63 protein-coding genes are annotated in these 81,097 nt (G+C 64.2%); 35 read left to right on the forward strand and 28 right to left on the reverse strand.

Annotation, left to right across the window (positions count from 1 at the left end):
- From ACQKPZ_RS17690 to ACQKPZ_RS17725, 8 genes are all read left to right on the forward strand, one after another.
- Positions 1–201, forward strand: a 201-nt coding sequence (locus ACQKPZ_RS17690; RefSeq protein WP_427540505.1) for a putative PEP-binding protein, incomplete at its 5' end; no start/stop codon positions are given.
- 102 nt (positions 202–303) lie between these two features.
- Positions 304–1,296: an alpha/beta fold hydrolase gene (locus tag ACQKPZ_RS17695; RefSeq protein ID WP_427540508.1), complete on the forward strand. Its 993-nt coding sequence runs from the start codon at positions 304–306 to the stop codon at positions 1,294–1,296.
- A gap of 219 nt (positions 1,297–1,515) precedes the next feature.
- Positions 1,516–2,007, forward strand: a complete 492-nt coding sequence (rraA, locus tag ACQKPZ_RS17700; RefSeq protein ID WP_003248652.1) for a ribonuclease E activity regulator RraA — start codon at positions 1,516–1,518, stop codon at positions 2,005–2,007.
- A 27-nt stretch (positions 2,008–2,034) separates the two neighbouring features.
- Complete coding sequence (locus ACQKPZ_RS17705) at positions 2,035–3,030, forward strand: zinc transporter ZntB (protein ID WP_427540511.1); 996 nt, start codon at positions 2,035–2,037, stop codon at positions 3,028–3,030.
- An 87-nt stretch (positions 3,031–3,117) separates the two neighbouring features.
- Positions 3,118–3,390, forward strand: coding sequence for a hypothetical protein (locus ACQKPZ_RS17710; RefSeq protein ID WP_051098885.1), 273 nt, complete (start codon positions 3,118–3,120; stop codon positions 3,388–3,390).
- Between the two features lie 2 nt (positions 3,391–3,392).
- Positions 3,393–4,217, forward strand: a complete 825-nt coding sequence (locus tag ACQKPZ_RS17715; RefSeq protein ID WP_427540514.1) for a mechanosensitive ion channel family protein — start codon at positions 3,393–3,395, stop codon at positions 4,215–4,217.
- 113 nt (positions 4,218–4,330) lie between these two features.
- On the forward strand, positions 4,331–4,897 hold the full coding sequence (sigX, locus tag ACQKPZ_RS17720) for an RNA polymerase sigma factor SigX (protein WP_346643868.1): 567 nt from the start codon (positions 4,331–4,333) through the stop codon (positions 4,895–4,897).
- Positions 4,898–5,008: 111 nt separating this feature from the next.
- Positions 5,009–6,043, forward strand: a complete 1,035-nt coding sequence (locus tag ACQKPZ_RS17725; RefSeq protein ID WP_391136308.1) for an OmpA family protein — start codon at positions 5,009–5,011, stop codon at positions 6,041–6,043.
- Between the two features lie 228 nt (positions 6,044–6,271).
- Here the strand turns inward: ACQKPZ_RS17725 and cobA are convergent, their stop codons facing one another.
- The 5 genes from cobA to ACQKPZ_RS17750 all read right to left on the reverse strand — a co-directional run bounded on the left by cobA (position 6,272) and on the right by ACQKPZ_RS17750 (position 12,031).
- Positions 6,272–7,012 (reverse strand): uroporphyrinogen-III C-methyltransferase, encoded by a 741-nt coding sequence (gene cobA, locus ACQKPZ_RS17730; RefSeq protein ID WP_427540517.1) that lies wholly within the window; start codon positions 7,010–7,012, stop codon positions 6,272–6,274.
- A 27-nt stretch (positions 7,013–7,039) separates the two neighbouring features.
- Complete coding sequence (locus ACQKPZ_RS17735; protein ID WP_427540519.1) at positions 7,040–8,710, reverse strand: protein kinase domain-containing protein; 1,671 nt, start codon at positions 8,708–8,710, stop codon at positions 7,040–7,042.
- Positions 8,711–8,719: 9 nt separating this feature from the next.
- Positions 8,720–9,931 (reverse strand): nitrate/nitrite transporter, encoded by a 1,212-nt coding sequence (locus ACQKPZ_RS17740; RefSeq protein WP_427540522.1) that lies wholly within the window; start codon positions 9,929–9,931, stop codon positions 8,720–8,722.
- Between the two features lie 298 nt (positions 9,932–10,229).
- On the reverse strand, positions 10,230–10,805 hold the full coding sequence (locus tag ACQKPZ_RS17745) for an ANTAR domain-containing response regulator (RefSeq protein ID WP_427540526.1): 576 nt from the start codon (positions 10,803–10,805) through the stop codon (positions 10,230–10,232).
- 11 nt (positions 10,806–10,816) lie between these two features.
- Positions 10,817–12,031, reverse strand: coding sequence for a CmpA/NrtA family ABC transporter substrate-binding protein (locus ACQKPZ_RS17750; RefSeq protein WP_427540529.1), 1,215 nt, complete (start codon positions 12,029–12,031; stop codon positions 10,817–10,819).
- Between the two features lie 144 nt (positions 12,032–12,175).
- Here ACQKPZ_RS17750 and ACQKPZ_RS17755 point away from each other — a divergent pair, with 144 nt between their 5' ends.
- Entirely contained in the window at positions 12,176–13,201 is a 1,026-nt protein-coding gene (locus ACQKPZ_RS17755) for a quinone-dependent dihydroorotate dehydrogenase (RefSeq protein WP_427540532.1), read from the forward strand.
- Between the two features lie 97 nt (positions 13,202–13,298).
- Here the strand turns inward: ACQKPZ_RS17755 and rmf are convergent, their stop codons facing one another.
- Positions 13,299–13,514, reverse strand: coding sequence for a ribosome modulation factor (gene rmf, locus ACQKPZ_RS17760; protein ID WP_003248687.1), 216 nt, complete (start codon positions 13,512–13,514; stop codon positions 13,299–13,301).
- A gap of 562 nt (positions 13,515–14,076) precedes the next feature.
- Here rmf and rlmKL point away from each other — a divergent pair.
- Together rlmKL and ACQKPZ_RS17770 are read left to right on the forward strand one after the other, a co-directional pair.
- Positions 14,077–16,269, forward strand: a complete 2,193-nt coding sequence (gene rlmKL, locus ACQKPZ_RS17765) for a bifunctional 23S rRNA (guanine(2069)-N(7))-methyltransferase RlmK/23S rRNA (guanine(2445)-N(2))-methyltransferase RlmL (RefSeq protein ID WP_403201166.1) — start codon at positions 14,077–14,079, stop codon at positions 16,267–16,269.
- A 94-nt stretch (positions 16,270–16,363) separates the two neighbouring features.
- Positions 16,364–18,754, forward strand: a complete 2,391-nt coding sequence (locus ACQKPZ_RS17770) for a sensor domain-containing diguanylate cyclase (RefSeq protein WP_427540535.1) — start codon at positions 16,364–16,366, stop codon at positions 18,752–18,754.
- 167 nt (positions 18,755–18,921) lie between these two features.
- Here the strand turns inward: ACQKPZ_RS17770 and dacB are convergent, their stop codons facing one another.
- From dacB to ACQKPZ_RS17810, 8 genes are all read right to left on the reverse strand, one after another.
- Complete coding sequence (gene dacB, locus ACQKPZ_RS17775; RefSeq protein WP_427540538.1) at positions 18,922–20,379, reverse strand: D-alanyl-D-alanine carboxypeptidase/D-alanyl-D-alanine endopeptidase; 1,458 nt, start codon at positions 20,377–20,379, stop codon at positions 18,922–18,924.
- Between the two features lie 185 nt (positions 20,380–20,564).
- Positions 20,565–20,909, reverse strand: a complete 345-nt coding sequence (locus ACQKPZ_RS17780; protein WP_391136337.1) for a YggL family protein — start codon at positions 20,907–20,909, stop codon at positions 20,565–20,567.
- Between the two features lie 41 nt (positions 20,910–20,950).
- Positions 20,951–24,583 (reverse strand): ATP-binding protein, encoded by a 3,633-nt coding sequence (locus ACQKPZ_RS17785; RefSeq protein WP_427540541.1) that lies wholly within the window; start codon positions 24,581–24,583, stop codon positions 20,951–20,953.
- An 8-nt stretch (positions 24,584–24,591) separates the two neighbouring features.
- Entirely contained in the window at positions 24,592–25,209 is a 618-nt protein-coding gene (locus tag ACQKPZ_RS17790) for a response regulator (RefSeq protein WP_427540544.1), read from the reverse strand.
- Positions 25,210–25,494: 285 nt separating this feature from the next.
- On the reverse strand, positions 25,495–26,826 hold the full coding sequence (locus tag ACQKPZ_RS17795; protein WP_427540546.1) for a deoxyguanosinetriphosphate triphosphohydrolase: 1,332 nt from the start codon (positions 26,824–26,826) through the stop codon (positions 25,495–25,497).
- A 176-nt stretch (positions 26,827–27,002) separates the two neighbouring features.
- Positions 27,003–27,332: a hypothetical protein gene (locus ACQKPZ_RS17800; RefSeq protein WP_391136349.1), complete on the reverse strand. Its 330-nt coding sequence runs from the start codon at positions 27,330–27,332 to the stop codon at positions 27,003–27,005.
- Positions 27,329–27,703 (reverse strand): phage holin family protein, encoded by a 375-nt coding sequence (locus ACQKPZ_RS17805; protein WP_013971683.1) that lies wholly within the window; start codon positions 27,701–27,703, stop codon positions 27,329–27,331. Before ACQKPZ_RS17805 ends, ACQKPZ_RS17800 begins: the two co-directional genes overlap by 4 nt.
- 9 nt (positions 27,704–27,712) lie before the next feature.
- A complete protein-coding gene (locus tag ACQKPZ_RS17810; RefSeq protein ID WP_391136354.1) occupies positions 27,713–28,027 on the reverse strand; it encodes a DUF883 family protein in 315 nt (104 codons plus the stop codon).
- Between the two features lie 312 nt (positions 28,028–28,339).
- On the opposite strand from ACQKPZ_RS17810, the gene ACQKPZ_RS17815 reads away from it, so the two are divergent.
- From ACQKPZ_RS17815 to ACQKPZ_RS17835, 5 genes are all read left to right on the forward strand, one after another.
- Entirely contained in the window at positions 28,340–29,548 is a 1,209-nt protein-coding gene (locus tag ACQKPZ_RS17815) for an ammonium transporter (RefSeq protein ID WP_427540549.1), read from the forward strand.
- Positions 29,549–29,619: 71 nt separating this feature from the next.
- Positions 29,620–29,859, forward strand: coding sequence for a glutaredoxin family protein (locus tag ACQKPZ_RS17820; RefSeq protein WP_391136360.1), 240 nt, complete (start codon positions 29,620–29,622; stop codon positions 29,857–29,859).
- A gap of 88 nt (positions 29,860–29,947) precedes the next feature.
- On the forward strand, positions 29,948–30,379 hold the full coding sequence (locus ACQKPZ_RS17825; RefSeq protein ID WP_427540552.1) for a D-Ala-D-Ala carboxypeptidase family metallohydrolase: 432 nt from the start codon (positions 29,948–29,950) through the stop codon (positions 30,377–30,379).
- Between the two features lie 65 nt (positions 30,380–30,444).
- A complete protein-coding gene (locus ACQKPZ_RS17830) occupies positions 30,445–30,753 on the forward strand; it encodes a transcriptional regulator (RefSeq protein ID WP_427540555.1) in 309 nt (102 codons plus the stop codon).
- A 51-nt stretch (positions 30,754–30,804) separates the two neighbouring features.
- Positions 30,805–31,689, forward strand: coding sequence for a pseudouridine synthase (locus ACQKPZ_RS17835; protein WP_427540558.1), 885 nt, complete (start codon positions 30,805–30,807; stop codon positions 31,687–31,689).
- Positions 31,690–31,744: 55 nt separating this feature from the next.
- Here the strand turns inward: ACQKPZ_RS17835 and ACQKPZ_RS17840 are convergent, their stop codons facing one another.
- Positions 31,745–32,029 carry a pyrimidine/purine nucleoside phosphorylase gene (locus ACQKPZ_RS17840; protein WP_003259920.1) on the reverse strand — a complete coding sequence of 95 codons (285 nt, stop codon included), beginning with the start codon at positions 32,027–32,029 and terminating at the stop codon, positions 31,745–31,747.
- Between the two features lie 74 nt (positions 32,030–32,103).
- Positions 32,104–32,655 carry an exonuclease domain-containing protein gene (locus ACQKPZ_RS17845; protein WP_427540561.1) on the reverse strand — a complete coding sequence of 184 codons (552 nt, stop codon included), beginning with the start codon at positions 32,653–32,655 and terminating at the stop codon, positions 32,104–32,106.
- A 183-nt stretch (positions 32,656–32,838) separates the two neighbouring features.
- Here ACQKPZ_RS17845 and ACQKPZ_RS17850 point away from each other — a divergent pair, with 183 nt between their 5' ends.
- Both ACQKPZ_RS17850 and ACQKPZ_RS17855 read left to right on the forward strand, forming a co-directional pair.
- Entirely contained in the window at positions 32,839–33,639 is an 801-nt protein-coding gene (locus tag ACQKPZ_RS17850) for a substrate-binding periplasmic protein (protein ID WP_427540564.1), read from the forward strand.
- Between the two features lie 63 nt (positions 33,640–33,702).
- Complete coding sequence (locus ACQKPZ_RS17855) at positions 33,703–34,716, forward strand: GNAT family N-acetyltransferase (protein WP_427540567.1); 1,014 nt, start codon at positions 33,703–33,705, stop codon at positions 34,714–34,716.
- Between the two features lie 126 nt (positions 34,717–34,842).
- On the opposite strand, the gene ACQKPZ_RS17860 is transcribed toward ACQKPZ_RS17855, so the two are convergent.
- A complete protein-coding gene (locus ACQKPZ_RS17860; RefSeq protein ID WP_201207791.1) occupies positions 34,843–35,373 on the reverse strand; it encodes an RNA polymerase factor sigma-70 in 531 nt (176 codons plus the stop codon).
- A 304-nt stretch (positions 35,374–35,677) separates the two neighbouring features.
- Here ACQKPZ_RS17860 and ACQKPZ_RS17865 point away from each other — a divergent pair, with 304 nt between their 5' ends.
- Entirely contained in the window at positions 35,678–48,631 is a 12,954-nt protein-coding gene (locus ACQKPZ_RS17865; RefSeq protein ID WP_427540570.1) for a non-ribosomal peptide synthetase, read from the forward strand.
- 134 nt (positions 48,632–48,765) lie between these two features.
- Here the strand turns inward: ACQKPZ_RS17865 and dsbG are convergent, their stop codons facing one another.
- From dsbG to dsbD, 3 genes are read right to left on the reverse strand one after another with little or no spacing between them, the layout of a single operon-like run.
- Complete coding sequence (gene dsbG / locus ACQKPZ_RS17870; protein ID WP_427540573.1) at positions 48,766–49,524, reverse strand: thiol:disulfide interchange protein DsbG; 759 nt, start codon at positions 49,522–49,524, stop codon at positions 48,766–48,768.
- Between the two features lies 1 nt (position 49,525).
- Positions 49,526–50,362 carry a prolipoprotein diacylglyceryl transferase family protein gene (locus ACQKPZ_RS17875; RefSeq protein WP_427540576.1) on the reverse strand — a complete coding sequence of 279 codons (837 nt, stop codon included), beginning with the start codon at positions 50,360–50,362 and terminating at the stop codon, positions 49,526–49,528.
- On the reverse strand, positions 50,362–52,074 hold the full coding sequence (gene dsbD / locus ACQKPZ_RS17880) for a protein-disulfide reductase DsbD (RefSeq protein ID WP_427540579.1): 1,713 nt from the start codon (positions 52,072–52,074) through the stop codon (positions 50,362–50,364). The genes ACQKPZ_RS17875 and dsbD overlap by 1 nt, the downstream gene beginning before the upstream one ends.
- A gap of 283 nt (positions 52,075–52,357) precedes the next feature.
- Here dsbD and ACQKPZ_RS17885 point away from each other — a divergent pair, with 283 nt between their 5' ends.
- The 8 genes from ACQKPZ_RS17885 to ACQKPZ_RS17920 all read left to right on the forward strand — a co-directional run bounded on the left by ACQKPZ_RS17885 (position 52,358) and on the right by ACQKPZ_RS17920 (position 62,313).
- The gene (locus ACQKPZ_RS17885; protein WP_427540582.1) at positions 52,358–55,189 is read left to right on the forward strand and encodes a xanthine dehydrogenase family protein molybdopterin-binding subunit; all 2,832 of its coding nucleotides are present in this window, start codon (positions 52,358–52,360) and stop codon (positions 55,187–55,189) included.
- Positions 55,182–55,718: a (2Fe-2S)-binding protein gene (locus ACQKPZ_RS17890; protein WP_427540585.1), complete on the forward strand. Its 537-nt coding sequence runs from the start codon at positions 55,182–55,184 to the stop codon at positions 55,716–55,718. The genes ACQKPZ_RS17885 and ACQKPZ_RS17890 overlap by 8 nt, the downstream gene beginning before the upstream one ends.
- Positions 55,719–55,720: 2 nt before the next feature.
- Positions 55,721–56,932 carry a cytochrome c gene (locus ACQKPZ_RS17895; RefSeq protein WP_427540588.1) on the forward strand — a complete coding sequence of 404 codons (1,212 nt, stop codon included), beginning with the start codon at positions 55,721–55,723 and terminating at the stop codon, positions 56,930–56,932.
- A 2-nt stretch (positions 56,933–56,934) separates the two neighbouring features.
- Positions 56,935–57,906, forward strand: a complete 972-nt coding sequence (locus ACQKPZ_RS17900) for an XdhC family protein (RefSeq protein WP_427540591.1) — start codon at positions 56,935–56,937, stop codon at positions 57,904–57,906.
- Positions 57,903–58,469, forward strand: coding sequence for a nucleotidyltransferase family protein (locus tag ACQKPZ_RS17905; RefSeq protein WP_427540594.1), 567 nt, complete (start codon positions 57,903–57,905; stop codon positions 58,467–58,469). Before ACQKPZ_RS17900 ends, ACQKPZ_RS17905 begins: the two co-directional genes overlap by 4 nt.
- 235 nt (positions 58,470–58,704) lie before the next feature.
- Entirely contained in the window at positions 58,705–59,388 is a 684-nt protein-coding gene (locus ACQKPZ_RS17910; protein WP_391127822.1) for a response regulator, read from the forward strand.
- Positions 59,385–60,707, forward strand: coding sequence for an ATP-binding protein (locus tag ACQKPZ_RS17915; protein WP_427540597.1), 1,323 nt, complete (start codon positions 59,385–59,387; stop codon positions 60,705–60,707). Before ACQKPZ_RS17910 ends, ACQKPZ_RS17915 begins: the two co-directional genes overlap by 4 nt.
- Before the next feature lie 214 nt (positions 60,708–60,921).
- Entirely contained in the window at positions 60,922–62,313 is a 1,392-nt protein-coding gene (locus tag ACQKPZ_RS17920; protein WP_427540600.1) for an aspartate aminotransferase family protein, read from the forward strand.
- Between the two features lie 50 nt (positions 62,314–62,363).
- On the opposite strand, the gene ACQKPZ_RS17925 is transcribed toward ACQKPZ_RS17920, so the two are convergent.
- The gene (locus tag ACQKPZ_RS17925; protein WP_427540603.1) at positions 62,364–63,332 is read right to left on the reverse strand and encodes a siderophore-interacting protein; all 969 of its coding nucleotides are present in this window, start codon (positions 63,330–63,332) and stop codon (positions 62,364–62,366) included.
- Between the two features lie 72 nt (positions 63,333–63,404).
- Positions 63,405–64,526: a cupin-like domain-containing protein gene (locus ACQKPZ_RS17930; protein ID WP_427540606.1), complete on the reverse strand. Its 1,122-nt coding sequence runs from the start codon at positions 64,524–64,526 to the stop codon at positions 63,405–63,407.
- A 137-nt stretch (positions 64,527–64,663) separates the two neighbouring features.
- On the opposite strand from ACQKPZ_RS17930, the gene ACQKPZ_RS17935 reads away from it, so the two are divergent.
- On the forward strand, positions 64,664–65,632 hold the full coding sequence (locus ACQKPZ_RS17935; protein ID WP_427540609.1) for an alpha/beta hydrolase: 969 nt from the start codon (positions 64,664–64,666) through the stop codon (positions 65,630–65,632).
- A gap of 122 nt (positions 65,633–65,754) precedes the next feature.
- Here the strand turns inward: ACQKPZ_RS17935 and ACQKPZ_RS17940 are convergent, their stop codons facing one another.
- Positions 65,755–67,047, reverse strand: coding sequence for an aminotransferase class V-fold PLP-dependent enzyme (locus tag ACQKPZ_RS17940; RefSeq protein WP_427540612.1), 1,293 nt, complete (start codon positions 67,045–67,047; stop codon positions 65,755–65,757).
- Positions 67,048–67,064: 17 nt separating this feature from the next.
- The gene (locus tag ACQKPZ_RS17945) at positions 67,065–68,411 is read right to left on the reverse strand and encodes a dipeptidase (protein ID WP_427540615.1); all 1,347 of its coding nucleotides are present in this window, start codon (positions 68,409–68,411) and stop codon (positions 67,065–67,067) included.
- A 187-nt stretch (positions 68,412–68,598) separates the two neighbouring features.
- Between ACQKPZ_RS17945 and ACQKPZ_RS17950 the strand changes: the two genes are divergently transcribed.
- Positions 68,599–70,221: a PvdJ/PvdD/PvdP-like protein gene (locus tag ACQKPZ_RS17950; protein ID WP_427540618.1), complete on the forward strand. Its 1,623-nt coding sequence runs from the start codon at positions 68,599–68,601 to the stop codon at positions 70,219–70,221.
- Positions 70,222–70,342: 121 nt separating this feature from the next.
- Here ACQKPZ_RS17950 and ACQKPZ_RS17955 read toward each other — a convergent pair whose 3' ends face one another.
- Genes ACQKPZ_RS17955 through ACQKPZ_RS17965 form a run of 3 tightly spaced genes read right to left on the reverse strand, consistent with a single transcriptional unit; the run spans position 70,343 to position 74,896 of the window.
- Positions 70,343–71,755: an efflux transporter outer membrane subunit gene (locus tag ACQKPZ_RS17955; protein ID WP_427540621.1), complete on the reverse strand. Its 1,413-nt coding sequence runs from the start codon at positions 71,753–71,755 to the stop codon at positions 70,343–70,345.
- Between the two features lie 3 nt (positions 71,756–71,758).
- On the reverse strand, positions 71,759–73,723 hold the full coding sequence (locus ACQKPZ_RS17960; RefSeq protein ID WP_391127849.1) for a MacB family efflux pump subunit: 1,965 nt from the start codon (positions 73,721–73,723) through the stop codon (positions 71,759–71,761).
- Entirely contained in the window at positions 73,724–74,896 is a 1,173-nt protein-coding gene (locus tag ACQKPZ_RS17965; protein ID WP_427540624.1) for an efflux RND transporter periplasmic adaptor subunit, read from the reverse strand. It lies immediately after the preceding gene.
- Between the two features lie 213 nt (positions 74,897–75,109).
- Here ACQKPZ_RS17965 and ACQKPZ_RS17970 point away from each other — a divergent pair, with 213 nt between their 5' ends.
- The 5 genes from ACQKPZ_RS17970 to ACQKPZ_RS17990 all read left to right on the forward strand — a co-directional run bounded on the left by ACQKPZ_RS17970 (position 75,110) and on the right by ACQKPZ_RS17990 (position 78,437).
- On the forward strand, positions 75,110–75,601 hold the full coding sequence (locus tag ACQKPZ_RS17970) for a sigma-70 family RNA polymerase sigma factor (protein WP_391128241.1): 492 nt from the start codon (positions 75,110–75,112) through the stop codon (positions 75,599–75,601).
- A gap of 163 nt (positions 75,602–75,764) precedes the next feature.
- Positions 75,765–76,247, forward strand: a complete 483-nt coding sequence (locus tag ACQKPZ_RS17975; protein WP_427540627.1) for a histidine kinase — start codon at positions 75,765–75,767, stop codon at positions 76,245–76,247.
- A 69-nt stretch (positions 76,248–76,316) separates the two neighbouring features.
- Positions 76,317–77,642 (forward strand): MFS transporter, encoded by a 1,326-nt coding sequence (locus ACQKPZ_RS17980; RefSeq protein ID WP_427540630.1) that lies wholly within the window; start codon positions 76,317–76,319, stop codon positions 77,640–77,642.
- A 94-nt stretch (positions 77,643–77,736) separates the two neighbouring features.
- Positions 77,737–78,033: a type II toxin-antitoxin system MqsR family toxin gene (locus tag ACQKPZ_RS17985; RefSeq protein WP_427540633.1), complete on the forward strand. Its 297-nt coding sequence runs from the start codon at positions 77,737–77,739 to the stop codon at positions 78,031–78,033.
- Between the two features lie 2 nt (positions 78,034–78,035).
- A complete protein-coding gene (locus tag ACQKPZ_RS17990; RefSeq protein WP_427540636.1) occupies positions 78,036–78,437 on the forward strand; it encodes a type II toxin-antitoxin system MqsA family antitoxin in 402 nt (133 codons plus the stop codon).
- 71 nt (positions 78,438–78,508) lie between these two features.
- Here the strand turns inward: ACQKPZ_RS17990 and ACQKPZ_RS17995 are convergent, their stop codons facing one another.
- Complete coding sequence (locus ACQKPZ_RS17995; RefSeq protein WP_391127867.1) at positions 78,509–80,191, reverse strand: electron transfer flavoprotein-ubiquinone oxidoreductase; 1,683 nt, start codon at positions 80,189–80,191, stop codon at positions 78,509–78,511.
- Positions 80,192–80,723: 532 nt separating this feature from the next.
- Here ACQKPZ_RS17995 and ACQKPZ_RS18000 point away from each other — a divergent pair.
- The coding region (locus ACQKPZ_RS18000) for an electron transfer flavoprotein subunit beta/FixA family protein (protein WP_427540639.1) at positions 80,724–81,097 on the forward strand (374 nt) is incomplete at its 3' end.

The raw sequence follows: 81,097 nt of genomic DNA on the forward strand, positions 1-81,097 counted from the left end.
GCGGTGAAAAAGCTGCTGGCCAACGCCATTGCCGCGTGCAACAAGGCCGGCAAGTACATCGGCATTTGCGGCCAGGGCCCATCGGACCACCCGGACCTGGCCAAGTGGCTGATGGAGCAAGGCATCGAGAGCGTGTCGCTGAACCCGGACTCGGTACTCGAAACCTGGTTCTTCCTGGCCGAGGGCCAGGGCGCAGCCTGACGCAGTAAAACGCGGGGGTACGTCTGGCGTACCCCCGCCTGGTTTTTTCCAGGGCGTGTTCCAGTGATGGTTCCCGCCCTTTTTTGTGCACCAAGCAACCTTATGCAAAGCAGCAGCATTCTATTCCCCGTGGCCTTGCTCAGTGCCGAGCGCCGCGGTGACCTCAGCGAAGACGTGTACCGGATCAAGGCTGGCAACGGCCCTGACCCCAGCGTCGAGCTGGCCATCACCCGTTTGGGGATGGCCGATCAGGGCCGTGCCCATGGTGTGCCGGTCATTCTTCTGCACGGCAGTTTTTCCAACCGGCGTTTCTGGTATTCGCCCAAAGGGGTAGGCCTGGGTGCCTACCTCGCCCGTGCCGGTTTTGACGTGTGGATCCCGGAAATGCGCGGCCACGGCCTGTCGCCGCGCAACCACGCCTGGCAGCACAACAGTGTGGCCGCGTATGCCCGTGATGACCTGCCGCTGATTGCTGCGTTCGTGCGCGAACAGTCGGGCCAGGCGCCGCACTGGATTGGCCATTCGCTGGGCGGCACCACGCTCGCGGCGGCGCTGGGGGGTGGTTATCTGGCTGCCGACCAGGTGGCCAGTGTGGCGCTGTTCGGCACCCAGATCAGCCGCGTGTACTGGCCGTTGAAGGTACCGCCGCTGGTGTGGGGCGCAAAGCTGGTGCTCAAGCGCTGGGGGCAGATATCCGGGCCGCGCTTCAAGCGGGGTCCTGAGGATGAGCCGATTGGCCTGGCGCTGGAGAGCATGCGCTGGCATGGATTGTTCGGGCGCTTTGGCGACAAGCAGAACGACTGGTGGGCGGGGCTGGCAGAGGTGGACGTGCCGCTGCTGGCGGTGGCCGGCGCGGGGGACTTCCAGGACCCGGTGTGGGCCTGCCGCAAGCTGTTCGAGCAGTTGGGCGGCGAGCGCAAGCAGTTCCTGCGGCTGGGGCGTGAGGAGGGCTTCGACGCTTTCGGGCACGTCGACATGCTGGTGAGCAAGGCTGCGCAGGTGCAGGTGTGGCCGTTGGTGGAGCGTTGGCTGCGTAATCCGCTGCTGCCGGTGCATGAATCTACGGTGGCTGTAGAGCCTTTGCCAGCCAGCTGACTTTGTTTTGGCAGTACCGGCCCTTTCGCGGGCGCGCCCGCTCCCACAGGGATATCACAAGGCTTATGTGCCGTGAAATCCCTGTGGGAGCGGGTTTACCCGCGAAGAGGCCGGCCCAGGCTAAACACAAATGACTGCCCGGTCCCGGATGACTGCGACAGCCTCCAAGGTGTAGCCTTGGCCGATACCCGCTTTCGTTGTGACTGACAGGAGCTTCCCATGCAGCATTACGTAACGCCCGACCTGTGTGACGCCTACCCGGACCTGGTCCAGGTGCTGGAACCGATGTTCAGCAATTTCGGCGGCCGTGATTCGTTCGGCGGCCAGATCGTCACCATCAAGTGCTTCGAGGACAACTCGCTGGTCAAGGAGCAGGTCGAGCTCGATGGCAAGGGCAAGGTGCTGGTGGTCGATGGCGGTGGTTCGCTACGCCGTGCGCTGCTGGGCGACATGCTTGCCGAAAAGGCCGCTAAAAACGGCTGGGAAGGCCTGGTGATCTACGGCTGCGTGCGTGACGTCGATGTGCTGATCCAGACCGACGTCGGCGTGCAGGCCCTGGCCAGCCATCCGATGAAGACCGACAAGCGCGGCATCGGCGACCTCAACGTGGTGGTGACCTTCGCCGGGGTGACCTTCCGCCCGGGTGAGTACGTGTATGCCGACAACAATGGCGTGCTGGTCTCGCCAAGCCCGCTGAAAATGCCGGAGTGATGCGCCGCACGCGCTGATGGAGCTTTGATGTTCGAGGAAGACAACGCGCAGTGGGGGCTGGTGCATGCCCTGGTGCTCGATGGTAAAGGCGGCGCACGCTCGATTGCCCGTACCGAACTGGACGACCTGCAGTTGCAACCGCAGCAAAGCCTTTGGCTGCACTGGGATCGAAGCCATCCGCAAACCCGCACCTGGCTGCTGCGTGACAGTGGCCTGAGCGAGTTCGCCTGCGAGTTGCTGCTGGAGGAAAACACCCGGCCCCGCCTGCTGCCCATGGCAGACGAACAGCTGTTGCTGTTCCTGCGCGGGGTCAACCTCAACCCGGGCGCCGAGCCCGAAGACATGGTTTCGGTACGCATTTTCGCCCAGGCGCAGCGGGTTATCTCGTTGCGCTTGCGGCCGTTGCGCGCCAGTGACGAGATTCTCCAGCAGCTGGAACAGGGCAGGGGCCCCAAGTCAGCCTCCGAGCTGTTGCTGCTGATGGGCGAACTGTTGACCGAGAAGGTGCAGGGCCTGGTCAGCGACCTGTCTGAACTGGTTGACCTGGAAGAAGAAAAGGTCGAATCCGACGAACGGTATACCCCGGAGCACGGCAGCTTGCAGCAGATCCGCCGTCGTGCCGCCGGCCTGCGCCGTTTCCTGGCCCCACAGCGGGAAATCTACGCCCAGCTGTCACGCAGTAAATGGAGCTGGTTTGCCGATGCCGACGCCGATTACTGGAACGAGCTGAACAACAGCCTGATTCGCTACCTCGAAGAGCTGGAACTGACCCGCGAGCGGGCAGCACTGGTGCTGGAAAGCGAAGACCGGCGGCGTAGCGAGCGGATGAACCGTACCATGTACCGCTTTGGCATCATCACCTGCATCTTTCTGCCCATGAGCTTCATCACCGGGCTGCTGGGCATCAATGTCGGCGGCATTCCGGGGGCGGATAACCCGTTGGGCTTCCTGTTCGCCTGCATCGTCGTGCTGGGGCTGGCGGTGGGGCAGTGGTGGCTGTTCCGGCGGTTGCGATGGGTTTAGGTGAAAATTTTGAAACATTCGTCCCAACAGGATGTGTGACCCGTTGCCCGACCATCTCGTCTCTTGCTGACACTGCGCGAGGTGCCCATGCACGATCCGTTTGAAGAATCCCTGCGCGACCTGCTCAAGGCATCACCCTCCGGCAATGACCGGGACGACCGGGATGACGCTGCCTGCCTGGGTCGCGTGCTGAAAACCGCCAACCGTCAGGTGGGCGCGGGTGATCTGTTCAGCCTGCTTGGCCGCTGGAGCCAGGCGCTGCTGATCGCCGTCAACAATGGCTCGGCGCATGTCGCGCCGGTGCGTCGACACTCTTCCCGCAACGCTGCCAGTGGCAGCAAAGCAGATAAGGCCGATTGATTATGGAACTCGATCTCTGGACCCAGAGCCTGGTCACCGCGATGACCGCGCTCTGGACCAAGGTAGCGAACTTCATCCCCAACCTGTTCGGCGCGCTGGTCGTGGTGCTGCTCGGTTTCGTGGTGGCCAAGCTGCTCGATACGCTGCTGTCCAAGGTGCTGGCCAAGTTTGGCCTGGACCGCCTGATGGCCGGCACAGGTCTCACCAAGATGCTTGGCCGGGTCGGCATCCAGGTGCCGATCTCGACCCTGATCGGCAAGATTGTCTACTGGTTCGTGCTACTCATCTTCCTTGTCTCGGCCGCTGAGTCGCTGGGCCTGGAGCGGGTTTCGGCTACCCTCGACATGCTCGCCCTCTACCTGCCCAAGGTGTTTGGCGCGGCCTTGGTGCTGCTGGCCGGTGTGCTGCTGGCACAGGTGGCCAACGGCCTTGTGCGCGGCGCCGCCGAAGGCATCGGGCTTGAGTATTCGGCAGGCCTCGGGCGGATTACCCAAGGGCTGGTGATCATCATCAGCATTTCGGTGGCCATCAGCCAGCTCGAGGTGAAAACCGACCTGCTGAACCACGTGATCGTCATCGGGCTGATTACCGTTGGTCTGGCTGTTGCCTTGGCCATGGGCCTTGGCAGCCGTGAAATTGCCGGGCAGATCCTGGCCGGCATTTACGTGCGCGAGCTTTACCAGGTGGGCCAGCACGTGCGGATTGGAGAGGTCGAAGGCCAAATCGAGGAAATCGGCACGGTCAAGACAACGCTGCTGACCGATGATGGCGAACTGGTGTCGCTGTCCAATCGCGAACTGCTTGAGCAGCGTGTCAATAGCCGCTAACCGCACAAAAGCTGTTAATGTATGCCGCCGCGAAATTCGACCCACGGGGTCGCGCGGCGACATTGACCTGACTGTCGGCCAGATCCGTTTTGAATAAAGTTCATTCGCCGCCCATGCGTTATGACCCCCGCGAGCTCACCGACGAAGAGTTGGTGGCGCGTTCGCATGAGGAGCTGTACCACGTTACCCGCGCCTATGAGGAGCTCATGCGGCGCTACCAGCGGACCCTGTTCAACGTCTGTGCGCGTTATCTGGGGAACGACCGGGACGCGGACGATGTCTGTCAGGAAGTGATGCTGAAAGTGCTGTACGGCCTGAAGAACTTCGAGGGTAAATCCAAGTTCAAGACCTGGCTCTACAGCATCACCTACAACGAGTGCATTACCCAGTACCGCAAGGAGCGCCGTAAACGCCGGTTGATGGATGCCTTGAGTCTGGACCCTGTTGAAGAGGCGTCCGAAGACAAGACACCGAAGCCGGAAGAAAAAGGCGGGCTGGACAAATGGCTGGTGCATGTGAACCCGATAGACCGGGAAATCCTGGTGCTGCGTTTTGTCGCAGAGCTGGAATTTCAGGAAATTGCCGACATCATGCACATGGGCCTGAGCGCAACGAAAATGCGCTACAAGCGTGCGCTAGACAAGCTTCGTGAGAAATTTGCCGGCCTTGATGAAACTTAGTGGCGAGCAAATATCTCTAACGAATCGGCGAGTTCTGCTAGACTTGCCGTCGAGTTGTCCCCCGTGTTTGTGGTGGGACTGCTTAACTATCACCAGATGGGGATTTAACGGATGAAATTGAAAAACACCTTGGGCTTGGCCATTGGTTCGCTCGTAGCTGCCACTTCGATTGGCGCTATGGCACAAGGTCAAGGCGCCGTCGAGACCGAAGTTTTCTACAAGAAAGAATTCTTCGACAGCCAGCGCGACTTCAAGAACGACGGCAACCTGTTCGGCGGCTCGATCGGTTACTTCCTGACCGATGACGTTGAACTGCGTCTGGGCTACGACGAAGTGCACAACGCTCGTGGCGAAGACGGCAAGAACATCAAGGGCTCGAACACCGCCCTGGACGCCGTTTACCACTTCAACAACCCGTACGACGCCATCCGTCCGTACGTTTCCGCTGGTTTCTCGCACCAGTCGCTGGGCCAGACCGGCCGTGGCGGTCGTGACCACTCCACCTTCGCCAACGTTGGCGCTGGCGCCAAGTGGTACATCACCGACATGTTCTACGCCCGTGCCGGCGTTGAAGCTCAGTACAACATCGACCAGGGCGACACCGAGTGGGCTCCAAGCGTTGGTGTTGGCCTGAACTTCGGCGGTAGCCCGAAGCAAGCCGAAGCCGCTCCAGCTCCAGTTGCTGAAGTCTGCTCCGACTCCGACAACGACGGCGTGTGCGACAACGTCGACAAGTGCCCAGACACCCCGGCCAACGTTACCGTTGACGCCGACGGCTGCCCGGCTGTTGCCGAAGTCGTTCGCGTTGAGCTGGACGTCAAGTTCGACTTCGACAAGTCGGTCGTCAAGCCAAACAGCTACGGCGACATCAAGAACCTGGCTGACTTCATGAAGCAGTACCCACAAACCACCACCGTGGTTGAAGGTCACACTGACTCCGTGGGTCCAGACGCTTACAACCAGAAGCTGTCCGAGCGTCGTGCCAATGCCGTCAAGCAAGTGCTGACCAACCAGTACGGCGTAGAATCCAGCCGTGTTGAATCGGTTGGCTACGGCGAAACCCGTCCGGTTGCCGACAACGCCACCGAAGAAGGCCGTGCTGTCAACCGTCGCGTTGAAGCTCAGGTTGAAGCTCAGTCCAAGTAATTGGCCTGATGTTTCATGAAAAACCCGGCCTCGGCCGGGTTTTTCTTTGCCTGGGATTTGTGTCGCCGATGCTGGCTCTTTGCCATCTGGCGCGATCACTTGTAGGAGCGGCCTTGTGTCGCGAAAGGGCTGCGTAGCAGGCCCAGCAATTCTTGCAGCTGTGCTGAAATACTGGGGCTGCTACGCAGCCCTTTCGCGACACAAGGCCGCTCCTACAAAAGCTGCATTTCAACTGGCTACTGCACGCAGGCTTTGAACCACCTGCTCCCCAACCACCTCACCAATCACCAATATCGCCGGGCTACGCAAGCCAAACCCCCGCGCATCCTTCACCATCCCCCCCACATCGCTTCTGCACTCTCGCTGCTCAGGCAACGAGGCATTCTCGATCATCGCCACCGGCATCCCTGGTGCCATACCCCCGTCCAGCAACCCCTGGCGCACCTGCTCCAGCCGTGCCACGCCCATGTACACCACCAGCGTCGTCCCGCCCTGAACCAATGCCGCCCAGTTCAGCTCACTGTCGTCCTGGGTATGCGCGGTGACCAGCGTCACGCCCCGGCTCACACCGCGTGAGGTCAGGGAAATCCCGCATTGCGTGGCGCCAGCCAGGCCAGCGGTGATCCCGTTGACCACTTCCACCTCGATGCCGTGACCCTGCAGCCACAGTGCCTCTTCACCACCACGGCCGAAAATGCACGGGTCGCCACCCTTTAGCCGTACCACGCAACGCCCTTGCCGGGCATGGCGCAACATCAGGCGCTGGATGAACGCCTGCGGCGTGGAGCGGCAGCCGCCACGCTTGCCCACGGCAATCACCCGGGCCTGCGGGCAATGCTCCAGCACCGCCGGGTTGACCAGGTCATCGATCATCACCACTTCCGCTTGCTGCAAAGCACGCACGGCCTTGAGGGTGAGCAGTTCGGGGTCGCCGGGGCCTGCACCTACCAGCCACACTTTTGCATTCATCAGGTATTCCTCATTGGCAGGGTGCGCTCAGCCCTTGAGCAGGCTGAGCAGGAGAATCAGGTTGAGCAGCAAGGACAGCAGGGCCAGGGTGCGCCACACCTTCAGCGGCTCGCGTTCCAGCAAGGGGCGGGGCCGGCCGGGCAGTTCCTGACGGTCGCCGCGTTCGAGCAGCAGTAGCCAGTGCTCTGCGGTTTCGAAGCGTTGTGCCGGGTCGGCGGCCACCGCTTGCTGCAGGTTGTGCTGCAGCCATTCCGGCAGGTCGGGGCGGTAGCGGGCGGCGTTGACCGGTTGGCCGAAGCGCGGGCGCTGGAAGGCTTCCACCTCGCCATACGGGTAGTGCCCGGTCAGCAAGTGGTATAGCGTCACGCCCACGGCGTACAGATCCTGGCGCGGGCTGGGCGGTTGGCCATCGAACGCTTCCGGGGCAATGTATGAGGGCGTGCCGGGCACCTCGTGCAGCGGGTCTTCGGAAAGGCCGGGGCAGTAAGCCAGGCCGAAATCCAGCAGGCGCAGTTGGCCATCGCTGCCCAGGTGCAGGTTTTCTGGCTTGATGTCGCGGTGCAGCAGGTTGCGCCGGTGCAGCACGCCGACCGCCTGCAGCAGCTGCCGTGCCATTTCCAGCCACTGTGGCAGGGGCAACGGCCCCTGTTCGGCCAGCAGCACCGCAAGGTTTTGCCCGGCACATTCGCGCATCACGTAGTACAAGTGTTGCCGCTGGCTGGCCGCATGCAGCTCGGGGAAGTGCCGGCCCGCAACCCGGCGCAGGAACCACTCTTCGAGCAACAGCGCTTGCGCAGCCCCGGGTGCTTGCCCGCGTTCGGCAGGCAAGGTCTTGAGCAGCCAGGGTTGGCCCTGGCTGTCGCGCACCCGGTACAGCAGTGACTGGCGGCTTTGTGAAAGCAGGCTTTCGGCCCGCCAGTCATCAATCAGTTGCCCGTCGCGCAGCGCGCCGGGCACCGGCCACTGCTGCAATTGCGCCAGGGTATCGCCCAGGTTGGCGGTGCCCAGCTGTTCGACTTGCACCAGCAAGGCACTGGCGTTGTCCTGGCTGCCATTGAGGTGCGCGCTGGCAACCAGCGTGTCGACGGCCTGTTGCAAGTCGGTGTGTTCGCGCAGCACTGCCTGGATGTGCTGGTCGCCCAGGCTGGCCCAGACACCGTCGCTGAGCAGCAGGTAGCACTCGCCCGGCTTCAGTTCGCCCTCCAGGTAATCCACCAGCAGGTGCTGGTCCAGGCCCAATGCGCGTTTCAGCACATGCTGCATGCCCGGTTGATCCCATACATGGTCTTCGCTCAGGCACTGCAGATGCCCGGCGTGCCAGCGGTACACCCGACAGTCACCGACATGCGCCAGGGTGAAGCGCTTGCCCCGCAGCACCAATGCGCTGAGGGTGGTCAACAACGGCTGGCCGCTGCCCTGGGCACGCAGCCAGCGGTTCTGTGCCAGCAGCAGGCGGTCGAGGGCCTGGGCCACGCTCCAGGTGGCGGGGGTGGCGTAGTAGTCCAGGGCCAGTGCCTGCAAGCTGGCCCGTGCAGCCAGGCCACCATCGGCGCATTGGCTGACGCCGTCGGCAAGGGCGAACAGGTAGCCCTTGCTGGCGGCGAGCTCCGGCGCTGGGGTAACCAGGCGCAGGGCATCCTGGTTTTCCTCGCGTGGCCCGGTGGCGCTGGCCTGGGCAAAGCTCAGTTGCAGGCTCATGGGTGTGCCTCAGACTCGTGCAGCGGTAACCGCTGCCGAGCCCCAGGTGGTGCGCCAGCGCTGCTTCACGCCATGCAGGCCGAACCAGGCCAGCAGGCCCAGGCTGGCGAACAACCACAGCCCCAGCTGGTAGTCACCGGTGTGCTGCTTGATGGTGCCAAGCCCGGCCGCCAGCAGGAAGCCACCGATGCCGCCGGCCATGCCGATAAGGCCGGTCATCACGCCGATCTCCTGGCGGAAGCGTTGTGGTACCAGTTGGAATACCGCGCCATTGCCGGCGCCCAGCCCCAGCATGGCACTGACGAACAGCGCCAGTGCGGCAGCGGCAGATGGCAGGTTGAAGCCCACCGCAGCGATGCAGATGGCGGCCACGCTGTACATGCCCAGCAGGGTGCGGATGCCGCCGAAGCGGTCGGCCAGGCCGCCACCGATCGGGCGCATCAGGCTGCCGGCGAACACGCAGGCGGCTGTGTAGTAGCCTGCGGTGACCGGGTTCAGGCCGTATTGGTCGCTGAAGTAGCCGGGCAGGGCGCTGGCCAGACCGATAAAGCCGCCGAAGGTGACGCTGTAGAAGAACATGAACCACCAGCTGTCGCGGTCACCGAGGGCCTTGAGGTAGTCGGCCATGGCTTTCGCTTTGGGGCGCTGCGGGGCATTGCGCGCCAGCAGGGCGAATACCACCAGTGCAAGTGAAAGCGGAATCAGCGCAAAGCCGAACACGTTGTTCCAGCCAAAGCCGGCGGCCAGTGCCGGGGCAAGCAGGGCGGCGAACACGGTGCCGGAATTGCCGGCACCGGCGATGCCCATGGCCTTGCCCTGGTGCTGCGGCGGGTACCACTGCGAAGCCAGCGGCAGCGATACGGCAAACGAAGCACCGGCAAAGCCGAGGAACACACCCAGCAGCAGCGCCTGTTCATAGCTGTGCACGCCCAGGTGCCAGGCGGCCGCCAGGGCGACAATCACGATGACCTGGCCAATCAGGCCAGCGGTCTTGGGTGACAGGCGGTCGACCAGCACGCCCATGGCAAAGCGCAGGATCGCCCCGGCCAGGATCGGCATGGCCACCATCAGGCCCCGTTGTTGTGCACTCAGTTGCAGGTCGGCGGCAATCTGCACCGCCAGCGGGCCCAGCAGGTACCAGACCATGAAGCTGAGGTCGAAGTACAGGAACGCGGCGAACAGCGTGGGCACATGCCCGGATTTCCAGAAGCTGGTACTCATCGAACACCTCACTCGGCAATGCAACGGAACGAAAAAACGCCGCTACCCACTCCACGGTTGTGCAGGGGAGAGCGACGTCTTTGTCGGGATTTAAGTGGGGCAACCGCCGTTGGCTACCGGAGCTGATTGTTCAGCAAGAGATGGGCCAACTTTCATATGTGACGCGGTCCCTTGTAGGAGCGGCCTTGTGTCGCGATGGGCTGCGCAGCAGCCCCAATTTTCAGCTTCGCAGCGCAGATTGTCGGGGCTGCTGCGCAGCCCATCGCGACGCAAGGCCGCTCAGGGATCGCGTGCGCAGTTAACCGAGCATCTCGTGCATGGCGATGATCTGTTCGGCTACCTGGATCAGCTTCTGCTGCCGGCTCATGGCCTGGCGGCGCATCAGGGTGTAGGCCTGTTCCTCGTTGCAGTCTTTCATCTTCATCAGCAAACCCTTGGCCTGTTCAATACGCTTGCGCTCGGCCAGCTGCTGGTCGCGCGCCACCAGCTGCGCCTTCAGCGCCTGGTCACTTTCGAAGCGGGCCATGGCGACGTCCAGGATCGGCTGCAGCCGGGCGGCATGGATGCCTTCGACGATATAGGCGCTAACACCCGCCTGGATCGCCTGGCGCATCACCCCGGGGTCGTGTTCGTCGGTGAACAGCACGATCGGCCGCGGCTGGTCACGGCTGACCAGGACTACCTGCTCCATCACATCGCGGTCTGGTGAGTCAGTGTCGATCAGCACCACGTCCGGGTGCACCGTTTCGACGCAGGCCGGCAGGTCGATGGTCAGGCCTGGGGCTTCGGTGACCTCGAAGCCGGCCTCGATCAGGGCGGCCTTCAGGCGGCCGAGTTTGTGCTGGGTATCGTCGATCAGCAGGATGCGCAACATGGTCGTCCCCCTCACGCGCCGACACGGGCATCGGGCAAATCGCCCAGGGCATGCAGGCTGAAGCTGCGGGCATAGCCGTAGGGATCGCTGCCGTCCCAGCGGGTGCCGTCGATCAACAGGCTGCTGCGCATCGGCAGTGCAGGGCACGCTACGCCAAGGCTCTGCGCCGCTTCGCTGTACAACGCCAGCTGTTGTACCTGGCGGGCAATGCCGAGGTAGTCGGGGTCTTCGCGCAGCAGGCCCCAGCGGCGGAACTGGGTCATGAACCACATGCCGTCGGACAGGTACGGCAGGTTGGCCCGGCCCATGTCGAACAAGCGCAGGGCGTGCGGGTCTTGCCAGTGGTTACCCAGGCCATCCTGATAGTTGCCGACCAGGCGTGGTTCGATGCTTTCCAGCGGCGCGTCCAGGTAGGCGCTGCCGCTGAGCAGCTGCGCGGTGCTGCGGCGGTTTTCCGGGTTTTGTTCGATGAACCTGCTGGCGGCGAGGATTGCCTTGATCAGGGCGCGGGCGCTGTTGGGGTATTGCTCGGCGAAGGCTCGGGCACAGGCCAGGACCTTTTCCGGGTGGTCCGGCCAGATCGACTGGCTGGTGGCCAGGGTGAAGCCTTGGCCATTGGCCACGGCATCGGCGGCCCACGGCTCACCTACGCAAAAGCCGTCGATACGCCCGGCCTGGACATGCGCGGCCATCTGGGCAGGCGGTACCACCACGCTGTCCACATCGCGCAGCGGGTGGATGCCCTGGCTGGCAAGCCAGTAATACAGCCACATGGCGTGGGTGCCGGTTGGAAAGGTCTGGGCGAAGGTCAGGCGTGCGCCGTGCTGGTGCACCAGCCGCGCCAATGCTTCAGGGTTGGTCACGCCTCTGCGCTGCAAGGCTGGGGAAAGGTTGATGGCCTGGGCGTTCTGGTTCAGCCCCATGAGCACCGCCATGTCGCTGGCCGGTACGCCACCGATGCCCAGGTGCACGGCGTAGACCAGGCCATACAGGCAGTGCGCGGCATCCAGCTCGCCGCTGACCAGCTTGTCGCGCAGCCCGGCCCACGAACCTTGGCGCTTGAGGTTGAGGGTAAGGCCGTGTTGCTGGGCGAAGCCCTGGGTGGCGGCGACCACCACCGAAGCGCAGTCGGTCAGGGCCATATAGCCGATGTTCAGGCTTGGCTTTTCTGGCGCGTCGCTGCCATTGACCCAGGCCAGGGGGGTTGCTCGGGGTACAGTGTTCACAAGGTTCCTCGCCGGTACTGATAAGGCTGTGAGCCAAACCGGTGCAACCGATGTGCCAGGGCAGCAGTGGCCCATGATTTGCTGTCCTGCCAGCGCCACGGTGGCTATAATCGCCCCCTCACTCACCCCGAGCCTTGCCCGCCCATGTATACCCTGGCCCGCCAGCTGCTGTTCAAGCTTTCTCCGGAAACCTCCCATGACCTGTCCCTGGACCTGATCGGTGCCGGTGGCCGCCTTGGCCTCAACGGCGTGCTGTGCAAGCAGCCGGCGGCATTGCCGGTTTCGGTCATGGGCTTGAACTTCGCCAACCCGGTAGGCCTGGCCGCTGGCCTGGACAAGAACGGCGCGGCCATCGACGGCTTTGCCCAGCTGGGCTTCGGTTTTGTCGAGATCGGCACCGTCACCCCGCGCCCGCAGCCGGGCAACCCAAAGCCACGGCTGTTCCGCCTGCCGCAAGCCTCGGCCATCATCAACCGCATGGGCTTCAACAACCTGGGCGTCGATCACCTGCTCGACCGTGTACGTGCTGCGCGCTACAACGGCGTGCTGGGCATCAATATCGGCAAGAACTTCGACACCCCGGTCGAGCGCGCCGTCGATGACTACCTGATCTGCCTGGACAAGGTCTACACAGCCGCCAGCTACATCACCGTCAACGTCAGCTCGCCGAATACCCCCGGCCTGCGCAGCTTGCAGTTCGGCGATTCGCTCAAGCAATTGCTCGACGCCCTGGCCGTGCGCCGTGAGCAGTTGGCAACCACCCATGGCAAGCGCGTACCGCTGGCGATCAAGATCGCCCCGGACATGAGCGATGAAGAAACCGCACTGGTAGCCGCTGCACTGATGGAGTCGGGCATGGATGCGGTCATCGCTACCAACACCACACTGGGCCGTGAAGGTGTCGAAGGGCTGCCGTATGGCGGTGAGGCGGGCGGGCTGTCGGGTGCGCCGGTGCTGGAGAAGAGCACCCACATCGTCAAGGTGCTGGCGGGTGAGCTGGGTGGCAAGTTGCCGATCATCGCCGCCGGTGGCATTACCGAAGGCCGCCATGCTGCCGAAAAGATCGCTGCCGGTGCGAGCCTGGTACAGATCTATTCGGGCTTCATCTACAAGGGGCCGGCGTTGATCCGCGAAGCGGTGGACGCTATCGCTGCAATGCCACGGGTATAATCGGCAGGCAAAAAAAAGGGCCCCATCAAGGGGCCCCTGGGCCTTCGCCCGCCGCCCGGATGGGGCGTGCATGGTAAATCGAATTCAGTGTCCTCGATCAGCCAACGGCGTGATTTTCGTTGAGTCTATGGATGCCAGCGGTGCCAGTCATTCCGTCCCAGTTATCACCGCGACCTTCGCGCCAGCCGTTGATCCAGGCTTGGCGAACAGAAGGAAGATTGAACGGGCAAAGTTCGCGGGATTTGCCGGTGACCCCGTATTGGTAGCCACGTGAATATGCTCTTTCCAACGGATCACGCTTAAGTCTTCTCATAGGGTGTTGCCCTCACTTGTTGACTGTAATGTCCCGTCGGCCTCTCCGAGGCCGGGCAGAGTCTTTCTGCCGGTTTGCGCCCGCTGCCGGCGTGGCGGGCTGAAGGTGCCGCCTCGTTGCGAAGCGGCCTGAGACCAGTTCTAACGAATGCGAGTCACGCTGTGAATGATCGATTTGTCATAAGCACGTAACCTTTCCTAGGGTGAGGGGGATAAGTAAATGAATGCGACTCAACCTTGTTTGAGGTTTGGCCCGGTATGATCGGGGTTTGCTGATCATTGACGTCATTTCGCCAGCGTTGCTCGCGCATGACAGAAATAAGTTGAAATGCGACGAAGGGTCACATCGCCCCGGGCATCGCCAGAATTTTTTGTACTGCCTGATGATCTAAGCTGTCTTTGCCACTTGGCCAGGCATGGATCGGTCAGGCGGCCTGGCTTTTCACGGCACGCTCATGTGCTTCGAAAGGCCACCTGCATGCCTGCTGGAAAGGCATGCGGGCAAACATCGCGGGGTGATGCGTCGCCCCGTCAGTCAAATAGCCAAAGGCTCTGGAATACTCATGTCGGACCGTTTCGAACTCTACCTCACCTGCCCCAAAGGCCTTGAAGGCCTGCTTGCCGAAGAGGCCAAGGGCCTTGGCCTTGAGGAAGTGCGTGAGCACACCTCGGCCCTTCGCGGCGTCGCCGACATGGAAACCGCTTACCGCCTGTGCGTATGGTCGCGATTGGCCAACCGGGTGCTGCTGGTGCTCAAGCGCTTCTCCATGAAGAACGCAGACGACCTCTACGACGGTGTGAACGCAGTCGATTGGGCCGACCACCTGGCAGCCGATGGCACCTTGGCGGTGGAGTTCAGTGGCCATGGCTCGGGTATCGACAACACCCACTTTGGTGCGCTGAAGGTCAAGGATGCGATCGTCGACAAGCTGCGCAACCGCGAAGGCCTGCGCCCGTCGGTGGAAAAAATCGACCCTGACGTGCGTGTGCACCTGCGCCTGGACCGTGGCGAGGCCATTCTTTCGCTCGATCTGTCCGGGCACAGCCTGCACCAGCGTGGCTACCGCCTGCAGCAAGGTGCTGCGCCCCTGAAGGAAAACCTGGCAGCAGCGGTGCTGATCCGCTCGGGCTGGCCGCGTATTGCCGCCGAAGGTGGGGCACTGGCCGACCCGATGTGCGGTGTTGGTACCTTCCTGGTTGAAGCTGCAATGATCGCTGCCGATATCGCGCCCAACCTCAAGCGTGAGCGTTGGGGGTTCACTGCCTGGCTCGGCCATGTGCCGGCGCTGTGGCGCAAGGTGCACGACGAGGCGCAGGCGCGGGCACAAGCCGGCCTGGCCAAGCCACCACTGTGGATCCGCGGCTACGAGGCCGACCCACGGCTGATCCAGCCGGGCCGCAACAACGTCGAGCGTGCCGGCCTGAGCGAGTGGGTGAAGATCTACCAGGGTGAAGTCAGCACCTTCGAGCCGCGCCCGGACCAGAACCAGAAAGGCCTGGTCATCAGTAACCCGCCTTACGGCGAGCGCCTGGGTGACGAAGCCAGCCTGCTGTACCTCTACCAGAACCTCGGCGAACGTCTGCGCCAGGCCTGCATGGGCTGGGAGGCAGCGGTGTTCACCGGCGCGCCGCAGCTGGGCAAGCGCATGGGTATCCGTAGCCACAAGCAGTACGCGTTCTGGAACGGCGCCTTGCCGTGCAAGCTGCTGTTGTTCAAGGTGCAGCCTGACCAGTTCGTCACTGGCGAGCGCCGCGAAGCGCAAGCTGACAACGCCGAAGTCCGCGAGCAGGCGCCTGTAGCCATTGAACAGGCGCGCCTGTCGGAAGGGGCGCAGATGTTTGCCAACCGCCTGCAGAAAAACCTCAAGCAACTGGGCAAGTGGGCCCGCCGCGAGCACGTTGATTGCTACCGCCTGTACGACGCTGACATGCCCGAGTATGCCTTGGCGGTTGATCTGTACCACGATTGGGTGCATGTGCAGGAGTACGCCGCGCCACGTTCGATCGACCCGGACAAGGCCCAATCGCGCCTGCTCGATGCGCTGGCGGCCATCCCTCAGGCACTGGGCATTTCGCCGCAGCGCGTGGTGCTCAAACGCCGCGAGCGCCAGAGCGGCACGCGCCAGTACGAGCGCCAGGCTACCGAGGGCCGTTTCCAGGAGGTGAACGAAGGCGGCGTCAAGCTGCTGGTCAACCTTACCGACTACCTCGACACCGGGCTGTTCCTCGACCATCGCCCGATGCGCATGCGCATCCAGCGCGAGGCTGCCGGCAAGCGCTTCCTCAACCTGTTCTGCTACACCGCCACGGCCTCGGTGCATGCGGCCAAGGGTGGCGCGCGCAGCACTACCAGTGTCGACCTGTCGAAAACCTACCTGGACTGGGCGCGGCGTAACCTGGCGCTCAATGGTTTCTCCGAGCGCAACCGCCTGGAGCAGGGCGATGTGATGGCTTGGCTGGAAGGCAACCGCGACAGCTATGACCTGATCTTCATCGACCCGCCAACCTTCTCCAACTCCAAGCGCATGGAGGGCGTGTTTGACGTGCAGCGTGACCACGTACAGTTGCTGGACTTGGCCATGGCCCGCCTGGCGCCAGGTGGTGTGCTGTACTTCTCCAACAACTTCCGCAAGTTCCAGCTGGATGAGCACCTGGCGGCGCGTTACGCGGTAGAGGAAATCACTGCCCAGACGTTGGACCCGGACTTTGCCCGAAACAATCGCATTCACCGGGCCTGGCGCCTGCAGCTGCGTTGAGCCGACGAGGTACGTTGCGCGGCTGATGGCCAATAGCTATAAATGAGGACAGGGCAAGATAATCCGCAGGACGCTGACGTGACGAGATGGGTGTATGTCAAAGTGTGGCGTGCGTGCGCGGTTACTTGGCCTGTGCACAGAAGCGGTGTCCGCCTGGGCGGTGGCGCTGGTGGCGTTGGTGTTGGGCGGCCTGTTGACGGCCGCCCTGGCCCTTGCCGCGCAGACCTTGTACAAGCAGCAATTGCGCCAGCGTTTCGAGTTACTGGCCGGCGAACGTTTCAGCCGTATTGCCGAGCGCTTTGATGAACAGCAGCAGCGCCTGGACGGGCTGCGGCGGTTCTTCAGTTTTTCCAATGAGGTGACCCCGCACGAGTTTGACGGTTACGCCCGGCCCTTGCTGCAACGCACCCTGGCCTACGCTTGGGCACCGCGTGTCGAAGCCGCGCAACGCGCTGAATTCGAGCGGCATGCCCGTGAGCATTCCGGCCCGGGCTATGTAATCCGTGACCAGGATGCACAAGGCCAGTGGCGTCCTGCGCCGCTGCGCGACCATTATTTCCCCGTGTTGTATACCCAGTCCGGTGAAATGCCGGGGCTGCCCTATGGGCTGGACCTTGCCGGCCAGGGTGAGCCACAGGCCGCCCTGGCCCGGGCACTCGGGCCTGGTAGCATGGCGGTGTCCGAACCCTTGCCCCTCTACGACATTCCTTCGTATGCGCGTGGTCTGCTGCTGGTGGCGCCCGTGTTTTCCGATGCCAACCCGCATGGCGCAGCAGCGGGCTATGTCGTGGCCTTGTTGAGCATGCGCGAACTGGTCAGCGATGGGCGGCCAGTGGTGGCGGATGACAACCTGGTGGTGCGGATTGTCGATCCATCCGGGTCGCAAGGGCCGCAAGTGTTGTTCGACTCGCAGAACCAGGTCGCCCCCTTGTCGCTGTCCAGCAACCAACTGTTGCACCTGGCTGACCACCACTTCCAGTTGAGCATCCTGCCGAGCCAGGCCTTCGTGCAGGCCAACCGCTCTTCGGCAGTGCTGGCGGTCGGCCTGCTGGGCGGCTTGCTCAGCCTGCTGCTCAGTGCCTTGCTCTACAACCTGTTCAGTCAGCGCCAGCGCGCACTGGCCTTGGTCGAGCAGCGCACCGCCGAGTTGCGGGTCAGCGAGCAGTCGCTGCGCGGCACTCACAACCAGTTGCGCAGCGTACTGGATGCCGCGACCCAGGTTGCCATCATCGCCACCAACCTCAAGGGCGTGGTCAGCACCTTCAATGCCGGCGCCGAGCGCATGCTCGGTTACCCGGCCAGCAAGGCCATCGACCGGCTGCGCCTGGAAGACCTGGTGTTGCCCGAGGAGCTGAGCCTGCGCGCCCATGCACTGAGCCTGCGTTACGGTCGCCCGATTGCCGGTGGCCAGGCCATGTTCGCTGAAACCGTGCAGGAGCATGGCGCTGAGCCGGGTGAGTGGACCTTGTTGCGCGCCGATGGCAGCCAGTTGGTAGCCAACATGCTGGTCACTGCCATGCTCGACGAACAGGGCTTGTGGGTCGGTTACCTGGCGATTTGCATCGATGTCACCGAGCGGCGACGGGTGCACGAGGCGCTGGCAGCGCGCGACCGGCTGCTGGAAAAGCTCAGTGCCGAAGTGCCTGGTGGTATCTATCAGTACCGCCTGGATGGCAATGGCCATTCGTGCTTCCCCTATGCCAGCAAAGGCCTGTACGACATCTACGAAGTCGACCTGCAGCAGTTGCGCGAAGATGCCACGCTGGTGTTCGAGCGTATCCACCCCGATGACCTGGACCGCGTACGCCGGTCGGTGCGTTACTCGGCCGAGCACCTGGCACCCTGGCGTGAGGAGTACCGGGTGTGCCTGCCACGTGCTGGCCTGCGCTGGGTGCGTGGCGAAGCGACGCCGGAGGTGGGGGAGCAGGGCTGTACCTTGTGGCATGGCTACCTGACAGATATCTCCGACCTCAAGGGCGTGGAGGAAGAGTTGCGGGCGCTGTCGGTGACCGACGCGTTGACCGGCATCCATAACCGTCGCTACTTCCAGGATCGGCTCAAGGCCGAACTGGAACGGGCCCAGCGCGACGGCATGGCGTTGGCCGTGATCATGCTCGACATTGACCACTTCAAAGGTATCAACGACCGCTTCGGCCATGCCGTGGGCGACCGGGTGCTGCGCAGCCTGTGCCAGCGCATTGGCCAGCGCTTGCGGCGTACCGACGTGTTCTGCAGGCTGGGCGGGGAGGAGTTCATGGTGCTGTGCCCGGGCAGCGATGCCGAGCAGGCACGGTTGCTGGCGCTGGAACTGTGGCAAGGGGTGCGCAATGTGCCGGTGGAGGGCGTGGGCAGGGTGACTGCAAGCTTTGGTGTGGCGGGGTGGCGGCCGGGAGAGGGGGCCGATGCCTTGCTGTTGCGGGCGGATGCGGGGGTGTATGCAGCCAAACAGGCCGGGCGCGACCGGGTGGAAGGGGAGTCGGCCTGACGCGGTCTTTGTAGGAGCGGCCTTGTGTCGCGAAAGGGCTGCAACGCAGCCCCGGAAATTTCTGCGAACTTGCTGAAATCGAGGGGCCGCTGTGCGGCCCTTTCGCGACACAAGGCCGCTCCTACAGCGACCGCGTCACTCGGCCCCGAGGCGATCGGCTGGTAAACTCAGTTGGCCGCTGTGCTACCGGCCAGCTTCGGCTGGCGATACAGGTCCAGCAGCACCTGGTCGAGCACCTGCGAAGCGCCCCACGGTTTCGGGTCGTTGAGGATTGCCGCCACCGCCCAGGTATGGCCATTGCTGTCACGGCTGAAACCGGCAATTGCCCGCACCGTGTTCAGTGTGCCGGTCTTGATGTGCCCCTCACCGGCCATGGCCGTGCGCTTCAGGCGCTTGCGCATGGTGCCGTCCATGCCCACCAGCGGCATCGAACTCATGAACTCGGCCGCGTAGGGGCTCTTCCAGGCGGCCTGCAGCATCTCGGCCATTTCGCGGGTGCTGACCCGCTCGGCACGCGACAGGCCAGAGCCGTTTTCCATCACCAGGTGCGGTGCCGTGATGCCTTTCTTTGCCAGCCACTGGCGCACTACACGCTGCGCGGCACGGGCGTCGTCACCATCGGCATCGGTGCGGAACTGCGCACCCAGGCTCAGGAACAGCTGCTGTGCCATGGTGTTGTTGCTGTATTTGTTGATGTCGCGGATCACTTCAACCAGGTCTGGCGAGAAGGCGCGGGCCAGCAGGCGAGCACTCTTGGGTACGTTCTCAATGCGGTCGCCACCCTGGATGCTGCCACCCAGTTCGTTCCAGATGGCGCGCACTGCACCGGCGGCGTAGGTCGGGTGGTCGAGCAGCGACAGGTAGGTTTGCGAGTTGCAGCCGTCGCCCAGCTGACCGCTGACGGTTACGCTGATGCCATCGGCCTGAGGCACCGGGTTGTAGCGCACGTCGCCTGTGCACTGCTTGGAGGCCACGGCCTTGACCTGGTTGTCGATGCGAATGCTGGCAATCGGTGGCTCGACCGCGATGGTGACCTTGCCGCCGTCGTTGCGGGCCACGAAGCGCAGGGCCTTGAGGTTGACCAGCAGCGAGTCGGGCTTGACCAGGAACGGCTTGTTTACATCGCCGCCGTCATCGTTGAACTGTGGCAGGTTGGGCTGCACGAAGTGACTGCGGTCCAGCACCAGGTCGCCGGTGATGGTGCGCACGCCATTGGCACGCAAGTCACGCATCAGCAGCCAGAGCTTTTCCATGTTCAGTTTCGGGTCGCCACCACCTTTGAGGTACAGGTTGCCATTGAGCACACCGTTGCTCAGGGTGCCGTCGGTGTAGAACTCGGTCTTCCACTGGAAGGTCGGGCCGAGCAGTTCGAGGGCGGCGTAGGTGGTGACCAGTTTCATGGTCGAGGCCGGGTTTACCGAAACATCGGCATTGAACACGGTCGGCGTGCCGGGGCCGTCCAGCGGCAGCATCACCAGCGACAGCGCTGTGTCCTGCAGCTTGTTGGCCTTGAGGGCCTGCTGCACTTTGGCCGGCAGGGTGGTATTGACGGCGGCGGCGTGGCTGGGCAAGGCAAGTGGCAGCAGCAGGCCGGCAAGAACGAAGGGACGAAGCGTTTTGATCATAATCAAAAAATACCCTGCAGCGAGGGAAAAGGGCATTGGGGCTGTAAGAGATGGTGGCCCCAGGATGAAAGAGTACGCATTATGCCCCAAGCGTAGCGACGATGCGCCACGTTCGACGGAAAAGCACCGCCAATAAAAAAGGCCACCCGCAAGGGCAGCCTTTCAGCGATCAAACCGGGCAGGTATTACTCTGCCTTGTTGATCGGCTTTTCCGGGTACCAGGCGTCCAGCAGCGGGCTGACTTCGATTTTTGTCAGTTCGCTGCGGCCCTTGAGCCAGGCTTCAACGGCAGCACGCTGTTCTTCGCTGACCGAGCCACGCTTGACCGAGCACACCAGGCCGTAATCGTCACCGCCTACATAGTCCAGGCCGTTGGCGTCCATGGCATCTTCCAGGAACGCATCGAGGAAAGCATCGATTGCCTGGTCATCCAGATCTTCCTTGAATTCCAGGTTCAGCTCGAAGCCCAATTCCTGAAACTCGTCGACACACAGCTTCTTGCGCAGACGACGGGAGCGGTTTGTGGCCATGAAACAATCCTCTTAGGTAATAACGCCGCGCAGTCTACCAGTTAACACGCCTTGCTGCCTGACTGTGTGCATGTGCCGGTAGCCAGTTCCCTGGCCAAGGCCCGCTCCACACGGCACATGTGCCGCGCCAGTGCCTGCCGGCGCAAGCGTACCTGGGCTGGGGGCAAGCTGCTGTTCTCCAGGGCTTCGCAGGCTGCCATTAGTGCGGGGGCTTCCAGCATGCGTGCGGCGCTGAGCACCTTGTGGGCCTGGTCGACAATGGCATCGCGGTCATGCTCCGGGTGCAGCGCCATCAGGCTGGCGAAGTCGGCTTGCAGGCTTTGCTGCAAGGCCAGCAGGAAGCGCTGGCGGTCGGCGGGGTCAGGCCCGACGACTGCGGCCAGGCCGTCCAGGTGGTAAAGCTTGCGCTGGGGCATTTGCCGGTGTTGGGGGACAATGCCAGCCAGACGTTGACTGAGGGTGCCCAGGCTGATCGGCTTGAGCAGGCAATCGTCCATCCCGGCACTCAGGCACTTGCGGCGCACCTCTGGCTGCGCGTTTGCGGTGTAGCCAAGGATGGTGCAACGTTGGCGCTTGCCATGGCGCTCTTCGGTGCGCACGGCAGTTGCCAGTTGGTAACCGCTCATGTGCGGCATGTTGCAATCGAGCACCAGCACATCGAACTCACCGGCCCGCCAGGCGGCCAGGCCTTCTCTGCCGTCGCGTGCGCTGGCGTGTTCCAGGCCCAGGTAGGCAAGCTGTTGCGCCATCAGTTGCAGATTGGCCGGATGGTCGTCGATTACCAGCACGTTCAGCCGCGGGTCGGGCGCATGGAGCTTTTCGATCAGCGCAGTTGGCTGCACGGGGGCATCACACTGTTGCAGCGGCATTATCAGGCGTACCCGGGTGCCGACGCCTTCGAGGCTCTTGATGGTCAGCTTGCCGCCCATCATTTCACACAGGTTGCGGCAGATGGTCAGGCCCAGCCCGGTACCTGCGCGCGCGTTCTGGCTGTGCGGGTTGGCCTGAATGAACGGGTTGAACAGGCGCTGCAGGTCGTCGGCGTGGATGCCGATGCCACTGTCACGCACTTCCAGTTGCAGCACCCTGGGTGTGTTGGCGCCGTTATCCAGAAGGGCGGCGCTGATGCGCACCTGGCCATGTTCAGTGAATTTGATGGCGTTGCTGATAAGGTTGGACAGCACCTGCTTGAAGCGCAGGGGGTCGAGCCAAACGGTGCAGTGCGCGGCCGGCTCGATGACCACCTCCAGTGCCAGGCCTTTCTGCCGCGCTTGCCCCTCGAAGATACGCCCCGCGGACTCTACCAATTGCGCCAGGTCGACGGCCTCCGGGGCGAGCGTCAAGTGCCCGGACTCGATGCGCACGATGTCGAGGATATCGCCGATCAGCCCCAGCAGGTCTTTGGCGGAGTGGTGCGCCAGCTCTAGTGCGCTGCGGTCCAAGCGGCCCTGGTCAGCGCGCTTGACCGCCAGTTCGAGCATGCCGATCACGGCATTCATAGGGGTGCGGATTTCATGGCTGATGGTGGCCAGGAACGTGCTTTTGGCACGGTTGGCATCGTCAGCCTGCTGCTTGGCCTGGCGCAGGTCCATGACCAGCTGGCGGCGATCACTGATATCGATCCAGCCACCGATGATGCCCTGTACCTCGCCCAGCGAGTCGCGGTACGGCAGGATCCAGTGATAGATGGTCAATTCGCGGCCCTTGATCCGCAGTGGTCGGTCCATGATCAGCGGCGAACCTGCGGCCATGACCTTCACGTAGTCGGCCTGGATCTGGCGAGTTTGCTCGGCATTGGTGAACAGGCTGTTGTCGAGTTGCTTGCCAAGCACGTCCTCGGACCGGGCCTGCACGGCTTCCAGGTAGCTGTAGTTGCAGCTTTTCAGGCAGCCCTCACGATCACGTACGTACATAGGGTGGGGCGTGCCGTTGAGCAAGGCGCGCATGAACGCCAGTTGGTCGTTCAATGCACGTTCGGCACGTTGGCGTTGGCGAATTTGCAGGCGCAGGCGGGCGTTCCAGAGTAAAACCAGCAGCAGAAGCCCTGCGGTGCCCAGCAGCACCTGCAGCGCGAGCCGGCGGTAGCCTTGGTAGCTGGCGTCGTCGTGCTGGGCGTATCCTCGCCAACGGTGGTTGATCACCCCCAACTCTTCCGGCGAAATGCTCAGCAGTGCTTTGTCGAGGATCGAGACCAGCGCGGGTGATGAATGACGGGTGGCCATGGCGAAATGGGCAGGTTCGCTGCCAACCGTGGTACGGATGACCAGCTCGGGATTGCCGGCCAGCGCATGGTTGGCGTCGATCAGGGGGGTGATGACTGCATCGACGGCACCGCTTTTGAGCAAGGCCATGGCGTAGAAGGCGCTTTCGGTTTCGACCCAGCCAACCTGTGGATAGTGCAACGACAACATCGCGTCCATGTCGCTGTAGCGGGTAATGGCGATGCGATGACCCTGCAGTTGCTCCAGGGAGGTCAGAGTCTTCTGGTCCTTGTGGTTGACCAGCACGTAGGCACTTTCCAGGTAAGGCCTGCTGATTTGCAGGTTGTCCTCGGTCGCCCCGCCAGTGGCGAGTGCTGCGATGACATCTGCGCGACCTTCCTTGAGGCGGGTAATCATGTCCGCGATGCCGCTGGCACGCTGTATTTCAAAACGCAAACCAGTACGCAGGCGAATGACTTCCAGCAGGTCGGCGGTGATGCCGCGAAAATGCCCTGAGCCATCGAAATAGGAGAGCGGCGCAGCCGTGTCATCGATTGCCACGCGCATCACCGGGTGGTCCTGCAGCCATTGTTCCTCGGCTTTTGTCAGTTGCAGCTTGCGGTCGGACAGCAGCAGGTCGCTGCCAGCGCTCCAGCGTTTGAAGATATTGGTGCGTATGGCAGGTGTCTGGCTGTCCAGGACAGTGTTTACCAACTCCATCAGCAGCGTGTCCTGCTGGCGCAGGGCAAAGCTGAAACCGATGGCCTCATGCTTGGCGAAATTGGCCATGCGCAGTCGCGGCAGGTGGCCACGGTTGAGTTGGTAGTGGGTGGAGATGGTGTCGCCGATGTACACATCGGCCTGGCCAAAAGCCACTGCGTTCAGGCCTTCACTGGAGGAGCCGAAGGCCACAAGTTCGGCCTCGGGGTAGGCGTTGAGTACCTCCTGCCTGGGCAGGTAGTGGTAGAGCATGCCCAGGCGCACACCCCGCATGCCCGTGTCCAGCGGCCGGCTTTCGTCCTCGCGCGTGACCAGCACAGGTTGATCGATGGCGTAGGGTCGCGACAGTGCCAGCCCCTCGCTGACGGCCTCATAGCCATTGGCGCTGCCGAGCAAGTCGATGTCACCTTGCCGGAGCGCCTCCACTGCCGCATGCCGGCTGGGAAAACGCAGCACCCGCACCGGAAGTTGCAGGGCGCTGCCGATCAGGCTTGCATATTCGGCGGTAAGGCCCTGATAGTCGCGCCCGCCACTGGTGATGTCGAAGGGCGGGTAATCCGGTGCCGACGTACCCAGCACCAGTTCCTGGCGGCTCTGCAGCCATTGCTGCTGTTCGTCCGTGAACGCAGGCTGGGTCAGTCTGGCCGATGAACGAGCCAGTAACGTGTAGGAAGAGGCCTCGTGATGTGTGGCCTGCGACACGCCGCTGAACATCAGCAAAGCGAGCAGCAGGCGAGCGATAGGGCGCGCCATGATCACCCTCAGGCCAGCGCGTTGCGTTTGGCCATGTCGATCAGGTCGACCAGTGTAGTGACCTGAAGTTTGTGCATGAGGCGCTTCTTGTAGGTGCTCACGGTCTTGCTGCTGAGGAACATGCCCTTGGCAATTTCCTTGTTGCTGCGGCCTTGGGCGAATAGTTGCAGCACCATCAGTTCACGGTCATTTACCTGGCGGAATAGTTCAAGGTCGCTGTCGGCTGACTGGTTGTGCTTGATTGCCTGGCTGGGGAAGTAGTTATAACCGGCCAATACCGCCTTGATTGCGCTGAGCAGTTCGCCCAGGTCTTCCTGCTTGCACACATAGCCTGCGGCGCCCGAGTGCATGCATCGCACGGCAAACAATGCTGGAGATTGCGCAGTCAATACCAGCACCTTCAATGGCAGGGCCATGGCCTGGAAACGCGAAAGTACCTCAAGCCCGTCCAGCTTGGGGATGCTGATGTCGAGGATGACCAGGTCGGGAGCGGTTTCGCGAATCATCTGCATGGCGTCCACGCCATTGTCCGATTCGCCGACAATCTTGTAATTCTGGTTTTCCAGCAACATACGGACGGCCAGGCGGATGACAGGATGGTCGTCAACAATAAATATGGAATGCATGTTCAATTTCCCTGCGGGCGATTGAGGGGGACGAACGGCACCATATCGCAGTTGGAAGTCATCAGGCATACGAACAAGGGCTATTCGCCCTTTATGGGAAATGGCTTACAAGATAAAACAAAACGGGCTACGAAAACTGCGTGCTTGACGCGATGTCAAAGCGTGATTGGTAACTTTTTGTAGGTGTTTATTCGTTCTGTTTAACTTGCCGCCCATATATGTAGGAAGTTTCTTGCAAAACCGGGTGCAGCACCGGCTCAAGGCAGCGGGGCTGCACCGGTGCACTCAGGTCGGGCTGGAGCGCCCGGTCATTTCCCGGGCCATTTCGCTGGCATAGCTGTCGGTCATTCCGGCGATGAAGTCGATCATGCGCAGGAAGGCACTGTGCAGCGAAGCATGCGGGTCCGGCGCATTGTTGCCGATAAGGTCCAGTACCCGGCGGCTCTTGAACGATGGCGTGCGCCCACCGTGCTGTTCTAGAGCAGCACCACAGAAGGTGTTGAGCAGAATCTCCAGGGTGGTGTAGGCACCGATTTCGTGCAGGGTCTTGCGCTTGTCCTGGAAGATCTTGTTGCGCGCCATGTCTTTGGCCTGCAGCACGCAGCGTTGGGCCGGGCCGTGCATGTGCTCGACCAGGTCGCCCGTCAGTTGCCCGCCCAGCAAGGCCTGTTGCTGTTCGACGAACGCGTGGGCGGCGGCGTTGGTCAGGTGTTCGATGGCCTTGCCACGCAGGATTGCCAGTTTGCGCCGGCGGGAATCGCGTGGGCCGAGCTGGCGGTAGGTTTCCGGCAGGTCCTCGCCGACCAGGTCGAGCAGCAGCGCTTCGACTTCGGCGTACTCCAGCAACTCCATTTCCAGGCCGTCTTCAAGGTCGATCAGCGCGTAACAGATATCATCGGCGGCCTCCATCAGGTACACCAGCGGGTGGCGTGCCCAGCGTTGGTCTTCCAGCAGCGGCAGGCCAAGCTTGCGGGCGATCTGTTCGAGCAGGGGGAGTTCACTCTGGTAGCTGCCGAACTTGTGCTTCTTGTAGCCCAGTGCGTCGGCGTGCCGCGCGCTCCAGGGGTACTTCAGGTAAGTGCCGAGGGTGGCGTACGTTAGCCGCGTACCGCCGTCGAACTGGTGGTACTCCAGCTGGGTGAGCACACGAAAGCCCTGGGCATTGCCTTCGAAGTTGAGGAAGTCGGCGCGCTCGTCGTCACTCATGTCGTCCAGCCAGCCACGTCCTGCGGCCTGCTGGAACCAGTGGCGGATAGCGTCTTCGCCGGAGTGGCCGAAGGGCGGGTTGCCGATGTCGTGGGCCAGGCACGCTGACTGCACGATCATCCCCAGGTCGCTGGGGGCGCACCAGTCTGGCAGGCTGTCACGCAGCGTTTCGCCCACGCGCATGCCCAGCGAACGGCCTACGCAGCTGACTTCCAGCGAGTGGGTCAGGCGCGTGTGGATATGGTCGTTGCTGGATACCGGGTGCACCTGGGTCTTGCGCCCGAGGCGGCGGAAGGCGCCGGAGAAGATGATGCGGTCGTGGTCTTTATGGAAGGGGCTGCGCCCGAGTTCATCGGCGCTATAGAGGGCTTTGCCAAGGCGTTCGCGGGTGAGCAGGGTGTGCCAGTCCAAGGCGCGGTCTCCTTTAGTTGGATAGCTGAAGCATATCCTGTAGGAGCGGCCTTGTGTCGCGAAAGGGCCGCAACGCGGCCCCAGCAAAAGTTGCCGTGATACCAGAATCCTGGAGCCGCTTTGCGGCCCTGTCGCGACACAAGGCCGCTCCTACAGGGACCGCACACACACAGTGGTCAGGGGCGGCGGTTACCTTGCAGGTACAGGCGAACCAGCGGCAGCAGGCTGCTGCCCAGGCGCACCAGGCGTGCCAGGTTGCCACTGCGCACGCCTTTGCCAGTCAGGAAGCCCAGCGCCACCACGGCACCAATCCCCCACAGCGGCGCATGCTTGATCCCCAGCCCTTCGTGTAACGAGCTGCCCATGCCTTGTACGCGGCGCAAAGGCTCCATCAGTTGGCCCGACTCGTGGCGGATTTCCTGGCGGTGCATCTCCATGCGAAGGCGTAGCAATGCCTTGCGCAGTTCGCGCGGGTTACGGGTGTTCGGCAGTTCTGGCAGGCTCATGGCAACAGGCGCTCCCGGTCTTTGGCAAGTTCTTCGAGGGTGGCGCCGAACGGCGACGATTCGTCAAACACTGCCGCCTTCAGGCGCAACCCGCAATACAGCGCGGCAATACCATAGAACACGCACAGGCCGATGATGCCGGCCAAGCGATAGCTGTCCCATAGCAGTACCAGCAGCAGCCCGGACAGTGCGGTCAGCAGCAGCAGGGCAAACACCAGTGCCAGGCCGGCGAACAACAGCAGGCTCAAGGTGCGGCCCTTCTGCTCCTGCAGCTCGATGCCGAACAGTTCGATATGGCTGTGCAGCAGCCCCAGCGCAGCCGCCCCCAGGCGCTTGCCCGAAGCGCTGGCACCGTTGGCGTCATTCTCCATGGGAACCCCTTAGCGCCGGTTGGCCAGCAGGCCGATCAACAGGCCCACGCCAGCCGCGATGCCAATCGCCTGCCACGGGTTTTCCTGCACGTACTGCTCGGCGCTACCCAGCGCCGCCTGGCCGCGGTCGCGCACGGAGTCGTGGGTCAACTGCAGGGTTTCGCGGGCCTGGGCAAGGCGGTCATGAATCTGTTCGCGCAATTCGTCGGCCTGGTCGCCTGCCAGGTTGGCAGTGTCGGCCAGCAGTCGCTCGGTGTCACGCACCAAGGCCTGGAAGTCAGCCATCAATATCTCTTGTGCAGTCTTTGCCGATTTGCTGGCCATGGGTCTCTCCCTGTCGATGTGTGTTGGTGGTTTGAGTGATAGCACGCGCGGAAGGTTCAAGTGGTGGTGCTGGTATGGGCCTTGCTAAGTCTTTGCCACGTTGCGGGGCGCCACCGTCGTGCCTTGCGCCGATTCAGGGCGCCAATGCAGCGAATACCGATAAACCTTAACCTAATCCACGACAAACCCAAGAAAAAACCACGCAGGCCCCGCCCGGCTCACCGAAACAGGGCAGGGGGCTGGCACCGATTCGGTGCAGGGATGCAGGTTCTTGAACTGTCCTGGTGCCTTTTCAGCAGGTCTGCCTATTTCATGGAAAACATGCACAGCGCTATGGACTCCCTGGTCCACGGTTCCAACACCCTGTTCATTCTCATGGGCGCCATCCTGGTGCTGGCGATGCACGCCGGCTTCGCGTTCCTCGAAGTGGGCACGGTGCGCCACAAGAACCAGGTCAACGCCTTGTCGAAGATCCTCAGCGACTTTGCCATCTCGGCGCTGGTGTATTTCTTCATCGGTTACTGGATAGCCTATGGCGTTACTTTCTTCCAGCCGGCAGCGGCGTTGGCGGCAGACCATGGCTATGCACTGGTCAAGTGTTTCTTCCTGCTGACGTTCGCTGCGGCGATCCCGGCGATTATTTCGGGGGGCATTGCCGAGCGCGCGCGCTTCGTGCCGCAACTGTGTGCCACGGCGTTGATCGTGGCGTTCATCTACCCGTTCTTCGAGGGCGTGGTGTGGAATGGCAACCTCGGCCTGCAAGCCTGGTTGCAGGCCCGCTTCGGCGCACCTTTCCACGATTTTGCCGGGTCCGTGGTGGTGCATGCCATGGGCGGTTGGCTGGCGTTGGCGGCGGTGCTGCTGCTGGGCGCGCGCCGTGGGCGCTACCGCGATGGCCGTCTGGTGGCGTTTGCGCCGTCGAGCATTCCCTTCCTGGCGTTGGGGTCGTGGATCCTGATTATCGGCTGGTTCGGCTTCAACGTGATGAGCGCCCAGACGCTGCAGGGCGTCAGCGGCCTGGTGGCGATCAACTCGCTGATGGCCATGGTCGGCGGTACCCTGTCGGCCTTGCTGGCTGGGCGTAACGACCCGGGCTTCCTGCACAACGGGCCGTTGGCCGGCCTGGTGGCCATATGCGCGGGCTCTGACCTGATGCATCCGATTGGCGCACTGGCTACAGGCCTGGTGGCGGGTGCGCTGTTCGTCTGGACCTTCACCGCTGCACAGAACCGCTGGAAGATCGATGACGTATTGGGCGTGTGGCCCTTGCATGGCCTGTGCGGCGTGTGGGGTGGCATTGCCTGCGGCGTGTTCGGCCAGGTTGCCCTGGGCGGCGTGGGCGGCGTCAGTCTGGTCAGCCAGCTGCTGGGTAGCCTGATGGGTGTGGGGGTGGCATTGGCCGGCGGTTTTGCCGTGTATGGCACGATCCGGGCGTTGCATGGCCTGCGCTTGAGCCATGAGCAGGAGTTCCAGGGGGCGGACTTGTCGCTGCACCGTATTGGCGCCACCAGCCAGGATTGAGCCAGGTCAGGTGCGCGGACGGCAGGACGGACCTAGAATAGGGTTCTCCCTGCCAAACCGGAACGTACCCCATGCTGCCTGAATGCCAACTGTTCGGCACCCTCGGCTGCCACTTGTGCGAAGTGGCCGAGGCGGTGCTGATGCCTTTCGTCGAACATGGCCTGTTGGTGGAGCTGGTCGACATTGCCGAGGACGAGGCCCTGTTCGAATGTTATGGCCTGATCATTCCTGTGCTGCGGCGCCGTGATAATGGCGGCGAGTTGTACTGGCCATTCGATGCCGAGCAGGTGGTGGCGTTTCTCGCGCAGTAGTGCCTCCAGGGGAGATGCAACCCGGCGCCATGGTGAAGCAGGCAAGCTGATCATCCGGTGACTACATTCAGTCATCGGGAGCTTCACCATGTTGATCACCCCGCATTTCACCCTTGATGAAATGACCGTTTCGCAGCTCGCCGCCAGGGACGGGTTCGATAACACACCACCACCTGAAGCCCGGGCCAACCTGCAGTTGCTGTGCGGGGCGCTCGAACAGGTACGCGCGCTGTTCGGCATGCCCATCATCGTCAGCAGCGGTTATCGCAGCGAGAGGGTCAACCGACTGATCGGCGGCGCCCCGAAAAGCCAGCATGTTCAGGGGCTGGCGGCAGACTTCACGGTGATCGAAATCAGCCCCCGCGATACTGCGCGCAAGATCATCGACAGCTCAATCGTCTTTGATCAGTTGATCCTCGAATTCGATGGCTGGGTACACCTGTCGGTGACACGCGGCACGCCCCGGCGCCAGGTGCTGACCGTTCGCAAAGGCACTGGCTACCTGCCGGGGCTGCAATGAACCGCATTGACGGCAGCAAGGGGATGTTCGTATGCTGTATATAAATACAGTATCGAGGTGAACCTATGCTCAACGTCGAGCAACTCAAGTACAGCGTCAACCGCATGCCCGTCGAGCAGGTGGCTGATGCCGTGCTGGAACTGCGCCTCGAAGGCCTGGTCACCGATGACCTTACCCCGTTCGGCAAGGTCCACTTCAACACCTGTTTCGCCGAGATCGAGGCCCTGTTCCAGCGTGCCGGTTACCACCGCGGGCTGGATGTGGTGGGTTACCAGGGGTTGCTGTACGCCCTCTACGACCCTGGTCGCTGGGAGCCGGTGCAGGTGCTGCGTTGGCTGAAGGAACGCAGCGAGGCCATCGGTAAGGCTGGTTGAGGGCGTGGGCTTGGGCGATAATGCGCGGCCGTGAACGTTTCGAGCTTTGCCATGACCACGCCTTTCGACCCCGCCCGCCAGCAAGCCAGTACGGTGTGCCTGCCCCCCGGTAACTGGGCGACAGTGCTCGATTGCCTGTGTGACCATTTCAAGGCCATCGACCGCGCCCAGTGGCTGGACCGCTTCGCCCGTGGCCGGGTGCTGGACGCCGAAGGGCGGGTGGTTTCTGCCCAACTGCCGTATAAGCGTGGCATGCGCTTGCACTATTTCCGTGAAGTGCTGAACGAGCGCCCCATCCCGGTGCAAGAGACGATACTGCATGTGGATGAGCACCTGGTGGTGGCTGACAAGCCGCATTTCCTGCCGGTGACGCCAACCGGTGAATACGTCGAACATACCTTGCTGCGCCGTCTGATCCGTCGTCTGGACAATCCGCATCTGGTGCCGTTGCACCGTATCGACCGGCACACCGCCGGGCTTGTGCTGTTTTCCGCCAACCCGCATACCCGAAGTGCCTACCAGCGGCTGTTCCCGGAAAGGCGTATCGACAAGCGTTACCAGGCCATTGCCGCAGCCATGGCGCAGCATGCGTTTCCGCTGGTTCACAAAAGCCGCCTGGTGCATGGCGAGCCGTTCTTTCGCATGCACGAAGTGGAAGGCGAGGCCAACAGTGAAACCCTGGCCGAGGTGCTGGAGAAGAATGGTGAGCTGTGGCGCTATGGGCTGTCGCCAGTGACTGGCAAGACCCATCAGTTGCGCGTGCACATGGCGGCGTTAGGGGCGGGGATCTGCAATGACCCGTTCTACCCGCAACTGCTCAACGAAGAAGATGACTACCAGCGCCCACTGAAGTTGCTGGCGCAGAGCCTGCGCTTCCAGGACCCGCTGTCCGGGCAAGAGCGGTATTTCGAAAGCCGCTTGCAACTGGACTGGTAGTTGAGCGGTGTTGGTGCACCCAAGGGTTGGACCTTGGGGGCACCCGGCCTGACGCTTAGTCGCGATACTCGCACAGGTAGGCGGTATCCACCTTCACCTGCAGCTGGAACTTGCTGTCAGCCGGCACATTGAACTTGTCGCCTGCCTTGAAGGTTTCCCAGTTGTCGCTACCCGGCAGCTTCACGGTCAGCGCGCCCGATACCACGTGCATGATCTCGCGCTTGGCCGTGCCGAATTCGTACTCGCCCGGGGCCATCACGCCGACAGTGGCCGGGCCTTCTTCGCCCGCGAATGCGATCGACTTGACGGTGCCGTTGAAGTACTCGTTGACCTGGAACATGGGCGACTCCTGAAAAGAGGGGATGAAAAAGGGCTGGCCAGTATGCCCAAGCCCACAGGCCTCGTCATCTGCTTTCAGGTGCCATTGGCGGGAAGCGTCAACGGCAGCAGCCGCGCGGTGTTGCGCGCGTCTTCCAGGGCCCTGTGCTGCTGCCCGCAAAAGTGCATGCCGGCCAGTTGCAAGGCACCGTTCAGGCCGGTGGGGCGTTGCAGGTGGCGGGCTTTGGCAAAGCGCTGCTTGAGGTTGATGTGCGGCAGCGTGCGCAGCAGGCTGTCGAGCCCATGTTGCCGCCATTCCTGATGCAGCTGCTGGCGGTCGTAATCGCCCCAGCTGACCCAGGCCTGAAGTTGCCCACGGTGGTGCCCAAGCCAGCGTTCGAAGCTTGTCCACACCTCGTTAAAGGCTGCAGCACCGTCCACGTTGGCCTGGCTGATGTGCGTCAGCTCGCGGCAGAACGGTGTCAGCTGTGGCCGCCGCCGTGGCCGTACGAACCGCTGGAAATGGTCAACCTCGCGGCCTTCGCGGGTAACCAGGCTTGCGCCGATTTCAATGACTTCCATCTCCGTGACCGGCCACCCACCCTCGTCGGTGGTGGCTTCAAGGTCGATCACCAACCAATGGCCCATACCAGGCTCCCTTGCAGATCCTGCTAGAGCGTAGCCAAACTCCGTGCTTACGGCACCCCCTGGCATTTTGCCCTCTGCTTTGGCATAAAGAGTGGCACAAAGATCAGGCCCCAACAGTTGTGTCGCCCCCTGAAAACGCCTAGCTTAAGCGGACCCAGGCATGAACCGTGATGAGTGTCCGTCTTGACTCCAGCACCCGGCCTCAAGGCCCTGTCCACCCTGATGCTGCTGGCCGTGTACTGGCTGGCGGTGCCGGCATGGGCTGCCGATGCCATCGAGGTCAAGATCGGCGCAGCGCATTTCCCGCCCTATACGGTGCGCCCCGAGCAGGGGGCCGACACCGGCCTGCTGCCGCAGTTGGTCGACGCGCTCAACCGCTTGCAGCAGGGATATCACTTTGTTCTGGTGCCCACGTCCATCCAGCGGCGTTTCGGTGACTTCCAGCAAGGCCGCACCGACATGGCAATTTTCGAGAACCCGCAATGGGGTTGGCAGCAGATTGCCCATCAGGCCGTGGACATGGGCCTGGAGGATGCCGAAGTGTTCGTCGCCCGTCAGGCCAATGGTAGCGACCCGCATTACTTTGATGATCTGCGTGGCAAGCGCCTGGCATTGTTCAACGGCTACCACTACGCGTTCGCCCGCTTCAACCCCGACCCGGAGTACCTGCGCAAAACCTACAACGCAACATTGACCTACTCCCATGACAGCAACCTGCTGATGGTGCAGGCTGGTCGCGCCGATATCGCCCTGGTCACGCGCTCCTACCTCAGCGATTTCATGAAGCGCAACCCGGCCAGCAGGGTGCTGTTGACACCTTCGAAGCGTATTGACCAGGTCTACCACCACTACGCCTTGCTGCGGCCGGGGGCGCCGATCGGCGAGCAGTCGTTCGCCGGCCTGCTGCGGGACCTGCGTGACAGCGGCGAGCTGGCACGCATCTTCGAGCCATACCGCATCACCGTCAGCGCGCCAGAGGACTAAATTCGCGCAGCGTGGCAACGTTCTTTGGAGTGAGCCTTTTCTTCATTTTCGTGAGTCAAGCCCATGCCGTTCGATGCCGCATCGCAGCCCCAGTCACCGCCACGCTGGCGCAGCCTAAGTGCCGAGGAGGGGGGCGGCTGGTTAAGCCTTACCCTTGAAGGCCGCCCATTGATCCAGGTGCGCCTGGAGGCGGGTACCACCCTGCACGTTCACCTTGATCGCCTGTGCCCCGAGCGGCCTTATCAGGCGTTGTGGGCTGCCTGCTACTGGTTGCTGGCCCGCGACACGGCCTGTCAGCGCCTGGTCTGGCACTTTCCTGAGGTACAGCCCCAAGTGTTGACCAGTGGTTTGCTGCTGGTGGGGGAGCAACCCGGCCAGTATGTGTGTGAAAGGGCGCTGTTCTGGCAATTGCCCCAGCCCTGGCTGGGTGAGGCGACGGCGACGGTTTACCCGCAGCAGATGCAGATCAGCAACGGCAAGCGCCACCCCCGTCGCGCACCCAAGCCTCGTGGCGAAGTGTATCGGCGCTTCGATGCGCGCCTGGGTAGCTGGGTCTCATTGCGCACGCTGGAGATCGAGCACGACCTGGAGCGGTTCAACCACTGGCAGAACAACCCGAGGGTGGAAGCGTTCTGGCAGGAGGGCGGCACATTGGCCCAGCATCGCGAGTACCTGGGCAAGCTGGAAGCCGACCCGCATACCCTGACGTTGATCGGCTGCTTTGATGATGAGCCGTTTGCCTACTTCGAGGCGTACTGGGCCAAGGAAGACCGCATTGCGCCGTTCTACCCGGCTGATGACTACGACCGCGGCATCCACATGCTGGTGGGGGAGGAGCATCATCGCGGGCCTCACAAGGTGGCCAGCTGGCTGTCGGCGCTGGTGCACTACCTGTTCCTGGATGATCCGCGCACCCAGCGGGTGGTGGCCGAGCCGCGCGCCGACAATGGCAAGATGATCGGCTACATGCAGGACCAGTGCTTCCATTGCGACAAGGAATTCGACTTCCCGCACAAGCGGGCGGCACTGATGATTCTGGGGCGGGAGCGGTTTTTCGACCGCTGCAAGTTGGCTTGAGGGCCATGGGGCCGCTTTGCGGCCCATCGCGACACAAGGCCGCTCCTACAGTAGATCGCGATCCCTTGTAGGAGCGGCCTTGTGTCGCGAAAAGGGCTGCGAAGCGCCCCCGGCAATCTCGAGTGCTCAGGCCTGCCGATTGGCCGTCTTGCGGCAATGCACCAGTGCATCGCGGATCATGAAGTTGACCAGTGTCGGCGACACCCCCAGTTCCTTGGCAATGTCCTTCTGCGGTACGCCATGCAGGCGGTACATCTCGAAGGCATAGCGGGTACGCTGGGGCAGTTCGTTCAGCGCCTCGGCAATGTCATCCAGCGCGGCAAGGTTGATGTGCGTGGCTTCGGGCGAGGCGTTCTGGATGACCACGTTCAGGCCTTCTTCTTCGCTGCCGGAGTACTTCAGCTCCATCGCCTGCTTGCGGTAATGGTCGATGGCCAGGTTGCGCACGATCTGGAACAGGTAGCTGAGCTGCGCCTTGAACGACGAGGTTATCTGCGGCGCGGCGCTAAGCCGGAAAAACGCATCCTGCACCACATCTTCAGCGCGCGAGCGGCAACCGGTAATGCGCGCAGCAATCTTGACCAGGATGCTGCGGTTGTCGACGAAGGCCTGCAGTAATGGTGAATCGCACTTACTTGTGGATAGTTGTTCCGCCATGGAAATCACCTTGTCACAGAGGGGAAAGGAGGCACCCAAGGCTGGGAAGCTTCCTACGACGTGCGACAAACTATTCAAGATGATAATGATTGTCAAATACGAAACGTAATTAGTATCTGTATCTTTCGGTTCTAAGCAGGCAGTGTGAACCGGTTCACCTCCAGCCCCCTCTGCACCTGAACAATCCCTTTAATTTCTTCCCCTGCCCATCCGTTCCCCTGTGTACATCCAGCCGCCTTACGTTGCCCGCTCAAGATCGCGGAGCAGCCGGCTCGCCCCAACCAGACACTGGCAGGAACACCCCATGACGGACGCCTTCGAACTCCCGCTCTCGCTGGTCCAGGCCCTGGCGCAACGCGCAGCGCAGACCCCGGACAAGATCGCCTTGCGCTTTCTCGCCGACGCCCCCGGCGAACAGGCCGTGCTCAGCTATCGGGACCTCGACCAGCACGCGCGCACCATTGCCGCCGCTTTGCAGGCCCGGGCCGGCTTTGGCGACCGTGCGGTGCTGTTGTTCCCCAGTGGCCCGGATTATGTAGCGGCGTTCTTCGGTTGCCTGTATGCCGGCGTGATCGCTGTGCCGGCTTATCCACCGGAGTCTGCGCGCCAGCACCATCAGGAGCGGCTGCTGTCGATCATCGACGACGCCGAGCCGCGCCTGTTGCTGACCGTGGCGGCACTGCACGACAACTTGCAGGGCCTGGAGGCCCTGGCAGCAGACAACGCCCCCGAACTGCTGGCGGTGGACGGCCTGGACCCGGCATTGGCCGCGAGCTGGCGCGAACCCGCGTTGAAGGGCGATGACATCGCCTTCCTGCAATACACCTCGGGGTCCACCGCGCTGCCCAAGGGCGTGCAGGTCAGCCATGGCAACCTGGTAGCCAACGAGCAGTTGATCCGCCAGGGCTTCGGCATCGACCTCAACCCCGACGACGTGATCGTCAGCTGGCTGCCGCTGTACCATGACATGGGCCTGATCGGTGGCCTGCTGCAGCCGATCTTCAGCGGTGTGCCGTGTGTGCTGATGTCGCCGGGTTACTTCCTGGCCCGGCCGCAGCGTTGGCTGCAGGCCATCAGCGAGTATGGCGGCACCATCAGCGGCGGCCCCGACTTCGCCTACCGCCTGTGCAGCGAGCGGGTCAGCGAGGCCTCGTTGGCCGGGCTCGACCTGAGCCGCTGGCGCGTGGCCTATTCCGGTTCCGAGCCGATTCGTCAGGACAGCCTGGCCACCTTCGCCGACAAGTTCCAGGCGTGCGGTTTCGATGCGTCCAGCTTCTTCGCCAGCTACGGCCTGGCCGAAGCCACCTTGTTCGTCAGCGGCAGCCGTCGCGGCCAGGGTATCGCCGCGCTGGAACTGGACGCCGAAGCCTTCGCCGCCAACCGCGCACAACCGGGCAAGGGCAGCGTGCTGATGAGCTGCGGCTACCCGCAGCCTGGGCACGCCGTGCGCATTGTCGAGCCCCGGCAGTTGCAGGTGCTGGGCGATAACCAGGTGGGTGAAATCTGGGCTGGCGGGCCGAGCATCGCCTTGGGCTACTGGCGCAACCCCGAAGCCAGTGCCCGCACCTTCGTTGAAATGGACGGCCAGACCTGGCTGCGCACCGGTGACCTGGGCTTCATGCGCGAGGGCGAGGTGTTCGTCACCGGGCGCCTGAAAGACATGCTGATCGTGCGCGGGCAGAACCTGTACCCGCAGGACCTGGAGAAAACCCTCGAGCGTGAAGTTGACGTACTGCGCAAAGGCCGGGTGGCCGTGTTCGCCGTCGAACACCAGGGCGAGGAGGGGATCGGCGTGGCGGTGGAAATCAGCCGCAACGTGCAAAAGGCACTCAAGCCCCAGGACCTGATCAAGACCCTGCGCCAGGTGATCGCCGATGCCTGCCGCCAGGCTCCGGCCGTGGTTCTGCTGCTGAACCCGGGTGCGCTGCCCAAGACTTCCAGCGGCAAGCTCCAGCGCTCCGCCTGCCGCCTGCGCATGGGCGATGGCAGCCTGGACTGCTATGCCCGCTTCCCGGATGTGAGCGAAGCCGTTGCAGGCGCGAGTGCTGCCGATGAACTGCAAGCACGCATCGCTGCGGTGTGGCGCGACATCCTCAAGGTGGAGGCGGTTGCGGCAGACGACCACTTCCTGCTGCTGGGCGGCAACTCCATCGCCGCCACCCAGGCTACCGCCCGACTGGCCGATGAGCTGGGTATTCACCTGAGCCTGCGCACCCTGTTCGAAGCGCCGGTGCTGGCCGATTACAGCAAAGCCGTGGCGTTGATCATCGCCGAAGGCGGTACCGGCACGGCAACGATTGCCACACTGGAGCGCGCCAAGGCCTTGCCCCAGTCGTTGGCGCAAAACCGCCTGTGGCTGCTCTGGCAACTGCAACCGCAATCGGCGGCGTACAACATTCCGGCGGGCTTGCACCTGCGTGGCGAACTGGATGAAAACGCCCTGGAAGCTGCCTTCCAGGCGCTGGTGGAGCGCCACGAATCGCTGCGCACCGTCTTCAGCGAGGAAGACGGCCAGGCCCGGCAGCGCATCCTGGCGCTACAGCCGTTCAACGTGCACCGCCTTGACCTTGAAGGCCAAACCGCTGAGCAGGTCGCTGCCCAGCGTGAAGCCGAGGCGCGCCTGCCGTTCGACCTGACTCAAGGCCCTTTGCTGCGTGTGACCCTGGCCCGCCTGGACGACGAAGACCACCAGCTGTGGGTGACCCTGCATCACATTGTCGCCGACGGCTGGTCGCTGAACATACTGCTGGAGGAATTCGCCAAGCTCTATGCCGCCCGCTGCCAAGGCCTGGAAGCCAACCTGGCACCGCTGGCCCTGGGCTACGCCGACTATGGCACCTGGCAGCGACAATGGCTGGCCGACGGTGAAGCCGAACGCCAATTGCAGTACTGGAAGGCACAATTGGGCGATGACCTGCCGGTGCTCGACCTGTGCACCGACCACCCTCGCACCAGCCAGCGCGAACACAGCGCCGCACGCTTCAACCTCAAGGTGCCGGCCAAGCTCGCTGAGGCACTCAAGGGCCTGGCCCGCGAACAGCAGGCCAGCCTGTTCATGGTCCTTTTGGCCGGTTGGCAGGCGCTGCTGCACCGCTACAGCGGCCAGGCAGACATCCGCGTCGGCGTGCCCAACGCCAACCGCCCACGCCTGGAAACCCAAGGCATGGTGGGCTTCTTCATCAACACCCAGGTGCTGCGCGCACAGCTCGATGGCCGCCTGCCGTTCACGCAGTTGCTGGCCCAGGTGCGCCAAGCCACCCTGGACGCCCAGGCCAACCAGGACCTGCCGTTCGAACAGCTGGTCGAAGCCTTGCCCGAAGCCCGTGAGCAAGGCCTGTTCCAGGTCATGTTCAACCACCAGCAGCGCGACCTGTCGGCCCTGCGCCGCCTGCCGGGCCTGCTGGCCGAGGAACTGCCATGGCACAGCCGCGAAGCCAAGTTCGACCTGCAACTGCACAGTGAAGAAGACCATCAGGGCCGCCTGAGCCTGGCCTTCGACTATGCTGCCGAGCTGTTCGAAGCCAGCACTGTCAAACGTCTGGCCCACCACCTGCTGGCGCTGCTGGAGCAGGTGTGTGCCGCGCCGCAGCGAGCGTTGGGCGAGGTGCAATTGCTGGACGAGGCTGGCCGAGCGCAGTTGCTGGGCTGGGGCCAGGCGCCCGCCGAGGCGCCGCAACGTCTGCTGGTCGAGCAACTGAACGAACAGGCTCGCCTGACCCCGCAGCGCACGGCACTGGCCTGGGACGGCGGTAGCCTCGACTACGCCGAACTGCACCAGCAAGCCAACCGCCTGGCGCACTACCTGCGCGACAAAGGCGTCGGCCCCGATACCTGCGTAGCGATTGCCATCGAGCGTTCGCCACAGTTGCTGGTCGGCCTGCTGGCCATCCTCAAGGCCGGGGGTGCCTACGTACCGCTGGATGTCGACTACCCGGCCGAGCGCCTGGCCTACATGCTCGCCGATTGCAACGCCGGCCTGCTGCTCAGCCACAGCAGCTTGCTGGGCAAGCTGCCGCAAGTCGGCGGCGTCAGCGCCATCGCCCTCGACCAGTTGCACCTGGACAGCTGGCCGAGCCACGCGCCGGGCCTGCACCTGCACGGCGACAACCTGGCCTACGTGATCTACACCTCCGGCTCCACCGGCCAGCCTAAAGGCGTAGGCAACACCCATGCGGCACTGGCCGAGCGCTTGCAGTGGATGCAGGCCGCCTACGCGTTGAATGACAGCGACGTGCTGATGCAGAAGGCGCCGATCAGCTTCGACGTATCGGTATGGGAATGCTTCTGGCCGCTGGTCACCGGTTGCAAGCTGGTACTGGCCGGCCCCGGTGAGCACCGCGACCCGCAGCGCATCGCCGCACTGGTGCAGGCCCATGGTGTGACCACGCTGCACTTCGTGCCACCGCTGCTGCAAGTGTTCGTCCAGGAGCCGCAGGCAGCTGCCTGCACCAGCCTGCGCCGCTTGTTCTCGGGTGGCGAAGCACTGTCTGCCGCCTTGCGTGACCGTGTGCTGCAAGTGTTGCCGCAGGTGCAATTGCACAACCGCTATGGCCCGACCGAAACCGCCATCAACGTCACCCATTGGCATTGCCAGGTGGCGGATGGCGAGCGCTCGCCAATCGGCCGCCCGCTGGGCAATGTGCTGTGCCGCGTGCTGGATGATGAGCTGGAGCTGACCGCTCCCGGTGTACCGGGCGAGCTGTACCTCGGTGGCGCGGGCCTGGCCCGTGGCTACCTGGGCCGCCCGGGCCTTACTGCCGAGCGTTTCGTGCCCCAGGCCGATGGCAATGGCGAACGCCTGTACCGCAGCGGCGACCGCGCCCGTTGGCAGGTGCAGCTTGAGGCCCTGGAATACCTCGGCCGCCTCGACCAGCAGGTGAAGGTGCGCGGCTTCCGGGTCGAGCCTGAGGAAGTACAGGCCTGCCTGTTGGCGCAAGCGGGTGTGGAGCAGGCACTGGTACTGATTCACAAGGATGCTGTCGGCGCGCAACTGGTCGGCTATTACAGCGGCAGTGCCCAACCCGCCGAGTTGCTGGCGGTGCTGGCTGAACAACTGCCCGCCTACATGGTGCCGGCGCAACTCATCCCGCTGGCACAGATGCCGCTGGGCCCCAGCGGCAAGGTCGACCGCAAGGCGCTGCCGGCTCCGGTGTGGCAGCAACGCGAACACGTCGAGCCACAAACCGAGCTGCAACAGCAGGTCGCTGCCATCTGGCGCGAGGTGCTGAACCTGCCGCGTGTCGGCCTTCAGGACGACTTCTTCGCCCTGGGCGGGCACTCGCTGCTGGCCACCCAGATCGTCTCGCGCAGCCGCCAGGCCTGCGATGTCGAGCTGCCACTCAAGGCGCTGTTCGAAGCCAGCGAGCTGGGCGCGTTCTGCGCCGAGATCGCACGCATCCGCGACGCCGGCGAGCGCAACCTGCAAGGCGAAATTGCTCGCGTCGACCGCCGCCAGGCGGTGCCGCTGTCGTACTCGCAGCAGCGCATGTGGTTCCTCTGGCAGATGGAGCCGGACAGCCCGGCGTACAACGTCGGCGGCATGGCGCGCCTGCGCGGCACCCTGCACGTAGACGCCTTCGAGCGTGCGTTGCAGGCGCTGGTCGTGCGCCATGAAACCCTGCGCACTACCTTCCCCAGCATCGACGGCGTGCCCTACCAGTGCGTGGCTGAAGACAGCGGCCTGCAACTGGACTGGCAAGACTTCAGCGCCTTGCCCGCTGATGCCCGCCAGCAACGCCTGCAACAACTGGCCGACGACCAGGCGCACCAGCCGTTCGACCTGGAGCGTGGCCCGTTGCTGCGCGCCTGCCTGGTCAAGGCCGAAGAGCGCGAGCACTTCTTCGTCCTCACCCTGCACCATATCGTCACCGAAGGCTGGGCCATGGACATCTTCGCCCGCGAACTGGGCGAGCTGTACGAGGCCTTTGTCGATGACCGCGAATCGCCGCTGGCGCCGCTGCCGGTGCAATACCTGGACTACAGCGTGTGGCAACGGCAGTGGCTGGAAAGCGGCGAGGGCGCCCGCCAGCTGGCTTACTGGAAGGCGCGCCTGGGTGACGAACACCCGGTGCTGGCATTGCCCGCCGACCGCCCGCGCCCGGCCGTGCAAAGCCACCGTGGCGAGCTGTACCGCTTTGAACTCGACCCGGCGCTGGTCGCCCGCGTGCATGCCTTCAACAGCCAGCGCGGCCTGACCCTGTTCATGACCATGACCGCCACCCTGGCCGCCTTGCTGCACCGCTACAGCGGCCAGCGTGACCTGCGCATCGGTGCGCCGGTGGCCAACCGCATTCGCCCGGAAAGCGAAGGCCTGATTGGCGCCTTCCTCAACACCCAGGTGCTGCGCTGCGAGCTGGACGGCCAGATGACCGCCAGCCAGCTGCTTGAGCAGATGCGCCTGGCCGCCATCGAAGGCCAGTCGCACCAGGACTTGCCGTTCGATCAGCTGGTCGAGGCCTTGCAGCCGCCGCGCAGTAGCGCCTACAACCCGCTGTTCCAGGTGATGTGCAACGTGCAACGCTGGGCCTTCCAGCAAAGCCGCACGCTGGCCGGCATGCAGGTGGATTACCTGGTCAACGACGCCAGCGCCACCAAGTTCGACCTGTACCTGGAGGTGACCGACCTCGACGGCCGCCTGGGCTGCTGCCTGACCTACAGCCGTGACCTGTTCGACGAGCCACGCATTGCGCGCATGGCCGAGCACTGGCAGCAGTTGCTGGTCGGCCTGCTCGACAACCCGCAACAGCGCCTGTGCGAGCTGCCAATGCTGAGCAGCGCCGAGCAGCAGGTGCTGGTGGGCCAGTTGCAGGGCGAGCACGATTTCGACCTTGACCACACCCTGCACGGCCTGTTCGCCGCCCAGGCGGCCCGCACGCCACAGGCGGGTGCGCTGACCTTCGCCGGCCAGCACATGACCTATGCCGAACTCGACCAGCAAGCCAACCGCCTGGCCCGCGCCTTGCGTGAACGTGGCGTCGGCCCGCAGGTGCGGGTGGGCCTGGCGCTGGAGCGCTCGCTGGAAATGGTCGTCGGCCTGCTGGCCATCCTCAAGGCCGGTGGCGCCTATGTGCCGCTGGACCCTGAATACCCGCTCGACCGCCTGCGCTACATGATCGAAGACAGCCGCATCGGCCTGCTGCTGAGCCAGCGTGAGCTGCTGCAAACCTTGGGCGAGCTGCCGCAAGGCGTGGCCCGCTGGAGCCTGGAAGACGATGCCGCAAGCCTGTCGGCCTACAGCGATGCACCGCTGGACAACCTCAACCTGCCGCAGCACCAGGCTTACCTGATCTACACCTCTGGCTCCACCGGCAAGCCCAAGGGGGTGGTGGTCAGCCATGGCGAATTCGCCATGCATTGCCAGGCGGTGATCGCCGCCTTCGGCATGCGCAGCGACGACTGCGAGCTGCATTTCTATTCGATCAACTTCGACGCCGCCAGCGAACGCCTGTGGGTGCCGCTGCTGTGCGGCGCCCGCGTGGTGCTGCGTGCCCAAGGGCAGTGGGGTGCCGAAGAAATCTGCCAGTTGGTGCGTGATCAGCAGGTGAGCATTCTTGGCTTCACCCCCAGCTACGGTAGCCAGCTGGCGCAATACCTGGGCGGGCAGGGCGAACCACTGCCGGTGCGCCTGGTGATTACCGGTGGCGAAGCGTTGACCGGCGAGCACCTGCAACGTATCCGCCAGGCCTTTGCGCCGCAGCAGTTCTTCAACGCCTATGGCCCGACCGAAACCGTGGTCATGCCGCTGGCCTGCCTGGCGCCAGAAACGCTGCCGGCAGAGCTGGGCAGCGTGCCGATCGGCCGCGTCATTGGTAGCCGTACTGCCTACATCCTCGATGAAGACCTGGCCTTGCTGCCACAGGGGGGCATTGGCGAGCTGTACATCGGCGGTGCTGGCTTGGCCCAGGGTTATCACGACCGCCCGGGGCTGAGCGCCGAGCGCTTCGTTGCTGACCCGTTCAGCGCCGAAGGCGGGCGCCTGTACCGCACTGGCGACCTGGTGCGCCTGGGCACGGATGGCCTGGTGGAATACGTCGGGCGTGCTGACCAGCAGGTGAAGATACGAGGCTTTCGTATCGAGCTGGGCGAAATCGAAAGCCGCTTGCAGGCGCATGCCGATGTCGACGAGGCGGTGGTACTGGCCCTCGACTTGCCCGGTGGCAAGCAACTGGTGGGTTACCTGGTGTGCAAGCAGGCCGCTGCCGGTAGCGAGGCGCAAAACCTGCTGCGCGATGCGGTGAAGGCTGATGCCCGCCAGCACCTGCCGGACTACATGGTACCCGCGCACCTGGTGTTGCTCGACAGCCTGCCGCTGATGGGTAACGGCAAGCTCGACCGCCGTGCCCTGCCGCTGCCCGACCTGGAACAGGCACGCCAGCAATACCAGGCCCCCGGCAACGAGGTGGAGGCGCTGCTGGCGCAAATCTGGCGCGACGTGCTCAACGTTGCCCAGGTCGGCGTGCAGGACAACTTCTTCGAACTGGGCGGCGATTCGATCCTGTCGATCCAGGTGGTCAGCCGCGCCCGCCAGGCCGGCTTGCAGTTCACCCCCCGCGACCTGTTCCAGCACCAGACCATCCAGACCTTGGCAGCCGTTGTTCAACGCAGCGAAGCCGCCAGCACCATCGAGCAGGGCCAGCGCCAGGGCCAGACCGGCCTGACGCCGATCCAGCACTGGTTCTTCGACAGCGAGGTGCCGCAGCCGCAGCACTGGAACCAGACGGTGTTGCTGGAGGCGCGTCAGCCGCTGGATGAAGCCGCGCTGGCGCAGGCCTTGGCTGCACTGGTGCAGCACCACGACAGCCTGCGCCTGCGCTTCAATGAGGCCGGTGGCCGCTGGCAGGCCGAGTACGCCCAGCCTGGTACTGAGCAACTGCTGTGGACCGCTACCGTTGCCGACTTCGCGGATTGCCAGGCGCTGTACACCGACCTGCAGCGCAGCCTCGACCTGCAACAGGGGCCGTTGCTGCGTGGCTTGCTGGTGCGCGACGGGCAGAGCGGCCAGCGCTTGTTGCTGGCAATCCATCACCTGGTGGTCGATGGCGTGTCCTGGCGGGTACTGCTGGAAGACCTGCAAGCGTTGTACCGTGGCCAGCCGCTACCGACAAAGACCCACGCCATGGGCGACTGGGCCTCGCGCCTGGCCAGCTACGCCGGCAGCGATTCGCTGCGCGACGAGCTGGGCTGGTGGCAAGGCCAGTTGGGCGGCGTGCGCCGCGAATTGCCGTGCGACCATCCGCAAGGTGGCAACCTGCATCGCCACGCCCATACCCTGGCCATCGGCCTGGACGTGGAACAGACCCGGCAACTGCTGCAACAGGCCCCGGCGGCCTACCACACCCAGGTCAACGACCTGCTGCTGACGGCGCTGGCGCGTGCCCTGTGCCGCTGGAGCGGCGATGAAGAAGTGCTGGTGCAGCTTGAGGGCCACGGCCGTGACGGCCTGTTCGAAGACATGGACCTGACCCGCAGTGTCGGCTGGTTCACCAACGCCTATCCATTGAGCCTGCGCCCGCTGCCAGGCGAGGACGAGGCGGCGCGTGCCGGTTCGATCAAGCGCATCAAGGAGCAACTGCGCCAGGTGCCGCACAAAGGCCTGGGCTATGGCGTGCTGCGCTACCTGGCCGACCCGGCCGGGCGTGAGCAGATGGCGGCCTTGCCGCAGGCGCGCATCACCTTCAACTACCTGGGCCAGTTCGACCAGCAGTTCGACAGCGCAGCGCTGTTCCAGCCGCTGGAAGCCCCGGCCGGCCTGGCGCATGACCTCGACGCACCGCTGCCTAACTGGCTGAGCGTCGATGGCCAGGTGTATGGCGGTGCCTTGCAACTGCGCTGGACCTTCAGTGCCGAACGCTACGACGAGCGCACCATTGCCACCTTGGCCGAAGCCTATCGCCAGGAGCTGCTGGCGCTGGTCGCCCATTGCCTGGCCGATGGCAACGGCAGCTTCACCCCATCGGACTTCCCGTTGGCGCACCTGAGCCAGGAGCAGATTGACGCATTGCCGGTACCCGCGGCACAGATCGAGGATGTGTACCCACTGACGCCGATGCAGGAAGGCATGCTGCTGCACACCCTGCTGGAGCCGGGCACGGGCCTTTACTACATGCAGGACCGCTACCGCATCAACAGCGCCCTGGACCCCGAGCGTTTCGCCCAGGCCTGGCAGGCCGTGGTGGCGCGCCACGAAGCGTTGCGCGCATCGTTCAGCTGGAACAGCGGCGAGGCGATGCTGCAGATCATCCACAAACCGGGCAACCTGACGGTGGATTACCAGGACTGGCGCGGCCTCGCGGACGATGCCCAGGAGCTGCGTCTGCAAGCCCTGCACAAGCAGGAGCGCGAGGCCGGGTTCGCCCTGCTGAGCGAGGCGCCGTTCCACCTGCGCCTGGTGCGCGTGGCCGACGAGCGCTACTGGTTCATGATGAGCAACCACCACATCCTGATCGATGCCTGGTGCCGCTCGCTGTTGATGAACGACTTCTTCGAGGTGTACCAGGCCCTTGGCGAAGGCCGTCAGGCACAGCTGCCGGTACCACCGCGTTACCGCGACTACATCGGCTGGCTGCAACGCCAGGGCCTGGACGATGCACGCGCCTGGTGGCAGGCCAACCTGGCCGGTTTCGAACGCGCCACGGCCATCCCCAGCGACCGGCCGTTGCGTCATGACCACGCCGGTAGCGGCATGGTGGTTGGCGACTGCTACACCCGCCTGGAGGTGAGTGAGGGTGTGCGCCTGCGCGAACTGGCACAGGCTCACCAACTGACCGTCAACACGTTCGCCCAGGCGGCCTGGGCCCTGGTGCTGGCGCGCTACAGCGGCGACCGTGACGTGGCCTTTGGCGTAACCGTGGCCGGGCGCCCGGTCAGCATGCCGCAGATGCAGCGCACCGTCGGCCTGTTCATCAATAGCGTTGCCCTGCGCGTGCAATTGCCGGTAGCGGGTGAGCGCTGCAGCGTTCGCCAGTGGCTGCAAGGCCTGCTGCAAAGCAACATGGAGCTGCGTGAGTACGAATACCTGCCGCTGGTGGCGATTCAGGACTGCAGCGAACTGCCCAAGGGCCAGCCGCTGTTCGACAGCTTGTTCGTGTTCGAGAATGCGCCGGTGGAAACCGCCGTGCTCGACCACGCCCAGCACCTGAACGCCAGCTCCGACTCGGGGCGTACACATACCAACTTCCCGCTGACAGCGGTGTGCTACCCCGGTGACGACCTGGGCCTGCACCTGTCGTTCGACCAGCGCTACTTCGACTTCCCGACCGTCGAGCGCCTGCTGGCCGAGTTCAAGCGCCTGTTGCTGGCCCTTGTGAAAGGGTTCGAGGGCGAGGTGAGCGAACTGCCGATGCTGGGCATCGACGAGCAGCGCTTCCTGCTGGAAGACTGCAACCACACCGAGCGGGCTTATCCGCTAGAGCAGAGCTACGTTGCGCAGTTCGAAGCGCAGGTGGCGGTGCACCCGGAACGTACCGTTGCCCGTTGCCTGGAGGCGTCGTACGACTACGCCGGGCTGAACCTGGCGGCCAACCGCCTGGGCCACAGCCTGATCGCGGCGGGCGTGAAGGTGGACCAGCCGGTGGCGCTGCTGGCCGAGCGTGGCCTGCCGCTGCTGGGCATGATCGTCGGCAGCTTCAAGGCCGGTGCCGGCTACCTGCCGCTGGACCCGGGCCTGCCGGCGGCGCGGCTGCAAAGCATCATCCAGCTCAGCCGCACCCCGGTGCTGGTGTGCAGCGCAGCCTGTGCCGAGCAAGGCCGGCAACTGCTGGGCGAACTGGACGCTGCGGTACGGCCACAGTTGCTGGTGTGGGAAGACATCCAGTCCAGCCCCGTGGCCAGCCATAACCCCGGTATCCACAGCGGCCCGGACAACCTGGCCTATGTGATCTACACCTCAGGCTCCACCGGCCTGCCGAAAGGGGTGATGGTGGAACAGCGCGGCATGCTCAACAACCAGCTGAGCAAGGTGCCGTACCTGGCGCTGAGCGAGCAGGACGTGATCGCCCAGACTGCCTCGCAGAGCTTCGACATTTCGGTGTGGCAGTTCCTCGCCGCGCCGCTGTTTGGCGCCAAGGTCGAGATCGTGCCGAATGCCATCGCCCATGATCCGCAGGGCCTGCTGGCGCATGTGCAAGCCACCGGCATCACGGTGCTGGAAAGCGTGCCCTCGCTGATCCAGGGCATGCTGGCCAACGACCACCAGGCCCTGGATGGCCTGCGGTGGATGTTGCCGACCGGCGAGGCGATGCCCCCGGAGCTGGCGGCGCAGTGGCTGCAACGTTACCCACAGATCGGCCTGGTCAACGCTTATGGCCCGGCAGAATGCTCGGATGACGTGGCGTTCTTCCGCGTCGATGTTGCGTCAACCCAAGGCAGCTACCTGCCCATCGGCACGCCGACCGACAACAATCGCCTGTACCTGTTCGGCGAGGACCAGGCGCTGGTACCACTGGGTGCGGTGGGCGAATTGTGCGTGGCGGGCACCGGGGTGGGCCGGGGCTATGTCGGCGACCCGGTGCGCACGGCCTTGGCGTTCGTGCCTCACCCTTACGGAGCGCCGGGCGAGCGCCTGTACCGCACCGGCGACCTGGCGCGGCAGCGCCCGGACGGGGTGCTGGAATACGTCGGGCGCATTGACCACCAGGTGAAGATCCGTGGTTACCGGATCGAGCTGGGCGAGATCGAAGCGCGCCTGCACGAGCAGGCAGAAATCCGCGATGCTGCGGTTGGCGTGCAGGAAGGCGTCAATGGCAAGCATCTGGTCGGTTACCTGGTGGCACACCAGGGCATTGCTGCCGACGCCGCGTTGCTGGAGCAGGTGAAGCAACGCCTGCGTGCCGAGTTGCCGGAATACATGGTGCCGCTGCACTGGGGGTGGTTCGACAACCTGCCACACAACGCCAACGGCAAGCTCGACCGCAAGGCGCTGCCGGCCATCGACATCGGCGGCCAGCACAGCCAGGCCTACCAGGCGCCGCGCAACGAGCTGGAGGAAGTGTTGGCCGGTATCTGGGCCGATGTGCTCAAGGCCGAGCGGGTGGGGGTGCACGACAACTTCTTCGAGTTGGGCGGGCATTCGCTGCTGGCTACGCAGATCGCTTCGCGGGTGCAGAAGCAGTTGCAGCTGAACGTGCCGCTGCGGGCGATGTTCGAGTGCAGCACGGTGGAGGAGCTGGCCGAGTATGTGCAAGGGTTGCAGGGCAGCGCGCTGGATGACGACAAGGTCGACCGGCTGAGCGACCTGATGGCCGAGCTGGAGGGACTCTGAAGTGATTGGCTAGCCTGCACCGGCCTCTTCGCGGGCTTGCCCGCTCCCACAGGTACTGCGCCGTTGCCAAGGCCGGTGCAATACCTGAGGGAGCGGGCGAGCCCGCGAAAGGGCCGGTCCTGGCAGCCAATATCTCAGCGCTTGCCGAGAATCTTGCCCAGCATCTCCGGCCGCGGTGCCCCTTGCTGGCTCTGCAGGTTGCCTTTTTCATCCTGATAGAAAATCGCCGGCGTCGCCTGCAACCCCATCTCTTCCATCAGCGCCATGTTCGCTGCCAGCTTCTGCTGCACCGCTTCCGGCACCTGCTCCAGTGCCTTCAACTTGCTGGCCTTGCCGGCCTTCTCATGGTCCTGCAATGCCTTGGCCGGGTCTTTTGCTGCCAGCAGCGCCGCCGACTTGCCCGGGCTGTCTTCGCGGATGATGCCGACCATGATATGGCGCAATTGCACCTTGCCCGACTCCACCCATGGCCGCGCCTGTTCCCAGAACATGTTGCAGTACGGGCAGTTCGGATCGCTGAACAGGTACACCTTGCGCGGCGCATCGGCCTTGCCATCGGCGATCCAGGCGGTTTTCTCCATCTTCGCCCAGATTTCCTTGCTCATCGGCGCATAGACCAGCTTTTCCAGCGGCTCGGCGCTCAGGTCCTTGCCTTGCTCGTCGAACAGGTTGCCAACCAGCACGTGCTTGCCGTCGGGGGTGAGGTACAGGGCCAGGGCATTGTTCTGGTACTCGGCGGCGTAACCGCGCAGGCCATTGGGTGCATCGAAGCTGCCCTTGATCACGGCGCCCTTGGCTTGCAGTTGCTGAACGGCCTTGGGCAGCTCTTCGGCCTGCAAGGTTGGGGCGGCCAGCAGGGCCAGGGACAGGGGCAGCAGTGCAGTCAGTCGCATGTCAGTTTCCTTGTACGGCGGGGGTGGGCGCAGTGGCCCGGTCGAAAGGTTCCAGGGCGTGGCGCAGGCTGGCCCGGGACAGCTCGCCCAGGTGGCTGCCGATCAGCCGCCCGTCGGCGTCATAAAGCAGGGTGGTGGGCAGCGCCATGGAGCCGACGCGCTGCGCCAGCAGACCGGTGCCGTCGAACAGCACGTGGGTCAGGCTCAGGCCGGTGGTGGCAAGGAAGGTGCTGACGTTTTCCGGGGTCTCGCCCTGGTTGACGAACAGGAAGGTCACGTGCGGATAGTCGCTTTGCGCCTGTTGCAGCACCGGCATTTCCCGGCGGCAGGGCGGGCACCAGGTGGCCCAGATGTTGATCACCAGCGGCTTGCCACGGTAGCTGTGCAATGCGACGGATTGGCCGCCTGCGTTGCGCAGGCTAAGCTCCGGGAGCTCGGTGCCTTTGCTGTACAGGTGCCCGCTCAGGCTCGCCAGGCCCCAGAACAATGCGCCACTGAACAGCGCCCAGCCCAGCGGGCGACGCAGGCCCGGTTGGCGCCAGCCCTGCCACAGGGCCGCGAGGACGATACCGGCCAGGCCCGACCAGAACAGGAAGCCACCGTCGCGGATGTCGATGATCTGCAACGGCTCATCGCGGTACATCGGCCAGTAGGCCACCACGAAGCCTGCGCGGGCAGCCAGCACGCCGATCAGGAACAGGTTGAACAGTGCAGACTCCGGGCTTTCGCCACCACGCCGGGCGACCCACCAGCCGACAACACAGGCAATCCCCAGAGCGGCGAGCATCAGCAGGTGGTTGAGGGCCATGGTCAGTGGCCCGAGGGTTACGGTCAGCATCAGCCTTGGCTCCTGGTCTGGGCCCAGTGTTGCTGGAATGCGGCGGCGTCGACTTCACCGGTGATACGGCGTGCACGGCGCTCATCGCCCTCCGGGCCGATCCAGATGATGCTGGGCGGGCCGGGTACCTGGTAGCGTTGCAGCAGGGCTTTGCTGGCCGGGCTGTCGGCGGTCACGTCCAGTCGCAACAGGTGCACGCCGGCCAGGCCGGCTTGCACGTCGCTGCGGGCGAACACCTGCTTTTCCATGACCTTGCACGACACGCACCAGTCGGCATAGTAGTCGAGCATCACCCACTGGCCACGGGCCTTGGCCGCATCCAGTTCACGTTGCAGGTCTTCGGGGCGGCTCACCGTGACGAAGCTGTCCTCGGCATGCTGACCAGCAACAGGCGTACCACCACCAGCGAACGGTCGCAGCGGCTGCCACAGATCGTCGCCACCTGCCGCGGCGCCTACCAGCAACAGGCCACCCCACAGGGCACCCAACAGTGGCACGGCGCGCAATGCTGGCAGGCGCTGCAGGGCCGGCCAGCTGGCCCAGGCCAGGGCGATCAGCCAGGCGCCGCTCAGCGCCAGCAGCAGGGTGGCGGGCAGCAGGCTGCGCAGGGTGTACAGCGCCATGGCCAGGAACACGAAGCCGAACACGGCCTTGACCCGCTCCATCCAGGCGCCTGGGCGCGGCAGGTAGCGGTTGCCCAGCGTTACCAGCAACAGCAGCGGCACGCCCATGCCCAAGCCGAGGCTGAACAGCACCAGCGCACCTTGCACCACATCGCCGCTCTGGGCGATGTACAGCAACGCGCCGGCCAGAGGCGCGGTCATGCACGGCCCCATTAGCAGGCCCGACAACGCACCGAGCAGCGCTGCACCGTACAGGTTGCCACCACGGGTACCTTGCCCGGCGCGGTCCAGGCGGTCACGCAGGGCGGCAGGCAGTTGCAACTCGAAAGCACCGAACATCGGCAGCGCCAGCAGCACGAACAGCCCTGCCAGGCTGCCCAGCAGCCAGGGTTGTTGCAGCCACGCTTGCAGGCTGGCGCCCAGCAGCGCGGCGACTACGCCCAGCGCGGCGTACACCAGCGCCATGCTCAGCACATAGACCCCGGCCAGCAGCCAGCCGCGTCGGGCGCTGGCACCATTGCCCAGCACCAGCCCGGCAAGAATCGGCAGCATCGGCAGCGAGCAGGGGGTAAAGGCCAGCAGCAGGCCCAGGCCGAAGAACGCCAGCAGGCTCCAGGCCAGGTGGCCCTGTTGCAGGCCACTGGCCAATGCCTGGTCGCTGGCTTGTTCGGCGGCCGGCGCCACGCTGCCGCCAAGGTCGATCGAGGTGGTTTGCGGCGGGTAGCACAGGCCGGCGTCGGCGCAGCCCTGCCAGCCCAGGCGCAACTGGCCCTGGGCATTGGCCGGCAGCAGCAGTTCGAGCTGGTCGCGGTACACCGCGCTGTCACCGAAGAACTCGTCATGGTGGTTGAGCGCCGCTGGCAGTTGCGGGTGCTGCTCGGGTGGCAGGCCGTCGAATTTCAGGCGTTTCTGGTACAGGTAGTAGCCCGGCTTGATCTGAAAGTACAGGCGCATCTGGCCGTCGGCCTGGCGGTCGTGGCTGAGCACGAAAGCCTGCTCGACCGGCAGGAAGTCCGGTTTCACGTTGAACGGGTTGGCCTGCAACGGGCCGGCCAGCAGCAGTGTAAGGAAGAGCAGGAGAACGCGCATGTCTTCGCCTTGGCAGATCTAGGAATGGAGCCATGCTGGCTGGAGTCGATTAACCCAAGGTTAACCCGGTCCTACAACAGCGGTCCTACAGATCCGCACGTCAGCTTGGACACACCGCGACATATTGTCGGCTTGACTTTGCTTATGGCCACATTCTTGTTGTAAAGTTGACGTAGAAGTCAGTTTTTTCTGACTCGCGCGACAAGGTTCTCACCCTTCCGAGTCCCCCGCACAAGAATCAAAAAAAGATGGGCAGACCCCCCTGCTGCCCAGAGGATCAAGCATGTCCAACCGTGATATTTCCCGGCGCGCCTTCCTGCAAGGCGGCCTGATCGCTGGTGTCGGCGTGACCATGGCGCCACTTGGCAGCCAGGCATTTGCCGCGCTGATGGAAGAACGCGTCACCACCTCGCCGCAGAAGTGGATGAACCATGACGGCAAGGCGCGTATACGTAACGATGCCTTGTCCAAGGTGTGCGGCGACAAGGTGTTCGCCCGCGACATCCGCGCCAAGGACATGCCCGGCTGGCCGGCGCAGCAGGGCCATGCGCTGTTGCTGAAGGCGACCAAGGCCGACCGCATTTATGCTGGCCATGACCTGAGCCTGCTCGGTACCGACTTGCAGCCCGACCGCATCGTCACTGCCGCCGACCTGGAAAAGGACGGTATCGCCTGGCCCGAGGCGCACTCGCCCGACCCGCTGCTGCCGCCTGGCAAGGTGCCGATGTTCATTGGCCACCCGGTCGCCATCCTCATCTGGCACGACTTCGAACGCTTCCGCCAGGCCAAGCGCAAGCTGCAGTTCAACGACAAGGCAATCCGCTACGGCGCCCAGGCGCCGCTGTACCAGCGCGACCCTTACGGCAGCTTCCGCTTTGTGCGCGTGGGCGGTGCCACGCCGTTTGATGACGATGAGTTCTCCAGCCTGAAGAATTCCATGCTGTTCCCCACCATTCTCAACCGCAAGCCGGTGTGGTCGAAGCAGCCCAACCAGCACGGCGACCTGACCGAGCAGGGGCTGTTCTACGCCCGGCGCATGGCCGAGCAACTGGACAACCCGCCCGAGGACTGGCTGGTGTTCGACGAGCGCTACAAGACGCCGTCGATCGAGCCCGCCGCATTGGAGCCGGACAATGGCAACGGCTGGTACGACCCGGCGACTGGCACGCTGCACTTCGTGGTCGCGACCCAGTGCCCGTTCGAAGTGGCGCAGGAATGCGTGCACATGATCAAGCCGTCGCGCTTCGTCCTGAACACGCTGAACATGCACCCGGGCTACACCGTGGGCTACGGCTCGAAAGACAACAATATCTTCGTCTTCTACGCCGCCGTGGCCGCACTTTACGGCGCCGGTGTGCCGATCCGCCTGGCCAACGACCGCTACGAGCAGTTCCAGAGCGGCATCAAGCGCCATGCCTTCGATATCCGCTACCAGCTGGCCGTGGACAAGAAGGACAACAGCTTCAAGATTTTCCGCGCCGACATGAGCTGCGATGGCGGCGGGCGCATCAACTACAGCCCGTCGGTAGCTGCGGTGGGGGCTACTGCCGCGCAATCGATCTATTACATGCCGCAGAACGACTTGTCGGTAACCGCCTACTATTCGCGCGGTGTCGAAGCCGGCTCCATGCGCGGCTACGGCACCTTGCAAAGCATGGCGGCCACCGAAATGATGGTGGACGAGATTGCCGGGCGCCTGGGCGTCGATGCCATCGAGCTGCGCCGCGCCAACGCGCTGAAGTCGGGCATGAAGAACACCCAGGGTGCGGTCCCGGCCGGTGCCCTGCGCTTGTACGAGATCCTCGACAAGGCTGCCGTGCATGACGGGTGGCGCAACCGCGACGCCCGCAAGCGGCAGATGGACGCGCAGGATCAGGACCACTGGTATGGCGTGGGCTTTGCGATCTGCCAGAAAGACTTTGGCACCGGCTCTGAAGCACCGATGGCCAGTGTTGAGTTCAGCCGCGACGGCCGTATCAGCCTGCGCCACATCGGCACCGAGCTGGGCACCGGCATGTCCACCTCCCAGGCCCTGGTGGTCAGCGATTTCCTGGGCCGCCCGGCCGACGAAGTAAAAACCGCCGTGACCGAATGGCCAGAGCTGCAACTGAGCACCAGCGGTAACCCGTACCTCATCAGCCAGCCTGAACAGGACGCTGCGCTGCGCAACCCGCGTTGGGTCGGCAAGCTGGCATCGCCCTCGTCGGCGACCAACTCGGCGTTCTACTTCAGCCATGCCACCCGCGAAGCGGCGCGTGTGCTGTTCAACCACGGCCTGTGGCCGGCAGCCATGGCCATCTGGAGCCAGGGCCCGCATGGCGGCCAGGCCAACCCGCTGGTGGTGCGCCGGGAAAACGCGGTATGGGTCAACGGTGCGCTGACCGGCAACGGCTTGCAGCCGATCCCGTTTGCCCAGCTGGCACAGAAGGCCCACGACATGGGCCTGGTCACCGGCGCCAGCGTGCACGGTTTCAACCGCTGGAGCTGGGCCGAGGCCGACTTTGTCATCGACGGCGTACGCGAGCGCTTCCCGCTCGACGCCCTGGCAGTGAAATACGGCGATGGCGCGGTGAACGCCAAGAAGGCGCAGATGAGCAGCCACGGCTACCAGCTGCTCGACCGGCAGAACGCCAGCTACCCCGACACCCAGCTGAACAACGCCATGGTCACCTACTACAGCCCTGTAGCGACCATCGTTGAGGTCAAGGTCAACAAGGGCACCTTCGAGACGCAAGTGCTCAACCACCACAGCTGGATCGAGTGCGGCCGGGTGCTGGTGCCGGAGTTGGTCAAGGGCCAGCTGGAAGGCGGTATCGCCATGGGCATCGGCCACGCGCTGACCGAAGAAATGCCGCTGTACGAGGGCGGGCCCGGGGAGGGCGACTGGAACTTCAACCGCTACCGCCTGCCGCATGCGCGCGACGTGGCAGTGTGGACGCAGACCAGCGAAATCCTCCCGCCGCTGTCACCGACCGACCCGTCCAAGGGCATCGCCGAAGTGGTGATGATCCCGATCGTCGGTGCCATCGGCAACGCCGTTGCGCATGCCATCGGCAAGCGCGTGCGCGATCTCCCCATCACCCCAGCCCGTATCAAGGAGGCCCTCAATGGCTAACCGCCCACTGCAACTGACCCTCAACGGTCAACCGGTCGGCCCGGTCGAGGTCCCCGATGACCTGGCAATGATCGACTACCTGCACGAACACCAGAACCTCACCGGCTCGCGCCTGGGCTGTGGCCAGGGCATCTGCCACGCCTGCGTGGTGATCGTCGACAACCCCGATGGTACCTGCGAGGAAGTGCGCACCTGCATCACGGGCGCCCACTACTTCGAGGGCAAGAAGGTCCGTACCATCGAAGGCCACTCCAGGCAGGACGAGAGCGGCAACCTGACGCTGAACCCGATCCAGCAGAAGTTCGTCGAGCTGTTCGCCTTCCAGTGCAGCTACTGTGCGCCGGGCTTCGTCAACGCCGCCACGGTGCTGGTGGAGACCGCCCAGCGCCAGCCGCTGAAGAACAGCGAGGTGCAGGACCGCATCGAGGCCAGCCTCGGTCACCACATCTGCCGCTGCACCGGTTACGTGCGTTACTACGATGCCACCCGCAAGGTGCTCAACGACCTCGGTCTGGTCAAGGAGGGTTGAGCATGGGTTTCGTACGTAGCGCACTCGCGCTGGCACTGGGGCTGGCCGTCAGCTCGGTTGCCCTGGCGGCCGACGAGGCGCAGGTCAAGCGCGGTGAATACCTGGCCCGCGCGGCGGACTGCATGGCCTGCCACACGGCCGAAGGTGGCGCGCCGTATGCCGGCGGCCTGCCCATTCACTCGCCGTTCGGCACCATTTATGGCAGCAACATCACCCCGGACAAGCAGTACGGCATTGGCAATTACAGTGCCGACGAGTTCTTTGCTGCGGTCACCCAGGGCAAGCGCAAGGACGGCGCCAACCTTTACCCGGCGATGCCGTACACCTCGTACCACCTGATCAAGCGCGAGGATTCGGACGCGATCCTTGCCTACCTGATGACCATTCCACCGATCAACCGCCCGGCCCCGCAGACCGCACTGCGTTTCCCGTTCAACGTGCGCATGGGCCTGAGTGGCTGGAACATGCTTTACGGCAAAAGCGTGCAGCTGCAACCGACCGAGGGCAAAAGCCCGGCCTGGCAGCGTGGGCAGTATATGGTCGAGGTGATGGGCCATTGCGGCGAGTGCCATACCCCGCGCAACCCGATTGGTGCATTGCAGCAGGACCAGCGCCTGACCGGGGGCCTGCTTGGCGGTTACCTGGCGCCCAGCCTGCTGGCCCAGGACCTGGCCGGGCGCGGCTGGACCCAGCCGGACCTGACCACCTTCCTCAAGCATGGCATCAGCGCCCAGGGCAGCATGTTCAACGAGATGTTCCCGGTGGTACATCACAGCACCCAACACCTGGAAGACGTCGACCTGGCGGCCATGGCCACCTACCTGCTGGGCGACCAGCCGCCCAAGGCCAAGGTGATCGAGGCGGTACCGCTTGCGCAACTGACCGACAGCGCCAAGCATGGCCGCCAGCAGTACCTGAACGTCTGCGCCGGCTGCCATGGCGTCGACGGCGAGGGCAAGCCGCACATTGCCGTGGCCATGCAGGGCAACACCGTGCTGCGCCAGGCTGACTCGCGCAACCTGGTCAAGGTCATCCTCGAAGGCATCCGTGAACAGCAGTTCACCGGCTTCGAACGCATGCAGCCGATGCCAGGCTTTGCCGACAAGCTCGATGACCAACAGGTGACGGATATGGTCAATTACCTGCGCCAGGCCTGGGGTGGATTGCCCGGTGACCTGAACGTACAGCAGCTCGCCGAGCTGAAGGCGGAGTAAACGTGCAGCATCTCGATCTACAGGTGATCCGCCAGGCGTTGCAGTGGTCGTGCAATGGCCAGCGGGTGTGGCTGTGTACAGTGCTCGCCACCTATGGCTCGGCGCCGCGTGCGCCGGGCTCGCTGCTGGCGGTGAACGCCAGCGGCCAGTGGCTGGGGTCGCTGTCGGGTGGTTGCGTTGAAGACGACTTCCTCGAACGCGTGGCCCTGGGCGAATTCCCCGAGCCGGTGGCCATGGTGCGGTATGGCGATGGCAGCGATGCGCGTTCGAGCATCCGCCTGCCGTGTGGTGGCGTGCTTGAGGTGCTGGTGGAGAACCTGGCGGCCGAGTGCGAGGTGCAGGCGCATCTGCGTGAGCTGGAAAGCGCCCTGTCGGGCCAGCGCCGGGTGCTGCGCGAGGTGCGCTTGCCCGAGGGCACTCGCCAGCTGGCCGATGACCACAGCCAGGGGCCACGCGTCGAACGGGAAGGCGCCCGGGTGCGGGTGCGTGTCGGCGCCGCCCAGCGCCTGCTGCTGGCTGGCTATTCGAGTGTGGCGCATTTTTGTGCCGAGTTCGGCAAGGGGATGGGCTTTGAAGTCATCCTCTGTGAACCGCGTGACGAGGTGCTGGACGGCGTGCGGCTGGACGGCATCGAGGTGCGCCGCGAGCTGCCGTCGGAATTTATCGCCAATGGCGGTTGCCATGCCGACACGGCGGTGGTTGCATTGACCCATGATCCGAAAATCGATGACCTGGCCATGCTTGAAGCGGTGCGTACCGAAGCGTTCTACATTGGCGTGATGGGCTCGAAGGCCACCTCCGACAAGCGCCGCGAGCGCTTGCAGCGGATTGGCGGCCTGGGCAGCGAGGAACTGGCGCGCATCCATGCGCCGATCGGCCTCAACCTGGGCAGCAAGACCCCGGCCGAAATTGCCCTGGCGGTGCTCGCCGATATCCTGCGCCTGCGCAACGGCATCGGGCGGGCTGCGCTGTGAGCGTGGTCGCGCTGGTGCTGGCGGCCGGGCGCGGTATGCGGTTCGGCGCTGACAAGCGCCGGGCGACACTGACTGATGGGCGCAGCTTGCTGGCGCATAGCGTGGAGCGGGCGAGGGCGGTGTTCGACGATGTGCGCGTGGTGCTGCGTGCGGGGGAGCGGGGCGAGGATTTTGGTTTGCCTGCTGACAGCCGAGTCATTGTCAGCCCGGATGCGGCGTCGGGCATGGGGCATAGCCTGGCGGCCGGCGCCGGGTCGTTGGGCGACAGCCAGGCGCAGGCGGTGGCGATCCTGTTGGGTGATATGCCGTGGATAGAATCGGTAACCTTGCAGTGTCTGGTCGAGGCTTCCCGCGCTTCAAACATCGTGTTGCCGCGCCATGCGGGGCAGCAGGGGCACCCGGTGATCTTTGGCCGCGATTTCTGGCCGGCGCTGGGGCAGCTGTCTGGGGATGAAGGGGCGCGAGCGGTGGTGCGGGCACATCGGGCGCGTTGCATGATGGTCGAGGTTGATGATGCGGGGGTTCTGCTGGATGTGGACACCCCACAGGCCTTGAGCAGCTGACGCGGTCTCTTGTAGGAGCGGCCTTGCGTCGCGATAGGGGGGCGAAGCGCCCCCGGGATGTCAGCTTCGCAGCCTATGCAGCCGGGGCCGCTTTGCGGCCCTTTCGCGACGCAAGGCCGCTCCTACAAGGGGTTGCGCTGGCCTGAAGATTTATCCATTAGCCACAAAAGGTCCATAATCCCCCCTTAATCCCTGCATAGTGCAATGCCAGCCACACCACTCCGGGAGCCCCACCATGCACGTTCTGCTCTGCGAGGACGACGACCTGATCGCCGCCGGCATCTGCGCCGGCCTTACCGCCCAGGGCCTGACCGTGGACCGGGTGGGCAACGCCGCCGCCGCGAGGGCGATGCTGCAGGCCGCGCAGTTCGACGTGATGATTCTCGACCTCGGCCTGCCCGACGAAGACGGCCTCAAGCTGCTACGCCGCTTGCGCGAAAAAGGCGAAACCTTGCCGGTGCTGGTGCTCACAGCCCGCGATGCGGTCACCGACCGCGTCGATGGCCTGCAGGCCGGCGCCGACGACTACCTGCTCAAACCGTTCGACCTGCGCGAACTGGCCGCACGCCTGCACACCCTGCTGCGCCGGGTGGCCGGGCGGGCGGTGAATGTGATCGAGCACGGGCCGCTGCGGTATGACCCCAGCAGCTGCGAGGCAACCCTGGCCGGGCAACCGGTAGACCTGTCCCGCCGCGAGCAGGCCTTGCTCCAGGCGTTGTTGCAGAACCCTGGGCGGGTGCTGTCCAGCGAACAACTGAAAGACTGCGTGTACGGCTTCAGCGACGAAGTCGAGAGCAACGCCCTGAACGTGCATATCCACCATCTGCGGCGCAAGCTGGGCAACGGTATCGTCGAGACCGTGCGTGGCCTGGGTTACCGGCTGGGCCCGGCACAGGCACCGGAAGAGGCGGCATCGTGAGCCTGCGGGTACGCCTGAGCCTGATCCTGGGCAGCGCCTTCGTGATCATCTGGGTGCTGGCCGCTGCGTGGATGCTGCGTGACTTGCGCCAGCAGATGATGTTTTCCCTCGATCAGCGTCTGGTGGCGTCGGCGCGCATGGTCGCCGGGCTGATCGACCAGTTGCCCCAGCCACTGACTGCCAAGGGCGGCGAAGCACACTTTTCCGCCGACCAGTTCAGCGTGCCGGACGGCATGGCCTGCCAGGTCAGCTCGCTGCGTGGCGAAATCCTGGCCAGCAACCACAAGCACGATGGCGCCATGGACGACGAGCGCAGTGGCTTTCGCGACCAGACCATCGATGACGCACTGTGGCGCACCTTCACTTACAACCATGGCGATGTACGCATCACCACTGCCGACCGGCACATGGAGCGCGAGGCGCTGAACCAGTCGATCCTGCTGGCGGCTTCGGCGCCGGTGCTGATGGCCCTGCTCGGCAGCCTGGGGCTGTTGTGGATTGGCCTGGGCAAAGGGCTGGAGCCGCTCAACCGTATGCGCGACGCCTTGCGCCGAAGGCGTGTGGACAGCGTTGAACCGTTGCAGGTGGCGGGCATGCCCAGCGAGCTGCAACCCTTGCTGGAAACCCAGAACCAGCTGTTCCTGCGCATTGCCCAGACCCTCGAGCGCGAACGGCGCCTGACCGACGACGCGGCCCATGAACTGCGTAGCCCGCTGACGGCAATCAAGACCCACCTGCAAGTGGCGCGCATGACCGATGGTGCGGTGCGCGAGCAGGCGTTGGAGCATGCCGAGCAGGGTGCCGACCGCATGCACCGTACGCTGGAGCAGTTGCTGATGTTGGCGCGGGTGGAGGGCAGCCTGTCGTTCGACGATGGCGTGCAGTGCAGCGCCGAACAGGTGGCCCGGCAGGCAGTGCAAGATGCCGGTGGGGGAGATAACCGTCGCATTGTCTTGCGTTTGCCTGAAGAGGCGACGCGGATTTACCTGGGTATGCCGGCACCGCTGGCGGTGGCAGCGCTGCGCAACCTGCTGGACAACGCCTTGCGCCATGGCGGCGATGAGGCGGTGGAGCTGGAAGTGCAGATGGCTGACGGGCAGGTGGGCTTCATGGTGCGCGACCATGGGCCGGGCATTGCCGAGGCAGACCTTGAGCATTTGACCGAGCGCTTCTGGCGTAATGGGCAGAGTGGTGGTTGTGGGTTGGGGCTGGCGATCGTGCAGGCGATTGTGCAGCGTTGTGCCGGTAGCCTGCGGTTTGACAGCCGTAGCGATGGGTTGCGAGTGCTGTTGCAAGTGCCGGCGCGCGCGGGGCATTGATCTTCATCGCCTGTGCCGGCCCTTTCGCGGGCGCGCCCGCTCCCACAGGTACTGCACGGGTTTCAAGATTTGTGCGGTCCCTGTGGGAGCGGGCGTGCCCGCGAAAGGGCCGGCACAGGTAAAGCAAAATCCTGCTACAACGGCTAAATCCTCCCCGCACTCAAGCGTTTTCAAAGCGACAACCGCTCATTCGCTTGCTTGCGAGGATTCACCCATGTCCACCGCTTCCAGCCTTGCCCAGCTCCCGCCGGCCAGCGTGCCGCAGCCACTCTACGAATTCACCGACTCCCCTCTGCTGCAACGCCAGCAGCAACAGGAGTCCAACGCCCGCAGCTATCCACGGCGCATTCCACTGGCGCTCAAGCGCGCCCGCGGCATCCATGTGGAAGATGTCGAAGGCCGCCAGTTCATCGATTGCCTGGCCGGCGCCGGCACGTTGGCGCTGGGCCATAACCACCCGGTGGTGGTCGAGGCGATCCAGCGGGTATTGGCAGATGAGCTACCCCTGCACACCCTGGACCTGACCACGCCGGTCAAGGACCGCTTTGTTCAGGATCTGTTCGGCATCCTGCCCGAGGCTCTGCGCCGTGAGGCCAAGGTGCAGTTCTGCGGCCCGACCGGCACCGACGCGGTGGAGGCTGCGCTGAAGCTGGTACGTATGGCCACCGGCCGCAGTACCGTATTGGCGTTCCACGGCGCCTACCATGGCATGAGCCAAGGGGCGTTGAGCCTTATGGGCAGCCATGGGCCGAAGCAGCCGCTGGGGGCCTTGCTGAGTAGCGGTGTGCAGTTCATGCCGTACCCATACGACTACCGCTGCCCGTTCGGCCTGGGTGGCGAAGCCGGGGTCAAGGCCAACCTGCATTACCTGGAAAACCTGCTGCTCGACCCGGAAAGCGGGGTGCCGCTGCCGGCGGCGGTCATCCTGGAGGTGGTGCAGGGTGAGGGCGGGGTGGTTCCGGCCGATATCGAATGGCTCAAGGGTGTACGCCAGATCACCGAGCAGGCCGGTGTTGCGCTGATCGTCGACGAAATCCAGAGCGGTTTTGCCCGTACCGGGCGCATGTTCGCCTTTGAGCATGCCGGCATCGTGCCGGATGTGGTCACCTTGTCCAAAGCCATTGGCGGCAGCCTGCCGCTGGCGGTGGTGGTGTACCGCGACTGGCTGGATACCTGGAAGCCGGGCGCCCACGCTGGCACGTTCCGTGGCAACCAGATGGCCATGGCGGCCGGCTCGGCGGTAATCCATTACCTGGTGGAACACCGTTTGGCCGAGCATGCCGAGGCCATGGGGCTGCGCTTGCGCAAGCACCTGTTGCAGCTGCAGCGCGATTACCCGCAACTGGGCGATGTGCGCGGGCGCGGGTTGATGCTTGGGGTGGAGTTGGTGGATCCGCAGGGCAAGCGGGATGCATTGGGCCACCCGGTTGCCAACCGAGAGCTGGCGGCCAAGGTGCAGCGTGAATGCCTGAAGCGCGGGTTGATTCTGGAACTGGGTGGGCGGCATGGCGCCGTGGTGCGCTTCCTGCCGCCGCTGATCATCAGCGGCGAGCAGATCGATGACGTGGCGCAGCGCTTTGCCGAGGCCTTCATCGCAGCAGTCTGACCGACCGCCGGGGCCGCTGTGCGGCCCCTGTGGGAGCGGGTCCTGCTAAATCAGTCGAATGTGCGCCCGGCCCGCCAATACCCCATCAAGGTCAGGCAATCCCGCTGCAACCCGCGCTCCTTGATCAGATACCGGCGAATATCCATCACCGTCGCCGATTCCCCTGCCACCCAGGCATGAAACGTACTGCTGGCGCTGCTGGCCTGCTCCCACAAGATCCGCTTGTCGATATCCACGTCTTCCAGCTTCGCCCGCGGCGCGGCAGCACCCTGTGGCAGGCTGGCCAGCTCACGCACGGCATGTTGCATGGCGTGGCCATGTTCGCATTGCAGCACGTCGCGCGGCAGCCAGTGCAGCTGGGTGGCAGGGCCGTGGTGCAGGTCCAGGCAGTCGGCCTCCAGGGGCACTTCGATGAACGCCTGTACAGCCAGGTCGGGTTGCTTGTCAGCCAGTTGCTCAAGAATGCCAGCGATGGCCGGCAGCGCAGTCTCGTCGCCAACCAACAGCACATTGTGCACCCCCTGTGGCGGTTTCCATTCGTAACCGCCCGGGTCGCCTTCATAGGCCAGGTTGGGCGCGACCATCTGCAAGCCGTCACCCACCTGTGCATGGGTAGCCCAGGCCGAGGCCGGGCCGTTCACGCCATGCAGCACGAAGTCGACATCCACCTCCATGGCCTCGCGGCGCAGGGCGCGAATGGTGTAGGTGCGCATCGGCGGGCGCTGGGTGGGAGGCAATGCGCTGTGCGCGGCCTTCCAGTGCTGGTCGTTGGTCAGGTTGGGCAATGAGCCGTCAGGGGCGGGGAACAGCAGCTTGACGCGCTGGTCCGGCGCCAGCGTGGTCATTTCGGTGACATCCGGGCCGGTGAACACCAGGCGTGTCAGTGATGGGCTGAGTTGAATGCGTCGGGCGAGCACCAGGTCGAAGATGCGGTAGGCGCCGGTGGCTGGCGTGCGGCCGTTGATCAGGCGGCGCAGGCCGTGCTGCAGCGCTTGGGTGATGCTGGCGGAGCTGGACATGCGGGAGCCTCTTGCTGGCGGTTTTCTCTAGGGACGAGCCGCCAGCACTGCAAATTAGCCCCGCATGAGCCGTTACCAGCCGCGCCCCGAGTTCACCCAGAAGTTAACCGACAGCGAGGTGGATACCGACTCCACCTGGTGGAACCAGCCTTCAGGCAGGAACAGCAGGTCACCGGCCTGCAGCACCACGCGCAGGAACGGCACGTCGCGTGCCGCCGGGAAACGCTGGTAGTCCGGGGCGTCGGGGTTGAAGTCGCAGCCGTCCAGGCCGCCTTTGGGGCTGGTCGACCAGGTACCCACGGCCGGGCGGTGGTGCGGGGCGGCGAGAATGAACGACTTTTGCCCCCAGACCTGGGCAAACAGGTTGTCGGTGTCGTCACGGTGCAGGGGTGTCAACGTGCCCTTGGGGCCGATCCAGATGCGCGGTGCGATGAATTTTTCGCGCGCGAAGTACTGCGGGTAGCGGATCAGCGTCAGCAGCTTTTCCGGCACGATGTTGTTGCCCATGTAGGCCGGAGTTTCACCGGGTTTGGCCGGGGTATCCAGCGAGGCGATGAACTCGGCCATGGAGGTGGAGCGGAAATCGCGGTCGGTGGAGAAGGTCTTCTTCACGTAGTCGCCGTGTCGGGTGATGCCCTGCAGCTCGGCGAAATGTTGCAGGGAGGCTTCGCGGCCCATGGTGAACAGCGGCCAGTCCTGCAGGGCATCGCTGATGACCACCGGGGTGCCATGCACCAGGTACTCGCTCTGGAAGCGTGCCAGCGGCATGTCGTTGCGGGCAATGCGTGCCACCTCGCGCTGCACCGGTAGTGCGGCCGATACCCGTTCGCTGAAGCGTGCCGGGGTGGGGTAGCGCTGGTTCATCGATGCCTTGGCAACCGGGGTGCCGCGGCGGGCATTGCTGATGATTTGCGGCAGCAGGGTGGCCAGGCCCATGTTGCCGGTGATCTTCAGGCGTGCGCTGGCGAACAGTTCCTCGACGTTGGCGGTGCCGCCCATGATGCCGAGGAAGTCGCGCTCGGCCACCTCGATGGTGACGTCCGGCGCGCTGTGGCGGCCGGCACCGGTGCGGCTGCTGTCGCGCACCTCCGACCAGAAGGCCCGGTCGTGGCCGAAGACGAACTGGAATACGCCTTCGATGCCGACGGCATGGGCGTTGGCGAACAGTTTGCTGAGGATGCTCTGAAGGTCCACGGTGTGCCTCTGGCGGTCTTTCGTTGTGCAGGGATAACGAGCGCCTGCGCCAAGGATTTAGCTGTTTGGGCGGGTAATTTTCCGGCGTGCTGCTACGTCCCGTAGGGATGCTCACATTGTTGACCCAAGGAACCCCTATGGCACTGCACCCTGATCTGGCGGCATTTCTGGAACTGGTCGAATTTGGCCGGCTGACGGGCAGGAGCCTGCCCATGCACGCGATGGACGTGGCCCAGGCCCGGGCCGAGTTCGCCGGCAGCTCGCAAGTGCTTGACCCGAGCCCGCCGGGCGACGTGCAGGTCAGTGAGCTGCACATCACTGCGCGTGACGGGGCCAGCCTGGCGGCCCGCTTGTACCGCCAGGGCGATGCCGGCGATGCCCTGCAGCCGGTGATCTTCTACCTGCATGGCGGCGGCTACGTGGTTGGCAGCCTCGATTCGCACGATTCGGTGTGCCGCCGCCTGGCGGCCCTGGGCGAGTTTGCGGTGCTGGCGGCAGACTACCGGCTGGCGCCGGAGCAGCAGTTCCCGGTGGCCCTGCATGACGTGCTGGACGCTGCTAACTGGCTGGCGGAGCAGGCGGCAGCGCTGGGGCTGGATAACCGGCGCGTGGTGCTGGCGGGGGATAGCGTGGGTGCAAGCCTGGCGGCGGTACTGGCCATTACAGCTGTCGAGCAGCCTGAAGCGCTGGCGTTCAAGCCGCTGGCGCAGTTGCTGTTCTATCCGGTCACGGATATTTCCTGCCAACGGGGCTCGCACCGCGAGCATGCCGAAGGCTACCTGCTGGAGACGCCAACCCTGGAGTGGTTCTACCAGCACTATGCGCCCCAGCCCGAGCAGCGCCTGGACTGGCGTGTGTCACCCCTGCTGTCGACGGTGCGCACACCCCTGGCGCCGGCGTACCTGTTCGTGGCCGAGTATGACCCGCTACATGATGAAGGCATTGCCTATCGTGACTGGTTGCTGGCGGGCGGGACGGCGGTGACCTTTGCCCGGGTGGAGGGGCTGACCCATGACTTCCTGCGCATGTCGGGGATTGTGGGGCAGGTGGAGGGGATTTACCGGGACGTTGGGGAGTGGTTGCAGCGGGTAGCTGGCCAGTCTTGACTTGATATTGCCGGGGGCGCTTTGCGCCCCTATCGCGACACAAGGCCGCTCCTACAAGAGACCGCGATCCCTTGTAGGAGCGGCCTTGCGTCGCGATGGGCCGCAGCGCGGCCCCCAGGGCCTCACCCTCGAACGCGCTTCCTCAGCACGTCCACCAGCCGCTCGATCTCCGCCTCGGTATTCAGCAGCCCGGGCGCCGTACGCACCACCGGCCCTGCATCCCGCGACACAGCATCCACCACGATATGCTGGCTGTTGAGGTACTTGGCCACCTCATCGGCATCCTGCCCCTTGACCCGGAAGAAGCAGAACCCTGCCGAATAGCGGGCGCTGCGTGGCGTCACCAACTCGATGCCCGGCAGTGCTTCAAGCCGCTGCTTGAGCAAGTCGTTCAGCCCGTGAATGCGCGCCTGTACCGCCGCCTTGCCCAGTTGCAAGTGCAACTCGAACGCCTTGCCCAGCGCCCAGCGGTGCTCGAACGCATGGTAGCCACCAGGTGTCATCACCGTAGCGAAATCCTCGTTCTCGGAGAACGTGGCGATGGTCGGGGTCAGCTGCTTCAGCTCTGTAGACGCTGCGCAAATGATTCCAGTACCCCGAGGCCCGAACATCCACTTGTGCGTGCCGGCAATGAAGTAATCGCAATTGAAGTCGGCAAAGCGAACATCTTCAACGCCAAAACCATGCACGCCGTCGATCACATAGATGATCTGGTCCTGCTCGTCACGCTGACGATTGACCTCGCGCACAAGCTTGCCGATCTCGCCCACAGGCAGCTTCACGCCGCTGCCCGAGTGCACCCAGGTCATGCCCAGCACCCGGGTTTTCGGCCCGATGGCGGCTGAAATGGTAGTCAGCACCTGGTCGGTGCTGACCTTGGCGGGGTCCTCGAACAGGCGCAGGCGCCGTACGGGTGTGCCGTCGCGCGTGGTCCGAAAAGCCATGGTATGGCGTGCTGCCGAGTGCTCGTGGACGGTTGTGAGAATTTCCTGCCCCGGCGCGATTTTCAATCCGGCGTAGATCAGCCCCAGGCCCTCGGTGGTGCTGCCGGTCAGGGCGATCTGCCGTGGCGTCACGCCGAGGTAACGTGCAGCCCATTCGCGCACAGCCGCTTCGTGCTTCCATTCCGACTGGCTGTCCCAGTCGACCATGCGTGCCGGCTGTCGGTCGAATTGGCCGCGCAGGGCCTCTATGGCCTCGCGCACGGGCCTGGGGTGCGAGGTAATCAGGAAGTTGGCGAAGTGCGCATAGGCAGGGTCCAGCTCGAACAGGCCGCGAAACGCCGCCCAGTTATCTGCACTGGCGGGTTGTGCCGCTGCGGCATGGGCGGCAGGCAGCAGTGTGCCGGGGCCGGTCAGGGGCAGGGCGGCAGCCAGCAGGCCGGCCTGCTTGAGAAAGGTACGACGATGGTTCATCAAGGTGCTCGACAGGGTCAGTGGGACGAAGTGGCAACAGGCTGCGCGGCGCGCTGCACGTGCTCCCACACCCGCAGGAAGTTGCCGCCCCAGAGCTTGGCGATATCCGCTTCGGAGTAGCCGCGGCTGATCAGCTCGGCGGTGACGTTGCGGGCCTGGCTGGCGTCCTGCCAGCCGTCGATGCCGCCGCCTTCGTTGAAGTCCGAGCTCAGGCCGACATGGTCGATGCCCACCTTGCGCACGGTGTAGTCGATGGCATCGCCGTAGTCCTTCAGCGTGGCTGGCGGCTCTTCGTCGAGAATGCCGTACAGCTCGTTGGCGTACTGGCCAACCTTCTGCTCGGGCCAGCCGGCGATCACCGGGTCGCCGGGCATAAGCGCGTAATTGAGGTTGGCCAGCGGCGGCAGGTCGTAGCGGGCACGCAGGGCGTTGAGTTTGTCCTGGGTCTTGCTGGTCAGCGGCTTGAGGTAGGTGGAGAAGGCCACCAGCTGGATCACCCCGCCGCTGTCCTTGATCAGTTGCAGTTCCTTGTCGGACAGGTTGCGGTTGATGTCGACCATGGCCCGTGGCGCCGAGTGCGAGGCCACCAGCGGCGCGCGGCTGAGGGCGGCCACCTGGGCCAGCGCTTTGCTCGACATCTGCGACACGTCGATGATCACGCCCAGGTCATTCAGCCGTTGCACCGCGCGCTTGCCGGTTGCCGACAGGCCATCCAGCGCATCGACGGTGTCATTGAAGAACGGCAGTGGGCGTGAGGAGTCGGCCCAGCTGTTGTTGCCCACATAGCTGAAACCGAACATGCGCACGCCGCGTGCGGCCCAGCGGTCGAGCTGGTCGATATCATCGCCCAGCGCATAGGCGTTGAGCATGCTGAGGAATACCGCGAACTTGCCTTCGCCATGCAGGCGCCGCATGTCCTGCGGGGTATAGGCAATGCCGACCTGTTGCGGGAAGTCGCGGACCATGGCGGTGATGGCGTTGAAGCGCACTTCCTGGGTGTGGCGAGCGGCTTCGACAAAGCCTGGGGTAGGGCGGTGCGGGCCATCGTTGCCGGTCCAGGATTCTGGCCAGGCGAAGATGGTCAGGGCGGCGCTCGACAGACGCCCGCGGGCCGCCTTGGCCAGGTCGAAGCGGCCACCGCCGTCCTTGTCGGCTTCGCTGCCTTCAGTGCCAAACGTCAGCGGCAGGGTGATGTGGCTGTCGAACGAGATGATGCGTTCCTGCAGGTCGTTGGCCTGGCGGGTCACCTCGCGGGAATAGCCGGCAGGTGTGGCCAGGTAATACCAGGCGGCAAACCCGGCGCCGGCGGCAACAGCCGTGGCCAGGCTGATAAACAGGGCTTTCTTCCAGCGTGGAGTCGTCATCTTGGTCTCAGTAGGTTCACCGTCGAGGGATGGGCACAGAGGCCGCCGCTACCTGCAGTGAACGAGCTCGCAGCCAGAAAATTTAGCCCGCCACGGAGCCCGCCCGGGCTTAAATTTTGCCGGCCGTGCAACGTTCTAGCCTTGGACGGGCCGTGCTCCATGGCCGCAATGAATGCACAGGTATGCAATGACGATTTCCCGACGCGGTTTCATCGCCGGTGTGGCATTGACGGGTGTGGTGGTACCTGGCGCGCTGGGTGCGCTGTATGTGCAGCGCCAGCGCGAGGCCGAGGCATTTCCCGAAACGCCGGGCGAGGCCGTGGTCGAGCTGGCCGATACCCGGTTGCAGCAGTTGGGCGACACCTTGCGCGGCATCTGGCGCTGGACTCTGCAGGGCAAGGATGCGGGGCTGGAAGGCCTGCCGGCAGGCGAGCTGGAACTGTTTCTCGACGTTGCCGCCAGCGGACGAGCCCTGCGCGGCTACCTGGATACCCCCGAGCGCCTGCGTGCAGACGAGGAGCCACGCTACCGTGTGGTGGGCGACCTGCTGGCGGACAAGCCCGGCACGTTGCGCTGGCGCCTGTTTTCGGCCCAGGCGCGTTACGAGTGCCATATCGTGCTGGATGAGGTCTGGGGCCGCTTCGGCAATGCCGGGCCGGCGACCCTCAACGGGCGTATTGCGTGCATGGACCGTGCATTGACGCTGCCCATTGAGGACAACCACTTCCTGGCGTTGAAGCGTACGTTCCCCGAGGCGCGCGAGCGTACCCCGCTGAACCCGCAACTGCTGGCCTGGCTGATCGCTCCCGAGCATCGCCTGTTCCACCAGCTGTGGCATTCGTCGCGTGACAAGTGGCACAAGCTGGACAAGGACAAGCAGGGCGCCCTGCGTGGCCTGGGTTGGCAGCCGGGGCCGCGAGACCGCGAGCGCGATGCACGTGGCCGGCACAAGGACCGCAACGGCTCGGGCGAGGACTTTTTCTTCATGCACCGGCACATGCTTGGCAGTGCCCGCGCCCTGCAGGACTTGCCTTCATGGCCGCGGTTCCCGTTGCCGCAGCCAGAGCTGGAGCGTGACCGTGCGGGTTTTGCCCGCTACTTCGACAACCATGACGGCAATGCCCTGCCGCCTACCTGGCTGGCCAGCGGTGACGCGGACTACACCCAGTGGGTGCGCGACATCAAGACGCCGGATACCTTCCATGGCAACTTCCAGGTCTGGGAGTCACGCTACAGCGACCCGGAGTACCTGAGCACCCTGACCTTGGGCCAGTTCGGCTCGGAGGTGGAGCTGGGCCTGCATGACTGGCTGCACATGCGTTGGGCATCGGTGCCACGCGACCCGTCCAACGGCATGCCGGTGCCGACGGCACGCACGCCGGACGACTTTGCCGAGCGCTGGTTCGCGGCGGATAACGACTTCCTCGGCGACCCATTTTCTTCCCATGTGAACCCGGTGTTCTGGCACTTTCATGGCTGGATCGATGACCGCATCGAAGACTGGTTCCGTGCCCATGAGCGGCTGCACCCGGGCGAGGTGCGGCGCCTGGAGGTCAATGGCGTGCAGTGGTTTGCGCCTGGGCGCTGGGTCGAGGTGGCAGACCCTTGGCTGGGGCCGGACACCCACGGTTGCTCGACTGTGCCGGGGTTGCGGCCCGGGCGCAGTGTGGAGATGGACCCGGAGACCATGAAGCTGGCATTGCGCATTATCTACAGTGATGAAGACCTGTTCGACAAGTTGCAGCCCAAGGTGCCGCAGCGGCCGTGGTACGCGCGTAACCTGAAGGTGGCGCGGCGCACTCAAGGCTGACGCGGTCTACTTGTAGGAGCGGCCTTGCGTCGCGATGGGCTGCGCAGCAGCCCCCGGATTTTGGCGTTTATGCGGATATTGTGGGGCCGCTTTGCGGCCCTATCGCGACACAAGGCCGCTCCTACAAGGGATCGCGCACAGGTTCGAGTTTCCACCCACCCCCTAGGGCCTTGTACAACGCCACGCTACCCTGCAACCGGGCCAGGCGCAGTTGCGCCTGTTGGTCCTGTGCCACATACAAGGTGCGCTGGGTTTCCAGCACGCTCAGCAAGGTCTCGGCCCCCGCGCCATAACGCTGCTGGGCCAGGTCAAACGCCAGCCGTGCCTGCTGCACTTCCTCATCCTGCCACTGCCGCTGGCGGTCTACACCCTGGATCGCATTCAGCGCTTTCTCGACATCGGCAAAGCCGGCGAGGATGCTGCTGCGGTAGGTTTCCAGCAATTCTGCCTGCTCGGCTTCGGCCAGTTCACGTGCAGCGCGTAGCCGGCCGTTGTTGAAGATCGGCGCAACCAGCCCGCTGGTAAGGGTGTAGTAAGAACTGTCGAACACGTGGGCAAACGTGTTTGCACCTGCGCCCAGGCTGGCCCCCAACGTCAGCTTGGGCAGCATGGCGGCGCGGGCAACCTGCACGTTGGCGCTGGCGGCGGCCAGCCGGGCTTCTGCGGCGGCAATATCCGGGCGGCGGGTGAGCAGTTCGCTCGGTACGCCGCTGCCAATCGCGGGCCACTGCAAGGTATCGATCGCCTCCCGGCTGGCGGGCAGTGACTGCACCGGGTCACCCAACAGGGTCGCCAGGGTGACCCTGCTGTCCTGCCACTTCTGCTCCAGCAAAGGCAACTGGCGTTGCTGGGTGGCCACCAGGCTGCGCTGTTGGGCCAGTTCCAGGCGTGTGGCCGAGCCGTTGCGTTGGCGCGCCTCGACCAGGCCCAGTACGTCCTGGGCATTGCGCAGGTTCAGGCGGGCGATACGCAGCTGTTCTTCCAGGGCCAGGCCTTGCAGGTAGCTGTCCGCTACCGCACTGACGAGGGTCAGCTCCACGGTCTGGCGGTCGAAGCGGCTGGCATCCAGGCTGCGCAAGGCGTTGTCGCGGGTGGCGCGCAGGCCGCCCCAGAAGTCGATCTCGTAACTGGCGCTTAGCTGCGCGTCGAATGAGGTGCTGGTGGGTTCGTTGCGGCTGACGTCGAGTTGGTCGTTGCCGTCGCCGTGCAGCAGCCGCTGGCGGCTGCCATTCAGGCCCAGTTGCAGTTCTGGCAGCAAGGGCGCACCGGCAATGACCGCTCGGGCCTGAGCCTGGCGTACCCGCGCCGTGGCGGCGGCCAGGTCGTGGGCGTTGTGCATGGCATGCTGCACCAGGCGGTCCAGTTCATGGCTGGCAAACGCCCGCCACCACTGCGCTGATGGCGGGGTTGCCGCTTGGGCTGCGCCTTGCCAGGTAGCGGGGGCGACAATGCCGCTGGTGGGTGTGGGTGGCGTGCTGCAGGCGGCAATGCTTACACACAAGGACAACAGGCAGATACGGCTAGGCAGTGTCATGGGTTATTCGCTGGTAAGGGCTTTGACCGGGTCGAGGCGGGCGGCTTTTCGCGCAGGCATGAAGCCGAACACGATGCCGGTGACGACGGCGCAGGCGAAGGCGCCGAGCATGGCAGGCAGGGCAAAGGCCACCGCCACTTCAGCCAGCATCAGGCCGCCGCCGATGGCCAGGGCCAGGACGATACCGGCCAGGCCGCCGACCATCGACAGCATCACCGCCTCGCTGAGGAACTGCCGCAGGATGTCGCGCTGGCGTGCGCCGGTGGCCATGCGGATACCGATTTCCCGGGTGCGCTCGCGCACGGTCATCAGCATGATGTTCATCACGCCGATACCGCCCACCAGCAGCGAGATCGCGGCGATCGCCCCCAGCATCAACGACAGGCTGTTCTGCGTGCGCGCTTCGGCCTGGATCAGTGCCGCGTCGTTGGTCAGCTCAAAGTCCTGGCGGCCGTTGTGGCGCTGGCGCAGCAGGCGGTCGATGGCCGCTTCGGCTTCGTTGACCCGGGTGGAGTCCTGCGCGGCAACGGTGATGTAGTCCGGGTCGCGCTGGCCGAACAGGCGGATGGCAGCGGCGGAGTAGGGCACCGCAATGCGTCCGTCGCTGTCCTGGTCGCCAGAGCTGGCACCCTTGCCGGCCAGGATGCCGACTACCTGGAACGGCACGTTGCCGATCAGGATGTACTGCCCCAGCGGGTCGCGCCCGGGGTCGAGCATCTTTTCCCGCACCTTCTGGCCGATCACGGCCACTGCCGCGGCGTTGGCCTCGTCGGCATCGGTGAAAAAGCTGCCTTCTACCGCCGGCCAGTTGAAGATCTCGGGGAACCAGGTGTTGTTGCCGCCCACGTAGAACTGCTGGCTGCTGTTGCCGTGGCGCACCATCATCTTCTCGCCGATTACCGGCATCACATGTTTGACTTGCGGCAACTGGCCGATGGCGGCAACGTCATCCAGCGTGATGGTGCCGGCCTGTTCGCCCAGGCTTGCCGGCTTGCCGTTGAGGTAGAGGATGTTGGAGCCGAAGGCGGCCATCTGCGCCATGACCTGGCGCTTGCTGCCTTCGCCCACTGCCAGCATCACCACCACCGAGGCCACACCGATGACAATGCCCAGCAGGGTCAGGGCGGTGCGGAAACGGTTGACCCACATTACCCGCCAGGCGGCTTGCAGGGCTTCGATCAGTTCACCTTTCCATGCCCCGCGCAAGGTCGCGCCGCGGTCCAGGCGTTGACGCAACTGGTCGGCTTGCAGCCCTTGCCCACTCTGGGTCGCAGGTTGGTCGGCGGCCGAGTCGCTGATGATCAGGCCATCACGAATTTCGATTACCCGCTGCGCCCGCGCCGCCACATCGCGGTCGTGGGTGATCAGGATGATCACATGGCCTTGGCTGGCCAGTTCGTCGAGCAGCGCCATGACCTCGGTGCCGCTGTGGCTGTCGAGGGCACCCGTAGGTTCGTCGGCGAGGATGATATGGCCGCCGTTCATCAGGGCGCGGGCAATCGACACCCGTTGCTGCTGGCCGCCGGACAGCTGGTGCGGGCGGTTGCCGGTGCGGCTGGCCAGGCCCAGGCGGCCGAGCAGGGCGCTGGCGCGGGCGTGGCGTTCGCTGGCGTCGATGCCGGCATAGATGGCCGGCATCTCGACGTTTTCCTGTGCCGAGCCCGAGGGGATCAGGTGGTAGCCCTGGAACACGAAGCCGAACGCCTCGCGGCGCAGCCAGGCCAGTTCGTCGCTGTCCAGCGTGGCCACGTCCTTGCCGGCGAAGCGATAGCTGCCGGAGGTGGGGCGGTCGAGGCAGCCGAGGATGTTCATCAGGGTTGACTTGCCAGAGCCTGAGGCGCCGACGATGGCGACGAATTCGCCGGGGTGGATGCTCAGGCTGATGCCGTGGAGGATGTCGACCTTGGGGGTGTCGAGACCGCCGTAGGATTTGCGGATGTCGACCAGTTCGATCAAAGGGGCGCTCATTCAGCCTCCGCTCAGCGTGGGGGCATCGATGACCAGGCGCTCGCCTTCGGTGAGGCCGTCCAGTACCTGCACCCGCAGGCGGTCGCTGAGGCCGGTGCGTACCTGGCGCTGTTCCACCTTGCCGTCCACGGTCAGCACATGCGCCAGGCGCAGGCCTTCGCCGTCGTCCAGCGCTGCCAGCGGCACGGTCAACACCTGGTTGGCCTTGCCTGCCACAAAGAATACTTGTGTGGTCATCTCGGCCATCAGCGCACCGTCCGGGTTGTCGACATCCAGCAGTACGCTGTATTGCACCACCTGGCTGCCGGCGCTGCCATTGCTGACGCTGGCTGGGCTACCGCCGCCCTGGCTGGCCTGCTCCAGCGGCTTGGGCGGAATCGGCAGCACTTGCCGCACGGTGCTGGTCCAGCGGCGCTTGCCGCCGGCCAGGGTGGTGAAGTAGGCGGTCATGCCAGGCTTGACCTTGCCGATGTCAGCCTCGGAGACCTGGGCCCAGACGGTCATCGGCGAGAGCTTGGCGATGCGCAGGATCAACGGGGTTTGCTGCTGGGCATTGAGGGTTTGCCCTTCGCGGGCATCCACGGCCACCACCGTGCCGTCCATGGGCGCGTAGATGCGCGTGTAGCCCAGTTCGGCCTCGTCGCTGCGCAGGCTGGCCTGGGCCTGGCGGATCTGCGCCTGGAACATGTCGATGCGCGCCTGGGTCACTTTCAACTGGGCTGCTGCCGTTTGCACGTCTTCTTCACGGGTGGCGCCGGCAGCGGCCAGGTCGCGCTGGCGCTTGAGCTGCTGCTGGGCGAGCAGGCCTTGAGCGCGCTGTTCGGCCAGTTGTGCCTTGAGGTTGTCGATCGAGTAGCGCCCGGCATCCAGCCGGGCTTGCTGGGTCGAAGGGTCGATCTCGACCAGCAACTGGCCTTTGCGCACCGTATCGCCGACTTCGACGTGCAGCTTGTGGATCTGGCCGGAGGCCTGCGCGCCAACATCCACGTAACGCCGGGGTTGCAGCGTGCCCAGGGCGGTAACGCTGCTTTCGATGTCGGCGCGTGTGACGGCCACCGTGCTCAGTGGCTGCGCACCGTAGGGCAGGGCCTTCCAGGCCAGCAGGCAGCCCGCGCCGAGCAGGCCCAGGCCTGCGAGCACGACGCGGCGGCGGGTGTTGGTTAAAGGTCGCATGCAGACTTCCAGCCAGAGTGAGGGCCACGCGCTGCCAGGTGACGGCGCGCACTGAGGTCACAGATAGACGAAAGCCCGACCAGTGGATTTAGCCCAGGCAAGAGGGGTGCTGGCGTGTTGCTGAGAATCATTATAGTTTGTAAGATTGCACGCTGACATCACTCGGTCCCGCGCTGCTGCCTGAAAAGGCTTTCTGGCAAAGGCTGGCAGGACATCTCAGGTAACGTCGTGGAACATTACTATCGCGAACTGGTGGGTTTCCTCTCCGCCCGCCTGGGCAGTCGCCAAGCCGCCGAAGACGTGGCGCATGATGCTTACCTGCGGGTGCTGGAACGCACCGATGCCGAGCGCATCGAGCACCCGCGCGCGTTTCTTTACCGTACCGCGCTCAACCTGGTGGTCGACCGCCACCGGCGGCACCAGGTGCGCCAGGCCGAGCCATTGGAAGTACTGGATAGCGACGAGCGCTGGCACACGGCGGCGCCGTCCCATGATTTGCAGCTGGACCAGCGCCTGGCACTGATGCAGCGTGCGCTGGATGAGCTGAGCAAGGTGTGCCGTGACTGCTTCCTGCTGCGCAAGCTCGACGGCCTCTCGCACCCGCAGATTGCCGAACACCTGGGCATTTCCCGTAGCGTGGTGGAGAAGCACATCGTCAACGCCATGAAGCACTGCCGGGTGCGTATGCGCGAGTGGGAGTCCTGAAGGGCGGGTCAAAGGCAAATGAAAATTCCGTCAGTCAATCACTTGATTTATGCGGTTTTCCCGACTTCTATCAAAGTAGACCCCTGCCGAACGTAGGCAGTAGCCGTCACCGGCGCAGTATGGTCATGGAGCTTACCCATTACCCAACTGCCCAGGTCCGACCATGGCTAACAAGACCCTGCGCATCCTCATCGCCGACTCACACCCCTGCCAGCGCCTCCAGCTGGAGCGGCTGCTCAATGGGCTGGGCTATTACCGCATAGCCCCCGTAGACAGCTTCGAGGAGTTGCAGCGCCTGGTGCATTGCGCCTTGCAGCCTTTTCACCTGCTGCTGGGCAATATCGAACTGGCCAGCCATGCCGGGGTCGACCTGGCGCGCTTCTGCCGTGTCAGCACGCAGATCCAGCACGCCCTGCTTTACCACTCCGCGCAGTTGAAAGTGCCTTCAGTGCCGCAGACTGAACGCCAGGCGGTCAGCCTGAGCTTGCCGCAGGTGCCCGATAACGAGGCGCTGGAGTCGTTCATGGCGATCATCGACGCGCCGCTGCTGGTCGGCAAGCTACCGCTGCCAGGCGCCATGCCGGTTGCTACGGCTCGGTCACGACCACGAGCCAACTTCGCGCACACGGTGTTCAACCGCCAGTAACGCAGCGGGCAGGGCAACAGGGCCGCTATTTGTTATCCTCTTGCCCTTTGCCGATTTGCGGACCCTGCCATGACTGCCATCGATACCGCTCGCCCGCCACGGTTCAGCCGTAGCGATCACCGGACCTTGGGCCTGGCCGCGCTGGGCGGCGCGCTGGAAATCTACGACTTCATCATTTTCGTGTTCTTTGCGCTGACCCTCAGCCAGCTGTTCTTCCCGCCCGAGATGCCCGAGTGGCTGCGCTTGCTGCAAAGCTTCGGCATCTTCGTCACCGGCTACCTGGCGCGGCCACTGGGCGGCATCCTGATGGCGCACTTTGCCGACCACCTGGGGCGCAAGCGGGTGTTCAGCCTGAGCATCCTGATGATGGCCCTGCCATGCCTGCTGATCGGGGTGATGCCGACCTATGCCGACATTGGCTACGCCGCACCGCTGATCCTGCTGGCGCTGCGTATTCTGCAGGGGGCGGCAGTGGGGGGCGAGGTGCCGAGTGCCTGGACCTTCGTCGCCGAGCATGCGCCTGCCGGGCGGCGGGGTTACGCCCTGGGCTTCCTGCAGGCCGGGCTGACCTTTGGCTACCTGCTGGGCGCGCTGACCGCAACCTTGTTGGCGCAAATGTTCACCCCACAGGAAATCCTCGACTACGCCTGGCGCTACCCGTTCCTGCTGGGCGGGGTGTTTGGTGTGATCGGCGTGTGGCTGCGCCGCTGGCTCAGCGAAACGCCGGTGTTCCTCGCCCTGCGCGCGCGTCAGGAGCAGCCGGTGACGTTCCCGCTGCGGCGGGTGCTGGGTGAACACCGCCGGGCATTGGTCCCGGCGGCGCTGCTGACCTGTGTACTGACCTCCGCCGTGGTGGTGCTGGTGGTGATTACCCCGACGGTGATGCAACAACGCTTCGGCATGACAGCCGGGCACACCTTTGCCTTGAGCAGCGTGGGCATTGTCTTCCTCAACATTGGCTGTGTACTGGCGGGGCTGCTGGTCGACCGCGTGGGCGCCTGGCGTGCGCTGATGTTCTACAGCCTGCTGCTGCCGCTGGGTATTGGCGCGCTGTACGCCAGCCTGGTAGGGCAGTGGGGCATGACCTGGCTGGCCTATGCGCTGGCAGGGCTGAGCTGCGGCGTGGTGGGGGTGGTGCCGTCGGTGATGGTCGGCCTGTTCCCGGCTGAAATCCGCGTGTCGGGCATTTCCTTCACCTACAACGTGGCCTACGCACTGTGGGCCAGCACCACACCGCTGGGACTCATTGCACTGATGCCGTGGAGCCCGTGGGTGTGTGTCGGCTTTTGTCTGGCCATGGGCACCGTGGGGTTGCTGACGGCCTTGTATTTCGGGCGCCGTGAGCCGTTGGCGTTTGCGGCGGAGCCGATGCCGATCATGTGCGGTGACAAATGAGCCGGTAACGGCAGAGGGATAGTGAGGCAGACTTCCGGGCGAGGGTTATTGGAATAACCTATTAGCCAAATTTAACCTGGAAGGTTAATTTCTCATGGAAAAGAGAACGCCTCATTGCTCGCTGGTGCGGGTAAAAGAGCTGGCTAGCGCTGGCCGCATCAGCCCTACTACTGCCGCGCTGCGAGGCGCGCAGGCTCTGGATATGGGGTATACGGACATGCTGGCTGTGGTCTGTGCGTTGGAGCGCAGAGATTTTTACAAAAGCATGACCAGTTATACTGACCACCGCGTCTGGCAAGATGTTTACCGGCCGCTCACGGTGAAGGGTTACCTGTACCTGAAACTGTCTGTGGTAGATGACGTGCTCATCGTGTCATTCAAGGAGTTGTGAACATGAGATGCCCGATTTGTGGGGGTGCCGAGCTCGCACCAGACACCAAGGACATGCCATACCGGTACAAGGGGCAATTGACCGTGATCCCTGATGTCGCAGGTAATTACTGCCCTGCCTGTGGTGAGGCAGTACTAAGCCATGACGAGGCAATGCGTACCAGCGATCTTATGTCGGCATTCAACCGACAGGTCAATGCGCTAGAAGTCGATCCTGAATTCATTATTTCCGTGCGCAAGAAATTTGATCTGGATCAGCGGGAAGCAGGGGAAATCTTCGGTGGCGGGGTCAATGCTTTTTCACGCTACGAGAATGGCAAAACGAAGCCGCCAGTGGCGCTGGTAAAATTGTTCAAGCTACTTGATCGTCACCCGGAGTTGTTCGAAGAAGTCAGAACCGCCTAACCCAGGTCGATGCAAAAAAGCCCCCGGTTTTCACGAACCGGGGGCTTTTTGTTGCAGCAAGACCTGGGGCGTTACATGTTCGGGTAGTTCGGCCCGCCAGCGCCTTCAGGGGTAACCCAGGTGATGTTCTGGGCTGGGTCCTTGATGTCGCAGGTCTTGCAGTGCACGCAGTTCTGCGCGTTGATCTGGAAGCGCTTGTTGCCGTCCTCCTGGGTGACCACTTCGTACACGCCCGCCGGGCAGTAGCGCTGGGCCGGTTCGTCGTACAGCGGCAGGTTGCTGGCGATTGGCACGTTCGGGTCGGTCAGCTTCAGGTGGCAGGGTTGTTCCTCTTCGTGGTTGGTGCTGGAGAGGAATACCGAGCTGAGCTTGTCGAAGCTGAGCTTGCCGTCCGGTTTCGGGTAATCGATCTTTTTCGAGTCTGCCGCGAGCTTGAGGCAGGCGTAGTCCGGCTTGGTGTCGTGCAGGGTGAACGGCAGCTTGCCGCCGAACCAGTTCTGGTCGACATAGTTGAACGCGCCTCCGAGCAGCGGGCCGAACTTGTGCAGCGCCGGGCCGAAGTTGCGGCTGGCGAACAGTTCTTCGTACAGCCAGCTGGCCTTGAAGGCGCTGACGTAGCCGTTCAGCTGGTCGCCGCCTTCGCTGCCGGCGATCAACGCGTCGGCCACGGCTTCGGCCGCGAGCATGCCCGACTTCATCGCGGTGTGGCTGCCCTTGATCTTGGAGAAGTTCAGGGTGCCCAGGTCGCAGCCGATCAGCGCGCCGCCGTTGAAGACCATCTTCGGCAGCGAGTTCAGGCCGCCTTTGCAGATGGCGCGGGCGCCGTAGCTGATGCGCTTGCCGCCTTCGAGGTACTGGCTCATAACCGGGTGGTGTTTCAGGCGCTGGAATTCATCGAACGGCGACAGGTACGGGTTGGCGTAGGACAGGTCGACGATCAGGCCGACCACTACCTGGTTGTTTTCCAGGTGATAGAGGAACGAACCACCGGTGTTGTCCTTGGCCACTACGTCCAGCGGCCAGCCGGCGGTGTGCACCACCAGGCCTTGCTCGTGCTTGGCCGGGTCGATTTCCCAGATTTCCTTCAGGCCGATGCCGTAGTGCTGCACATCAGACTCGTTATCCAGGTTGAAGCGCTTGATCAGTTGCTTGCCGATATGGCCACGGCAGCCTTCGGCGAACAGGGTGTACTTGCCACGCAGCTCCATGCCCGGGGTGTACATGCCGTCTTTCGGGTTGCCTTCACGGTCGACGCCCATGTCGCCGGTGACAATGCCGCGTACCACGCCGTTTTCATCGAACAGCGCTTCCTGGGCGGCGAAGCCCGGGTAGACTTCCACGCCCAGGTTCTCGGCCTGCTGGGCCAGCCAGCGGCACAGGTTGCCCAGCGAGATGATGTAGTTGCCATGGTTGTGCATGGTCTTGGGCACGAACAGGTCAGGCACCTTGGTGGCGCTGCCGGCATCCTTGAGCACGTAGATGTCGTCGCGCTTCACTTCGGTGTTAAGCGGGGCGCCGAGTTCTTTCCAGTCAGGGAACAGCTCGTTCAGGGCACGGGGTTCGAATACCGCGCCGGAGAGGATGTGGGCGCCCACTTCAGAGCCTTTTTCCACCACGCAGACGCTGATTTCGCTACCGGCTTCGGCGGCCTTCTGCTTCAGGCGGCAGGCGGCGGACAGGCCCGCCGGGCCGGCGCCGACGATGACCACGTCGAATTCCATGTATTCGCGTTCCACTGGTTCTCTCCTACTCATCAAGGCTCGTGCTGTTGCTTTGTCTTATGGGTGCTTGCGCACAGTGGCTCATCACGGGAGCGAAACTGTAGCTGCGCAAATGACGGACTACACCGTTTTGTCTTGGCCGCGCATTATATCTACACCACTTGGCGGGTCCAATACAAACGTTTGTTTGAATTTGCCGCAGGCCAGTAAAATCACAGGAACGCGGCTGGAGGGTGACCGATTTGCCGTATTGACCGGATGGGGTGTTACGGTCAAGATACGAGCGGTTTTACGTTCGCCGTAGGCTTGCAGCCGGGCGCAGGTACACCTCTAAAGACCAGGTGTGGAGCAGGGTTTTGCGGCCTTTGGCCGGCTTGTAGTGGAGTTTACACGCCACGACAGAAAATGACCCGTGAGTATTTGTCGCAATAGTCCGGACAAGACTGTTCGGTCACAGTGAAGATACTGGCTTCCGGTACGTTTTTAGAGGTGCCCTTGTACCCACGCGCATCGCCGGGCTCAGCCCCAGGCGACTATCTATTCACCGGAGAGTAACGAGGAATCCATGAAGGTTCTTGTAGCTGTCAAACGAGTGGTCGACTACAACGTCAAGGTTCGCGTCAAGGCGGACAACTCCGGCGTCGACCTTGCTAACGTCAAGATGTCCATGAACCCCTTCTGCGAAATCGCCGTGGAAGAGGCCGTCCGCCTGAAGGAAAAGGGCGTTGCGACCGAGATCGTCGTCGTTTCCGTTGGCCCGGCCACTGCCCAGGAGCAACTGCGTACTGCGCTGGCCCTGGGTGCCGACCGCGCCATCCTGGTAGAAGCCGCTGACGAACTGAATTCCCTGGCCGTGGCCAAGGCGCTGAAAGCCGTTGTCGACAAGGAGCAGCCGCAGCTGGTCATCCTCGGCAAGCAGGCCATCGACAGCGACAACAA

Origin of the sequence: Pseudomonas sp. NPDC089547, assembly GCF_050280665.1 — a bacterium.
Lineage (GTDB): Bacteria > Pseudomonadota > Gammaproteobacteria > Pseudomonadales > Pseudomonadaceae > Aquipseudomonas.

Bases quoted from the DNA above. Each gene is read 5' to 3' on its own strand.
- ACQKPZ_RS17695 (WP_427540508.1), top strand. From the start codon at position 304: ATGCAAAGCAGCAGCATTCTATTCCCCGTGGCCTTGCTCAGTGCCGAG.
- rraA (WP_003248652.1), top strand. From the start codon at position 1,516: ATGCAGCATTACGTAACGCCCGACCTGTGTGACGCCTACCCGGACCTG.
- ACQKPZ_RS17705 (WP_427540511.1), top strand. From the start codon at position 2,035: ATGTTCGAGGAAGACAACGCGCAGTGGGGGCTGGTGCATGCCCTGGTG.
- ACQKPZ_RS17710 (WP_051098885.1), top strand. From the start codon at position 3,118: ATGCACGATCCGTTTGAAGAATCCCTGCGCGACCTGCTCAAGGCATCA.
- ACQKPZ_RS17715 (WP_427540514.1), top strand. From the start codon at position 3,393: ATGGAACTCGATCTCTGGACCCAGAGCCTGGTCACCGCGATGACCGCG.
- sigX (WP_346643868.1), top strand. From the start codon at position 4,331: ATGCGTTATGACCCCCGCGAGCTCACCGACGAAGAGTTGGTGGCGCGT.
- ACQKPZ_RS17725 (WP_391136308.1), top strand. From the start codon at position 5,009: ATGAAATTGAAAAACACCTTGGGCTTGGCCATTGGTTCGCTCGTAGCT.
- cobA (WP_427540517.1), bottom strand. From the start codon at position 7,012: ATGAATGCAAAAGTGTGGCTGGTAGGTGCAGGCCCCGGCGACCCCGAA.
- ACQKPZ_RS17735 (WP_427540519.1), bottom strand. From the start codon at position 8,710: ATGAGCCTGCAACTGAGCTTTGCCCAGGCCAGCGCCACCGGGCCACGC.
- ACQKPZ_RS17740 (WP_427540522.1), bottom strand. From the start codon at position 9,931: ATGAGTACCAGCTTCTGGAAATCCGGGCATGTGCCCACGCTGTTCGCC.
- ACQKPZ_RS17745 (WP_427540526.1), bottom strand. From the start codon at position 10,805: ATGTTGCGCATCCTGCTGATCGACGATACCCAGCACAAACTCGGCCGC.
- ACQKPZ_RS17755 (WP_427540532.1), top strand. From the start codon at position 12,176: ATGTATACCCTGGCCCGCCAGCTGCTGTTCAAGCTTTCTCCGGAAACC.
- rmf (WP_003248687.1), bottom strand. From the start codon at position 13,514: ATGAGAAGACTTAAGCGTGATCCGTTGGAAAGAGCATATTCACGTGGC.
- rlmKL (WP_403201166.1), top strand. From the start codon at position 14,077: ATGTCGGACCGTTTCGAACTCTACCTCACCTGCCCCAAAGGCCTTGAA.
- ACQKPZ_RS17770 (WP_427540535.1), top strand. From the start codon at position 16,364: ATGTCAAAGTGTGGCGTGCGTGCGCGGTTACTTGGCCTGTGCACAGAA.
- dacB (WP_427540538.1), bottom strand. From the start codon at position 20,379: ATGATCAAAACGCTTCGTCCCTTCGTTCTTGCCGGCCTGCTGCTGCCA.
- ACQKPZ_RS17780 (WP_391136337.1), bottom strand. From the start codon at position 20,909: ATGGCCACAAACCGCTCCCGTCGTCTGCGCAAGAAGCTGTGTGTCGAC.
- ACQKPZ_RS17785 (WP_427540541.1), bottom strand. From the start codon at position 24,583: ATGGCGCGCCCTATCGCTCGCCTGCTGCTCGCTTTGCTGATGTTCAGC.
- ACQKPZ_RS17790 (WP_427540544.1), bottom strand. From the start codon at position 25,209: ATGCATTCCATATTTATTGTTGACGACCATCCTGTCATCCGCCTGGCC.
- ACQKPZ_RS17800 (WP_391136349.1), bottom strand. From the start codon at position 27,332: ATGAGCCTGCCAGAACTGCCGAACACCCGTAACCCGCGCGAACTGCGC.
- ACQKPZ_RS17805 (WP_013971683.1), bottom strand. From the start codon at position 27,703: ATGGAGAATGACGCCAACGGTGCCAGCGCTTCGGGCAAGCGCCTGGGG.
- ACQKPZ_RS17810 (WP_391136354.1), bottom strand. From the start codon at position 28,027: ATGGCCAGCAAATCGGCAAAGACTGCACAAGAGATATTGATGGCTGAC.
- ACQKPZ_RS17815 (WP_427540549.1), top strand. From the start codon at position 28,340: ATGGAAAACATGCACAGCGCTATGGACTCCCTGGTCCACGGTTCCAAC.
- ACQKPZ_RS17820 (WP_391136360.1), top strand. From the start codon at position 29,620: ATGCTGCCTGAATGCCAACTGTTCGGCACCCTCGGCTGCCACTTGTGC.
- ACQKPZ_RS17825 (WP_427540552.1), top strand. From the start codon at position 29,948: ATGTTGATCACCCCGCATTTCACCCTTGATGAAATGACCGTTTCGCAG.
- ACQKPZ_RS17830 (WP_427540555.1), top strand. From the start codon at position 30,445: ATGCTCAACGTCGAGCAACTCAAGTACAGCGTCAACCGCATGCCCGTC.
- ACQKPZ_RS17835 (WP_427540558.1), top strand. From the start codon at position 30,805: ATGACCACGCCTTTCGACCCCGCCCGCCAGCAAGCCAGTACGGTGTGC.
- ACQKPZ_RS17840 (WP_003259920.1), bottom strand. From the start codon at position 32,029: ATGTTCCAGGTCAACGAGTACTTCAACGGCACCGTCAAGTCGATCGCA.
- ACQKPZ_RS17845 (WP_427540561.1), bottom strand. From the start codon at position 32,655: ATGGGCCATTGGTTGGTGATCGACCTTGAAGCCACCACCGACGAGGGT.
- ACQKPZ_RS17855 (WP_427540567.1), top strand. From the start codon at position 33,703: ATGCCGTTCGATGCCGCATCGCAGCCCCAGTCACCGCCACGCTGGCGC.
- ACQKPZ_RS17860 (WP_201207791.1), bottom strand. From the start codon at position 35,373: ATGGCGGAACAACTATCCACAAGTAAGTGCGATTCACCATTACTGCAG.
- ACQKPZ_RS17865 (WP_427540570.1), top strand. From the start codon at position 35,678: ATGACGGACGCCTTCGAACTCCCGCTCTCGCTGGTCCAGGCCCTGGCG.
- dsbG (WP_427540573.1), bottom strand. From the start codon at position 49,524: ATGCGACTGACTGCACTGCTGCCCCTGTCCCTGGCCCTGCTGGCCGCC.
- ACQKPZ_RS17875 (WP_427540576.1), bottom strand. From the start codon at position 50,362: ATGCTGACCGTAACCCTCGGGCCACTGACCATGGCCCTCAACCACCTG.
- dsbD (WP_427540579.1), bottom strand. From the start codon at position 52,074: ATGCGCGTTCTCCTGCTCTTCCTTACACTGCTGCTGGCCGGCCCGTTG.
- ACQKPZ_RS17885 (WP_427540582.1), top strand. From the start codon at position 52,358: ATGTCCAACCGTGATATTTCCCGGCGCGCCTTCCTGCAAGGCGGCCTG.
- ACQKPZ_RS17890 (WP_427540585.1), top strand. From the start codon at position 55,182: ATGGCTAACCGCCCACTGCAACTGACCCTCAACGGTCAACCGGTCGGC.
- ACQKPZ_RS17895 (WP_427540588.1), top strand. From the start codon at position 55,721: ATGGGTTTCGTACGTAGCGCACTCGCGCTGGCACTGGGGCTGGCCGTC.
- ACQKPZ_RS17910 (WP_391127822.1), top strand. From the start codon at position 58,705: ATGCACGTTCTGCTCTGCGAGGACGACGACCTGATCGCCGCCGGCATC.
- ACQKPZ_RS17920 (WP_427540600.1), top strand. From the start codon at position 60,922: ATGTCCACCGCTTCCAGCCTTGCCCAGCTCCCGCCGGCCAGCGTGCCG.
- ACQKPZ_RS17925 (WP_427540603.1), bottom strand. From the start codon at position 63,332: ATGTCCAGCTCCGCCAGCATCACCCAAGCGCTGCAGCACGGCCTGCGC.
- ACQKPZ_RS17935 (WP_427540609.1), top strand. From the start codon at position 64,664: ATGGCACTGCACCCTGATCTGGCGGCATTTCTGGAACTGGTCGAATTT.
- ACQKPZ_RS17940 (WP_427540612.1), bottom strand. From the start codon at position 67,047: ATGAACCATCGTCGTACCTTTCTCAAGCAGGCCGGCCTGCTGGCTGCC.
- ACQKPZ_RS17945 (WP_427540615.1), bottom strand. From the start codon at position 68,411: ATGACGACTCCACGCTGGAAGAAAGCCCTGTTTATCAGCCTGGCCACG.
- ACQKPZ_RS17950 (WP_427540618.1), top strand. From the start codon at position 68,599: ATGACGATTTCCCGACGCGGTTTCATCGCCGGTGTGGCATTGACGGGT.
- ACQKPZ_RS17955 (WP_427540621.1), bottom strand. From the start codon at position 71,755: ATGACACTGCCTAGCCGTATCTGCCTGTTGTCCTTGTGTGTAAGCATT.
- ACQKPZ_RS17960 (WP_391127849.1), bottom strand. From the start codon at position 73,723: ATGAGCGCCCCTTTGATCGAACTGGTCGACATCCGCAAATCCTACGGC.
- ACQKPZ_RS17965 (WP_427540624.1), bottom strand. From the start codon at position 74,896: ATGCGACCTTTAACCAACACCCGCCGCCGCGTCGTGCTCGCAGGCCTG.
- ACQKPZ_RS17975 (WP_427540627.1), top strand. From the start codon at position 75,765: ATGGCTAACAAGACCCTGCGCATCCTCATCGCCGACTCACACCCCTGC.
- ACQKPZ_RS17980 (WP_427540630.1), top strand. From the start codon at position 76,317: ATGACTGCCATCGATACCGCTCGCCCGCCACGGTTCAGCCGTAGCGAT.
- ACQKPZ_RS17985 (WP_427540633.1), top strand. From the start codon at position 77,737: ATGGAAAAGAGAACGCCTCATTGCTCGCTGGTGCGGGTAAAAGAGCTG.
- ACQKPZ_RS17990 (WP_427540636.1), top strand. From the start codon at position 78,036: ATGAGATGCCCGATTTGTGGGGGTGCCGAGCTCGCACCAGACACCAAG.
- ACQKPZ_RS17995 (WP_391127867.1), bottom strand. From the start codon at position 80,191: ATGAGTAGGAGAGAACCAGTGGAACGCGAATACATGGAATTCGACGTG.